This is a genomic window from Variovorax sp. GW821-FHT10B04 (assembly GCF_059415645.1).
In genome coordinates, this window is record NZ_JBWKNQ010000002.1 from 520788 (window position 1) to 634249 (window position 113462).

100 protein-coding genes (2 of these 100 cut by a window edge) are annotated in these 113462 nt (G+C 68.4%); 57 read left to right on the forward strand and 43 right to left on the reverse strand.

Annotated features, from left to right (window positions below):
- The 11 genes from AC07PZ_RS07505 to AC07PZ_RS07555 all read left to right on the forward strand — a co-directional run.
- On the forward strand, positions 1–474 hold the 3' portion of the coding sequence (locus AC07PZ_RS07505; RefSeq protein WP_495294421.1) for a Re/Si-specific NAD(P)(+) transhydrogenase subunit alpha. It extends 669 nt beyond the left edge of the window; 474 of the gene's 1143 nt are visible here — the last part of the coding sequence; its start codon lies beyond the left edge, outside the window; it ends in the stop codon at positions 472–474.
- A 59-nt stretch (positions 475–533) separates the two neighbouring features.
- Positions 534–866 (forward strand): NAD(P) transhydrogenase subunit alpha part 2, encoded by a 333-nt coding sequence (locus tag AC07PZ_RS07510; RefSeq protein ID WP_495294422.1) that lies wholly within the window; start codon positions 534–536, stop codon positions 864–866.
- Positions 863–2350 carry an NAD(P)(+) transhydrogenase (Re/Si-specific) subunit beta gene (locus AC07PZ_RS07515; protein ID WP_495294423.1) on the forward strand — a complete coding sequence of 496 codons (1488 nt, stop codon included), beginning with the start codon at positions 863–865 and terminating at the stop codon, positions 2348–2350. Before AC07PZ_RS07510 ends, AC07PZ_RS07515 begins: the two co-directional genes overlap by 4 nt.
- 78 nt (positions 2351–2428) lie before the next feature.
- Positions 2429–4108, forward strand: a complete 1680-nt coding sequence (locus AC07PZ_RS07520; protein ID WP_495294424.1) for a long-chain-fatty-acid--CoA ligase — start codon at positions 2429–2431, stop codon at positions 4106–4108.
- An 84-nt stretch (positions 4109–4192) separates the two neighbouring features.
- Positions 4193–5197, forward strand: a complete 1005-nt coding sequence (locus AC07PZ_RS07525) for an ABC transporter permease subunit (RefSeq protein ID WP_495294425.1) — start codon at positions 4193–4195, stop codon at positions 5195–5197.
- Positions 5194–6096: an ABC transporter permease subunit gene (locus AC07PZ_RS07530; RefSeq protein ID WP_495294426.1), complete on the forward strand. Its 903-nt coding sequence runs from the start codon at positions 5194–5196 to the stop codon at positions 6094–6096. Before AC07PZ_RS07525 ends, AC07PZ_RS07530 begins: the two co-directional genes overlap by 4 nt.
- The gene (locus tag AC07PZ_RS07535; protein WP_495294427.1) at positions 6093–7142 is read left to right on the forward strand and encodes an ABC transporter ATP-binding protein; all 1050 of its coding nucleotides are present in this window, start codon (positions 6093–6095) and stop codon (positions 7140–7142) included. Before AC07PZ_RS07530 ends, AC07PZ_RS07535 begins: the two co-directional genes overlap by 4 nt.
- Complete coding sequence (locus tag AC07PZ_RS07540) at positions 7139–8212, forward strand: dipeptide ABC transporter ATP-binding protein (protein ID WP_495294428.1); 1074 nt, start codon at positions 7139–7141, stop codon at positions 8210–8212. Before AC07PZ_RS07535 ends, AC07PZ_RS07540 begins: the two co-directional genes overlap by 4 nt.
- Complete coding sequence (locus AC07PZ_RS07545) at positions 8209–9828, forward strand: ABC transporter substrate-binding protein (protein ID WP_495294429.1); 1620 nt, start codon at positions 8209–8211, stop codon at positions 9826–9828. Before AC07PZ_RS07540 ends, AC07PZ_RS07545 begins: the two co-directional genes overlap by 4 nt.
- A 190-nt stretch (positions 9829–10018) precedes the next feature.
- A complete protein-coding gene (locus AC07PZ_RS07550; RefSeq protein WP_495294560.1) occupies positions 10019–10756 on the forward strand; it encodes a 5'-methylthioadenosine/adenosylhomocysteine nucleosidase in 738 nt (245 codons plus the stop codon).
- A 130-nt stretch (positions 10757–10886) separates the two neighbouring features.
- The gene (locus AC07PZ_RS07555; RefSeq protein WP_495294430.1) at positions 10887–12368 is read left to right on the forward strand and encodes a Kelch repeat-containing protein; all 1482 of its coding nucleotides are present in this window, start codon (positions 10887–10889) and stop codon (positions 12366–12368) included.
- A gap of 4 nt (positions 12369–12372) precedes the next feature.
- Here AC07PZ_RS07555 and corA read toward each other — a convergent pair whose 3' ends face one another.
- On the reverse strand, positions 12373–13359 hold the full coding sequence (corA, locus tag AC07PZ_RS07560; RefSeq protein ID WP_495294431.1) for a magnesium/cobalt transporter CorA: 987 nt from the start codon (positions 13357–13359) through the stop codon (positions 12373–12375).
- 211 nt (positions 13360–13570) lie between these two features.
- Between corA and AC07PZ_RS07565 the strand changes: the two genes are divergently transcribed.
- The 4 genes from AC07PZ_RS07565 (at position 13571) to hprK (ending at position 17998) form a co-directional block, all read left to right on the forward strand.
- Positions 13571–15697, forward strand: a complete 2127-nt coding sequence (locus AC07PZ_RS07565; protein WP_495294432.1) for an ATP-dependent helicase — start codon at positions 13571–13573, stop codon at positions 15695–15697.
- A gap of 323 nt (positions 15698–16020) precedes the next feature.
- A complete protein-coding gene (hpf, locus tag AC07PZ_RS07570; protein ID WP_495294433.1) occupies positions 16021–16350 on the forward strand; it encodes a ribosome hibernation-promoting factor, HPF/YfiA family in 330 nt (109 codons plus the stop codon).
- A 105-nt stretch (positions 16351–16455) separates the two neighbouring features.
- Positions 16456–16923 carry a PTS sugar transporter subunit IIA gene (locus AC07PZ_RS07575; protein WP_495294434.1) on the forward strand — a complete coding sequence of 156 codons (468 nt, stop codon included), beginning with the start codon at positions 16456–16458 and terminating at the stop codon, positions 16921–16923.
- Positions 16924–17038: 115 nt separating this feature from the next.
- A complete protein-coding gene (gene hprK / locus AC07PZ_RS07580) occupies positions 17039–17998 on the forward strand; it encodes an HPr(Ser) kinase/phosphatase (RefSeq protein ID WP_495294435.1) in 960 nt (319 codons plus the stop codon).
- Between the two features lie 34 nt (positions 17999–18032).
- On the opposite strand, the gene fur is transcribed toward hprK, so the two are convergent.
- Complete coding sequence (gene fur / locus AC07PZ_RS07585; RefSeq protein ID WP_495294436.1) at positions 18033–18452, reverse strand: ferric iron uptake transcriptional regulator; 420 nt, start codon at positions 18450–18452, stop codon at positions 18033–18035.
- An 87-nt stretch (positions 18453–18539) separates the two neighbouring features.
- Between fur and AC07PZ_RS07590 the strand changes: the two genes are divergently transcribed.
- From AC07PZ_RS07590 to AC07PZ_RS07605, 4 genes are all read left to right on the forward strand, one after another.
- The gene (locus tag AC07PZ_RS07590; protein WP_495294437.1) at positions 18540–19091 is read left to right on the forward strand and encodes an outer membrane protein assembly factor BamE; all 552 of its coding nucleotides are present in this window, start codon (positions 18540–18542) and stop codon (positions 19089–19091) included.
- A 71-nt stretch (positions 19092–19162) separates the two neighbouring features.
- Positions 19163–20005, forward strand: coding sequence for a 4-hydroxy-tetrahydrodipicolinate reductase (dapB, locus tag AC07PZ_RS07595; RefSeq protein ID WP_495294561.1), 843 nt, complete (start codon positions 19163–19165; stop codon positions 20003–20005).
- A 45-nt stretch (positions 20006–20050) separates the two neighbouring features.
- Entirely contained in the window at positions 20051–20758 is a 708-nt protein-coding gene (locus AC07PZ_RS07600) for a MotA/TolQ/ExbB proton channel family protein (RefSeq protein WP_495294438.1), read from the forward strand.
- 3 nt (positions 20759–20761) lie between these two features.
- Entirely contained in the window at positions 20762–21250 is a 489-nt protein-coding gene (locus AC07PZ_RS07605; RefSeq protein WP_495294439.1) for an ExbD/TolR family protein, read from the forward strand.
- Between the two features lie 132 nt (positions 21251–21382).
- Here AC07PZ_RS07605 and AC07PZ_RS07610 read toward each other — a convergent pair whose 3' ends face one another.
- From AC07PZ_RS07610 to AC07PZ_RS07635, 6 genes are read right to left on the reverse strand one after another with little or no spacing between them, the layout of a single operon-like run.
- The gene (locus tag AC07PZ_RS07610) at positions 21383–23866 is read right to left on the reverse strand and encodes a glycogen/starch/alpha-glucan phosphorylase (RefSeq protein WP_495294440.1); all 2484 of its coding nucleotides are present in this window, start codon (positions 23864–23866) and stop codon (positions 21383–21385) included.
- Between the two features lie 36 nt (positions 23867–23902).
- Positions 23903–25375 carry a glycogen synthase GlgA gene (gene glgA, locus AC07PZ_RS07615; protein WP_495294562.1) on the reverse strand — a complete coding sequence of 491 codons (1473 nt, stop codon included), beginning with the start codon at positions 25373–25375 and terminating at the stop codon, positions 23903–23905.
- Between the two features lie 40 nt (positions 25376–25415).
- Positions 25416–26711 carry a glucose-1-phosphate adenylyltransferase gene (gene glgC / locus AC07PZ_RS07620; protein ID WP_495294441.1) on the reverse strand — a complete coding sequence of 432 codons (1296 nt, stop codon included), beginning with the start codon at positions 26709–26711 and terminating at the stop codon, positions 25416–25418.
- Between the two features lie 13 nt (positions 26712–26724).
- Positions 26725–28857 carry a glycogen debranching protein GlgX gene (gene glgX / locus AC07PZ_RS07625; protein WP_495294442.1) on the reverse strand — a complete coding sequence of 711 codons (2133 nt, stop codon included), beginning with the start codon at positions 28855–28857 and terminating at the stop codon, positions 26725–26727.
- 37 nt (positions 28858–28894) lie between these two features.
- The gene (gene glgB, locus AC07PZ_RS07630) at positions 28895–31057 is read right to left on the reverse strand and encodes a 1,4-alpha-glucan branching protein GlgB (protein WP_495294443.1); all 2163 of its coding nucleotides are present in this window, start codon (positions 31055–31057) and stop codon (positions 28895–28897) included.
- Positions 31047–32687 (reverse strand): alpha-glucosidase family protein, encoded by a 1641-nt coding sequence (locus AC07PZ_RS07635; protein WP_495294444.1) that lies wholly within the window; start codon positions 32685–32687, stop codon positions 31047–31049. Before AC07PZ_RS07635 ends, glgB begins: the two co-directional genes overlap by 11 nt.
- A gap of 142 nt (positions 32688–32829) precedes the next feature.
- On the opposite strand from AC07PZ_RS07635, the gene leuS reads away from it, so the two are divergent.
- The 6 genes from leuS to AC07PZ_RS07665 all read left to right on the forward strand — a co-directional run bounded on the left by leuS (position 32830) and on the right by AC07PZ_RS07665 (position 41929).
- Positions 32830–35487: a leucine--tRNA ligase gene (gene leuS, locus AC07PZ_RS07640; RefSeq protein ID WP_495294445.1), complete on the forward strand. Its 2658-nt coding sequence runs from the start codon at positions 32830–32832 to the stop codon at positions 35485–35487.
- A complete protein-coding gene (locus AC07PZ_RS07645; protein ID WP_495294446.1) occupies positions 35484–36008 on the forward strand; it encodes an LPS-assembly lipoprotein LptE in 525 nt (174 codons plus the stop codon). Before leuS ends, AC07PZ_RS07645 begins: the two co-directional genes overlap by 4 nt.
- A 4-nt stretch (positions 36009–36012) precedes the next feature.
- Positions 36013–37059: a DNA polymerase III subunit delta gene (gene holA / locus AC07PZ_RS07650; protein ID WP_495294447.1), complete on the forward strand. Its 1047-nt coding sequence runs from the start codon at positions 36013–36015 to the stop codon at positions 37057–37059.
- A gap of 165 nt (positions 37060–37224) precedes the next feature.
- Positions 37225–38520, forward strand: coding sequence for a glutamate-5-semialdehyde dehydrogenase (locus AC07PZ_RS07655; RefSeq protein WP_495294448.1), 1296 nt, complete (start codon positions 37225–37227; stop codon positions 38518–38520).
- A gap of 124 nt (positions 38521–38644) precedes the next feature.
- The gene (gshA, locus tag AC07PZ_RS07660; protein WP_495294449.1) at positions 38645–39943 is read left to right on the forward strand and encodes a glutamate--cysteine ligase; all 1299 of its coding nucleotides are present in this window, start codon (positions 38645–38647) and stop codon (positions 39941–39943) included.
- A gap of 117 nt (positions 39944–40060) precedes the next feature.
- A complete protein-coding gene (locus AC07PZ_RS07665; protein WP_495294450.1) occupies positions 40061–41929 on the forward strand; it encodes a potassium transporter Kup in 1869 nt (622 codons plus the stop codon).
- On the opposite strand, the gene AC07PZ_RS07670 is transcribed toward AC07PZ_RS07665, so the two are convergent.
- Positions 41912–42838, reverse strand: coding sequence for a polysaccharide deacetylase family protein (locus tag AC07PZ_RS07670; protein WP_495294451.1), 927 nt, complete (start codon positions 42836–42838; stop codon positions 41912–41914). The two genes, AC07PZ_RS07665 and AC07PZ_RS07670, sit on opposite strands and share 18 nt — an antisense overlap.
- A gap of 108 nt (positions 42839–42946) precedes the next feature.
- On the opposite strand from AC07PZ_RS07670, the gene AC07PZ_RS07675 reads away from it, so the two are divergent.
- From AC07PZ_RS07675 to gshB, 3 genes are read left to right on the forward strand one after another with little or no spacing between them, the layout of a single operon-like run.
- On the forward strand, positions 42947–43570 hold the full coding sequence (locus tag AC07PZ_RS07675; protein WP_495294452.1) for a YitT family protein: 624 nt from the start codon (positions 42947–42949) through the stop codon (positions 43568–43570).
- 49 nt (positions 43571–43619) lie between these two features.
- The gene (locus tag AC07PZ_RS07680; protein ID WP_495294453.1) at positions 43620–44918 is read left to right on the forward strand and encodes a benzoate/H(+) symporter BenE family transporter; all 1299 of its coding nucleotides are present in this window, start codon (positions 43620–43622) and stop codon (positions 44916–44918) included.
- Entirely contained in the window at positions 44918–45871 is a 954-nt protein-coding gene (gene gshB, locus AC07PZ_RS07685) for a glutathione synthase (RefSeq protein WP_495294454.1), read from the forward strand. The genes AC07PZ_RS07680 and gshB overlap by 1 nt, the downstream gene beginning before the upstream one ends.
- A gap of 71 nt (positions 45872–45942) precedes the next feature.
- Here the strand turns inward: gshB and AC07PZ_RS07690 are convergent, their stop codons facing one another.
- The 3 genes from AC07PZ_RS07690 to AC07PZ_RS07700 all read right to left on the reverse strand — a co-directional run bounded on the left by AC07PZ_RS07690 (position 45943) and on the right by AC07PZ_RS07700 (position 50583).
- On the reverse strand, positions 45943–48150 hold the full coding sequence (locus AC07PZ_RS07690; RefSeq protein WP_495294455.1) for a TonB-dependent receptor: 2208 nt from the start codon (positions 48148–48150) through the stop codon (positions 45943–45945).
- Between the two features lie 185 nt (positions 48151–48335).
- On the reverse strand, positions 48336–49100 hold the full coding sequence (locus AC07PZ_RS07695) for a class II glutamine amidotransferase (RefSeq protein WP_495294456.1): 765 nt from the start codon (positions 49098–49100) through the stop codon (positions 48336–48338).
- 4 nt (positions 49101–49104) lie between these two features.
- Complete coding sequence (locus AC07PZ_RS07700) at positions 49105–50583, reverse strand: MFS transporter (protein WP_495294457.1); 1479 nt, start codon at positions 50581–50583, stop codon at positions 49105–49107.
- A 232-nt stretch (positions 50584–50815) separates the two neighbouring features.
- On the opposite strand from AC07PZ_RS07700, the gene AC07PZ_RS07705 reads away from it, so the two are divergent.
- Complete coding sequence (locus tag AC07PZ_RS07705) at positions 50816–52234, forward strand: zinc-binding metallopeptidase family protein (protein WP_495294458.1); 1419 nt, start codon at positions 50816–50818, stop codon at positions 52232–52234.
- On the opposite strand, the gene AC07PZ_RS07710 is transcribed toward AC07PZ_RS07705, so the two are convergent.
- The 10 genes from AC07PZ_RS07710 to AC07PZ_RS07755 all read right to left on the reverse strand — a co-directional run bounded on the left by AC07PZ_RS07710 (position 52231) and on the right by AC07PZ_RS07755 (position 62409).
- The gene (locus tag AC07PZ_RS07710; RefSeq protein ID WP_495294459.1) at positions 52231–52503 is read right to left on the reverse strand and encodes a cysteine-rich CWC family protein; all 273 of its coding nucleotides are present in this window, start codon (positions 52501–52503) and stop codon (positions 52231–52233) included. The genes AC07PZ_RS07705 and AC07PZ_RS07710 overlap by 4 nt on opposite strands.
- A gap of 35 nt (positions 52504–52538) precedes the next feature.
- The gene (locus tag AC07PZ_RS07715; RefSeq protein ID WP_495294563.1) at positions 52539–53060 is read right to left on the reverse strand and encodes a fasciclin domain-containing protein; all 522 of its coding nucleotides are present in this window, start codon (positions 53058–53060) and stop codon (positions 52539–52541) included.
- 250 nt (positions 53061–53310) lie between these two features.
- A complete protein-coding gene (locus tag AC07PZ_RS07720) occupies positions 53311–53994 on the reverse strand; it encodes a L,D-transpeptidase (protein ID WP_495294460.1) in 684 nt (227 codons plus the stop codon).
- Between the two features lie 143 nt (positions 53995–54137).
- Complete coding sequence (locus AC07PZ_RS07725) at positions 54138–54401, reverse strand: proteophosphoglycan ppg4 (protein WP_495294461.1); 264 nt, start codon at positions 54399–54401, stop codon at positions 54138–54140.
- A 185-nt stretch (positions 54402–54586) separates the two neighbouring features.
- On the reverse strand, positions 54587–56761 hold the full coding sequence (locus AC07PZ_RS07730; RefSeq protein WP_495294462.1) for a malate synthase G: 2175 nt from the start codon (positions 56759–56761) through the stop codon (positions 54587–54589).
- Between the two features lie 141 nt (positions 56762–56902).
- Entirely contained in the window at positions 56903–58018 is a 1116-nt protein-coding gene (locus AC07PZ_RS07735; RefSeq protein ID WP_495294463.1) for an iron-containing alcohol dehydrogenase, read from the reverse strand.
- Positions 58015–59463 carry an NAD-dependent succinate-semialdehyde dehydrogenase gene (locus AC07PZ_RS07740; RefSeq protein WP_495294464.1) on the reverse strand — a complete coding sequence of 483 codons (1449 nt, stop codon included), beginning with the start codon at positions 59461–59463 and terminating at the stop codon, positions 58015–58017. Before AC07PZ_RS07740 ends, AC07PZ_RS07735 begins: the two co-directional genes overlap by 4 nt.
- Positions 59464–59489: 26 nt before the next feature.
- Complete coding sequence (locus tag AC07PZ_RS07745) at positions 59490–60521, reverse strand: NADP-dependent oxidoreductase (protein ID WP_495294465.1); 1032 nt, start codon at positions 60519–60521, stop codon at positions 59490–59492.
- Between the two features lie 29 nt (positions 60522–60550).
- A complete protein-coding gene (locus AC07PZ_RS07750) occupies positions 60551–61561 on the reverse strand; it encodes a Bug family tripartite tricarboxylate transporter substrate binding protein (protein WP_495294466.1) in 1011 nt (336 codons plus the stop codon).
- A gap of 122 nt (positions 61562–61683) precedes the next feature.
- Positions 61684–62409 (reverse strand): IclR family transcriptional regulator, encoded by a 726-nt coding sequence (locus AC07PZ_RS07755; protein WP_495294467.1) that lies wholly within the window; start codon positions 62407–62409, stop codon positions 61684–61686.
- 107 nt (positions 62410–62516) lie between these two features.
- On the opposite strand from AC07PZ_RS07755, the gene AC07PZ_RS07760 reads away from it, so the two are divergent.
- Both AC07PZ_RS07760 and AC07PZ_RS07765 read left to right on the forward strand, forming a co-directional pair.
- Entirely contained in the window at positions 62517–63458 is a 942-nt protein-coding gene (locus AC07PZ_RS07760) for a hydroxymethylglutaryl-CoA lyase (protein WP_495294468.1), read from the forward strand.
- Complete coding sequence (locus AC07PZ_RS07765) at positions 63451–64656, forward strand: CaiB/BaiF CoA transferase family protein (protein WP_495294469.1); 1206 nt, start codon at positions 63451–63453, stop codon at positions 64654–64656. Before AC07PZ_RS07760 ends, AC07PZ_RS07765 begins: the two co-directional genes overlap by 8 nt.
- Here AC07PZ_RS07765 and AC07PZ_RS07770 read toward each other — a convergent pair.
- The 4 genes from AC07PZ_RS07770 to AC07PZ_RS07785 are packed head-to-tail and all read right to left on the reverse strand — an operon-like array spanning position 64653 to position 69556.
- The gene (locus AC07PZ_RS07770; protein ID WP_495294470.1) at positions 64653–66131 is read right to left on the reverse strand and encodes an efflux transporter outer membrane subunit; all 1479 of its coding nucleotides are present in this window, start codon (positions 66129–66131) and stop codon (positions 64653–64655) included. The two genes, AC07PZ_RS07765 and AC07PZ_RS07770, sit on opposite strands and share 4 nt — an antisense overlap.
- On the reverse strand, positions 66128–67234 hold the full coding sequence (locus AC07PZ_RS07775; protein WP_495294471.1) for an HlyD family secretion protein: 1107 nt from the start codon (positions 67232–67234) through the stop codon (positions 66128–66130). The genes AC07PZ_RS07770 and AC07PZ_RS07775 overlap by 4 nt, the downstream gene beginning before the upstream one ends.
- Positions 67235–67247: 13 nt before the next feature.
- A complete protein-coding gene (locus AC07PZ_RS07780; protein WP_495294472.1) occupies positions 67248–68948 on the reverse strand; it encodes an MFS transporter in 1701 nt (566 codons plus the stop codon).
- On the reverse strand, positions 68945–69556 hold the full coding sequence (locus AC07PZ_RS07785) for a TetR/AcrR family transcriptional regulator (RefSeq protein WP_495294473.1): 612 nt from the start codon (positions 69554–69556) through the stop codon (positions 68945–68947). Before AC07PZ_RS07785 ends, AC07PZ_RS07780 begins: the two co-directional genes overlap by 4 nt.
- Before the next feature lie 128 nt (positions 69557–69684).
- On the opposite strand from AC07PZ_RS07785, the gene AC07PZ_RS07790 reads away from it, so the two are divergent.
- Positions 69685–70650, forward strand: a complete 966-nt coding sequence (locus tag AC07PZ_RS07790; protein WP_495294474.1) for a LysR family transcriptional regulator — start codon at positions 69685–69687, stop codon at positions 70648–70650.
- Positions 70647–71099 carry a DUF2214 family protein gene (locus AC07PZ_RS07795; RefSeq protein ID WP_495294475.1) on the forward strand — a complete coding sequence of 151 codons (453 nt, stop codon included), beginning with the start codon at positions 70647–70649 and terminating at the stop codon, positions 71097–71099. Before AC07PZ_RS07790 ends, AC07PZ_RS07795 begins: the two co-directional genes overlap by 4 nt.
- Before the next feature lie 224 nt (positions 71100–71323).
- On the opposite strand, the gene AC07PZ_RS07800 is transcribed toward AC07PZ_RS07795, so the two are convergent.
- Positions 71324–71617 (reverse strand): PsiF family protein, encoded by a 294-nt coding sequence (locus AC07PZ_RS07800; protein WP_495294476.1) that lies wholly within the window; start codon positions 71615–71617, stop codon positions 71324–71326.
- 123 nt (positions 71618–71740) lie between these two features.
- On the opposite strand from AC07PZ_RS07800, the gene argS reads away from it, so the two are divergent.
- The 6 genes from argS to AC07PZ_RS07830 all read left to right on the forward strand — a co-directional run bounded on the left by argS (position 71741) and on the right by AC07PZ_RS07830 (position 78130).
- Positions 71741–73426: an arginine--tRNA ligase gene (gene argS, locus AC07PZ_RS07805; RefSeq protein WP_495294477.1), complete on the forward strand. Its 1686-nt coding sequence runs from the start codon at positions 71741–71743 to the stop codon at positions 73424–73426.
- Positions 73427–73442: 16 nt separating this feature from the next.
- Positions 73443–74222, forward strand: a complete 780-nt coding sequence (locus tag AC07PZ_RS07810) for an SPOR domain-containing protein (protein WP_495294478.1) — start codon at positions 73443–73445, stop codon at positions 74220–74222.
- 70 nt (positions 74223–74292) lie between these two features.
- Positions 74293–74940: a thiol:disulfide interchange protein DsbA/DsbL gene (locus AC07PZ_RS07815; protein ID WP_495294479.1), complete on the forward strand. Its 648-nt coding sequence runs from the start codon at positions 74293–74295 to the stop codon at positions 74938–74940.
- A gap of 124 nt (positions 74941–75064) precedes the next feature.
- Entirely contained in the window at positions 75065–75736 is a 672-nt protein-coding gene (gene lptA, locus AC07PZ_RS07820; RefSeq protein WP_495294480.1) for a lipopolysaccharide transport periplasmic protein LptA, read from the forward strand.
- The gene (gene lptB / locus AC07PZ_RS07825; RefSeq protein WP_495294481.1) at positions 75733–76533 is read left to right on the forward strand and encodes an LPS export ABC transporter ATP-binding protein; all 801 of its coding nucleotides are present in this window, start codon (positions 75733–75735) and stop codon (positions 76531–76533) included. The genes lptA and lptB overlap by 4 nt, the downstream gene beginning before the upstream one ends.
- Before the next feature lie 28 nt (positions 76534–76561).
- Positions 76562–78130 (forward strand): RNA polymerase factor sigma-54, encoded by a 1569-nt coding sequence (locus tag AC07PZ_RS07830; RefSeq protein ID WP_495294482.1) that lies wholly within the window; start codon positions 76562–76564, stop codon positions 78128–78130.
- A gap of 33 nt (positions 78131–78163) precedes the next feature.
- On the opposite strand, the gene AC07PZ_RS07835 is transcribed toward AC07PZ_RS07830, so the two are convergent.
- Entirely contained in the window at positions 78164–79954 is a 1791-nt protein-coding gene (locus AC07PZ_RS07835) for an ATP-binding response regulator (protein WP_495294483.1), read from the reverse strand.
- 122 nt (positions 79955–80076) lie between these two features.
- Here AC07PZ_RS07835 and AC07PZ_RS07840 point away from each other — a divergent pair, with 122 nt between their 5' ends.
- On the forward strand, positions 80077–81324 hold the full coding sequence (locus AC07PZ_RS07840; protein WP_495294484.1) for a THUMP domain-containing class I SAM-dependent RNA methyltransferase: 1248 nt from the start codon (positions 80077–80079) through the stop codon (positions 81322–81324).
- Between the two features lie 22 nt (positions 81325–81346).
- Positions 81347–81748, forward strand: coding sequence for a PIN domain-containing protein (locus tag AC07PZ_RS07845; protein ID WP_495294485.1), 402 nt, complete (start codon positions 81347–81349; stop codon positions 81746–81748).
- A 4-nt stretch (positions 81749–81752) separates the two neighbouring features.
- On the opposite strand, the gene AC07PZ_RS07850 is transcribed toward AC07PZ_RS07845, so the two are convergent.
- Together AC07PZ_RS07850 and AC07PZ_RS07855 are read right to left on the reverse strand one after the other, a co-directional pair.
- Entirely contained in the window at positions 81753–82655 is a 903-nt protein-coding gene (locus AC07PZ_RS07850) for a BUD32 family EKC/KEOPS complex subunit (protein WP_495294486.1), read from the reverse strand.
- Positions 82652–84274 (reverse strand): FMN-binding glutamate synthase family protein, encoded by a 1623-nt coding sequence (locus tag AC07PZ_RS07855; protein ID WP_495294487.1) that lies wholly within the window; start codon positions 84272–84274, stop codon positions 82652–82654. Before AC07PZ_RS07855 ends, AC07PZ_RS07850 begins: the two co-directional genes overlap by 4 nt.
- A gap of 110 nt (positions 84275–84384) precedes the next feature.
- Between AC07PZ_RS07855 and AC07PZ_RS07860 the strand changes: the two genes are divergently transcribed.
- Positions 84385–85200, forward strand: a complete 816-nt coding sequence (locus AC07PZ_RS07860; RefSeq protein WP_495294488.1) for a UPF0149 family protein — start codon at positions 84385–84387, stop codon at positions 85198–85200.
- A 9-nt stretch (positions 85201–85209) separates the two neighbouring features.
- Here AC07PZ_RS07860 and AC07PZ_RS07865 read toward each other — a convergent pair whose 3' ends face one another.
- The gene (locus AC07PZ_RS07865) at positions 85210–86544 is read right to left on the reverse strand and encodes a hypothetical protein (protein WP_495294489.1); all 1335 of its coding nucleotides are present in this window, start codon (positions 86542–86544) and stop codon (positions 85210–85212) included.
- Positions 86545–86862: 318 nt separating this feature from the next.
- On the opposite strand from AC07PZ_RS07865, the gene AC07PZ_RS07870 reads away from it, so the two are divergent.
- From AC07PZ_RS07870 to xylB, 9 genes are all read left to right on the forward strand, one after another.
- Positions 86863–88170 carry an ABC transporter substrate-binding protein gene (locus AC07PZ_RS07870; protein ID WP_495294490.1) on the forward strand — a complete coding sequence of 436 codons (1308 nt, stop codon included), beginning with the start codon at positions 86863–86865 and terminating at the stop codon, positions 88168–88170.
- Between the two features lie 124 nt (positions 88171–88294).
- The gene (locus AC07PZ_RS07875) at positions 88295–89152 is read left to right on the forward strand and encodes a carbohydrate ABC transporter permease (RefSeq protein WP_495294491.1); all 858 of its coding nucleotides are present in this window, start codon (positions 88295–88297) and stop codon (positions 89150–89152) included.
- Between the two features lie 10 nt (positions 89153–89162).
- Positions 89163–89984 carry a carbohydrate ABC transporter permease gene (locus AC07PZ_RS07880; protein ID WP_495294492.1) on the forward strand — a complete coding sequence of 274 codons (822 nt, stop codon included), beginning with the start codon at positions 89163–89165 and terminating at the stop codon, positions 89982–89984.
- A gap of 17 nt (positions 89985–90001) precedes the next feature.
- Complete coding sequence (locus AC07PZ_RS07885; protein ID WP_495294493.1) at positions 90002–91039, forward strand: ABC transporter ATP-binding protein; 1038 nt, start codon at positions 90002–90004, stop codon at positions 91037–91039.
- 82 nt (positions 91040–91121) lie between these two features.
- Positions 91122–92516: a D-arabinitol 4-dehydrogenase gene (gene dalD, locus AC07PZ_RS07890; RefSeq protein ID WP_495294564.1), complete on the forward strand. Its 1395-nt coding sequence runs from the start codon at positions 91122–91124 to the stop codon at positions 92514–92516.
- A 25-nt stretch (positions 92517–92541) separates the two neighbouring features.
- Entirely contained in the window at positions 92542–93501 is a 960-nt protein-coding gene (locus AC07PZ_RS07895; RefSeq protein WP_495294494.1) for a carbohydrate kinase family protein, read from the forward strand.
- Positions 93502–93508: 7 nt separating this feature from the next.
- On the forward strand, positions 93509–94216 hold the full coding sequence (locus AC07PZ_RS07900) for a transaldolase family protein (RefSeq protein ID WP_495294495.1): 708 nt from the start codon (positions 93509–93511) through the stop codon (positions 94214–94216).
- A gap of 12 nt (positions 94217–94228) precedes the next feature.
- Complete coding sequence (locus AC07PZ_RS07905) at positions 94229–95170, forward strand: AraC family transcriptional regulator (protein ID WP_495294496.1); 942 nt, start codon at positions 94229–94231, stop codon at positions 95168–95170.
- A 22-nt stretch (positions 95171–95192) separates the two neighbouring features.
- A complete protein-coding gene (gene xylB / locus AC07PZ_RS07910) occupies positions 95193–96659 on the forward strand; it encodes a xylulokinase (protein ID WP_495294497.1) in 1467 nt (488 codons plus the stop codon).
- On the opposite strand, the gene AC07PZ_RS07915 is transcribed toward xylB, so the two are convergent.
- The 10 genes from AC07PZ_RS07915 to AC07PZ_RS07960 all read right to left on the reverse strand — a co-directional run bounded on the left by AC07PZ_RS07915 (position 96649) and on the right by AC07PZ_RS07960 (position 104862).
- Positions 96649–96957 carry a GNAT family N-acetyltransferase gene (locus tag AC07PZ_RS07915; RefSeq protein WP_495294498.1) on the reverse strand — a complete coding sequence of 103 codons (309 nt, stop codon included), beginning with the start codon at positions 96955–96957 and terminating at the stop codon, positions 96649–96651. The genes xylB and AC07PZ_RS07915 overlap by 11 nt on opposite strands.
- 23 nt (positions 96958–96980) lie before the next feature.
- Positions 96981–97469, reverse strand: coding sequence for a nuclear transport factor 2 family protein (locus AC07PZ_RS07920; RefSeq protein WP_495294499.1), 489 nt, complete (start codon positions 97467–97469; stop codon positions 96981–96983).
- Positions 97470–97479: 10 nt separating this feature from the next.
- Positions 97480–97986, reverse strand: a complete 507-nt coding sequence (locus tag AC07PZ_RS07925; RefSeq protein ID WP_495294500.1) for a CinA family protein — start codon at positions 97984–97986, stop codon at positions 97480–97482.
- Positions 97987–97990: 4 nt separating this feature from the next.
- Positions 97991–98494, reverse strand: a complete 504-nt coding sequence (locus AC07PZ_RS07930) for a phosphatidylglycerophosphatase A family protein (RefSeq protein WP_495294565.1) — start codon at positions 98492–98494, stop codon at positions 97991–97993.
- 97 nt (positions 98495–98591) lie between these two features.
- A complete protein-coding gene (gene thiL / locus AC07PZ_RS07935) occupies positions 98592–99605 on the reverse strand; it encodes a thiamine-phosphate kinase (protein ID WP_495294501.1) in 1014 nt (337 codons plus the stop codon).
- Positions 99606–99667: 62 nt separating this feature from the next.
- Entirely contained in the window at positions 99668–100864 is a 1197-nt protein-coding gene (locus AC07PZ_RS07940) for a YbdK family carboxylate-amine ligase (protein WP_495294502.1), read from the reverse strand.
- On the reverse strand, positions 100861–102132 hold the full coding sequence (locus AC07PZ_RS07945; RefSeq protein WP_495294503.1) for a cation:proton antiporter: 1272 nt from the start codon (positions 102130–102132) through the stop codon (positions 100861–100863). The genes AC07PZ_RS07940 and AC07PZ_RS07945 overlap by 4 nt, the downstream gene beginning before the upstream one ends.
- A gap of 16 nt (positions 102133–102148) precedes the next feature.
- Positions 102149–104113, reverse strand: a complete 1965-nt coding sequence (tlpB, locus tag AC07PZ_RS07950; RefSeq protein WP_495294504.1) for a transporter-like protein TlpB — start codon at positions 104111–104113, stop codon at positions 102149–102151.
- Between the two features lie 14 nt (positions 104114–104127).
- Positions 104128–104523, reverse strand: coding sequence for a Co2+/Mg2+ efflux facilitator ApaG/CorD (gene apaG, locus AC07PZ_RS07955; protein WP_495294505.1), 396 nt, complete (start codon positions 104521–104523; stop codon positions 104128–104130).
- A 57-nt stretch (positions 104524–104580) separates the two neighbouring features.
- On the reverse strand, positions 104581–104862 hold the full coding sequence (locus AC07PZ_RS07960) for a hypothetical protein (protein WP_495294506.1): 282 nt from the start codon (positions 104860–104862) through the stop codon (positions 104581–104583).
- Between the two features lie 86 nt (positions 104863–104948).
- On the opposite strand from AC07PZ_RS07960, the gene rpe reads away from it, so the two are divergent.
- Positions 104949–105632: a ribulose-phosphate 3-epimerase gene (rpe, locus tag AC07PZ_RS07965; RefSeq protein ID WP_495294507.1), complete on the forward strand. Its 684-nt coding sequence runs from the start codon at positions 104949–104951 to the stop codon at positions 105630–105632.
- On the opposite strand, the gene AC07PZ_RS07970 is transcribed toward rpe, so the two are convergent.
- Complete coding sequence (locus AC07PZ_RS07970) at positions 105622–105900, reverse strand: hypothetical protein (RefSeq protein ID WP_495294508.1); 279 nt, start codon at positions 105898–105900, stop codon at positions 105622–105624. The two genes, rpe and AC07PZ_RS07970, sit on opposite strands and share 11 nt — an antisense overlap.
- An 86-nt stretch (positions 105901–105986) precedes the next feature.
- On the opposite strand from AC07PZ_RS07970, the gene AC07PZ_RS07975 reads away from it, so the two are divergent.
- On the forward strand, positions 105987–106961 hold the full coding sequence (locus AC07PZ_RS07975; RefSeq protein ID WP_495294509.1) for a M14 family metallopeptidase: 975 nt from the start codon (positions 105987–105989) through the stop codon (positions 106959–106961).
- Between the two features lie 42 nt (positions 106962–107003).
- Here the strand turns inward: AC07PZ_RS07975 and AC07PZ_RS07980 are convergent, their stop codons facing one another.
- On the reverse strand, positions 107004–107822 hold the full coding sequence (locus tag AC07PZ_RS07980; protein WP_495294510.1) for a transglutaminase-like domain-containing protein: 819 nt from the start codon (positions 107820–107822) through the stop codon (positions 107004–107006).
- A 328-nt stretch (positions 107823–108150) separates the two neighbouring features.
- On the opposite strand from AC07PZ_RS07980, the gene AC07PZ_RS07985 reads away from it, so the two are divergent.
- The 4 genes from AC07PZ_RS07985 to AC07PZ_RS08000 all read left to right on the forward strand — a co-directional run.
- On the forward strand, positions 108151–108297 hold the full coding sequence (locus AC07PZ_RS07985) for a hypothetical protein (protein ID WP_495294511.1): 147 nt from the start codon (positions 108151–108153) through the stop codon (positions 108295–108297).
- Positions 108298–108354: 57 nt separating this feature from the next.
- Positions 108355–110535 carry a catalase HPII gene (gene katE / locus AC07PZ_RS07990; protein ID WP_495294512.1) on the forward strand — a complete coding sequence of 727 codons (2181 nt, stop codon included), beginning with the start codon at positions 108355–108357 and terminating at the stop codon, positions 110533–110535.
- 184 nt (positions 110536–110719) lie between these two features.
- The gene (locus tag AC07PZ_RS07995; protein ID WP_495294513.1) at positions 110720–112468 is read left to right on the forward strand and encodes a diguanylate cyclase domain-containing protein; all 1749 of its coding nucleotides are present in this window, start codon (positions 110720–110722) and stop codon (positions 112466–112468) included.
- 195 nt (positions 112469–112663) lie between these two features.
- A protein-coding gene (locus AC07PZ_RS08000) for a CHAT domain-containing protein (protein ID WP_495294514.1) crosses the window boundary here: on the forward strand, positions 112664–113462 show its 5' portion. 1355 nt of this gene lie beyond the right edge of the window; 799 of the gene's 2154 nt are visible here — the first part of the coding sequence; the start codon lies at positions 112664–112666; its stop codon lies beyond the right edge, outside the window.

Consider the following 113462-nt stretch of genomic DNA (forward strand, 5'->3'; position numbering starts at 1 on the left):
GCGGTCGGCATCGGCGGCTACGCCAGGCCGATGCCGCCCAGCTGGCTGGCGCGCCAGCAGGTCGAGGTCGCCAAGCGCGTGGCGCTGGCCGACGTGGTGATCAGCACGGCGCTCATTCCGGGCCGCGCCGCGCCGACGCTCATCAGCGAGGACATGGTCCGGTCGATGAAGCCCGGTTCGGTGATCGTCGACATCGCGGCCGGCAAGGGTGCGGATGCGAACGGTGGCATGACCGGCGGCAACTGCCCGCTGTCGGAGCCCGACAGGACCGTGGTGAAGCACGGCGTGACGATCGTCGGCGAGACCAACCTCGCGGCACGGGTCGCGGCCGACGCCTCCGCGCTCTATGCGCGCAACGTGCTCGACTTCCTCAAGCTGATCCTCGTGAAGGATGTCGGCCTGAAGATCGATCTGGAAGACGACATCGTCGCTGCCTGCCGCATGGCGCAGGACGGGCAGGTCACGCGCAGGTAGAAGCACCGAGACGACAACGAGAACGACAACACCAACGCAGGAGCGAGGAGCACAACGCCATGGACATCGTCAGCCACACCGTCATCAACCTGATCATCTTCGTGCTGGCCATCTACGTCGGCTACCACGTGGTCTGGACCGTCACGCCGGCATTGCACACGCCGCTGATGGCCGTGACCAACGCCATCTCGGCGATCGTCATCGTCGGCGCGATGCTCGCCGCCGCGCTCACCACCACGTCGCTGGGCAAGACCATGGGCGTGCTCGCCGTGGCACTGGCCGCGGTCAACGTGTTCGGCGGCTTCCTGGTCACCCGGCGCATGCTGGAGATGTTCAGGAAGAAGGAGCGCAAGGCGCCCGCCGCCCCTCGCGCCGAGGGAGCCGCCAAGTGAGCATGAACCTCGTCACGCTGCTGTATCTCGTCGCCAGCGTCTGCTTCATCCAGGCCCTGAAGGGCCTGAGCCATCCGACCACCTCGATCCGCGGCAACGTCTTCGGCATGAGCGGCATGGCGATCGCCGTGCTGACCACGATCGCGCTGATCCATGGCCAGGCGCAGGCGCTGCGGGTGGATTTCGCCAGCGGTCTCGGCTGGGTGCTCGGTGCGCTGGTGGTGGGTGGCGGCATCGGTGCCTTCATGGCCAACAAGGTCGAGATGACCAAGATGCCCGAACTGGTCGCCTTCATGCACAGCATGATCGGCCTGGCGGCGGTCTTCATCGCCATCGCCGCGGTCGCCGAGCCCTGGGCCTTCGGCATCACCGCTGCGCCGCAGGACCTGCTGGTCACCAACGGCACGGCCGTCGTGCGCGGCCTGCTGCGCGCGCCGATCCCGGGCGGCAACCGGCTCGAGCTGTTCCTCGGCGCGGCCATCGGTGCGATCACCTTCAGCGGTTCGGTCATCGCATTCGGCAAGCTGTCGGGCAAGTACAAGTTCCGCCTGTTCCAGGGCGCGCCGGTGCAGTTCAAGGGCCAGCACATGCTGAACCTGGTGCTCGGCCTGCTGACCATCGCGCTCGGCCTGGTGTTCGTCGCCACCGAGAGCTGGGGCGCCTTCTTCGCGATGCTGATCCTGGCCTTCGTGATGGGCGTGCTGATCATCATCCCGATCGGCGGTGCCGACATGCCGGTGGTGGTGTCGATGCTCAACAGCTACTCGGGCTGGGCGGCTGCGGGCATCGGCTTCAGCCTGAACAACGCGATGCTGATCATCGCGGGCAGCCTGGTCGGCAGTTCTGGCGCGATCCTGAGCTACATCATGTGCAAGGCGATGAACCGCAGCTTCTTCAACGTGATCCTCGGCGGCTTCGGCGGCGAGGCGGTCACGGCCGGCGGTGGCGCCAAGGAGCAGCGTCCGGTGAAGAGCGGGAGCGCCGACGACGCGGCCTTCGTGCTGGGCAATGCCGAGACCGTGGTCATCGTGCCGGGCTACGGCCTGGCCGTGGCCCGCGCGCAGCATGCGGTGAAGGAGCTCGCGCAGAAGCTCACCGACAAGGGCATCACGGTGAAGTACGCGATCCACCCGGTGGCGGGCCGGATGCCGGGGCACATGAACGTGCTGCTGGCCGAGGCCGAGGTACCCTACGACCAGGTCTTCGAGATGGAAGACATCAACGGCGAGTTCGGCCAGGCCGACGTGGCGATCATCCTGGGTGCCAACGACGTGGTGAACCCGGCCGCGCACACCAAGGGCAGCCCGATCTACGGGATGCCGATCCTGGAGGCGTACAAGGCCAAGACGGTGATCGTGAACAAGCGCAGCATGGCCGCGGGTTACGCGGGGCTGGACAACGAACTGTTCTATATGGACAAGACGATGATGGTCTTCGGCGACGCGAAGAAAGTCGTGGAAGATATGGGCAAGGCCATCGAATAGCGTGCCTTGGCATGCATCGATGGCTCCGAGCGCCCCGATGGGCGCGCGGTTTTTTCTGGATACTGGAGAGACAACGCAATGAGTGACCGTCCCTGGCTGAGCAGCTACCCACAAGGCGTTCCGGCCGACATCGATGCATCGCGCTACGACTCGCTCGTGGCGCTGATGCAGGAGAGCTTCACCAACTACGCGCAGCGCACCGCCTACAGCTTCATGGGCAGCGACATCCGCTATGAAGAGGTCGACACGCTGAGCCGATCCTTCGCGGTCTACCTGCAGGGGCTGGGCCTCGTGAAGGGCGACCGCGTGGCGGTCATGATGCCCAACTGTCCGCAGTACCCGATCGCCGTGGCGGCGATCCTGCGTGCCGGGCTGATCCTGGTCAACGTCAACCCGCTGTACACCGCGCGCGAGCTCGAGCACCAGTTGCAGGACTGCGGTGCGAAGACCATCGTGATCATGGAGAACTTCGCGTCGACCCTGCAGCACTGCATCGCCTCGACGCCGGTCAAGCACGTGGTGCTGGCCTCGATGGGCGACCGGCTCGGCCTGCTGAAGGGTGCACTGGTCAACTACGTGGTGCGCAACGTCAAGAAGCTGGTGCCGGCCTATTCGCTGCCGGGCGCCGTGCGCTTCAACGCGGCGGTCGGCCAGGGTGCTTCGGGCACGCTGCGGCCGGTCGACGTCGGCGCCGACGACGTCGCCGTGCTGCAGTACACCGGCGGCACCACGGGTGTGTCGAAGGGCGCCGTGCTGCTGCATCGCAACGTGATCGCCAACGTGCTGCAGTCCGAGGCCTGGAACGATCCGGTCATGCAGAAGGTGCCGGCCGGCGAGCAGCCGACCAGCGTCTGCGCACTGCCGCTGTATCACATCTTCGCGTTCACGGTCGGCATGATGCTGAGCATGCGCACGGGCGGCAAGCTGATCCTGATCCCGAATCCGCGCGACATCGCCGCCACGCTCAAGGAGCTGTCGAAGCACACCTTCCACAGCTTTCCGGCCGTCAACACGCTCTTCAACGGACTGGCCAACCATCCGGATTTCGGCACGGTCAACTGGAGCAACCTGAAGGTCTCGGTCGGCGGCGGCATGGCGGTGCAGGCCGCGGTCGCCAAGCTGTGGCTCGAGAAGACCGGCTGCCCGATCTGCGAGGGTTACGGGCTGTCGGAAACCTCGCCGTCCGCGTCGTGCAACCCGACCACCAGCACGGCCTACACCGGCACCATCGGCGTTCCGTTGCCGAGCACCTACCTGAAGCTGATCGACGACGAAGGTCGCGACGTGCCGCTCGGCCAGGCCGGCGAGATCGCGATCAAGGGCCCGCAGGTCATGGCCGGCTACTGGCAGCGGCCCGACGAGACCGCCAAGGTCATGACGCCCGACGGCTGGTTCAAGTCCGGCGACATCGGCATCGCCGACGAGCGCGGCTACTTCAAGATCGTCGATCGCAAGAAGGACATGATCCTGGTGTCGGGCTTCAACGTCTACCCGAACGAGATCGAGGACGTCGTCGCCACGCTGCCTGGCGTGCTGGAGTGCGCCGCGGTCGGCGTGCCGGACGACAAGACCGGCGAAGCCGTCAAGCTGGTGATCGTGCGCAAGACGCCCGAGCTCACCGAGGCCCAGGTGCGCGACTTCTGCCGCGAGAACCTCACGGGCTACAAGCGTCCCCGCGTGATCGAGTTCCGCACCGACATGCCCAAGACACCGGTCGGCAAGATCCTGCGGCGCGAGCTGCGCGACGTGAAGAAGTAAGCATCCGTTGCAGCGGACGCAGGTCCGCCGTGCGAGGGTTTCGTCGGATGTAGGACGGGCATCGGTCTTGCATATTCGGGTGGAATGCTTCGTTTCATCCTGACCCGCGCCAGCCTGCTCGTGCCGACCTTTCTCGGCATGACGCTGCTGGCGTTCTTTCTGATCCGGCTGGTGCCGGGCGACCCGATCGAGACGATGGCCGGCGAGCGCGGCATCGACCCGGCGCGCCACGCCCAGCTGCTCAAGGACTACGGCCTCGACAAGCCGCTGCTCACGCAATACGGCATCTACATCGGCCGCGTGCTGCACGGCGATCTCGGCAAGTCGGTCATCACGCAGGAGCCGGTGATGAACGAGTTCCTTGCGCTCTTCCCCGCCACGGTCGAGCTTGCGCTGTGCGCCATCGCCTTTGCGTTGCTGCTCGGCATCCCGGCCGGCATCGTGGCGGCGGTCAAGCGCAACTCGCTGTTCGACCACGGCGTGATGGCGACCTCGCTCACCGGCTTCTCCATGCCGATCTTCTGGTGGGGCCTGCTGCTGATCCTGTTCTTCTCGGTGCAGCTGGGATGGACGCCGGTGTCCGGCCGCATCGCGGTGCAGTACTACATCGAGCCGGTCACCGGCTTCCTGCTGATCGATGCGCTGCGCTCGGGTGAGGACGGCGCCTTCGGCTCGGCCGTGGCACACCTCATCCTGCCCGCGATCGTGCTGGGCACCAACCCGCTGGCGGTGGTGGCGCGCATGACGCGTTCGGCCATGCTCGAAGTGCTGGGCGAGGACTACATCCGCACCGCGCGCGCCAAGGGCCTGTCGCGCCTTCGCGTGGTCGGGCTGCATGCGTTGCGCAATGCGCTGATCCCGGTGGTCACCGTGATCGGGTTGCAGGTCGGCGTGCTGTTCACCGGCGCGATCCTGACCGAGACGATCTTCTCCTGGCCGGGCGTCGGCAAGTGGCTGATCGAGGCGATCGGCCGGCGCGACTACCCGGTGCTGCAGGGCGGCATGCTGCTGCTCGGCGGCATCGTGATGCTGGTCAATCTGGCGGTCGATGTGACCTATGGCGTCATCAACCCGAGGATCCGCAAATGAGCGCTGCCGTTCCGGCGACACCCGCTGCGTCGCCGGCGCCGCCCGGTCCGTGGCGCGAGTTCTGGCTCGCCTTCAGTGCGAATCGCGGTGCGGTGATCGGGCTCGGCGTGATCGGGCTGCTGCTGTTCGTCGCGCTGTTCGCGCCCTGGATCGCGCCGCATGCGCCCAACCAGACCGACCCGTCCGCCTTCCTGCGGCCGCCGGCCTGGCAGGCGGGCGGTGCGTGGGCCTATCCGCTCGGCACCGACGCCATCGGCCGGGACATCCTCTCGCGCCTGATGTTCGGTGCGCGGCTGTCGCTGTCGATCGGCATCGCGGTGGTGGCGATCTCGGTGGTGGTGGGCATCGCGCTCGGCCTGGTCGCCGGTTTCTTCCGCGGCGTGATCGAGATCGCGATCATGCGGGCCATGGACATCGTGCTCACGCTGCCCAGCCTGCTGCTGGCAATCGTGATCGTCGCGATCCTCGGGCCGGGGCTGATCAACGCGATGCTCGCCGTGGCGATCGTGGTGCTGCCGCACTATGTGCGCATCACGCGCGCAGCCGTCATCACCGAGGTGTCGCGCGACTACGTGACGGCCGCGCGCGTGAGCGGTGCCGGCACGTTGCGCCTGATGTTCAGCGAGGTGCTGCCCAACTGCGCCGCGCCGCTGATCGTGCAGGCGTCGCTCGGCGTGTCGACCGCGATCCTCGATGCCGCCGCGCTGGGCTTCCTCGGCCTCGGCGCGCAGCCGCCGTCGCCCGAATGGGGAACCATGCTGGCCGACGCGCGCGAGTTCGTGCTGCGCGCCTGGTGGGTCGTGACCTTCCCGGGGCTGGCCATCCTGGCGGCTGTGCTGGCTTTCAACCTGATGGGCGACGGCTTGCGCGATGCGCTCGACCCGAAGCTGAAGCGATGAGTCTTTTGGACATCCGCGATCTGCACGTGAGCTTCCCCACGCAGGGCGGCGTGATGCACGCGGTCGACGGCGTGAGCCTGCACGTCGACGAAGGCGAGGTGCTCGGCATCGTCGGCGAATCGGGCTCGGGCAAGAGCGTCACGATGATGGCTCTCATGGGCCTGATCGGCTACCCGGGACGGGTGCAGGCCGGGCACATGCGCTTTGCGGGGCAGGACCTGCTGGGCCTGTCGGACGCAACGCGCCGTTCGCTGGTCGGCCAGGACGTGGCGATGATCTTCCAGGACCCGACCACCAGCCTGAACCCGTCGTTCACGATCGGCTTCCAGCTGATGGAAACACTGCGCCTGCACCTGAAGATGGACCGCCGCGGTGCGAAGCGTCGGTCGATCGAGCTGCTGGAGCAGGTCGGCATTCCGGCCGCTGCGTCGCGCCTCGGCGCCTATCCGCACCAGTTGTCGGGCGGCATGAACCAGCGCGTGATGATCGCCATGGCGATCGCCTGCAACCCGCGCCTGCTGATCGCCGACGAGCCGACCACCGCGCTCGACGTGACGATCCAGGCGCAGATCCTCGAGCTGCTGCGCAGCCTGCAGAAGGAGCGCGGCATGGCGCTGGTGCTGATCACGCACAACATGGGCGTGGTCGGCGACATGGCGCAGCGCGTGGCCGTGATGTACGCGGGCCAGGTGGTGGAGTCGCAGCGGGTCGACCGGCTGTTCGCGGCGCCCCAGCATCCGTACACCGAGGCGCTGCTCGCGGCCCTGCCCGAGCGCGCGTCGCCCGACGGCCGGCTGGCCACGATTCCCGGCATGGTGCCGGGCGTGCACGACCGGCCCGCCGGCTGCCTGTTCGCGCCGCGCTGCCGCTATGCGACCGCGCATTCGCGTGCGGTCCGGCCTGCGCTGCTGCCGATCGCGTCCGGCGCGGACGGCGTGCAGGCCTCGCCCGACGGTCAGGTGCGATGCCACTACGCGCTCGGCGATCCGCAGCGTGCCGCACGGATCGCGCAGGACGGCCCGCAGCCGGTGGAGGTCGCGTCATGAGCGCCATCGCCGCGCCCACGCCGACGGCCGCATCCGGCGTGCCTGCGGACGTCGTTGTCGAAGCCTCCGGACTGCAGCGCGTCTACGACGTGCGTCGCGGCCTGTTCAGTTCGCTCGCGAAGCTGCAGGCCGTCGGCGAGGTCTCGTTTCGGCTGGCGCGCGGTCGCACGCTCGCGGTGGTCGGTGAATCGGGCTGCGGCAAGTCGACGCTCGCGCGCATGGTCGCGCTGATCGAGAAGCCGACGGCCGGTGGCTTGAGGCTGGTCGGCGTCGATGCGGTCGACACGCCGTCCGCGCGCCGGCGCGAGTTGCGCCAGGCGGTGCAACTGGTCTTCCAGAACCCGTACGCCTCGCTGAACCCGCGCAAGAAGATCGCGGCCGTGCTCGAGGACCCGTTGGCGATCAACACGACGTTCACGCGCGCCGAGCGCGCCGACAAGGCGCAGCAGATGCTCGCGCGCGTCGGCTTGCGGCCCGAGCACGCCAACCGCTATCCGCACATGTTCTCGGGCGGCCAGCGCCAGCGCATCGCGATCGCGCGTGCGCTGATGTTGTCGCCGCGGCTGCTGGTGGCGGACGAACCGGTGTCGGCGCTCGACGTGTCGATCCAGGCGCAGGTGCTGAATCTGCTGTCCGACCTGCAGGCCGAACTCGGGCTGGCCTATCTCTTCATCTCGCACGACCTGGGCGTGGTGCGCCACATCGCGCACGACGTGCTCGTGATGTACCTCGGCCATGCCGTCGAGCAGGGCCCGAAGGCGCACCTGTTCGAGCGGCCGCTGCATCCCTACACCCAGGCGCTGCTGGCCTCGACGCCCGGGCTGGGCCGGCCGCGCATCGTGCTGCAGGGCGAGCTGCCCTCTCCGCTGAATCCGCCGCCGGGCTGCGTGTTCAACACGCGCTGCGCCCACGCCACCGAACGCTGCCGCAGCGAACGCCCGCTGCTGCGCGCACTCGACGACCGCCTGGTGGCCTGCCACCATGCCGAACGCTTTCTCGACGGTGCGGCTTCGGCCGTTGCCACTTTCCCAGCAACCACTGCAACGCCTCCACAGGAGTCTTCGACATGACAGCCAAATCCCCTGCCGTGCGCCGCCTGCGCGCCGCCGCATTGATCGTCCCGACGGCCCTGGCGCTCGCCTGCGGCGCCGCATCGGCCAAGACACTGGTCTATTGCTCCGAGGGCAGCCCCGAGAACTTCTATCCGGCGGTGAATACCACCGGCACGTCCTTCGACGTGACCACGCAGGTCTACAACACCATCGTCGAGTTCGAGCGCGGCGGTACCAAGGTCGTGCCCGGCCTGGCCGAGAGCTGGACCATCTCGCCCGATGGCACCGAGTACACCTTCAAGCTGCGCAAGGGCGTGAAGTGGCACACCACCAGCAAGAGCTTCAAGCCGACGCGCGACTTCAACGCCGACGACTTCATCTTCATGCTGGAGCGCCAGTGGAAGGAAAACGATCCGTTCTTCAAGGTCACCAGCACCAACCACTCGTACTTCAACGACATGGGCATGCCGAAGCTGCTGAAGACGGTCGACCGGGTGGACGACTACACGGTGAAGATCGTGCTCAACAAGGCCGAGGCGCCATTCCTCGCGAACCTCGCCATGCAGTACGCGGGCATCCAGTCGAAGGAGTACGCGATCGCGATGCTCAAGGCCGGCACGCCCGAGAAGGTCGACCAGGACCCGATCGGCACCGGGCCGTTCTACCTCGTGCAGTACCAGAAGGACGCGGTCATCCGCTTCAAGGCCTTCCCGCAGTATTGGGGCGGCAAGGCCAAGATCGACGACTTGATCTTCGCCATCACGCCGGACGCGTCGGTGCGCTGGGCCAAGCTGCAGAAGGGCGAATGCCATGTGATGCCCTACCCGAACCCGGCCGACCTCGATGCCATCCGCAAGGACCCGAACGTGCAACTGCTGGAGCAGCCGGGCCTGAACGTCGGCTACCTCGCCTACAACACGCAGAAGAAGCCTTTCGACGACGTGCGTGTGCGCAAGGCGATCAACATGGCGATCAACAAGAAAGCCATCATCGACGGCGTGTACCTGAGCACCGGCGTCGCGGCGAAGAACCCGATTCCGCCCACCATGTGGTCGTACAACGACGCCGTGAAGGACGACCCGTACGATCCCGAAGGCGCGAAGAAGCTGCTGGCTGCCGCGGGCCTGCCGGACGGCTTCACGACCGACCTGTGGGCCATGCCGGTGCAGCGACCGTACAACCCGAACGCCAAGCGCATCGCCGAGCTGATGCAGGCCGACCTCGCGAAGATCGGCGTCAAGGCCGAGATCAAGAGCTTCGAATGGGGCGAGTACCGCAAGCGCATGCAGGCCGGCGAACACCAGATGGGCATGCTGGGCTGGACCGGCGACAACGGCGATCCGGACAACTTCATGTACACGCTGCTCGGTTGCGCGTCGGCCCAGTCGAATGGTTCGAACGTCGCGAAGTTCTGCTACCAGCCTTATGAGGAACTGGTCGTGAAGGCCAAGAACACGTCGAAGCAGGCCGACCGCGATGCGCTCTACAAGAAGGCGCAGGTGATCTTCAAGGAACAGGCGCCCTGGTTCACGATCGCGCATGCGGTGCAGCTCAAGCCGGTGCGCAAGGAAGTGGTCGACTTCAAGCTGAGCCCTTTCGGGCGCCACACCTTCTACGGCGTGGACATCAAGTAAACCCCCAGGCTGCGGCACTTCGTGTCGCCTGCGCCAACCCCCTTGCAGGGGGCAACATCGGCGGCCCGGCAAAGCCGGTTCCGCGATGTTTCTGGCGTTGGGAGGCTCGCTTCGCTTTGCCTTGTTTTCGGGGTGTTGATGCCTCTGTCTGTTTTTTGAAAGCGTTGTCTTGATTGCGATCGTTGCGGCCATGCATGAGGAACTGAGCGCGCTGCTGGCGCGCATGCCCGACGAGCAGCGGGTGCGCGTGGCGGGGCGTGACTTCTGGGTCGGGCATCTGGAAGGGCAGCCGGTGGTGGCTGTGCTGTCGCGCATCGGCAAGGTCGCGGCTGCGATCACGGCGACGGTGCTGATCGAGCGCTTCGCTGTGAAGGCGATCGTGTTCACCGGCGTGGCAGGCGGCCTGGCGCCGGGCGTGAACGTCGGCGACGTCGTCGTGGCCGGCACGCTGATGCAGCACGACATGGACGCCTCGCCGATCTTTCCGAAATACGAGGTGCCGCTCAGCGGCGTGTCGCGCTTCGCGGCCGATGCGCAGTTGGCCGAAGCGCTCGTGGCCGCGGCGCACGACGTGCTGCGTGATCCGGTCGCGCTGGTGGGGCCGCAGGCGGTCGACGAGTTCGGGCTGTATCTGCCGGGCGTGCATCGCGGCCTGCTGGTGAGCGGCGACCGCTTCGTGTCGACCGCCGCTGAAAGTGCAGCCTTGCGCGATGCGCTGCCCGACGCATTGGCCGTCGAGATGGAAGGCGCGGCCATCGCGCAGGTATGCCACGACTACGGCGTGCCCTTCGCCGCGGTCCGGACCATCTCCGACCGTGCCGACGATGCCGCGCACGGCGACTTCAAGCGCTTCGTCGCCGAGGTCGCGAGCCGCTACAGCCTGGCGCTGGTGAGCACGTGGCTGGCCACGCTGCCCGTTGCCAACTGAGCTGCACAGCCGACTGAAACTGCAGGCAGGCAGGCTGCGCTGCATCGCCGCAGCATCCTCACCGTCGGCCGTGATCCGTGTGGAAGACACCGCAATCTAGAATCGGCCGCATAAAGAGGAGATGGTTTCCATGCGTAAAGTAGGTGAAGTCCTGGCGGTTGTTTCGTGTTGCAGCCTTCTGTTGCTCGCATGCGGTGGTGGCGGTGGCGGCGGTAGCGGTGCTGTCGCAGTTGACCCGGGCACGGGTAGCGGCAATACGCCAACTGCAGACCATGTGATCGGGGGAACCGTCACTGGCATCGCTTCCGGCAGCCAGATCGTCTTGAAGAACAACGGCGCCGATGCGTTGACGCTGTCGGCCGACGGGCAATTCAGTTTCAAGCAACGCACGGCGGAGGGCAGCAGCTACAGCGTGTCTCTGTCCTCCGTGCCATCGGCGCAGGCGTGCACGATCGTCTTTTCCGGCGGTGCCGTTTCCAAGGCGGATGTCACGAGCGTGCGGGTGATTTGCGGTCCGGCGCAGCAAGGCGTTTTCCATCTGGCTGCCACCATGCATGTCCCGCGCACGGGGCATCGGCTCGTCACGCTGTCCGACGGATCGGTACTCGCATTGGGGGGGCAGGACCTGGCCGGCAGCGGCGTCGTTGCGGTCGAGCGATACGACCCCGTGAGCGCTCTCTGGAAGCCGGCCGGCACGCTGCCATTTCAGCCGCTGCAAGCGGCCGTCTTGCTGCCTTCCAGTGGAAAGGTCCTGGTCGCCAGCGCCGCCGCGGAGTTGCGGCTCTATGACCCGACCACGCAGACGTTCACGTCCGGTGGACAGTTCGCGACGCTGACGAAGCTGGAACAGCTCCAGGTCCTGCTGGATGGTCGCGTGTTTGCTTCGGACGGAAAGCGTGTCGAACTCCTCCAGCCCGAGACAGGTGTGTGGAGCGCAAGCGCTGCTGCGCTGGTGGACCACGCCTATGGCGGCTCGTTCACGTTGATGGCAAATGGCAATATTCTGGCTGCGGGCGGCGCAGCCGGGGGGAGTTCCACCATTGCCGACAGTGAGGTATTCGACCCATCTCTCGGGAAATGGACCTCTGCCGGGCGACTGGCGACTTCTCGCACCAATCACACGAGCACCTTGCTGCCCAACGGAAAGGTTCTCGCCGTCGGAGGGTCTACGGGATCGACTGCACACTATTGCGCCTGCGGCTGGTCGGCTGTTGCGCAGGCCGAGCTTTTTGATCCGGCTACCGGCGTGTGGTCATCCGCAGGCAGTCTGGCGACCCGTCGACAAGGGTTTTCGGTGACGTTGCTGCCTACCGGCCAAGTCGCCGTCGCAGGGGGAAACATTTGGAACGAAGTCGATTCTCTGCCGACAGGTGGATTCGGGACGAAGTTGCCACTTACGCTGGGCAGCGTTGAAGCCTACGACCCCTCGACGAACGCATGGCAGCCGTGGGGAACATTGCTGTCACCCCGTTCCGGGCATGCGGCTGTGCTGATGACGAGCGGAAAATTGCTGGTGTCGAATGGCGCGGTTTCCACGTCGGATAACCCGACGGCGCCCGATCCCTATGCCTGGCACAGGGAATGGGTGACCAGCAGCGAAGTGGGCTGGTAGTCGCCTACTTGAGCCAGCCGCGCCGGCGGAAGTACCACATCGGCCCGAGCGCGCTGGCCGCCATCAACAGCAGGGCGTACGGATAGCCGAGCGACCAGTCGAGCTCGGGCATGAACTTGAAGTTCATGCCGTAGATGCTCGCGATCAGCGTCGGCGGCAGCAGCGCCACGCTGGCGACCGAGAAGATCTTGATCGTCTTGTTCTGGTTGATGTTGATGAAACCGACGGTCGCGTCCATCAGGAAGTTGATCTTGTCGAACAGGAAGGCCGTGTGGTTGTCGAGCGACTCGATGTCGCGCAGGATCTGCCGCGCCTCTTCGAATTGCTCGGCGTTGAGCATGCGGCTGCGCATCATGAAGCTCACCGCGCGGCGCGTGTCCATCACGTTGCGGCGGATGCGGCCGTTCAAGTCTTCCTGGCGTGCGATCGCGCCGAGCACCTCGCCGGCCAGCTCGTCGCTGACGTTGCCTTCGAGCACCTTCTTGCCCGCGATCTCGAGTTCGTCGTAGATGTTCTCCAGCGTGTCGGCCGAGTATTCGGCGTCGGCGTCGAACAGCTTCAGCAGCACGTCTTTCGCGTCCTCGATCAGCCCTGGCGCGCGGCGCGCACGCATGCGCACCAGGCGGAACACGGGCACGTCCTCGTCGTGGATCGAGAACAGCACGCCGCGGCTGCGCAGGTCGCTGTTGTGCTGGTTGAGGATGAACGCCACGCGCACCGAACGCGGGTCTTCGTCGTCGTCGATCAGGAAGTCGCTGCGGATGTGCAGTTCGCCGTTGTCTTCCTGGTAGAAGCGGGCCGATTCCTCGATGTCCTCGTCCATCGCGTCTTCCGGGATGGACAGGCCGTAGTACTGCTTGATCCAGCGTTTTTCCTCGACCGTTGGCGATTCGAGGTCGACCCATATGGGCTGGAACCGGGAAAGCTCTTCGAGGGCCTCGATTTCTTCCTGGACGAGGCGGCCGTTGGCGAGCGTGAAGATGTTGAGCATGGGCTCACTCCCTGAGATGACTGGCGATGGGCGAGGGGTTGGTTGGCGCTTTCAAGTCCCTCGCCGATGGCTTCAGACGGGAGTTGAAAGCTGCCGAGACGGGGCGGTTTCCAAGGCGAAATCTCCGGTTGCAGCGACGCACGATTATGGCACCGCGCCCTCGACGGACATGCCACTGGTCTGGATGGATATCCAGTAAAGTCGCGCCCCGATGTCCTCCATCGCCGCTTCCGTTCCACACAGCCAGGCCGAGCGTCTGGCGCAGGCACTTTCCACGCTCAACGAGGCGCAGCGCGCAGCCGTGGAGCACGGTGTCGGCGCCGCTGTCGGCGACACGCGGCCGCTGCTGGTGATCGCCGGCGCGGGTTCCGGCAAGACCGCCACGCTGGCGCACCGGGTGGCGCACCTGATCGCGCAGGGCGCCGATCCGCAGCGCATCCTGTTGCTGACCTTTTCGCGCCGTGCGGCGCAGGAGATGGGCCGCCGTGCCGGCCAGGTGCTGGCACGCGTGCTCGGCCTGGGGGCCGAATCGCCGCCTGCGCTGCCCTGGGCCGGCACCTTCCACGGCATCGGCGCGCGGCTGTTGCGCGAATATGCGGCGTCGATCGGGCTCGATGAGAACTTCACGATCCACGACCGCGGCGACGCCGAAGACCTGATGGGCCTGGTGCGGCACGAGCTCGGCTTTTCAGCCACGGAGCGCCGTTTTCCGCGCAAGGGAACCTGCCTGTCGATCTACTCGCGCGTCGTCAACACCTGCGCGCCGCTGGCCGAAGTGCTGCGCGATGCGTTCCCGTGGTGCGCCGACTGGGAGGCCGAACTCAAGCGGCTGTTCGGCGCCTACGTGGAAGCCAAGCAGCGCCAGCAGGTGCTCGACTACGACGACCTGCTGCTGTACTGGGCCGAAATGGTCGCGGACCCGAGCTGGGCGCGGCTGGTGGGCGGCCGCTTCGATCACGTGCTGGTCGACGAGTACCAGGACACCAACCGGCTGCAGTCGGCGATCATGCTCGCACTCAAGCCGGACGGGCGCGGACTCACCGTGGTCGGCGACGATGCGCAGTCGATTTATTCCTTTCGGGGCGCAACGGTGCGCAACATCCTCGATTTTCCGGGGCAGTTTTCCCGGCCAGGCGCGCAGGGGCCGGAGCCGGTGCCGGCGCGCGTCGTCACGCTGGAGCGCAATTACCGTTCGACGCAGCCGATCCTGGACGTCTCGAACGCGGTGATCGCCGCCGCGGCCGAACGCCACGCCAAGACGCTGTGGACCGACAAGCCATCGGCCGGACGTCCGCAGATCGTGCTGGTGCCCGACGAGGCGCAGCAGGCCTGCTGGGTGGCCGATCGCGTGCTCGCGCACCGCGAGGGCGGGCTGGCGTTGAAGTCGCAGGCGGTGCTGTTCCGGACCTCGACCCACAGTGCGGCGCTCGAACTCGAACTGGTGCGCCGCAACATTCCGTTCGTGAAATACGGCGGCCTGAAATTCCTCGAGGCGTCGCACGTCAAGGACCTGCTTGCCGTACTGCGCTTCGTCCAGAACCCGCGTGGGCGCATGGCGGGTTTCCGGGTCACGCAGCTGATTCCCGGAATCGGTCCGGCGACTTCGGCGCGACTGCTCGATGCCATGGACCAGGCTGCAGACCCTGCCGCGGCGGTGCAGGATTTCTCGCCGCCAGCGGCAGCGAAGGTCGAATGGCAGCGCTTCGCCGACATCTACGCCGCGCTGCGCGCACCCGGATTGGCCTGGCCGGCCGACATGGAATTGGCGCTGGACTGGTACCTGCCGCACCTCGAACGGTTGCACGACGATGCCGGCGTGCGCCGCGGCGACGTGGAGCAGCTCGCGCGGCTGGCCTCGGGCTATGCGTCGCGCGAGCGCTTTCTGACCGAGCTCACGCTCGATCCACCGGAAGCCACGAGCGACCGGGCGGGGCCGCCGCTGCTCGACGAGGACTACCTGATCCTGTCGACCATCCATTCGGCGAAGGGGCAGGAATGGACGTCGGTGCACGTGCTCAACGCGGTCGACGGCTGCATCCCGGCCGACGTGGCGCAGGGGGCGCATGAGCTGGAAGAGGAACGGCGGCTGCTCTACGTCGCGATGACGCGAGCGCGCGACCATCTGCACCTGCTGGTGCCGCAGCGCTTCTACGTCACGCAGCAGGCGGCGCGTGGCGATCGGCATCTCTATGCGGGTCGCACGCGCTTCATTCCCGAATCGGACGCGCATCGCTTCGAGCATGTGACCTGGCCGCCGCCGCCCGCACGCGCCGTTGGCGTCCCGGCGCCGGCCGCCACGCTCGACCTCCTGAGCCGGATGCGGGCAACCTGGCGCTGAGCATTTCGGCCCTGTTTGAAAAAGGGTCGATTTCTTTTTTTCGTCGAAAGAACCGCTCGGCATTTCGGCCCGGCGCACCGCGAGGCTGCAAGCGCTGCCGCTATCAAATGGCTAGCTGATCCAGCGCATGAAACGGATGCGATGCAGACGCTTACCGCGCCGAGATTGCATTACCGTGACGGCTTGGGCATAGTGAATCGACCCCCCGAATTTCCCTCTCCAATCTCATCTCCCCCGCATCAGCCACTCCGTTTTTTCGCCGGTCGACGTGCCATTCCGGGACGCCGGCCATTTCCCCAACCGTCAATTCCAGGAGGTCATTCATGAATTTGACGATCAGCGGCCATCACCTCGACGTTTCTCCCGCCTTGCGCAAGTACGTGACGAGCAAGCTCGACCGGATATCCCGGCACTTCGATCAGGTGGTCGATGTGAAGGTGATCCTCACGGTGGAGAACCAGAAGGAGAAGGAGCGCCGGCAACGCGCCGAATGCAACATCCACGTCAAGGGAAACGACATGTTCGCGGAGTCGAGCCATGCTGATCTGTATGCCGCGGTGGACGAGCTGGTCGACAAGCTCGACCGCCAGGTCGTGCGCCACAAAGACCGCCTGCAGGACCATCACCATGCAGCGCCTAAACGTCTGATGTAGGCCGTTGCGCACTGCCCTTCGGGCAAATACTCTTGTGGGCTGCCCTCGGGCGGCCCTTTGCTTTTTTCAGGGCAGGTGCATAATCGCCCCCGCTCTGCACCCACCATGAATCGCCTCGCGTCCATCCTGCCGCCCGCTCAAGTGCTCGTGAGCGTCGATGTCACCAGCAAGAAGCGTGCTTTCGAGGAAGCCGGCCTGCTGTTCGAAAACCTCCATGGCCTCAGCCGTGCGCTCATCACCGACAGCCTGTTCGCGCGCGAACGGCTCGGCTCGACGGGCCTCGGTCACGGTGTCGGCATTCCGCACGGCCGCATCAAGGGCTTGAAGTCGCCGATGGCCGCCGTGTTCCAGCTGGCCCATCCCATCGGATTCGATGCGCCCGACGAACAGCCGGTCGTGCTGTTGATCTTTTTGCTGGTGCCTGAAGCAGCCACCCAGAAGCACCTCGAGATCCTCTCGGAAATCGCCGAACTTCTCAGTGACGGGCCCTTGCGCGAACAGATCAAGTCGAGCACCGACGCTGTGGCGCTTCACGGCCTGATCGCCAGTTGGCAATCGGCCCAGGTGGTCTAGCCCTTGCACGCGGCGACGACGCGTGCAATGCGCATCCGGCCTGCTGCGTCGCCGGCCTCGCGCTGAAAACTGCCGTCCCCCAGCCCAGGCGCCCTGCGTTTTTCAAAGGTAGTTCATGAAGCCGACGGTCATCAGCGCCGATGCGATGTTCGAGGATTTTCGTGGCGCGCTGCGCTGGGAGTGGCTCGCCGGCCTGGGTGCTTCGGAGCGGCAGTTCGATTCGGAGGTCATCAGCCGCGCGCAGTCCGCCGCGGATCTGGTCGGCTACCTCAACTACATCCACCCCTATCGCGTGCAGATCCTGGGCGCACGCGAGGTCGCTTACCTGGCGCGCGGCACGCCCGAGGACTGCGCCCGGCGGATCGCACGCATCGTGACCCTGGAGCCGCCGATGCTGGTGCTGGCCGACGGCCAGGCGCCGCCGGATGACCTGCTGTCGATCTGCGAACGCGCCCAGTTGCCGTTGTTCGCCACGCGCGAGTCGTCGGCCTTCGTGATCGACCTGCTGCGCGCCTATCTGTCCAAGCACTTTGCCGAGCGCACCTCGATGCACGGCGTGTTCATGGACATCCTGGGGTTGGGCGTGATGATCACCGGTGAGTCGGGCCTCGGAAAGAGCGAGCTCGGGCTGGAATTGATATCGCGCGGCAACGGCCTGGTGGCCGACGACGCCGTCGACCTCTACCGGATCAACCAGAACACCATCGAGGGCCGCTGCCCCGAGCTGCTGCAGAACCTGCTGGAAGTGCGCGGCATCGGCCTGCTCGACATTCGCGCGATCTTCGGCGAGACCGCCGTGCGCCGGAAGATGCGCCTGAAGCTGATCGTGCACCTGGTGCGGCGCGACAGTTTCGAGCGCGACTACGAGCGCATGCCCGCAGCGCCGCTCACGCAGGACGTGCTGGGCATCCCGGTGCGCAAGGTCATCATCCAGGTGGTCGCGGGCCGCAACATCGCGGTGCTGGTGGAGGCGGCCGTGCGCAATTCGATCCTGCAGCTGCGCGGCATCGATACCTATGCGGATTTCGTGGCGCGCCACCACAAGGCGATGGAAGAGGCCAGCAAAGGCCTCTGAAAGACGACTTCCGGCGCCGCCGGCAGCGTGCGTTTCAGCGCTTGTCGGTGCAGTTGCTGCAGAGACCGTACAGCGACATCGCGTGGTCCTGGAGGACCCAGCCCTTGTCCTTGGCGATCAACTGCTGGCGACGTTCGATCTCGGCGTCGTAGAACTCCTCGACGCGGCCGCACGAGGTGCACACCAGGTGATCGTGGTGCGTGCCTTCGTTCAGTTCGTAGACCGCCTTGCCGCTTTCGAAGTGGCTGCGTTCCAGAATGCCGGCCTGCTCGAACTGCGTGAGCACGCGGTAGACCGTTGCCAGCCCGATGTCGGAATGATCGTTGAGAAGGACGCGGAACACGTCTTCCGCCGTCATGTGTCGCTGGGTACCGGTCTGGAAGATCTCGAGAATCTTCAGGCGCGGCAGCGTGGCCTTCAGGCCGGTACTTTTGAGTTCGTCGATATTGCCCATGATGATTCCTGCGCCGGCCCTGCGGGAAAGCCCCGCCGAGGGGCCAGCCGCTACAATGGGTCGATCATATCGCTACCCCTTTTGCCCATGCTCGCCATTTTCCGAAGCCGCCTGTGGTTGCTCGCAGCTGCTGCCGCGGCCACTGCAGCGCTGGGTGCCTGCAGCAGTGTCACTGAAAGCACGCGCAGTGCGCTGGTTGCCGTTACGCCGTACAAGGTCGAGATCGTCCAGGGCAACTTCGTCTCGAAGGAACAGGTCGACATGCTCAAGGTCGGCATGTCCCGGCAGCAGGTGCGCGAGATTCTCGGCACGTCGCTCCTGACCGACGTGTTCCACAACGACCGCTGGGATTACGTCTTCACCATCCGTCGCCAGGGCGTCGAAGCGCAACAGCGCCGCCTGACGCTGTTCTTCAACGGCGAATTGCTGGCCCGTTTCGAAGGCGACACGATGCCGAGCGAGCAGGAGTTCGTTGCGACGCTCGATGGGCGCAAGCACACCGGGAAGATTCCGCAGCTCGAGGCGACCGAAGAAGAGCTCAAGAAACTGGCGCCGGCCAAACCCGCTGCGACCAGCGCTGCCCCGACGGCGCTTCCGCCGCTGCCGGCCAGCTATCCTCCCCTCGAATCGAAGCGCTGAGCCCCGCGCCCGCGTACGGTTCGCCGGCATTGCGCTCGCATGCCGCCCGATCGATGTTTTCCGAAGGCTGAATCCGCGTGACCGCAGCATCCCCATCCTCTTCCAACATTTCGCTGCGGCGCATCGCGATCGCAGGTGCTTCGGGCCGCATGGGCCGCATGCTCATCGAGGCCGTGCGCAACGCCGATGACCTCGAGCTCGCCGGCGCGCTGGCCGTAGCCGGCGGGGCCGACATCGGCACCGACGCGTCGGCCTTTCTTGGTGTGAACAGCGGCGTGGCCATCACGTCCGATCTGCGGGCCGGGCTGAAGAATGCCCAGGTGCTGATCGACTTCACCCGTCCCGAGGGCACGCTGGCCCATCTGGCCGTGTGCCGCGAGCTCGGCGTGCAGGCCGTGATCGGCACCACCGGCTTCAGCGATGCACAGAAGGCGGAGATCGCCGACATCGCCAGGGACATCGCGATCGTCATGGCGCCCAACATGAGCGTCGGCGTCAACGTGACCTTCAAGCTGCTCGAAATGGCGGCCAAGGCGCTGTCGACTGGCTACGACATCGAAGTGATCGAGGCGCACCATCGCCACAAGGTCGACGCGCCGTCGGGCACCGCGCTCAAGATGGGCGAGGTCATCGCCGACGCGCTGGGCCGCGATCTCAAGGATTGCGCCGTCTATTCGCGCGAAGGCGTGACCGGCGAGCGCGACCCGTCGTCGATCGGCTTCGCGACCATCCGTGGCGGCGACATCGTCGGCGACCACACCGTGCTGTTCGCCGGCACGGGCGAGCGCATCGAGATCACGCACAAGTCGTCCAGCCGTACGACCTATGCGCAGGGCAGCCTGCGCGCGGCGCGCTTCCTTTCGGCGCAGAAGTCCGGGCTGTTCGACATGTTCGACGTCCTGGGTCTGCGCTAACGGGCCGACCCGCATGCGCGTCGCGCTTCCAGCCCCTTTGCTTCCATGAGCGTGCTGTCGCTGCTCTCGCAGGGCGATGCGGTGAGCCGCACGGTGGCCGTGCTGCTGTTCGCGATGTCGGTGGCGAGCTGGGTCGTGATTCTCTGGAAGGCGTGGCTGTTGCGTGGTGGAACCCGCCACGTGGTGCGAAGCATTGCCGCGTTCTGGCAGTCCCCGTCGCTGGCTGAAGCCGAGCAGCGCCTGCAGGGCTTCGACGGCGCAGCGCTCGTGTCACCCGCCGTCGGCGCGCTGGCCGCGCTGATGCGCGAGTCCACGCAGGCCGCCGGCACGCTCGGCCAGGCCGGCGATCGCAGCCAGCGGCTCACGCGCGTCCTGCGCAATGCGCTGCACGGCGCACTGCAGCGCTTGCAGAGTGGCCAGATCCTGCTGGCGACCGTGGGCGCGACGGCGCCTTTCGTCGGCCTGCTCGGAACCGTCTGGGGCATCTACCACGCGCTCTCGGGCATTGCGGGCCAGGCGGGCGGCTTCACCATCGACAAGGTGGCGGGGCCGGTCGGCGAGGCGCTGGTGATGACGGCGCTGGGCCTGGCCGTCGCCATACCGGCCGTGCTCGCGTACAACGTCTTCGGTCGCGTGATCGGTCGCATCGAGGCCGAACTGGAAGGCTTTGCGCACGACCTGCTCGCGATGTTCGGCGAGCCGGCCGCTTCCACGCCGTTGCCGCCGGCCCGGGTCATGCCGGTCGTCGCCTGAACCATGGCCTTCGGCCGCCATCCGCTCGGTTCCGGCGGCGCAGGCCGTAGCGCAGCAGCCAAGGGCTCGGGCGCCAGGCCGTTGTCCGACATCAACGTCACGCCGCTGGTCGACGTGATGCTGGTGCTGCTGGTGATCTTCATCATCACGGCGCCGTTGATGGCCAGTTCGATCCGGCTCGACCTTCCGAAGACCGACGCCGGCCTGCCGGTCGATGCGCCGAAATCCGTGAGCCTGGCCGTCAACCGCGCCGGGCAGGTCTTCCTGAACGGAAAGGCTGTCACGGCCGACGAGCTCGCGGCCGGACTCGCCGCCACGGCCGGGGCCAGCCGCGATACCGAAGTGCAGCTGCGCGCGGACGAAACGGTGCCCTACGGCCGGATCGTCGAACTCATGGGCATCGCCAACAAGGCCGGCCTGACGCGCATCGGCTTCGTGACCGAGGCGCCGGCGCTTGCGGCGCCCGTGGCACCAACATCACCCGCTCGCTGACGGATCGCTGGATCCAGGGCTGAACCTCGGCCCCTCTCCTCACCAGGGACACCGCAGGACCGGCTCCGCCGGACTGCAGGTGTCGCCCCCCGCAGGGGGTTGGCGACTACGCGCAGCGAGCAAGCCTGAGGGTTAGCTGAGAACCACCGGCTTGGTCTTCCAGATGTCGTGCGCGTATTCCGCGATCGTGCGGTCCGACGAGAACACGCCCATGCCCGCGACGTTCAGGATCGCCTTGCGCGTCCATTCGTCGCTGTCGCGGTAGAGCGCGTCGACCTCGGCCTGCTTCGCGACATAGCTTTCGTAGTCGGCCAGCAGCAGGTAGTGGTCGCCCCAGCTCACCAGCGTGTCGTAGATGCTCTGGTAGCGCGCCGGCTCGCCGGGCGAGAACACGCCGTCGCGGATGGCGTCCAGCACCTTCTGCAGTTCGGGGATCGAGTCGTAGTAGCTGCGCGGCTGGTAGCCGTGCGCGCGGATGTCGGCAACCTGCGGCGTGGTGTTCCCGAAGATGAAGATGTTGTCCGCGCCGACGTTTTCCAGCATCTCGACGTTGGCGCCGTCCAGCGTGCCGATGGTCAGTGCGCCGCTGAGCGCGAACTTCATGTTGCCGGTGCCCGACGCCTCGGTGCCGGCCGTCGAGATCTGCTCCGACAGGTCGGCTGCCGGCATGATGATCTCGGCCAGGCTCACGCTGTAGTTCGGCAGGAACACGACCTTCAGCAGCTTGTTGGCGCGCGGATCGGCGTTGATGACGCTGCCGACGTCGTTGATCAGCCGGATCACCAGCTTGGCCATGTGATACGCCGACGCCGCCTTGCCGGCGAACACCACCACGCGCGGCACCAGGTCGATCGGCTGGCCGGCCTCGTGCGCGGCAATGATGCGCTGGTAGCGCGTGATCACGTGCAGCACGTTGAGCAGCTGGCGCTTGTATTCGTGGATGCGCTTGACCTGCACGTCGAACATCGCATCGGTGTCGACCACGATGCCCATGTGCTGCTCGATCCAGTTGGCCAGCCGCAGCTTGTTTTCGCGCTTGGCATGGCGGAAGGCGCGCACGAACGGCGCCTGCTGCGCCATCGGGCGCAGCGCTTCGAGCTGCGTCAGGTCGCGTCGCCAGCCGCGGCCGATGCGCTGGTCGAGCAGCGCGGCCAGCGGCGGGTTGGCCTGCGCCAGCCAGCGTCGCGGCGTGACGCCGTTGGTCTTGTTGTTGAAGCGCTCGGGGAAGATGCGGTTGAAGTCGACGAAGATCGATTGCTTCATCAGCTCCGAGTGCAGGCCCGACACACCGTTGATCGAGTGGCTCGCGAGCACCGCAACATACGCCATGCGCACGCGCCGCTCGCCCGACTCGTCGACCAGCGACAGCCGGCGCAGCAGCTCGACGTCGTTGCCGGCCTTCGCCGTCACGGCCGCGAGGAACTTCGCGTTCATGTCGTAGATGATCTGCAGGTGGCGCGGCAGGATGCGGCCGAGCATCTCGACCGGCCAGGTCTCCAGCGCCTCGTGCATCAGCGTGTGGTTGGTGTAGCTGAACACCTTCTGCGTCTGCGCCCAGGCGGTGTCCCAATCGAGGCCGTATTCGTCGAGCAGCAGGCGCATCAATTCCGGCACCGCCAGCACCGGGTGCGTGTCGTTCAGGTGGATGCTGACCTTCTCGGAGAGCTGGTCGAAGGTCTTGTGGGTGCGCAGGTAGCGGCGCAGCAGGTCCTGCACGCTGGCGCTGCAGAAGAAGTATTCCTGGTGCAGCCGCAGCTCGCGGCCCGATGGCGTCGAGTCGTCCGGGTAGAGCACGCGCGACACGTTCTCCGAGTGGTTCTTGCTCTCCACCGCCTGCATGTAGTTGCCGCGGTTGAAGGCCGACAGGTCGATTTCCTCGGTGGCGCGTGCCGACCACAGCCGCAGCGTGTTGGTCGCCTGCGTGCCGTAGCCCGGGATGATGGTGTCGTAGGCGACGGCCAGCACGTCGTGCGTGTCGACCCAGTCGGCCGCGCCGTACGGAGCGTTCGGTCCTTCGCGGCGCTGCACGTGGCCGCCGAAGCGCACGCGGTAGTTGACCTCGGGCCGCTGGAACTCCCACGGGTTGCCGCGCGTGAGCCAGTAGTCGGGCGTCTCGACCTGCTGGCCGTTGACGATGTTCTGGCGGAACATGCCGTACTCGTAGCGGATGCCGTAGCCCATGCCCGGCACGCCGAGCGTGGCCATCGAGTCGAGGAAGCAGGCGGCGAGCCGGCCCAGGCCGCCGTTGCCCAACGCCGCGTCGGGCTCGCGCTCGGCCAGCGCCGACATGTCGACGCCGAAGTCCGCCAGCGCCTGCCGCACCGTGCCGTAGAGCTCGACCGCCAGCAGCGCGTTGGTGAAGGTGCGCCCGATCAGGAACTCCATCGAGAGGTAGTAGACGCGCTTGACGTCCTGCGCGTAGTTGGCGCGGGTGGTGGTCATCCAGCGCTCGACCAGTTGATCGCGCACGGCCAGCGCGGTGGCGTTCAGCCAGTCGTCCTGGCTGGCCGCCACCGGATCCTTGCCGACCGCGTAGATCAGCTTGTTGGCGAGCGCACGCTTGAAGGCGGCAACGTCGCGATCGGGATGGTCGTAGGCAAAGTCTTTGATCGTCATGGTTCGATGGCGGTTGTGGTTATGGGGTCGGGCTCTTCAGGCCCGGGCTTGTCGCGAGTCTTCGTAGACGCGCAGGTAGGCTTCGGCCGAGGGCTGCCAGCCGGCCGGGCGCCGCAGGCCGGTCGCGCGGACCCGGCGCCAGTCGGTCGGCCTCTGGTACAGCGCGAAGGCGCGGCGCACCGCACGGTCGAAGGACGGAATGTCGAAGCTGTCGAACACGAAGCCGTTGGCGCTGCCGTCGGCCATGTTCTCGAGCGCGCAGTCGACCACCGTGTCGGCCAGCCCGCCGACACGGTGGACCAGCGGCAGGCTGCCATAGCGCAGTCCGTACATCTGGGTCAGGCCGCAGGGTTCGAACAGCGAAGGCACCAGCGTGACGTCACCCCCGGCGAACAGCCGATGCGCGAGCTTCTCGTCGTAGCCGATGGTCACGCTCACCGCATCGGGCGCTGCGGCTGCGCGCTGCCGGAAGGCGTCTTCCAGCCAGGCTTCGCCGCTGCCCAGCAGCGCCAGCTGGCCGCCTTGCGCCAGCAGCGCGTCGAGGCCGCCGAGCACCAGCGGCAGGCCTTTCTGCTCCGCCAGCCGGCTCACCAGCACGAAGAGCGGCGCATCGGGATTCACCGCGAGCCCGAGCGCCTGCTGGAGTTCGGCCTTGCACGCCAGCTTGCCGGCGGGCCTGCGGACATCGAAGGTCTGCGGCAGCAGTTCGTCGATGGCCGGGTTCCAGACGGCTTCGTCGACCGCATTCAGGATGCCGCCCAGCACGCCGCTGCGGGCACGCAACAGGCCGTCGAGGCCCCAGCCCTGCTCGGGCGTCTGGATCTCGCGCGCGTAGGTGGGGCTCACGGTCGTGATGCGGTCGGCGAAGACCAGGCCGGCCTTCATGAAGGACACCTGCCCGTGGTATTCGAGCCCGTCGACCTGGAACATGTGCGCCGGCAAACCGAGTCCGCCGAAGTGCCATTCGGGAAACAGGCCCTGGTAGGCGAGGTTGTGCACGGTGTAGACGCTGCCCACGCGCGGGCCATCGGTGTGCGGCGCGGCCGCCATGTACGCCGGTGCCAGCCCGGCGTGCCAGTCATGCGCATGCACCACTTCGGGACGCCAAAGCGGATCGAGGCCTTGGGCGAGCCGGGCCGCGGCCCAGCCGAGCAGCGCGAAGCGGCGGTGGTTGTCGTCGTAGGGCTGGCGCTGGCTGTTCTCGTAGGGGTTGCCGGGCCGGTCGTAGAGCGCAGGCGCGTCGATCACGTAGACCGGCAGGCCGTCGGGGACGCCATCGGCCGCGAGCCGGCCGATGCGCAGCACCGCGCGTTCGCCCCATGGCGCTTCGAAAGCCGCGACCTCCACCGTGTCGCCGAGGCCCGCGAAGATCGCCGGAAATCCGGGCAGCAGCACCCGGACGTCCTGTCCGATCGCTGTCAGGGCGGCCGGCAGCGCACCGGCCACGTCGGCCAGGCCGCCGGTCTTGAGGAGGGGGAAGAGTTCGGCGCTGACCTGCAGGACCCGCATCGTCAACGCCCGTTCCAGACCGAAAACTGCATGCGGTCCCTCATGCCAGGCGCTGCAGCATTTCGCGCGTGATCAGCACCACGCCGGTTTCGGTCCGCTCGAAGCGCGCGGCGTCGGCCACCGGGTCTTCTCCGACCACCATGCCCGCGGGAATCACGCAGGCGCGATCGACCACCACCTTGCTGAGCCGCGCGCCGCGTCCGACCTCGACGTCGGGCAGCAGCACCGCTTCCTTCACGTCGCAGAACGAATGGATGCGCACGCCCGAGAACAGCACCGAGTCCTTGACCTTGGAACCCGAGACGATGCAGCCGCCCGAGACGATGGTGTTGACCGTCATGCCGTGGTTGCCGTCGATGTCGAGCACGAACTTGGCGGGCGGCAACTGACGCTGGTAGGTCCAGATGGGCCAGTTGGTGTCATAGATGTCGAGCTCCGGGGTGATGGAAGCCAGATCGAGGTTGGCTGCCCAGAATGCATCAATCGTGCCCACGTCGCGCCAGTAGACCTTGGCGTCCGGCCCGCGCGACTCGCGCGTGACGCACGAGAGGCCGAACGGATGCGCCAGTGCGCGCCCCTGCGCCACGGCGCGCGGGATGATGTCCTTGCCGAAATCGTGCGACGAGTCGGGGTTGGCCGCGTCTTCCTCCAGCAGCTGGTAGAGGTACTGCGAGTCGAACACGTAGATGCCCATGCTGGCCAGCGCCACGTCCGGCTTGCCGGGCATCGCCGGCGGATCGGCCGGCTTTTCGTGGAAGGACTGGATCCGGCGGTCCTCGTCGATCGCCATCACGCCGAAGGCCGTGGCTTCCATGCGCGGCACCTCGATGCAGCCGACGGTGCAGCCCATGCCGCGCTCCGCATGGTCCTTGACCATGATCGAGTAGTCCATCTTGTAGATGTGGTCGCCGGCCAGCACCACCACGTAGTCGTGGCGTGTGGAACGCGTCTGGATGATGTCCAGGTTCTGGAACACGGCGTCGGCCGTTCCGCGGTACCAGTGCTCGTCGCCGACGCGCTGCTGGGCGGGCAGCACGTCGACCATCTCGTTGAGTTCGGCGCGCAGGAAGCTCCAGCCGCGCTGCAGGTGGCGCATCAGCGAATGCGACTTGTACTGCGTGACCACCGCCATGCGCCGGATGCCCGAGTTCAGGCAGTTCGACAGCGCGAAATCGATGATGCGGAACTTGCCGCCGAAATACACCGCCGGCTTGGCGCGCCGGTCGGTCAGCTGCTTGAGCCGGGAGCCGCGTCCGCCGGCCAGCACGAGGGCGATGGTGCGGCGGACGAGTTGATGGGCCTGCAGGGGTTCGGGCGTCGTCATGGACTCTTTCATTCGGCGTCTCGTTTCATGGTTGCGTGCGGTCTCGATCGTTGGAATCCAGCGTAGCACCGGGTGTGGCGTCCGGTGTCATTTTTGCCAGCCAAAGGGTGGCCGGTCGAAGGGTTTCGCCGGCTGCCAGCGCGCGCTCGTGGTCGTCCTCGCGCACGGCGTCGCTGGCGAGCCGGCGCAGCCAGCGGCCTGGTGGCATGTCGAACGCGACGGCCTGTGCGCCGGCGTTGATCAGCAGCAGCCAGCTCGCGGCGGGCGTGGCGGCGTCGGCAGGCGCATCGAAGCGCATGGCGAGCGCCGCGCGATCGCGCCGCTCCCAGTCGGCCGACGCCATCGCGAGGCCTTCCGGCGTCAGCCAGTGCAGGGCGCCGCCGTCCGCGTCGGGTGCGCCGGCGGGCCACCAGCGTGTGCTGCGCAGGGGCGCGGCCTCGCGCCGCAGCGAGAGCGTGCGCGCGACGAAATCCGCCAGCGCGGTGTCGGCGCGGTCCCAGTCGAGCCAGGTGATCTCGTTGTCCTGGCAATAGGCGTTGTTGTTGCCCTGCTGCGTGTGGCCGATCTCGTCGCCGGCCAGCAGCATCGGCGTGCCCTGCGAGAGCAACAGCGTCGCCAGCAGCACGCGCTGCAGTTCGCGGCGCTCGGCCCGGACCGCGGCGTCGTCGGTGTCGCCTTCGACACCGCAGTTGCGGCTCCAGTTGCTGCCGCTGCCGTCGCGGTTGCCTTCGCCGTTGGCGAGGTTGTGGCGTTCGTTGTAGCTGACGACGTCGCGCAGCGTGAAGCCGTCGTGCGCCGTGACGAAGTTGACGCTGGCCGTCGGTGCCCGGCCGCTGTGGTGGAACTGCGCACTGGATGCGAGAAAGCGGTGCGCGAATTCGCCCGCGCTGCCGTGCCGGTGCAGCCAGAAGGCGCGCTGCGTGTCGCGGAAGCGGTCGTTCCATTCGAGCCAGCCGGCCGGGAAGCCGCCGACGCGGTAGCCGCCGGGGCCGATGTCCCAGGGTTCGGCGATCAGCAGCGCGCGCGACAGCACCGGGTCCTGCGCGACGGCTGCGAGAAAGGGCGCGCGCGGGTCGAACTCGCCGCCCTCGCGTCGCGCGAGCACGGTCGCGAGATCGAAGCGGAAGCCGTCGACGCCGAGCTCGGTCATCCAGTAGCGCAGGCTGTCGGTCGCCAGCTGGACCACGCGCGGCTCGGCGAAGTTCAGGCAGTTGCCGCAGCCGGTCCAGTTCTCGTAGGCCGAGCGGTCGGCGGGCGGCAGGTGGTAGTAGAGCGCGTTGTCGATGCCGCGCATCGACAGCGTGGGGCCGAGCGCATCGGTCTCGGCGCTGTGGTTGTAGACCACGTCGATCACCAGCTCCATGCCGCGCGCATGCACCGCGTCGGCCAGGGCGCGGAATTCGCCGGCGGGCGTGGTGCCGGGGCGGCCGCTCCAGTAGCGCAGCTCGGGCGCGAACCAGCCGATGGTGGTGTAGCCCCAGTAGTTGGACAGGCCCATCTTCAGCAGCCGTTCTTCGTCGGCACGGTGCTGTACCGGCAACAGGCTCAGCGTGGTGACGCCCAGGCGCTGCAGATGGTCGAGCACGGCGGGCTCGGCCAGCCCGGCATAGCTGCCGCGCAGTTCCGGCGCGACGCCGGGATGGCGCCGGGTCTGGCCGCGCACGTGGAGTTCGTACAGCACCCGTTCGCCGGCGGCGACGCGCGGGCCGCCGATCGGTGGCGGTGCGGCAAGCACGCCAGGGGCGGACGGCGCCACGCGCGCCTTCAGCGCGACCGCCGCGTTGTCGCGCGCGTCGGGCTGCGACGGATCGCCTGGCACATGGCCGAGGTACAGGTCGCTGCCGTCGTAACGGCCGACGATCTCGCGGGCGTACGGGTCGAGCACGACCTTCGCCGGGTTGAAGCGCTGGCCGTCCTGCGGCGCCCAGGGCCCGTGCACCCGGTAGCCATAGACCAGGCCCGGGCCGGCGCCGGCCAGGCGGCCATGCCAGACGCCGTCGGTGCAGGCGGGCAGCGCGATGCGCTGCTGCTCGCTGGTTCCGCTGCCGTCGAACACGCAGAGTTCGACCCGGGTGGCATGTGGCGCCGCGAGTGCGAAGTTGATGCCGTCCGGCTGTGCCGTGGCGCCGAGCGGAAAGGGCGAGCCCGGTGTCAGCATGTCGTCGTCCCTTGCACGGTGGCCATCGCGGCCGCCATCAGAGCGGCACCCACATCAGCGTCGCGAGCGGCGGCAGGTCCATCACCAGCGACTGCGGCATGCCGTGCCAGCCGACGGCCTCGCTGTCCAGCAGGCCGTTTTCCACGCCGCTGCCGCCATAGACCACCGCGTCGGTGTTGAGCAGCTCGCGGTATTCGCCTTCCGCCGGCACGCCCAGCCGGTAGCCCTTGCGCGGTATCGGCGTGAAGTTGCACACCGCGACCACGAAGCTGCCGTCGCGCGCGCGCCGCACGAAGGCGAACACCGACTGCGCCACGTCGTCGTGCACCAGCCACTGGAAGCCGCCCGGCTCGCAGTCGAGTTCGTGCAGCGCCGGGAAATGGCGGTAGACGTTGTTCAGGTCGCGCACCAGGCGGCGCATGCCCTGATGGGAGCCGTTGTGTTCCAGCAGGTGCCAGTCGAGGCTGCGGTCGGCGTTCCATTCGGCCACCTGCGCGAATTCGCTGCCCATGAACAGCAGTTTCTTGCCCGGATAGGCCCACTGGTAGGCATACAGGTTGCGCAGCCCGGCGAACTTCTGCCAGGTGTCGCCGGGCATGCGGCCGATCATCGAGCCCTTGCCGTGCACCACCTCGTCGTGCGAGAACGGCAGCATGAAGTTCTCGGTGTGCGCGTACATCAGGCCGAAAGTGACCTTCTGGTGGTGGTGCTTACGGTGGATCGGGTCGACGCCGGCGTAGGCCAGCGTGTCGTTCATCCAGCCCATGTTCCATTTGTAGTGGAAGCCCAGGCCGCCGTCTTCCGGCGGCCGCGTCACGCCCGGGAAGCTGGTCGACTCCTCGGCGATCGTGATGGTGCCCGGCCGCTCGACGCCGACCACGTGGTTCATGCGGCGCAGGAAGTCGATGGCCTCGAGGTTCTCGCGGCCGCCATGCACGTTGGGCAGCCACTCGCCGTCCTTGCGGCTGTAGTCGCGGTAGAGCATCGAGGCCACGGCGTCCACGCGCAGGCCGTCGACGCCGTAGCGCTCCAGCCAGTAGAGCGCGTTGCCGACCAGGTAGTTGCGCACCTCGCGGCGAGCGAAGTTGAAGATCAGCGTCTGCCAGTCGTTGTGGAAGCCTTCGCGCGGATCGGCATATTCATAGAGCGCGGTGCCGTCGAACTTGCCGAGCCCGTGCGCGTCGGCCGGGAAGTGCGCCGGCACCCAGTCGAGGATCACGCCCAGGCCGGCCGCATGCGCGGTCTCGATGAAGAAGCGGAAGTCGGCCGGTGTGCCGAAGCGCGAGGTCGGCGCGTAGAGCCCGATCGGCTGGTAGCCCCAGGAGCCGTCGAACGGGTGCTCGCTCACGGGCAGCAGTTCGAGATGGGTGAAGCCGAGGTCCCGCGCGTAAGGCACCAGCGTGGCGGCCAGTTCGCGGTAGTCGAGCCATTCGTGGCCGTTCTTGCGGCGCCACGAGCCCAGATGCACCTCGTAGATGCTGATCGGCGCGCCGCGCGCGTTGGCCTCGGCGCGGCCGGCCGGCAGCTTCACGGGGGCGGGCAGCGGCTGAACCACGCAAGCCGTGTCGGGCCGCAGCCGCGCCGAGAACGCGAACGGGTCGGCCTTGCGCAGCACCTCGCCCTGCGCCGACAGGATCTCGAATTCGTAGCTGTCGCCCGCGGCCACGTGCGGCGCGAAGATTTCCCAGACGCCCGAGCCGCGGCGCAGCCGCATCATGTGGCGCCGGCCGTCCCAGTTGTTGAAGTCGCCCACCACCGACACGCGCCGCGCGTTCGGTGCCCAGACGGCGAAGGCCACGCCGCGCACGCCCTCGAACTCGCGCAGGTGCGCGCCCAGGCGTTCCCAGGGGCGCAGGTGCGTGCCTTCGGCCAGCAGCCAGACGTCGGTGTCGCCGAGCACCGGCGGAAAGCGGTAGGGGTCTTCGAGTTCGCTGCTGTGCTTTTCCCAGCGCACGTTGAGCCGGTAGCCGAGCCGCGCCGGCGCGGCCGGGACCAGGCCGGCGAACAGGTCGGAATCGCCCTGTCGGGTTAGCAGCGCGAGCGGATCGCCCGAGCCCGCATGCACCACCGCCACCTGGCGCGCGCCAGGGAGGAGCGCGCGCACCCACAAGCCCTCGCTCGTCCGGTGCGGTCCCAGCGCGGCGAAGGGGTCGCCATGCTCGGCGCGCATCAGGGCGCGGACCTCGGCTTCAGGCAGCACTCAGTGGTTCTCCAAAATAGACGCCATACGGCGGCAGTTGCAGGATCAGGGTATCGCCAGCTTGTTGCGCACCCGTGAACAGGTGTTCGGCCAGGGGCGCGAGCGGCTCCGCCAGTGTCAGCGACGCCGGCTCTGCCGACAAGTTGAACACGGCCTGCAGCGACGCCTTGTCATCCTCACGCGCAAACCACAGCAGCGGCTCCGGCGCGTCGAAGAAGCGCATGCGGCCGGTGCGCAGCAGTGGCTGGCCGCGGCGCCAGGCCAGCAGCGCGCGGCTGAAGGCCAGCATCGATTGCTCATCGGCGGTCTGGCGATCGACCGCCAGCGGCCGGTGCGTGTCGGCCAGCGGCAGCCAGGGCGCACCGGTGGAGAAGCCGCCGTGCAGGCCGTCGGTCTGCCAGGGCATCGGCGTGCGGCAGCCGTCGCGGCCCTTGAATTCGGGCCAGAAGGCGCGGCCGTACGGGTCCTGCAGCAGCTCGAAGGGCACGTCGGCTTCGGGCAGGCCGAGCTCCTCGCCCTGGTAAATGCTGGCGCTGCCGCGCAGCGACAGCAGCACGGCCAGCCAGAGCCGGTCGCGCCGATGGTCGGCCGCGCCGCCACCGCCCCAGCGGGTGGCCACGCGCGGCACGTCGTGGTTCGACACCGCCAGGCAGCCCCAGCCGCCGGTCTTCTCGAGCGCCTTGTCGAGCGTCTCGACCTGGGTGCGCAGGTGCAGCGCGCTGTTCTCGGCGGTCAGCAGGCTGAAGCTGTAGGCCAGGTGCAGGCGCTTGCCGCGTTCGGTGTACTGCGCCATCACCGGCGGCGCGTTCTCGTCGCCGACCTCGCCCAGCGCGACCGCGCCGTGGTCGTCGAGCAGGGCGCGCAGGCGCTCGAGGAAGAGCAGGTTCTCCGGCTGGCTCTTGTCGTACAGATGCTGTTGCATCGCGTAGGGGTTGTCGGCGCGCACGGTGCTGACCCCGTCGATCGCCTCGCGCCGGGCGGGCGGGTTGTCGCGCAGCTGCGCGTCGTGGAACTGGTGGTTGCAGGCGTCGAAGCGGAAGCCGTCGACGCCGCGCTCGCACCAGAAGCGCACTTCGCCCAGCAGCGCCTCGCGCAAGGCGGGGCAGTGGAAGTTGAGGTCGGGCTGTTCGGTCAGGAAGCTGTGCAGGTAGTACTGACGCCGGCGCGAATCCCATTGCCAGGCGGACCCGCCGAACACCGACAGCCAGTTGGTCGGCGGCGTGCCGTCGGCCTTCGCGTCGGCCCAGACGTACCAGTCGGCCTTGGGGTTGTCGCGGCTCGCGCGGCTTTCGGCGAACCAGGCGTGCTGGTCGGAGGTGTGCGACAGCACCTGGTCGATGATGATCTTCAGCCCCAGGCCGTGCGCCTTCGCCAGCAACCGGTCGAAGTCGTCGAGCGTGCCGAAGATCGGGTCGACCGATCGGTAGTCGGACACGTCGTAGCCGAAATCCTTCATCGGCGAGCGGAAGAAGGGCGAGATCCAGATGGCGTCGGCACCCAGCTCGGCGACGTGCTCGAGCCGCGACGTGATGCCGGGCAGGTCGCCGATGCCGTCTCCGTTGCTGTCCATGAAGCTGCGCGGGTAGATCTGGTAGATCACCGCGCCGCGCCACCAGTCCTTGCTGTCCATGCGTGCCTCTGAGCTCTTTTTTCGAACCGCCGGACCCCATGCGAAAAACGGGCCAACGCGCGGTCCGGCAGGCAGGCGCGCGCGGAGCCGCGATAATCCGCCTTCCCCCGGCCGACCCGGCGCCGGGCAGTTTTCAAGCCTCATGAACCCCAGCTACAAACCCGCCGACGTCGAGTCTGCCGCCCAGGCCCATTGGAGCGCCGCCGATGCCTACCGCGTGACCGAAGACGCGCGCAATGCAAAGGGCGACCCGAAGAAGAAATATTACGCGTGCTCGATGCTGCCGTACCCCAGCGGCAAGCTGCACATGGGCCATGTGCGCAACTACACCATCAACGACATGCTGGTGCGCTACCTGCGCATGTCGGGCTACAACGTGCTGATGCCGATGGGCTGGGACGCGTTCGGCCTGCCGGCCGAGAACGCGGCGCTGAAGAACGGCGTGCCGCCGGCCAAGTGGACCTACGAGAACATCGCCTACATGAAGGGCCAGCTCCAGGCCATGGGCCTGGCGATCGACTGGAGCCGGGAGATCGCCACCTGCGATCCGAGCTATTACAAGTGGAACCAGTGGCTGTTCGTGAAGATGCTCGAAAAGGGCATCGCCTACCGCAAGACCCAGGTCGTCAACTGGGACCCGGTCGACCAGACCGTGCTGGCCAACGAGCAGGTGATCGACGGCAAGGGCTGGCGCACCGGCGCCACGGTCGAGCGCCGTGAAATCCCCGGCTACTACCTGAAGATCAGCGACTACGCCGAGGAACTGCTCGAGCACACCCAGCACAAGCTGCCGGGCTGGCCCGAGCGCGTGCGCCTGATGCAGGAGAACTGGATCGGCAAGAGCGAAGGCGTGCGCTTCGCCTTCACGCACGACATCCGGGGCGACGATGGCCAGCCGATCCAGGACGGCCGCATGTACGTGTTCACCACGCGCGCCGACACCATCATGGGCGTCACCTTCTGCGCGGTGGCGCCGGAGCATCCGCTGGCCCAGCATGCGGCCAAGTCCGACCCGAAGGTCGCGGCCTTCATCGCCGAAGCCAAGGCCGGCGGCACGACCGAGGCCGAGCTCGCCACGCAGGAAAAGAAGGGCGTGCCGACCGGCCTGACCGTCACGCACCCGATCACCGAGGAGCAGGTGCCGGTCTGGGTCGGCAACTACGTGCTGATGAGCTATGGCGACGGCGCCGTGATGGGCGTGCCCGCGCACGACGAGCGCGACTTCGCTTTCGCCAACAAGTACGGCATCGAGATCATCCAGGTCGTGCTGGTCGACGACCAGCCGCACTTCGACTATCACAAGTGGCAGGAGTGGTACGGCCTGAAAGACGAGTCCGGGACGCGCAGCGTGACCATCAACTCCGACAACTTCAGCGGCATGCGCTTCAAGGAAGCCGTGGCCGCCGTGGCCCACACGCTCGAGCAGAAGGGCCTGGGCGCGCTGCAGACCACCTGGCGCCTGCGCGACTGGGGCGTGAGCCGCCAGCGCTACTGGGGCACGCCGATCCCGATCATCCATTGCGACGAACACGGCGCCGTGCCGGTACCCGAGAAGGACCTGCCGGTCGTGCTGCCGACCGACTGCGTGCCCGACGGTTCCGGCAACCCGCTGATCAAGCACGAAGGCTTCCATGCCGGCGTGGTCTGCCCGGTGTGCGGCAAGCCGGCCCGGCGCGAGACCGACACGATGGACACCTTCGTCGACAGCTCGTGGTACTTCATGCGCTACTGCGACCCGACGAACGACCAGGCGATGGTCGCGGAGGGCGCCGATTACTGGATGCCGATGGACCAGTACATCGGCGGCATCGAGCACGCGATCCTGCATCTGCTGTACGCGCGCTTCTGGACCAAGGTGATGCGCGACCTCGGCCTGGTGAAGGTCGACGAGCCCTTCAGCAAGCTGCTCACGCAGGGCATGGTGCTCAACCAGATCTATTACCGGCGCGGGCCGACGGGCGGCAAGGACTACTTCCCGCCGCTCGAAGTCACCCCGGTGCTCGACGCGCAAGGCCGCATCACGGGCGGCACGCTGGCCGACGGGTCGTCGGTCGAATACGGCGGCGTCGGCAAGATGGGCAAGAGCGAGCGCAACGGCGTCGACCCGCAGGACCTGATCGAGAAGTACGGCGCCGACACCGCGCGCCTCTACACGATGTTCACCGCGCCGCCCGAGGCCACGCTGGAGTGGAACGACGCCGCGGTCGAAGGCAGCTATCGCTTCCTGCGCCGGCTCTGGAACTTCGGCGTGGCGCAGGCGGCGGCGCCGCGCGACGCGGCCGCCGGCCCGTTCGGCAAGTCGGCCAAGGCGCTGCGCCTCGAAGTGCACACCGTGCTGCGCCAGATCGACTACGACTACCAGCGCATGCAATACAACACGGTCGTGTCGGGGGCGATGAAGCTGCTCAACGCGCTGGAAGGCTTCAAGCCCGACGGCAGTGCCGGCGACGCGGCCGCGCTGCGCGAAGGCCTGGGCATCCTGCTGCGCTGCATCTATCCGGCCACGCCGCACGTCGCGCACGAGCTCTGGAAGGCGCTGGGTTACGACCAGCTGGACGGTGAGTTGCTCGACGCGCCGTGGCCCGTGGTCGACGACAGCGCGCTGGTGCAGGACGAGATCGAGCTGATGCTGCAGGTCAACGGCAAGCTGCGCGGCGCGCTGCGCGTGCCGGCCGCGGCGTCCAAGGCCGAGATCGAGGCCGCAGCGCTGGCATGCGACGACTTCGTCAATTTCGCGCCCGGCGCCGCGCCCAAGCGCGTGATCGTGGTACCGGGCCGGCTGGTCAACGTGGTCTTATGAACGACATCCACCCAACCCGTGCCCTGCCGCGTCGCGCCGTGTTGCGCGGCGCCGTCGCGGCACTGACCGTCATCGGCCTGGCAGGCTGCGGTTTCGAGCTGCGCAAGCCGCCGATCTTTGCGTTCAAGACGCTGGCGGTGATGGGCAACTCGGCCTTCCTGATCTATCTGCGCCGCAACATCGCGTCCGGCGGCACGGTGACGCTGGTCCCGCCCGAGCAGGCCGCCACCGCCGACGCGATCCTCGACGTGCTGGGCGAGAACCGCGAGCGCGTGGTGATCTCCACCAACTCGGCCGGCGAAGTGCGCGACCTCGAATTGCGGCTGAGCATCCGGTTCCGCCTGCGCACGCCGGGCGGCAAGGAGCTGCTGAACACCCAGATCCAGCAACGTCGCGACCTGACCTACAACGAGACCAACGCGCTCGCCAAGGAGGCAGAAGCCGAGATGCTGTTCCGCGACATGCAGAACGACGCCGCACAGCAGTTGCAGCGGCGTCTGGCTGCGGTCAAGGAGCTCTAGGCCGATGCAGCTCGCGGCGGCCCAACTGGCGGGGCACCTGACGAAGGGGGTGCGTTCGCTCTACACGGTGCACGGCGACGAACCCCTGCTCGCGCAGGAGGCCGCCGACGCAATCCGCACGGCCGCGCGCGCGCAGGGCTACACGGAACGCAGCTCGTACACCGTGGCCGGCGCCCATTTCGACTGGAGCGCCGTGCTGGCCGCCGGCGGGTCGATGAGCCTGTTCGCCGACAAGCAGATCGTCGAGATCCGCATTCCCTCGGGCAAGCCCGGCAAGGACGGCAGCGTCGCGCTGCAGCAACTCGCCGAGCAGGCGGTCGGCAACGACGGCACGCTCACGCTCGTGCTGCTGCCGCGGCTCGACAAGGCGACCCGCACCGGTGCCTGGTTCTCGGCGCTGGAGTCGAATGGCGTCGGGCTGCAGATCGACCCGGTCGAGCGCGCCGCGCTGCCGCAGTGGATCGCCCAGCGCCTCGCCGCGCAGGGCCAGCGCGTCAAGCCGGGCGACGAGGGGCAGCGCACGCTGCAGTTCTTCGCCGATCGCGTCGAAGGCAATCTGCTGGCGGCGCACCAGGAGATCCAGAAGCTGGCCTTGCTGTATCCGCAGGGCGAGCTGGGCTGGGAGCAGGTCGAATCCGCGGTGCACAACGTCGCACGCTACGACGTCTTCAAGTTGTCGGAGGCCGTTCTCGGCGGGGATCCGCAGCGTGTGGCGCGCATGCTCGACGGCCTGCAGGCCGAGGGCGAGGCAGAGGTCCTCGTGCACTACACGCTGGCCGAGGACATCCGCGCGCTGAAGCGTGTGAAGGACGCGATGTCCGCCGGCCGCCCGCTGCCGATGGCGCTGCGCGAGAACCGCATCTGGGGTCCGCGCGAACGTGCCTTCGAGCGCGTGCTGCCGCGGCTGGACGACCGCATGCTGGCGCGCCTTCTGCGCGCCGCGCATACGGTGGACGGCATCGTCAAGGGGCTCAAGCAGCCCGACTGGCCGGCCAGCGGCTGGCAGTCCCTGCAGCGGCTCGCCCTGATGCTCTGCCGCGCCGCGCGCTAGGCTCGCCTCCAGGCTGCGGCGCACTTCGTGTCGCCTCCTTCAACCCTTTGCCGGGGGCAACGCCAGCGGCCCGGCGAAGCCGGTTCCCCTGTGTTTCTGCAAAGAGGGATCGATGGAAACATCCTTGCGCGGGAGCGGGCGCGGGCGGAATGGGAAAATGGCGCCATGAACGCGTTCAACGTCACCGAATACATGCAGGGGCTCGGCCTGCAGGCGAAGGCCGCCTCGGCCCTGATGGCCCGGGCCAATGCCGCCACCAAGAACACCGCGCTGAAGGCGCTGGCGCGCCGCCTGCGCGAGGCCGGCGCGCCGCTGGCCGAAGCCAATGCCCGCGACATCGCGCGCGCCGGGTCCGCCGGCCTGTCGGCGCCGATGCTCGACCGCCTCAAGCTCACGCCCAAGGTGCTCGAAACCGTCGCGCTGGGCTGCGAGCAGCTCGCCGCCATGCCCGACGTGATTGGCGAGATCAGCGGCATGAAGCAGCAACCCAGCGGCATCCGCGTCGGCCAGATGCGCGTGCCGATCGGCGTCTTCGGCATGATCTACGAGAGCCGGCCGAACGTGACGATCGAGGCCGCGAGCCTGGCGATCAAGAGCGGCAATGCGGCGATCCTGCGCGGCGGCTCCGAGGCGATCGAGTCGAACAAGGCGCTGGCGCTGCTGGTGTCGGCGGCACTCGAGGAAGCCGGCCTGCCGGTCGATGCGGTGCAGCTCGTGCAGACCACCGACCGCGAGGCCGTCGGCCAACTGATCGCGATGCCGGAGTTCGTCGACGTGATCATTCCGCGCGGCGGCAAGGGGCTGATCGAACGCATCAGCCGCGACGCCCGCGTGCCGGTCATCAAGCACCTGGACGGCAACTGCCACGTCTACATCGACGACACGGCGCCGCTGGACATGGCGGTGAAGGTGGTCGACAACGCCAAGACCCAGAAGTACAGCCCCTGCAATGCGGCAGAGGGATTGCTGGTCGCCGCATCGATCGCCGACGCGTTCCTGCCGGAGATCGGCGCCGTCTTCGCGGCCAAGGGCGTCGAAATGCGCTGCGACCCGGCTGCCGCGCACATCCTGCGTGCCGAGGGCGCGCTGCACGGCGAGCCCGCGAAGATCGTCGATGCGCTCGAATCCGACTGGTCCGAGGAATACCTGGCGGCCGTCATCAGCATCAAGGTGGTCGAGGGCGTCGACGAGGCCATCGCGCACATCAACCGCTATTCGAGCCACCACACCGACGCGATCATCACGCGCGACCACGTGAACGCCCAGCGCTTCCTGCGCGAAGTCGATTCGGCCAGCGTGATGGTGAATGCGAGCACCCGCTTCGCCGATGGGTTCGAGTTCGGGCTCGGGGCGGAAATCGGCATCAGTACCGACAAGTTCCACGCACGCGGCCCGGTCGGCATCGAGGGCCTGACCTCGCTCAAGTACGTCGTGTTGGGGCAGGGCGAGATCCGGAGCTGAGCGTCGACGGGCGCGGCGTCGCCGCGGTGCACTGAATCACAGTGTTTCCGCTTGTCATCTGAGCGGGTGGCCTCAAATCCTACAATCCACCCTTTCCGCAGAACGCGCACCAGAAGGCCGCCGCATGGTCCCCCATCTCGTCACTGCCCTGACCGGCCCGATCAACGAACTCGAACAGCGCATCCTCGATTCCACGCCGGCCATCGAGCGCTGGTTCCGACTCGAATGGATGGAGCACACGCCGCCGTTCTACAGTTCGGTCGACATCCGCAACGCCGGCTTCAAGCTGGCGCCGGTCGATACCAACCTCTTTCCCGGCGGCTGGAACAACCTCACGCAGCAGATGCTGCCGCTGGCCGTGCAGGCCGCCCAGGCCGCGATCGAGAAGATCTGCCCCGAGGCCCGCAACCTGCTGGTGATTCCCGAGAACCACTCGCGCAACACCTTCTACCTGGCCAACATCGCCCAGCTGGTTCGGATCTTCCACATGGCGGGGCTCAACGTGCGGATCGGTTCGATCGACCCCGCCATCAAGTCGCCCAAGAAGATCGAGCTGCCCAACGGCGACATCGTGACGCTCGAACCCGTGGTGCGCACCAAGCGCCGCCTGGGCATCAAGAACTTCGACCCCTGCACGATCCTGCTGAACAACGACCTCTCGGCCGGCGTTCCGGGCATCCTGGAAGATCTTCACGAGCAGTACCTGCTGCCGCCGGTGCATGCCGGCTGGGCGCTGCGCCGCAAGAGCAACCACTTCCGCAGCTACGAGGAAATCTCCAAGCGCTTCGGCAAGCTGCTGGGCATCGACCCGTGGCTGATCAATCCGATGTCGACGCACGCCGAGGGCATCAACGTGGCCGAAGGCGTGGGCATGGACGTGCTCACCAGCCATGTCGACGCGATGCTCACCAAGGTGCGTCGCAAGTACAAGGAATACGGCATCAACGAAAAGCCCTTCGTGGTCGTCAAGGCCGACCACGGCGCACCCGGGCTGGGTGCGATCACGGTGCGTGACGTGAAGGAACTGGAAGCGCTCACTCGCAAGCCGCGCGGCAAGGCGGCAGCGGCGCCCAAGCAGCCGCCGGCGCTCAACGAGCTGATCATCCAGGAAGGCGTGCTGACCAACGAGCGCGTGCACGACGGCGTCGCCGAGCCGGTCGTCTACATGATGGACCGCTACGTGGTGGGCGGCTTCTATCGCGTGCACGCCGAGCGCAGCTCCGACGAAAGCCTGAAATCTCCGGGCGCGAGCTTCGTGCCGCTGGCGTTTTCCGAGAGCTCGCACCTGCCGCAGCCGGGCGCCAAGCCGGGCGCCAGCGCGCCGAATCGCTTCTACATGTACGGCGTGATCGGCCGCCTGGCGATGGTCGCGGCCAGCTATGAGCTGGAAGCGACCGATCCGGACGCCGAGGTCTACGAGTAACACGGTTCGCGCGCCACGAACGGCGCGGCAAAGCCACACCGCGCGCGGTCGCGCTTGCGGTGCCTTGCGGCACGGGCAAAATAGCCGTCCCGCGGCCTTCCGCCCATCGACTCCCTCGTGTCAGCCCCCAAATCCTCCTCCGCCGCGCTGATCATCGGCGCCGTCGGCGTCGTCTATGGCGACATCGGCACCAGCGTGCTGTACGCCACCAAGGAAGTCTTCGGTCACGGCCACGTGCCGTTCACCATCGAGAACGTCTACGGCGTGCTCTCGATGTTCTTCTGGACATTGACCATCATCGTTTCGCTCAAGTACGTCGTGCTGGTTCTGCGCGCCGACAACGAGGGCGAGGGCGGCCTGGTCGCGATGCTCGCGCTGGCGTCCCGCGCGGTGGCCGACAAGCCGCGGCTGCGCAATGGCCTGCTGGCCGTCGGCATCTTCGGCACGTCGCTGTTCTATGGCGACGGTGTCATCACGCCGGCCATCTCGGTGCTGTCGGCGGTCGAAGGCCTCGAGGTGGTGTCGCCGCACTTCCGGCACTACGTGATCCCGATCACGCTGGTGGTGCTGTTCTGCCTGTTTGCCGTGCAGAAGCGCGGCACGGCCGGCATCGGCAAGTTCTTCGGGCCGGTCACGCTCGCGTGGTTCGTGGTGCTGGCGGTGCTGGGCGTTTCGCAGATCGTGAACCACCCGGAAATCCTGAAGGCGCTGAGCCCGTACTACGCGTTCCGCTTCATCTGGGACAACCCGCTCACCAGCTTCATCATCCTGGGCGCGACCGTGCTGTGCGTGACCGGCGCCGAAGCGCTCTACGCCGACCTCGGTCACTTCGGCAAGGGGCCGATCCGCATCGCCTGGTTCTCGGTCGTGATGCCGGCGCTCACGCTCAACTACTTCGGCCAGGGCGCGCTGCTGCTGGAGAACCCGGCCGCCGTGCAGAACCCGTTCTTCATGATGGCACCCGAGTGGGCGCTGGTGCCGCTCGTGCTGCTGGCCACGCTCGCCACGGTGATCGCCTCGCAGGCGCTCATCACCGGCGCCTTCAGCGTCACGCGGCAGGTGATCCAGCTCGGCTATCTGCCGCGCCTGAACATCCAGCACACCAGCGTGCGGTCGGCCGGCCAGATCTACATGCCTTTCGTGAACTGGGGCCTGTTCGTCGCGATCGTGCTGGCCGTGGTGATGTTCCGTTCGTCGAGCAATCTGGCGGCTGCCTACGGCATCGCCGTCACCACCGACATGCTGATCACCACCGTGCTGACCTTCTTCGTGATCCGCTACGCCTGGAAGCTCCCGCTGGCCCTGTGCATCGGCGCCACGTCGGTCTTCTTCGTGATCGACTTCGCCTTCTTCGCGTCGAATTTGCTCAAGCTGCCCGAAGGCGGCTGGTTCCCGCTGCTGATCGGCGGTGGCATCTTCATGCTGATGATCACCTGGAAGGAAGGCCGGCGGCTGATGGGCGAAGTGCAGCGCGCCGACGCGCTCGACCTGCGCAGCTTCCTCGAAGCGGTGTTCGTGAGCCCGCCCGCGCGGGTCGACGGCACCGCGGTGTTCCTCACGGCCGAGCCGGGCAACGTGCCGAACGCGCTGCTGCACAACCTCAAGCACAACAAGGTGCTGCACGAGCAGAACCTGTTCGTCACGGTGCGCAGCCACGAGGTGCCCTGGATACCGATGGACAAGCGGGTCGAGATGGAGGCGCTCGGCCACCACTGCTGGGCGGTCACGGTGCACTACGGCTTCAAGAACGACGTCGACCTGCCGCGCGCGCTCGAAAGCGTGCGCATGCGCGGCTGCCAGATGGAGCCGATGGCGACCAGCTACTTCCTGTCGCGCGACGTCGTCATTCCGACGCTGGGCAGCGGCATGGCGCCCTGGCGCGAGAAGCTGTTCGCGCAGATGCACCACAACGCGAGCGGCGCGGCCGACTTCCTGAGCCTGCCGAACAACGCGGTGGTCGAGCTCGGCTCAAAAATCGAAATCTGAGGGCCGCTCGGCCGCGAGCGCGTCCATGTGCACGCAGATCGCGCCGGGCGTGGTGAACCACACTTCGCCTGCATCGCGCGCCCGCGCCAGGTGCTCCAGGGCGCGCCGCAGATGCCGCAGCCGATACGGCTGGCCGACGATGTACGGGTGCAGCGCGACGCCCATCACCAGCGGCTGCGTGCGCGACTGCTCGCGCATCTCGTCGAAGTTGTCGACCACCATCGCCGAGAAGTCCTTCGCGTCCATCTGGCGCGCCACGATCATCGGGATGTCGTTCAGCTCCTGCGGATAGGGAATGGCCCAGAGGCCGCGGCCGTCGCGCGTCGCCATCCGCGTGGGCTGGTCGTCATGGCACCAGTTGAGCGTGTAGCGGTAGCCGGTCTCGGCCATCAGGTCGGGCGTGCGCAGGCTCTCGGAGATCCAGGGCGACAGCCAACCGGTCGGCGCCCGGCCGCTCTCCGCCGCGATCCGATCGCGGCAGCGCGCCAGCAGCGCGCGTTCCGACGCTTCGGCGTAGTCGCCCTGCCGTTCGGCATTGCTGTGGCCGTGGCCGATCAGTTCGTCGCCGCGGGCCGCCACCGCCTGCATCAACTCGGGACAGTGGTCGTAGAGCGCGGTGTTGACCAGCGCGCCGGTCGGCAGGCCGAGCGCGTCGAACAGGTCGAGGCAGCGCCAGGCACCGACCCGGTTGCCGTATTCGCGCCAGCCGTGGTTCAGCACGTCGGGCTCGGGCGATGCCGGGCCGATCCTGGCGCCCAGTCCGTCGCCGAAGGCGAAATGCTCCAGGTTGAAGCCGAGATACACCGCGAGCCGCGCACCGTTCGGCCAGCGGTAGTCGGGCCGGCGGGTGATCGGCCGGTAGGCGAATCGGTCGTGGGAGGGAAGAAGGTCGGGCCAGCGCGGGTTCATGGCGCCATGTTGCCATCGCGCGCACGGGCGCGCAGCCCCGGCTGCGTCGAGAGGCGGCAAGCTTTGTGCTTGAGGCTCAGCGTATCCTGCCTTGCCCCGTTTCCGCCCATGACCCCCAACGCCACCGCCGCCATGCCGACCCTGCGCCACAGCCGATTCGAGGACGCCCAGGCGATCTTTGCCGGCACGCTGTTCGTGTCGCTCGCGCTGATCCTGTTCAACCAGGTCGGCCTGCTGACCGGCGGCGCGGCGGGCGTGGCCTTCCTGCTGCATTACCTGACGGGCGTGAGCTTCGGCAAGCTGTTCTTCCTGATCAACCTGCCGTTCTACGGTTTCGCCTGGGTGCGCATGGGGCGCGAATTCACCTTCAAGACCTTCATCGCGATCACGCTGCTGTCGGCCATGACGGAGTGGTCGCCCTCGCTGTTCGCGATCGACCGCCTGCATCCGGCCTACGCCGCGGTGCTGGGCGGCCTGCTGATGGGCGCGGGCTGCCTGTTCCTGGCGCGGCATCGCGGCAGCCTGGGCGGCGCGACGATCGTGTCGCTCTACATGCAGGAGAAGCACGGCTGGCGCGCCGGCAAGGTGCAGATGTGCATCGACTGCAGCATCGTCGCGCTGGCCTTCTTCATCATCGCGCCGGGACGGGTGCTGTATTCGGTGCTGGCGGCGGTGGTGATGAGCGTGTTCCTCGCGGTGAACCACAAGCCCGGGCGCTACGTGACGATGTAGGCTTCCTCGCCGCCCGTGCCGCGCGGGGCGATCCCGGCACAATCGCCGGATGCGTTTTTTCAAGGATCTGAGCCTTTCGGCCTTCACTGCGGGCTTCGTCGCGGTGCTGGTGGGCTTCACGAGTTCGGTGGCCATCGTGTTCCAGGCCGCGCAATCCTTCGGTGCCACGCCCGCCATGATCTCTTCGTGGATGTGGGCGCTTGGCCTCGGCATGGGGCTGGCGTCGGCGTTGCCCTCGCTCTGGCTGCGCAAGCCCGTGATGATCGCCTGGAGCACGCCCGGCGCGGCGGTGCTGGCGGTGGCCGGTGCCGGTCACGGCATGGGCGAGGCGGTCGGCGCCTTCATCGTCTGCGCCGTGCTGATCACCCTGGCCGGTGCCACCGGCTGGTTCGAGCGCGTGATGAACCGCATTCCGATGGCGATCGCCTCCGCGCTGCTGGCCGGCGTGCTCGCGCGCTTCGGCCTGCAGGCCTTCCTGGCGGCGCAGACGGCGTTGCCGCTGGTGCTGCTGATGCTCGGCACCTACCTCGTCGCCAAGCGCCTGCTGCCGCGCTACGCGGTGCCGCTGACGCTGGCCGTGGCCATCGCCTATGTGGCGGCGCGCGGTCAACTGGCCTGGGGCGCGGTGCATTTCGACCTCGCGATGCCGGTGTTCACGATGCCGGTCTTCACCTGGCAGGCGGCCGTGAGCCTGGCGCTGCCGTTGTTCGTGGTGACGATGGCTTCTCAGAACCTGCCGGGCGTCGCCGTGATCCGCGCGTCGGGCTACGACCTGCCGATCTCCCGGCTCATCACGCTGACCGGCCTGGCGACGCTGGTGCTCGCGCCCTTCGGCGGCTATGCGCTCAATCTCAGCGCCATCACGGCGGCCATCTGCATGGGCCGCGAGGCGCACGAAGACCCGAAGCGGCGCTACACCGCGGCCGTGAGTTGCGGCGCGCTCTACGTGCTGATCGGGCTGTTCGGTGCCGCCGTCACCGGCCTGCTCACCGCCTTTCCGAAGGAACTGGTCGCGGCGATCGCCGGGCTGGCGCTGCTCGGCACCATCGGCGGCGGCATCGCGGCCGCCGTGCGCGACGAGCCGCACCGCGAAGCCGCGCTCATCACCTTCCTCGTCACGCTCTCGGGCGTGACCCTGGCCGGCATCGGCTCCGCCTTCTGGGGCGTGGTGGCCGGCGCGGTCGCGCTGGCCATCCAGCAGGCCGGCCGAAAGGCCTCCGCCGGCAAGGACATCGCGCCTGCCTGCAAGATCAAGCGCGACCAGAAGGCCGCCGTTGCGCCAGTTGCCCATACGCCAGCCGCAGCGGACACCGCCCCCAACCCGACAGCCGGAAAGCCACAGCCGTGATGAACATCCTCTTCGTCGTCGATCCGCTCGACCAGTTCAAGATCTACAAGGACACCACCTTCTCGATGATGCGCGAGGCCCAGCGCCGCGGCCATCGCATCGCGGCCTGCCTGCCGCAGGACCTGCAATGGGTGTCGGGCGGCCTCGTGACCGCCACCGTGCAGCAGATCACGCTGACCGGCGACCCGAAGGACTGGTACCGCGTGGACATCGTCGAGAACAAGGCGCTGAAGGACTTCGGCGGCGTGCTGATGCGCAAGGACCCGCCTTTCGACGCCGAGTACATCTACGCGACGCACCTGCTGGGCCAGGCCGAGCGCGAGGGCGCGCGGGTCGTGAACAAGCCGTCGGCGCTGCGCGACCATCCCGAGAAGCTCGCGATCATGGAGTTCCCGCAATTCACCACGCCCACGCTGGTCACGCGCAGCGCGGAGGCGGTCAAGTCCTTCCATGCGGAACACGGCGACATCATCCTGAAGCCGCTCGACGGCATGGGCGGCATGGGCATCTTCCGTGTCCGGCAGGACGCGCTCAACCTCGGCTCGATCGTCGAGACGCTCAACAAGAACGGCGCCGAGACCATCATGGTCCAGCGCTTCGTGCCGCAGATCACCGAAGGCGACAAGCGCATCCTGATCATCGCGGGCGAGCCGGCGCCCTTCGTGCTGGCGCGCATCCCGCAGGGCACCGAAGTGCGTGGCAACCTGGCCGCCGGCGGCAAGGGCGTGGCGCAGCCGCTCACGGCACGCAACCGCGAGATCGCCGAGACGGTGGGCCGCAAGCTCGCACCGCGCGGCCTGCTGCTGATCGGGCTCGACGTGATCGGCGACTCGGTGACCGAGATCAACGTGACCAGCCCGACCTGCTTCCAGGAAATCACCGAGCAGACCGGCTTCGACGTGCCGGCGATGTTCATCGATGCGCTCGAAGCGGAATTGAAAAAGCCGCGCTGAGCGCGGCTTTGGGGGCTTTCTAGCAGCGGCCGGCACGATGCCGGCCGGCGTCGCGGAGAGCGGTCAGGCGATCAGAAGTCGACCGAGGCGGTCAGGCTGAAGGTGCGCGGGTTGCCCAGCACCAGGTAGCCGGCGTTGGGGTAGCCGCCGACCGATGCCCAGTAGCTGCGGTCGGCCACGTTGTCGACGCGGCCACGGAAGGTCACCAGCTTGCCGCCGATTTCCGTCACGTAGCGTGCGCCGATGTCGAGCCGCGTCCAGCCTGCAACCTTGAGCGTGTTGGCCGCATCGGCATAGCTGCTGCCGGTGGCCGTCACACGTGCGTCCAGCGACAGGCCGCGAACGCCCGTCACGTCCCATTCGACGCCGAAGCTGCCTTGCGCGTCGGGCACGCCGATGACCTTCTTGCCGTCGGTCGTGCTGCTGCCCGTGGACTTCTGCTTCGCGTCCAGGAAGGTCAGGCCGCCCAGCAGGCGCAGGCCCTTCAGCGGCTCGCCGAACACGTTGAGTTCGAGGCCCTGGTGGCGGTCCTTGCCCGTCGCGCTGTAGTAGGTCGTGACCGGGTCGAAGAAGGCACGCGGCTTGTCCACCGAGAACAGCGCGGCGCTGGCGCCCAGGCGGCCACCGTCGTACTTCAGGCCGACTTCCTTCTGCTTCGCGACGTACGGAGCGAGGATCTCGCCCTTGTTGGCAACCGGTGTGGTGCCCGAGAGCGCGGGTGCGGTGTCGCCCGGCGACAGGCTCTCGACGTAGTTCGCGTAGGCCGACAATTCCTTGGTCGCCTTGAAGACGATGCCGGCCGCCGGGCTGGTGCGGCTCTTGTCGTAGGCGCTGGTCTGGGCGCCGGTGTCGTAGGCATAGCCGTCGATCTGAAGCTGCTGGTGGCGCGCGCCCAGCGTGACGAGCACCGTCTCGTCCAGGAAGCCGAGCGTGTCGCCGACCGCGTAGCTCGACAGGCGCTTCTTGGCGGTGAGCGCCGGCGCAGCGAGGTCGTTGCCGCCGAAGGCAAGCGAGCTGAACGCCGGGACGGTCGTCAGCACCGGGTTGTAGAGATTGGTCGCCTGCGTGGTGAGGAAGTCGAACTTGTAGGCGTTCTTGCGTTCCGAGCCGAAGTACGAATACGACGCCACCAGCGTGTGCTTGACCGGGCCGGTCGCGAGCTTGCCGCGGATGCCGAATTCGCCGGTCTTGACGTTCTCGATCGCCGTGTTGTCGAAGCGGTAGGTCGTGCCGGCGCCGGTGCTGGCGTTGCTGAGGGCCAGGTTGGCCAGGGAGTTCGCTTCATCGCCACGGCGGGCGCCGGCGGCGAACCAGGCGGTCACGTCGTCGGTGATGTCGTATTCGCCGCGCACCGTGCCGAAGGTGTCGCGTTCGTTGGAGTAGCTGCCCGGCTGCGCCCAGTTGGTCGACGCATCGTCGGGTGCCGAGGGAATCGCCGTGAGGCCGTCCACGCCGACATTGGTGCGCGTCTGCTTCAGGCGATGTTCCTGGTGGCCGATGTCGGCCGACAGGCGTGCGTTGCGGCTGCGCCAGTCGAGGCCGACCGAAGCGACGTCGAGCTTCACGTCCTCGTTGTCGACGGAAGTACCGCCGCTGCGATGGGCCGCGTTGATGCGCACGCCCACGCTATCGTCCGGACCGAAGCGGCGCGCCAGGTCGACTGCCGTGTAGAACTGTGAGCCGCTGGCCGTGCCGACCGTGACTTGCGAGATCGGCTCGCTGCCGGCGCGCTTGGGCAGCAGGTTGACCGTGCCGCCGATGCCGTCGCCGCCGGGCGTGGCGCCGGTCAGGAACGCGCTCGCGCCGTGCAGCACTTCAACGCGTTCGAACAGTTCCGACGAGATGTACTGGCGCGGCAGCAGGCTGTAGAGGCCGTTGTAGGCGATGTTGTCGGAGCCCAGCAGGAAGCCACGGATGAAGTACGACTCCTGGAAGTTGCCGAAGCCGCGTGCCACGCGCACCGACGGATCGTTCTGGAGCACGTCGCCGACGCTGCGCGCCTGCTGGTTCTGGATCAGCTCGTTGGTGAAGCTGGTCACGCTGAATGCCGAACTCATGTTGTCCTGGTTGCCCAGGATGCCCACGCGGCCGCCGCGTGCCACCTGGCCGCCGGCGTAGGGCTTGGTCAGCCCTTCGGCCGAAGCGTCGGCGCTGGCTTCGACGGTGACGGTGGACAGCGTGCCGCTGGCGGTGCTGGTCTGGGCGATGGCCGCCAGCGAGTGAAGAGCGAACACCGAGGCGAGGGCGACGGCGCGTACCGGGAATTGGATGGTGGGCATAACGGTTCCCTGTTGTACGAGGGTTGTGCAAATGAGAAGCGTTATTATCTTTGTGGCAGATCGTATCCAATCGCTGACGCGCTCGCGTCGCGGGTCATTCGTTGTTTTTCTGCGACTTCTGCCGTGTCGCGACGGTGGGCGACTGCGTGCCGGCCCGCGCGTGGCCCGCCGCGGTCCGCGTGAAATCAGCCTGCGCGGCTGCCGTCCACGAACACCGCCAGCTCGCCGGGCGCGAAGGCCGTCCAGTGTTCGTCGGTCGTCAATGGCGCCGTGACGATCATCGCCACCCGGTCGGCCGGCGTGGTGTGCTGGGCGAAGTCGATGTGCAGGTCCTCGTCGGCCAGATGGGCGGCGGCAAAGGGATGCTGGCGTTCGACGTACCAGAGGTTGGTCGATGCATGCGCCCAGAGCGCCTGCCCGTTCGACAGCATGAAGTTGAAGGTGCCGTGCTTCGCGGCGCGCGGCGCGAGCTCACGCAGCGTGAGCGTGAGTTCGGCCACGCTGGGCACGTCGGCATGCGACTTGGCCAGCTCCTGCATCAGCCAGCAGAACGCGTGTTCGCTGTCGGTGCTGCCGACCGGATGAAAACTGCCGTGCAACCGCGGCCGGAAATCCTTCAGGTCGCCGTTGTGCGCGAACACCCAGTAACGGCCCCACAGCTCGCGCACGAACGGGTGGCAGTTCTGCAGGTTGACGGCACCCTGCGTCGCCTTGCGGATGTGCGAGATGACGTTGCGGCTCTTGATCGGGTAGCGCCGGATCAGCTCGGCCACCGGCGAATCGCAGGCCGGCAGATGGTCGACGAAGTGGCGCAGGCCGCGGTCCTCGAAGAAGGCGATGCCCCAGCCGTCGGCGTGGTGATCGGTGCGGCCGCCGCGTTGCGCGAAGCCGGTGAAGCTGAAGGTCACGTCGGTGGGCGTGTTGCAGTTCATGCCGAGCAGCTGGCACATGCGGTCAGGTCCTTTTCTCGGTCGGTGTGGTGGATGCGGTCGACGTGGGTTCGCGCAGTTGCCAGGCCGCGAGGATGGCCAGCGCACACAGCGCCGCGAGCATCAGGAAGACGTCGTTGAACGCGGCCAGCCGCGCCGGGCTGGTGGCCGCCTGCGCGAGCGAATCGCCGTGCGCCGCGAGCCGCCATTCGAGCACGATGGCGCACAGGCTCACGCCGGTGGCACCGCCCAGCATGCGCAGGAAGCTGATGGCGCTGGCGCCCTGAGGAATCAGCGGCTTGGGCAGTGGCCGCATCGACCCGAGGTTCAGCGACGGCAGGATGAAGCCCAACCCGATGCGCCCGATGATCGCGAAGGCGACCAGCAGCCACAGCGAGCTGCCCATGCCGAGCACCGGCATCAGCGCGAACGACAGCGCGAGCAACGCCAGGCCGATGCTCACCAGCACGCGCGTCGGCTGGCGGTCCGCCAGCCGGCCCACGCCTGCGATCGCCACCGCCAGCACGATGCCCGCCGGCAGCATGATGGTGCCGACGTGCGAGGCCGACAGGTGCAGCGCAACCTGCATGTACACCGGCAGCAGATAGGTCGAGCCGAACAGCGCCGTGCCGTAGATGAAGGCGACCGCGCTGCCCATGCTGAACTGCCGGTGGCCGAACAGGCCCATGTGCATCAGCGGCGAGCCGCCATGCGCCGCCAGGCGCTTCTGCCACCAGATGAAGAGGCCGAGCGACGCCGCGGCACCGGCGAGCAGCAGCAGGGCCTGCATGGGTGCGTCGCTGCGCAGTTCGACCAGGCCGTTGAGCAGGCACAGCGTGCCGACCGTGCCGATCAGCAGGCCGCGCCAGTCGAGTCCCTTGCCGCGCTCCGCGACCACGCCGCCGGGTGCGGTGACGGGCACATAGCGGTAGGCCAGCCAGATCGAGGCCAGGCAGAAGGGCACGACCATGAAGAAGATCGAGCGCCAGCCGAACAGGTCGACCAGCACGCCGCCGATGCTCGGCCCGATGGCCGGCGCCAGCACCACGCCCATGCCGAAGATGCCGCTGGCGCGCCCTTGTTCGTGCGGCGCGAAGGCGCGCAGGATGATGATGGCGGGGATGGGCTGCACGACGCCTGCAGCCAGCCCTTCGGCCACGCGCGCGGCGAGCACCAGCGCGAAATCGTTGGCCATGCCGCCCGAGATGCCGCCGGCGAGCAACATCAGCATCGTTCCCACGTAGGTGCGCCGGTAGCCGAAGCGCCCGAGCAGCCAGGGCGTGGTCAGCATCGAGACCGTCATCGCGACCATGAAGCCCGAACTGACCCACTGCGCGCGTTCCTGGCCCAGCGAGAAGTGATGGCTCATGCCGGGAATCGCGACGTTGACGATGGTCGAGGACATGATCGACGCCATCGTGCCGACCATCACGGACAGGAGCAGAAGCCAGCGGTAGCGCTCGCCATAGCGGCTCGCGAGGGTCTGCGGGGGTGGTGTTGTCATGGATGGCACGGGCGCGTGGGGAGCGCTGGAATTCGGTATGGCCGGTCTCGTCGGCCCGTCCTACAAGGATATCGGGCTTTTGTCGCCCGGCGTCGCAAATAGCGGCCGGGAGAATCCTCCGGCTGTCACGATCGGCCCGACGGCCCTTCTCGCAAATTCCGCAAATTCCGCAGATCCACCCGGGCACGAGCCGGGGCTTTCCTGATTGCCACCCGAGAACAACGAACACACCATGGATTCCACCCTCACCGACAACGCCGTGCCAGTCGCTCAGGCCACGGCGGACAACGCCCCCGGGGACCAGGGCCAGTCTCTCGCGGCCGACCTGCGCGCTCCGACCATCAGCCGCGCCTACCAATGCCAATGCGGACGGCCCGTGTTCCTCGGCAACAGCCAGTGCCTGGCCTGCAGCACGCCGCTGGGCTATGTGATCGACAGCCTGGGCGTCGTGCCGCTGGCACCGGCCGGGCACGACGGTGCGGAGCCCGACACCTTCACCGTGTTCGGCGACACGGGCGGCAAGGCCTGGCGCCGTTGCGCCAACTTCCTCACCGCGGCCGGCTGCAACTGGATGGTGCCGGCGCCGCGCCATGGCGACGACCCGGCCAGCCACCATTGCGATGGCCTGTCGCCCGGCTACTGCCTGTCGTGCAGCGTCACGCGCACCATTCCCGACCTGTCGATCGAGAGCAACGGCATCCTCTGGCGCAAGCTTGAGCAGGGCAAGCGCCGGTTGATCTCGCAGCTCCTGGCGCTCGGCCTGCCGGTCGTCACGCGGCTGACCGATCCGGTGCACGGGCTCGCCTTCGATTTCCTGAGCAACCTGCCCGGTGGCCCGCATGTGCTCACGGGCCACGAGCAGGGCGTGATCACGCTCAATGCCGAAGAGGCCGAAGACGCCGTGCGCGAGCGCATCCGTGCGGAGATGCGCGAGCCCTACCGCACGCTGGTCGGCCATTTCCGCCACGAGATCGGTCACTACTACTGGGATCTGCTGGTCTTCCCCACGCCCTGGATCGACGACTTTCGCGAGCTGTTCGGCGACGAGCGGGCCGACTACGCGACGGCACTGCGCACCCATTACGAGAACGGACCTCCGCCGGACTGGGCCAATCGTTTCGTCACCAGCTATGCCAGCTCGCATCCCTGGGAGGACTGGGCGGAGACCTGGGCGCATTACCTGCACATGGCCGATACCGCCGATACGGCGATGAGCTTCGGTGTGGACGCACAGAACGTCGAACTGGCCAGCGACCTCTTCGAGCCCACCGATCTCTGGCAGCCGGAACATCCCGATGCGGCGAAGTTTCTTGATTTCCTGAACGGCTGGGTGCGGCTGACCAACGTTCTCAACGAGCTGTCGCGCAGCATGGGCCAGCCCGATTACTACCCCTTCGTGCTGCCGCGCACGGCGGTCGGCAAGCTGCAGTTCATCCATCAGGTGATCACCCAGCAGCGGCACGACCAGAGCGATGCGGCGGTGGCGGCGCAGCAGGACGGCATGTCGCAAGGCGAGGATCCGGCTGCGACACCAACTGCCGCAGTCGAGGCACCGACGCCGCCGGCATCGCCGTCGCAGGCGCAGACCCAAAGTCAGACGCAGAGCCAGGATGGCGGCCTGCAGAACCAGCAGGAACCGGTGGTGGGTTAAGCGCCGGGCGTGGGGTGAACTGCCGCCGCGGCGGCGCAGCGTGCACAGATGCAGGCGCGGCCACGCAAGGGCTCGGGCACCTGCGCGCGCAGCGACTCGGTGAAGGTCGCGCTCATGCACCAGCAGGGCGGCTGCGCCAGTCCGGTCTCGCGTTCGATTTCCATCGCACACACGTTGGCGGTGCCGCAGATCGGGCAGTGTGTGGCATCGACGTTCACCGCCGCTGCCGGTTCGGCAACGGCGGTGATGGGTGGGCGGATCGCGGGCATGGCTGCATTCTCATGCAGCCCGCGCGAGTCGGCGATCAGCCCGGCAGCAGCACCTTGTTGACGACGTGGATCACGCCGTTCGACTGGTAGACGTTGGCGATGGTCACCATGGCCGTACCGCCCTTGGCGTCGGTCACGTAGACCTTGCCACCGCTGGCCGTCGCCGTCAGCGTGCCGCCGCTGGCGGTCTTCAGCATCGCCTTGCCGCCACCCGCCGTGATCATCGCCATCAGCGCTGCGGCATCGAGCTTGCCCGGCACCACGTGATAGGTCAGGACCTTGGTCAGCGTGGGCTTGTTTTCCGGCTTGAGCAGGGTGTCGACCGTGCCGGCCGGCAGCGCCGCGAAGGCATCGTTGGTCGGCGCGAACACGGTGAACGGGCCAGGGCTCTTCAGCGTATCGACCAGGCCCGCGGCCTTCACGGCGGCGACCAGCGTGGTGTGATCCTTGGAGTTGACTGCGTTGTCGACGATGTCCTTGGTCGGGTACATCGCTGCACCGCCGACCATCGGGTTCGACATGCCGCCCGACATGCTGTTGCCGGACATGCTGGACATGCCGCCGTCCTTCATGCCCATGCCGCCTGCGCAGGCGCTGAGAAGGATCGAGACGCCGACGGCCGTGATGAGTTTCTTCATGGATGACTCCTGTGACTGGATGTGAAGGTGATGTGACGACGCTGGTGAACCGCCAGCCATGCGGAAGCGCCTGGGCGCCTGCAATGGATACGCGCCGGGGCGCGTGGCGGATTCATGCGTCGTTCAATTGCCTTCGCTCCGGTGTCACGAGACCGGACCGCGGTGGGCTTCAGTCGGCCGCGGCGCTGCCTCCGAGGAAGCTGAAGCGCTGCGCCAGCGGCTGCGTTTCGGGCAGCACGTAGATCACGCCACGCGTGTTGCCGAGAGCCGGCTTCACGTGCGCGTCATAGAACGCGGCCGGCACGTTGATGCAGCCATAGGAGATGCGGTTGTCGGCGATGGTCGGCGTGGCCAGTCGTTGCGCGCGGCGTTCCGACTTGTTGCTCGTGCGCACGCGATGCATCGACACCGCGGCGTCGTAGTCGACCCAGACGATGTCCTCGCCCTGCATGTTGCGCCCCGGCTCCGAGATGAAGCGGCCGGCCGGCGTGGTGCGCTCGGACGGCTTGATCTGCGCCATCGGCCGCTCACCGATGCCGGGCACCGAGTCATCGCCCCGTGCCGCACCGAGCAGCACGGGCGTCGTGCCGCTCAAGGTGCCGTCGCCGCGAAAGATGAAGAGCCGCGCATTCTTCTTGTCGACGATCGCGAAAGGCTGGCCCTTGTTGTCGCCCGAGTGAACGGCGCTGCGCACCAGCATCTGGACGTCGGCGGACGCTGCCACCGAGGCTTCATTGCGCGCCGGTGACGCTGCAGCAGCCGATGCCGCCGTGCCTGCCGTGCCGAGCAAGGCAAGACCGAGGACGAACGTGGCGCGCATCGCGCCGTGCCGAAGGGAGGATGGGTGTGTCATGAGGACCTCGCGAAGGCGTGCAACGGGCCGTTGCAGGAATTGAAAGGCAATGAGCGGCGTGTTCGGTGCGCGACACGCACGATGCCGGGATGGACCTGCGCCCATCCCGGCATCGCGTCGGGCGTTGGATCAGCGAATGCCGCTCAATTGCGGTCGGCGCGCATCGGGCGCACCGGCGGTGCGGGGCGCATCGTCGGGGCTGGCGGCGTGGCGTTCACTGCGGCGCCGGGTGCGGCCGGTTCAGCCACCTGGGTGCCGGTCGTGCCCATCGGTCCGCCGACCGGATTCTGCTGTCCTGCAGCCGTCGCCGGGTTCGGCACCGCGGTGGTCGGCGGATTGCCTTGCGCGAATGCAGCGCTGGCCGTGCCGAGGGCGAGGATGGCGAGAAGTCGCGTGCTGTGCTTCATGAGAGGCTCCTTGAGTTGGGTGAAACCACGTCGACCTGTGAATGTGGCCGACTGGTTCCCAAGCTAAGAGCAGTGCGTGCGGACGAGGTCGGCACGCGACCTTGCACGTTGTAGGAGCCGGGCGCCGCGCATCGCAAGCGCCCGCGTGCGGCGCGCAGGACAGCGCGCCGTCACCTCCTGTTGTTTCAGGCCTCGCCCTTCACCTTCAGGCGCCATGCATGCAGCAGCGGTTCGGTGTAGCCGCTCGGCTGTTCCAGGCCCTTGAACACCAGGTCCTGCGCGGCCTGGTAGGCGGCCGACGTGGTGAAGTGGCCGGCCATCGGCAGGTACAGCGCGTCGCCCGCGTTCTGCTTGTCGACCACCGCCGCCATGCGCTCGAAGGTCGCATTGACGGCGTCCTTCGTCACGATGCCGTGCAGCAGCCAGTTGGCGATGTGCTGGCTCGAGATGCGCAGCGTCGCGCGGTCTTCCATCAGGCCGACGTTGTGGATGTCGGGCACCTTGGAGCAGCCCACGCCCTGGTCGATCCAGCGCACCACGTAGCCGAGGATGCCCTGCACGTTGTTGTCGAGTTCCTGCTGCTTCTCGGCATCGGTCCACACCGGGTTCGGCGCCACCGGCACCTGCAGCAGGTCGTTCAGGATGTTGTCGCGCTCGGCGTTGGCGTCGATCTTCTCGAGCTCCTTCTGCACGCCGGCCACGTCGACCTGGTGGTAGTGCAGCGCATGCAGCGTGGCCGCGGTGGGCGAGGGCACCCAGGCGGTGTTGGCGCCTGCCTTCGGGTGCGCGATCTTCTGCTTGAGCATGTCGGCCATCAGGTCCGGCATGGCCCACATGCCCTTGCCGATCTGCGCCTTGCCGCGCAGGCCGCACGACAGGCCGACCAGCACGTTGTTCTTCTCGTAGGCGGCGATCCACTTCGTGCCCTTGATGTCGCCCTTGCGCAGCATGGCGCCGGCGTGCATGGCGGTGTGCATCTCGTCGCCGGTGCGGTCCAGGAAGCCGGTGTTGATGAAGGCCACGCGTGCGGCCGCCTCGGCGATGCAGGCCTTCAGGTTCACGCTGGTGCGGCGTTCCTCGTCCATGATGCCGAGCTTCACGGTGTTGGCCGGCAGGCCGAGCAGCTGTTCGACGCGGCCGAACAGCTCGCTCGCGAAGGCGACCTCGGCCGGGCCGTGCATCTTCGGCTTCACGATGTAGATGCTGCCGGCGCGCGAGTTGCCCTTGCGCTTCAGGTCGATGGTGGCGATGGTGGTGGTCACCACGGCGTCCAGGATGCCTTCCGGAATTTCCTTGCCGCCCGCATACAGGATGGCCGGATTGGTCATCAGGTGGCCCACGTTGCGCAGGAACATGAGCGAGCGGCCGTGCAGCTTCACGGGCTTGCCGTCGGCGCCGGTGTATTCGCGGTCGGGGTTCAGGCCGCGCGTGAAGGTCTTGCCGCCCTTGGCGACTTCCTCGGTCAGCGTGCCCTGCACGATGCCGAGCCAGTTCGAATAGGCCGTGACCTTGTCGGCCGCATCGACCACCGCCACCGAGTCTTCCAGGTCGAGGATGGTCGACAGCGCGGCTTCGAGCACCACGTCGCTGACACCGGCGGCGTCCGTCTTGCCGATGGCAGTCGAACGATCGATCTGGATGTCGAGGTGGATGCCGTTGTGCTTGAGCAGCACCGACGACGGCGCCGCGGCGTCGCCCTGGTAGCCGACGAAGGCGGCCGGGTCCTGCAGCGACGTGCTGCTGCTGTGCAGCGCAATGACCAGCTGGCCGTCCTTCACGCTGTAGCCGGTCGCGTCCTTGTGCGAACCGTTGACCAGCGGTGCGGCCTGGTCGAGCACGTCGCGTGCGAAGGCGATGACCTTGGCGCCGCGCACAGGGTTGTAGCCCTTGCCTTTTTCGGCGCCGTCGGTCTCGGGAATCGCGTCGGTGCCGTACAGCGCGTCGTACAGCGAGCCCCAGCGCGCGTTGGCCGCGTTCAGCGCATAGCGCGCATTCAGGATCGGCACCACGAGCTGCGGACCGGCCTGCAGCGCGAGCTCGGCGTCGACGTTCGATGTCGTGGTCTGCACGTCCTTCGGCTGCGGCAGCAGGTAGCCGATCTTCTCCAGGAAGGCGCGGTAGGCCGGCATGTCGCCGATCGGGCCCGGGTTGGCCTTGTGCCAGGCGTCCATCTCGGTCTGGATGCGGTCGCGCTCGGCCAGCAGGGCGACGTTCTTCGGCGCCAGCTCGCTCACGATGGCGTCGAAGCCCTTCCAGAACACGGCGCTGTCGACGCCGGTGGCCGGCAGCACCTTGTCTTCGATGAAGCGGTGGAGTTCGTTGGCGACCTGCAGGCCGTGGATCGTGGTGCGTGCGGACATGTGAGCCTCTTGAAACAGTGGGGGGGCGCGGCGCGCGAGGCACCGCATTCCCGAACTGTAGAGGACTCTTCCCCTCGGATTAAGCCCGCCGTGCGTGATTGATTCGAAACTTATCTGTGGGTAATCTGGGCTTCGACGGCTTCAATAGGCTGCATTCAGCAGCTGAAAGTAGTCGCTTTCCGTGAGCGGGCGCGGGTTGGTCTTGTGCGCGTTGTCGTCCAGCGCCTCGCGTGCCACCGCTGCGAGATCGGCCTCGGCCACGCCGATGTCGCGCAGCCGCGGCGGGAGCCCGATGCGGCCGTTCAGTGCCGCGATCGCGGCCGCCGGGTCCGTGCCTTCGGCCCAGCCCGCCTGGCGCCGGATGGTGTCCCACTTGGCGCCTAGCCAGTCCCGGTTGCAGGCCAGAACATGCGGCAGCAGGATGGCGTTGAGCGTGCCATGGTGGAAGCCGCGCGCGCCGATCGGGTGCGACAGCGCGTGCACGGCACCCATGCCCTTCTGGAAACTGATCGCGCCTTCGAGCGAGCCCATCATCATGTCGAAGCGCGCGTCGGCATCGCTGCCGTTGGCGACCGCGCGCTCCAGGCTGCCGAAGATGCGTTGCATCCCGTCGAGCGATATCGCGTCGGCCGGCGGGTTGATGGTCGGCGAGCAGTAGGTCTCGATGCAGTGCGCGAGCGCGTCCATGCCGGTCGATGCGGTGATGGACGGCGGCAGGCCGAAGGTGAGCTCCGGATCGCAGATGGCGGCGGTCACCAGGTCGGGGCAGCGCACGCCGGCCTTGACGCCGTTGTCGAACACGATGACGGCCGAGCGGCCGACCTCGCTGCCGGTGCCCGCGGTGGTGGGCAGCAGAACGACCGGCGGAGCGCGGTCGATCGACAGCGGATTGGCGTGCCGGTTGCAGTAGTTCCACAGCGGCGGCGCATGCGTCGCGAGCACCGCGATGGCCTTGGCCAGGTCGAGCGCCGCACCGCCGCCGATGCCGACCACGCCGTCGCAGCCTTCGTCCCGGTAGAGCCTGGCGCCCGCCGCCGCGGCGGCCTCGGTCGGATTGACCGGCGTGTCGTCGAACACCGGCAGGGTGTCGGCGCCCGGCATGGCGTCGATCGCCTGGCGGAACACGCCCGCGCGGATCACGCCCTTGTCGGAGACGAACAGCGGCCGCTTGACGCCGCTTTGCGCCAGCAGCTTCGGCAACTCGCGCCGCAGCCCGTGCCCGAAATGCACGGTGGTCAGGAACTGGAGGACGCTCATGGCGCGAGATCCGCGCCGGTCGTGCGCTGCGTGACCGACTTCGTCACCAGGTAGGCGTCGAGTCCTTCCACGCCGCCTTCGGAACCATAGCCGCTGTCCTTCACGCCGCCGAACGGCGAAGAGGGCGTCGACACCGTGAAGTGGTTGATGCAGACCATGCCGGCCTCGAGCCCGTCGCTGGCGGCCGCGGCACGGCTCAGCGAGCGGGTCATCGCATAGGCCGCGAGGCCGTAGGGCAGCCGGTTCGCGCGCTGCAGCGCCTCTTCGGTGGTCGCGAAGGAGGCGATGGGCACGATCGGGCCGAAGGGTTCCTCGTTCATGATGCGCGCGCTGTCCTGGACGTCCGCAAACACCGTGGGCGGAAAGAAGTAGCCCGGGCCGGCCGGGCGCTCGCCGCCGCAGACGAGGCGTGCACCTTCGGCGCGGGTGTCACGAACGAGGGCGGTCATCGCCTCGACCCGGCGTTCGTTGGCGAGCGGCCCCATCTGCGTACCGGCCGCAAGACCGCCGCCCACGCGCAATGCACCGGCCGCTTCGGCGAAGGCGTCGACGAACTCCGCATAGATGCCTTGCTGCACATAGAAGCGCGTCGGGCTGGTGCAGACCTGGCCGGCGTTGCGGAACTTGGCGGCGACGGCCTGCTTCGCGGCCTGGACCGGGTCGATGTCGTCGAACACCAGCACCGGCGCATGCCCGCCCAGTTCCATCGTGGCGCGCTTCACGCCCTGCGCGGCGAGGCCGAGCAGCTGCTTGCCCACCGCGGTGGATCCGGTGAAGGAGATCTTGCGGATCACCTCGGAGCCGATCAGGTGTTCGGAGACCTGGCGTGGCGCGCCATAGACGAGGTTCAGCACGTGCGCCGGCAGGCCTGCGTCGATGAAGGCGCGCACGACTTCGGCGGCGGTCAGCGGCGTTTCTTCCGACGGCTTGAGGATCAGCGAACAGCCCGCCGCGAGCGCACCCGCGATCTTTCGCGCCGGCGTCAGCGCGGGGAAGTTCCACGGGCAGAAAGCCGCCACCGGACCGATGGGCTCGCGCCGCACGGCCTGCGAGACGCCCGGCGTGCGCGGCACGAGCAGCCGGCCATAGGCGCGCGTGGCTTCCTCGGCCATCCATTCGATGTTGTCTGCCGACGTCGCGATCTCGCCGGCTGCGTCGGCCAGCGGCTTGCCCTGCTCGAGCGTCATGAGCCGGGCGATCTCGTCCTTGCGCGAACGCAGGATCGCGACCGCCTCGCGCATCAGCGCGGCGCGCTCGTAGCCCGTCTTGCGGCGCCAGAGTTCGAAGCCGCGTGCGGCCGAGGCCAGCGCCGCGTCGAGTCCGGCGGCGTCGATCAGGTCGACCTCGCCGATGGCCTGTCCGGTGGCCGGGTCGAGGATCGGGCGGCGGGTGATGCCGGCACTTTCGTACCACTGGCCGGCGACATGGGAGCGTGCGTGATGCATGGCGTGTTCTTGGAAAAGGTCGGTGGCTAGCTGGCCGCGCGCAGGCGAACGAGTTGCTTGCCCACGTTGGCGCCGGCCAGCATGTCGATGAAGGCCTGGGGCGCGTTCTCGAGGCCTTCGGCAATGGTTTCGCGGTAATGCAGGCGGCCGGCCGCATAGGCCTCGGCCAGCGCACGCGTGGCGTCGGGCCAGAGGTTCCGATGGTCGGACAGCACGAAGCCGCGCATCGTCACGCGCCGGTTGAAGATCTCGCGCAGGTTCTTCACGCCGTAGGGTTCGGTCGCGTTGTACTGGGACACCAGGCCGCACACGGGGATGCGCGAGAAGTTGTTCAGCAGCGGCAGCACGGTGTCCAGGATCGGGCCGCCGACGTTGTCGAAGTAGACGTCCACGCCCTTCGGCACCGCCTGCGCGAGCGCGGCGGCGAAGTCGGCCGACTTGTAGTCGACGCAGTCGTCGAAGCCGTACGCGTCGCGCACCAGCGCGCACTTGGCCGCACCGCCCGCGATGCCGACCGTGCGGCAGCCCTGCAGCTTGGCGAGCTGCCCCACCACGCTGCCGACCGCACCCGAGGCGGCCGACACCAGCACCGTCTCGCCGGCTTTCGGACGCCCGAATTCCATCAGGCCGACCCAGGCCGTGATGCCGGTCGATCCGAGCGCACCCAGGTAGGCCGTGGCGGGCGCGGCGGCCAGGTCGATTTTCTGCAGGTCCGAAGGCGCGGCCAGGCTGTAGTCCTGCCAGCCCAGCCGGCCCACCACCCAGTCGCCCGGCGCGAAGCCGTCCGCGCGGCTCTGCACCACCTGGCCGATCGTGCGGCCGACGAAGAGGTCGCCGATGGCCATCACCGGCGCGTACGAATCCTTCTCTTCCATCCGCATGCGGATGTACGGGTCGACCGACAGCACGTCGTTGCGTACCAGCACCTGGCCCTCCGCGGGCGGCAGCAGCGGCACGGTGGCGAGGCGGAAGCAGTCCAGCGTCGGCGTGCCGTGGGGGCGCTGCGCGTAGACGATCTGGCGGTGGTGGGTCGGCAGGGAGTCGTTGGGAGTCGTCATCGGGGGTGGCGTGGAGGGAGAAGCGGGATTCAGCCGATGGTGATCTGGGCGTCGCGGATGAGCTTCTGCAGCAGCTCGCGCTGGCTGTTCATCCAGCTTGCGAACTGCTGCGAGCTGCTCGCGACCAGCACGAAGCCTTGCGGTGCGAGCGCCGCTGCCAGCGCCGGGTCACGCGCGGCCTGGGACACGGCGGCCTCGAGCCGCTTGATCGGCGCCTCGGGCGTGCCTGCGGCGGCGAACAGGCCGAACCAGTCGTCCATGTCGTAGCCGGGGAAGCCGCGCTCGGCGATGGTCGGCACGTCCGGATAGGCCTGCACGCGGGCCGCGCTGGTGACCGCCAGCATCCGCGTCTTGCCGCTGGCCAGCGTGCCGCGCGCGGTCGAGGTGGTGATCAGCGCCGAATCGATCTGGCCGCCCATCACGTCGCGCGCGGCGTCGGCACCGCCGCGATAGGGCGTGTGCAGCAGCTTGATGTCGGCCCGCTGCTGCAGCAGGGCGACGGCCAGGTGGCCCATGGCGCCGGAGGGCGGCGTGCCGCAGGACACCGTGCCGGGCTTGCTGCGCGCGATGGCGAGGAACTCGTCGAAGGTCTGCGCGGGGAAGTCATGCCGCACGACCAGCGCCTGCGGTGCGCGGACCGCCATCGTCACCGGCACGAAGGCCGCGCGGTAGTCGATCTGCAGGTCCTTCACCAGCACGGGATTGGTCAGCTGGTTGGCGGCGTCCCAGATGAAGGTGTAGCCGTCCTTCGGCGAGCCGAGCACGGCGTTGGCCGCGACCACGGCGTTGCCGCCCGTGCGGTTGTCGATGGTCAGGGGCTGGCCCAGGATGTCGCTCACGCGCTGGCCGACGGCCCTGGCCGACGTGTCCGCAGCGCCACCCGCCGAGAACGGCACGACGATCCTCACGGGCCGGGTCGGCCAGGTTCCGGGCTGGGCCAGTGCCTCGCGTGCCATGAAAGGGGCCGCGGCACCGAGTGCCAGCAGCTGGCGGCGTTTCAGTGAAAGACCGGTCGGGGTGGGGGAAAAGGGTGAGCGCATGCGGACTCCTGGGTTTTGTCTCTGATTCGGCGTTCCGTAAGATAGAACATCGTTCTGTAAATTATGCAGCCGAGACAAAAGCAAAGGCAAGACCGCCTAGGGTTTTCCCTTGGCGGGGGCGCTCAACCCACCCGGCCGGCTAGCTGCTGCGCCGCGCGCAGCACCGCGGGAATATGGGCGTCGGTGTAGCGGCTGGCCGGCATGGTGAGCGTGACCGCGCCGGCCAGCGCGCCGCTCGCGCGAAACACCGGTGCGGAAATGCCGGCCACGCCAGGCAGGCGATCGCCGCTGGCGGCGTAGTAGCCCTGCGCGCGGATCCGCTCGTTCAGGATGCGTTCCTCCGCGTCCGACTCGGCTGCGCCGGAGAAGGCGGCCAGCACCCGGCCGCCCGATCCGCGGCCTACCGGCAGCAGGTCGCCGGCGCGGATGTGGTCGCGGATCGGCTGCGGCGAGTCGACGCGGTACAGGCACAGCCGCGCATTTCCCTGCGGCACGTGATATGCCGCACTCTCGCCGGTGTCGCCGACCAGCGTCTGCAGGACCGGCAGCACCACGTGCTCGAGCGAGAAGGACGCCGCATAGATGCCGTGCAGCCGGGCCACCTCGGCGCCCAGGGCGTAGCGCCCGTCTTCCAGTTTCTGGATCAGGTGCCCGTGCTCCAGCGACGCCAGCAACCGCAGCACCGTGCTCTTGTACAGCCGGGTGCGGTCGGCCAGCACGGCCAGACTCAGTGCCTTGTCGCCCGGCTGGAACGCGCCCAGCAGCGAGATGGCGCGGTCGACCGCGGCGGCGCCGCCGGGAGCGGCATCGGCGTCGGCAATGGATTCGGTCTGGGCTTTGCGGGGCATCGCGGTTCTCCTGGAGGGGCGGTTGACAAAATCGGCCGAGCCAAGGATGATTCTATTGGAAAGAATATCGTTCTGTAAGTAGGAATATCGTGGCAAACTCCCTTTCCATGACCGATGTGCTCATCAGCGAGGTCGGCCCGCGCGACGGTCTGCAGTCCGTCAAGGCGACCATGCCCACCGCCGACAAGCTGCGCTGGATCGACGCGCTCCACGCCGCCGGCGTGCGCGAGATCGAGGTCGCGTCGTTCGTGCCGGCGCGCCTGCTGCCGCAGATGGCCGATGCGGCCGAGGTGGTGCGGCATGCGGTCACGCTGCCCGGCCTCGTGGTGATGGCGCTGGTGCCGAACCGCCGCGGCGCCGAGGCCGCCATCGCGGCCGGCGTGCACAAGCTCACCGTGCCGGTGTCCGCCAGCGCTGCCCATTCGCTGGCCAATGTGCGCAAGACGCGCGAAGAAATGGTCGAGGAAGTGCGCGCCATCGCGGCCCTGCGGCGCGAGCTGGCGCCGCACGTCGGCTTCGAGGCCGGCCTGTCTACCGCCTTCGGCTGCACGCTGCAGGGTGCCGTGCCCGAGGACGAGGTGATCCGGCTCGCGGCCCAGTGCATCGAAGCCGGTGCCGACGAGGCGGGCCTGTCCGACACCGTGGGCTATGCCAATCCGGCGCAGGTGCGGCGGCTGTTCCGCCGGCTGCGCGCCGAGATCGGCGAGCGTGCGGGCGCCGCCCACATGCACAACACGCGCGGCCTCGGCCTCGCCAACTGCCTGGCGGCCTACGAAGAGGGCGTGCGCACCTTCGACGCGTCGCTCGGCGGCCTGGGCGGCTGCCCGTATGCGCCGGGCGCATCGGGTAACGTCGTCACCGAAGACCTGGTCTTCATGTTCGAGGCCATGGGCGTGCGCACCGGCATCGACATCGACCGGCTGATGGCGGCCCGCGTGCCGCTGATGGCCGGTCTTCCGGGCGAACCGGTGTACGGCATGACGCCCGAAGCCGGCCTGCCCAAGGGCTTCCATGCGACACCAGTCACCGAGGAAAACAAGAATGTCTGAATCCAGGCCGCTCCCGTATGCCGGCATCCGCGTCGTCGAGTTCACCCACATGGTCATGGGGCCGACCTGCGGCCTGCTGCTCGCCGACCTGGGCGCCGAAGTGATCAAGGTCGAACCGATCGAAGGCGACAACACGCGCCGGCTGCTCGGTTCCGGTTCCGGCTTCTTCCCGACCTTCAACCGCAACAAGAAGAGCATCGCGCTCGACCTCAAGAAGCCGGAGGGCGTGGAGGCCGCGCTGCGGCTGATCGCCACCGCCGACATCGTCAGCGAGAACTTCAAGCCCGGCACCATGAAGAAGCTCGGGCTCGACTACGAGACGCTGAAGAAGCTCAACCCGCGGCTGATCTACGTGAGCCACAAGGGCTTCCTGCCCGGCCCCTACGACCACCGCACCGCGCTCGACGAGGTGGTGCAGATGATGGGCGGCCTGGCCTACATGACCGGCCGCGCCGGCGACCCGCTGCGCGCGGGCACCAGCGTCAACGACATCATGGGCGGCATGTTCGGCGCGATCGGCGCGATGGCGGCGCTGCGTCAGCGCGACCTCACCGGCGAGGGCAGCGAGGTGCAGACCGCGCTGTTCGAGAACAACGTGCTGCTGGTCGCGCAGCACATGATGCAGTTCGCCGCCACCGGCCGCGCCGCCGACCCGATGCCCAGCCGCATCTCGGCATGGGCCGTTTACGACGTGTTCACCGTGAAGGACGGCGAGCAGATCTTCCTGGCCGCGGTCAGCGACAAGCAATGGAAGATCTTCTGCACCGCCTTCGGCCTGGAGGACATGCTGGCCGATCCGCGCCTGAAGACCAACAACGACCGCGTGCTGGCGCGCGAATGGATGATCCCGATCCTGCGCTCGCATCTGGCCGAACGCAGCGCGGCCGAACTCAGCGACGTGTTCGAGCGCAACGAGCTGCCTTTCGCGCCGATCACCAAGCCGCAGGAGCTGTTCGACGACCCGCACCTGAACGCGACCGGCGGCCTGGCGCCGGTGCGCATGAACGACGGCAGCATGTCGAAGGTGCCGCTGCTGCCGCTCACGATCGGCGGCGAGCGCCCCGGCATCCGCCATCAGCCGCCAACGCTCGGCGAGCACGGCGAGGCGTTGTTGCGCGAGGTCGGCTACAGCGATGCGGAGATCGACCGCTTCAAGGCCGAGCAGATCACCGCCGTGGGACCGACGCACGCGGCCTAGCGTGCGCTGGCCGCCTTTTCGGCCTTCTCCGGTTCCGCGGGCTGCCAGCCGCCACCCAAGGCACGGTCCAGGTTGATGCGTGCCGCGAGCTGGTCGGCGCGCAACTGGAGTGCGGTCTGCTCGGCGCTGAACAGGTTGCGCTGTGCGTCGAGTTCGTCGAGATGCGATGCATAGCCTTCGCGGTAGCGGTTGCTCGCAACGCGCAATGTCTCCTGCAGCGCGCTGCGCTGGGCTTCGACCTCCACGCTCTGGCGGGCGAGTTCGTCGATGCCGGCCAGTTGGTCTTCGACTTCGCCGAATGCGGTGAGCACCGCCTTCTCGTAAGCGGCGAGCGCCTGCTCGCGCCGCGCGTCCGACGCCCTGACCTGCGCACGCAGCCGGCCGCCGTCGAACAGCGGCGCGAGCACGCTGCCACCGATGCTCCAGAGCTTGAACGGATCGCCGGTGAGGGCGGTCGAGCTGATGCTGCCGAGCGACGCGGACAGCCGCAGCGACGGCAGCAGCTGCGCGCGGGCTGCAGCGAGCTGCGCATCGCTTGCGACGAGCTGCGCCTCGGCGCCGGCGATGTCGGGGCGCCGGCGCAGCAGGTCCGACGGCAGGCCGGGAGCCGGCAGCGGCGCAAGCCGCAGCGCGGTCAGCGCGACGCCGCGCGGCACCGTGCCGGGCGCGGCGCCGGTCAGCAGGCTGATCGCATGCTCCTGCCGGCGGATCGCGAGCTGCAACTGGGGGATCACCGCCGCGGTGGCGCGGTACTCGGCCTCGCTCTGCTGCGTCTCGAGCGCGGAGGTGTAGCCGCGTTCCTGCCGCGAGCGCGCCAGCTTGAGCGCCGAATCGCGTGCGGCCAGCGTGCGTTGCGCCACGTCGAGCCGCGCATCGAGCGCGCGCAGGTTGACGTAGCCGGCGGCGGTGGTCGCGGCCACGCTGAGCGCGGCACTGTCGCGTGCCGCTTCGCTCGCGGTGAGCTGGGCGCTGGCGGCCCGGTTCAGTGCGTCGACGTGGCCCCAGAGGTCGACTTCATAGGACGCCTGGAACTGCGCCACGCCATCGTTCGAAAGGTAGGGCTTGCCGGTCGCGGCACTGACCTGCTGGCCGCGGCTGCCGCTCGTGCCGAGGTTGAGCGTCGGCGAGTCCGCGGCACGCTGCACGTCGCCGAGCGCACGGGCTTCGGCAACGCGGGCCGCGGCGGCGCGCAGGTCGGTGTTGTGCGCCAGCGCCTGCGCGACCAGCCCGTCGAGCACCGGATCGCCGAAGTCGCGCCACCAGCCGGTCTGCAACGGCGCGCCGCCGGCGGCGTCGCGCTGGCCCTGCCACACGGCGGGGATGGGCGCGTCCAGCGTGGCCGCGGTCGGCGGCGTGCTGCTGCATGCCTGCAACAGCGCCATCGCCACGCCGCCGAGCGCGAGCTTGAGCGTCGCACCGGGACGCAGCGTCCCTTGCGTCCCCCGCGTCGAGGGACGGCGTGTGGCGGTCTTCATGGCTGGCCTTCCGCGCCGCTGCGCGTGTCGACGCCCACCACCACCGACATGCCGGGCCGCAGGCGCATCGCGATCGCCTGGTCCGGGTCGACCGCGATGCGCACCGACAGGCGCTGCGGGATCTTGGTGAAGTTGCCGGTGGCGTTGTCCTGCTTGATCACGCTGAACTCCGAGCCGGTGGCCGGCGAGATGCGTTCGACGTGACCGGTGAGCCGTGCATCGGCCAGCGCATCGACGTGGAAATGCGCGGGCTGGCCGGGCGCCATGCGCGCGGTCTGCGCTTCCTTGAAGTTCGCCACCACCCAGATCTGCGAAGGCACGACGGCCATCAGTTGCGTGCCGGGCGTCACGTACTGGCCCAGCTTGACGCCGACCTCGCCGACGTGGCCGTCGCGCGGCGCGCGGATCTGCGTGTTCTCGAGGTCGATCTCGGCGAGCTTGACCGCCGCGCGGGCCGATTCGACGGATGCCTCGACCGCACCGCGGTTGACGATCACGGTGCGCAGGTCCTGCGTGGCGACGGCGTGCCCGGCCTGCGTCTGCTGCGACGTGGCCTCGGCCTGCTTCACGGTGGCTTCGGCCTGGTGCAGCGCGGCCTCGGTCTGGTCGCGCTCGCGCTGCGACAGGGAGCCGTCCTGCGCGAGCGGCGTGGCGCGCCGCATGTCGGCCTGGGCTCGCGACAGCTGGGCACGTGCGTTCAGCAACTGCGCCTGCGCGCTCGCGATCTGCGCCTGCGTGCTGCCGATGGCGGCTTCGCGCGCCAGCCGTGTCTGCGCCGTGTTCGCCAGGTTGGCCTCTTGCGCGGCGAGCGCGCTGCGCGCCTGTTCGAGCTTCTGGCGATAGATGCGGTCGTCCAGCTTCACCAGCACCTGGCCGGCCTTGACTGCCATGTAGTCCTGCACTTCGACCTCGGCCACGTAGCCGTCGACCTTGGGCGCGACGATGGTCACCATGCCGCGCACGAAGGCGTTCTCGGTGGTTTCGGTGCTGGTCTGGAAGGGCGGCAGGCGCCAGGCGTACAGCACCAGGCCCACGCAGAGCAGGGTGGCGATCAGCACGATCCAGGTGCCGCGCGAACGAAGGGTTTTGCTGAGTGTTGACATGAGAGGAAAGCGATCAGGAAGAAGCGGCGGGTGTTGCGGAGGTGGCTGGCGCTGCGCGCCGCGCGCGGTGCCAGCGGTGCGTCTTGACGCCCGCGAAAACGAGGAAACCGAGGGTCGAGACCAGCGCCACGGTGTGGAACAGGTCGTTGTAGGCCATCACGTAGGACTGCTGCGTGACCTGCTGGCTCAGCAGCGTCAGCGCCTGGCCGGTGCGGGCGGCGGAGTCGTTCAGCGTCGATGCATAGGCACCGCCCAGCTGGGTCAGGCGCTGCACGACCTGCGGGTCGGACAGCTGCAGATGCTCCACCAGTTGCCCGTAGTGCAAGCGCTGGCGGTCGATCACCAGCGTGGCCAGCCAGGCCTGGCCGATGAGCCCGGCCAGCGCCTGTCCGCCGCTGAAGACCGCGACGAAGCTGATCAGGTTCTTCATGCCGCCGGCGATCACATGGCCGAAGCCCTGCACCACCGCGGACGCGAGGAACATCGAGGTCGCGACGGCCAGCAGCGTTTGCGAGACATAGAGATCGTGCGGCCGCGTGAGCACGGTCGAATTGCCGTCCATCCAGGCCGCCACCATGATCAGCACCAGGGCGGTGTCGCCCAACAGGGCGAATTTGCCGGACGGCAACACCAGCAGCGCGGCAAGAAAGCCGAGGGCCGTGCCGATCGTCACCCAGACGAACAGCAGGTGCATCTGGTCGTTGGTGAAGCCGAGCGTGTTCATGAGCCCGACCGCGCCGATGGTCTGCTCCGACAGCACCACGCGAAACAGCAGCGTGGCGCCGATGAAGCGCAGCATGAACGGGGTCATCAGCCAGCGCAGGTCGATCATCGGCTTCTCGCGCTGCAGTTCGATCGCGACGTAGATGCCGAAGCACAGCACCGCACCGGCCAGGCACATGCCGAGCCAGGGCGTGTCGGTCCACCAATGGAGCCGCCCCTGCGTCAGCACCACGCACAGCAGCGCCAGCGCCAGCGCGTACAGCGCGAAGACGAAGCCGTCGCCTTTCACGAACATCTGCTGCGTGGGCATCGGCCGGATGCGCACCACGTTGATCGCCGCGACGCACAGGATGGCGAGTGCCGTGTCGACCATGTTCAGGCCTTGCCACTGGCCCAGCTGCAACAGGTCCTCGGAAATGATGCGTGACATCGGCGCCCCGAGCTGCAGCACCCCGAACCCGAGCACGACGCCGACGAAGGCCTTGGGCGGCGGGAAAGCCTGGATCATGTAGAGGAAGGTCAGGCTGCTGAGCGGCGCGGCGACCAGCCCCAGTGCTGCGCGCACCAGCACGGCCGAGCCCAGGTGCTGCGCGAACAAGTGCGCCATCGCCATCAGCAGGTAGACCGGAATGACGACGTCGGCAAAGCGGCGCAGGCCGTATTGATAGCGCACCTTGGTCAGCAGCAGCGAGGCCGAGATGTTGGTCGCGTAGTAGGCGGTGGTGAGCCAACTGGCTTCGGTGGCGGTTGCGCCCAGCGCACCCTGCACGCCGGTCAGATTCGAATTGACCAGGTTCACGCCCAGCCCTTGCGTGATGGCCAGCAGCAGCGACACCGCGCCCATGGCCAGGCCTTCGCTCAACACATAGGGCGGCGCAGGTAGCGGGGCGGCCGGTGCCGGCGGTTCGGCGATGTTCTCGGGGACGCGCTCGTCGAGCTCGCCGGCCGGGTCTTCGGCGATGCGTGCGTCGCTGTCCGGTGTCGTGCTCATGGCTGCGGCGCCCTGGTTGCCTTGCGCGCCAGCGGCATCACCAGCCCGTCGACGAAACGGGCGATCGAGGTGCGCGTGACTTTCTGACTGCGCGTGTTGTAGCGGTACAGGATCATGGCCGGCACCAGGTCGAGCAGCAGGTCCATGTCGTCGGGCACGCCGATCTCGCTGCGCGCCACGGCGCGTTCGACCAGTGCGCGCACCTTGGCGCGCCGCGCGGTCAGCCGCTCGGGCGCGACCTTCTCGGTCCAGGCCATGTGCTGGCGCACATTGCCCAGCATCTCCTGCACGGCCACCTGCATCACGTGGTTGCCGATGCCGTAGTAGTGCTCGTAGATCTTGATCAGGTCGTCGCGCAACGTGCCGGTGTCGACTTCCACGTCGATCGGCGAGTGCAGCGTGAGCGCATCGGCCAGCAGTTCGTCCTTCGACTTCCAGCGCCGGTAGAGCGACGCCTTGCCGGCACCTGCGCGCTGGGCCACGGCGTCCATAGTGACCGCGTGGATGCCGGATTCGCCGAGCAGCTCCATCGCGGCGCGAAGAATGTTGGCATCGAGTGCGGCATCGCGCGGACGGCCCGGCGGCGGACTGGCAAGAGGCTCGGACATGAGAATTAGTGAACGGATTAGTTTCGAAACTAAATTGTATCGAAATATCGAACACGCTGCCGAAAATCCAAGGGTTAACCCGGGAGCCTGTCGGCTTGCAGCCACAGCGCTCCGGATAATCCATCGCCATGGACCGCCTCACCCAGCTCGAATCCTTCGTGTCGATCGCCACGCGCGGCAGCCTCACGGCCGCGGCGAAGGCCGAGGGCGTGGCGCCGGCGATCATGGGCCGGCGCATCGACGCGCTGGAAGAGCGGCTCGGCGTCAAGCTGCTGCTGCGCACCACGCGGCGCATCACGCTCACGCACGAGGGCAGCGCCTTCCTGGAGGACTGCCAGCGCCTGCTGGTGGAGTTCGCGAATGCCGAGGCGAGCGTGAGTGCGGGCGGCGTCAAGGCCAGCGGCCATCTGCGCGTGACGGCGCCGGCCGGCTTCGGTCGGCGCCACGTGGCGCCGCTGGTGCCGCGCTTCCACGCGATGCATCCCGAGGTGACGATCTCGCTGAACCTGAGCGACCGCGTGGTCGACGTGGCGGGCGAGAGCTTTGACTGCGCGGTGCGTGTCGGCGACTTGCCGGACTCATCGCTGGTGAGCCTGCGCCTGGCCGACAACCGGCGCCGCTGCGTGGCAACGCCCGGCTTCCTGCGGCGCCATGGCACGCCCCGGCATCCGTCCGACCTGGCGCGCTACGACTGCCTCACGCTGTCGAGCGATGCGTCGCAGACGCGTGGCTGGGCGTTCCGGATGCCGGCCGCGGAGGAAGGCGGCGAACGCGAGGTGGTGCACCTGAAGCCGGACGGGCCGCTCGACTGCAGCGACGGCCAGGTGCTGCACGACTGGTGCCTGGCCGGACACGGCATCGCCTGGCGCAGCACCTGGGAGGTCGAGGCCGAGATCGAGGCCGGCCTGCTGGTGCCGGTGCTGGACGACTATGCCGCTGCGCCGAACGGCATCTACGCCGTGTTCCCGCAGCGCAAGCACCTGCCGCTGCGGGTGCGGCTGTGGGTCGATTTTCTGAAGGCGGAGTACGCCCGTCCCGACTTCTGGGCCGGCACAATGAAGGCGCCCACGATATTCCAGGAACCTCCGCGATGACCCTCGAAGCGATCCTTGCCTACCTGCACCTGCTGGCCATCCTCACGATGGTCGTCTTCATCTCCAGCGAGGCCGCGCTGTGCCGCGTGCAGTGGCTCAATGCCGCGGTGGTCGAGCGGCTCGCCAAGGTCGACCTGGTCTACGGCATCGCCGCCATCATGGTGCTGGCCACCGGCATCGCCCGCACCGTCTGGGGCGTGAAGGGCACGGCCTGGTACTGGACCAACCCGCTGCTGCACGTGAAGCTCACGCTCTTCATCGTGATCGGCGTGATCTCGATCTTTCCCACGCTGACCTACATGCGCTGGCGCAAGACGCTGCGCAACAGCGGCACGCTGCCCGCCGAAGCCGACATCAAGAAGACCCGCAAGCTGGTGATGGTCCAGGCCCACCTGATCGCCGTGATCCCGCTCGTCGCCGTCTTCCTCGCCCGCGGCTTCGGCAAGTAGCCCCCGCCCGCATCCCGCCCGTCTCATCCCCTTCCAGGAACACCGCGGAACCGGCTTTGCCGGGCCGCTGGTGTTGCCCCCGGAAGGGGGTTGGCGGTGCTACGCGAAGCGAGCAAGCCTGGGGGAGAGCCAAGCTTCACCGCGGAACCGGCTTTGCCGGGCCGCTGGTGTTGCCCCCGGAAGGGGGTTGGCGAAGCGACACGAAGTGCGCGAAGCCTGGGGGGTTAACCTTTACTCAAGCAGGTCTTCATGAACGCCTTGCGTTCGTCGCCCTTGAGCGCCTTCGCCTTCGGATCGGCGTTGCAGCTCTTCATCTTGTCCTGCTGCGTGACCACCGTCGGCTTGGCCGACAGGCAGGTCTTCATGAATGCCTTGCGTTCGTCGCCCTTCTTGCCGGTGGCGTCCTTGTTGCAGGTCGCCATCTTGGTCTGCTGGGCGGTCGGCGCCTTGTCCTGCGCGTGCGCGGCACCGAACGAGAGGCTCAGGCCGAGCGCGGCCAGGGTGAGAAGCTTTTTCATGGGTCGGTGTCCTTGGAGTGAAGGTTGAAGAAAGCCGGTCGGGCTGCTGTGGCTAACGGCTCAGCCGCGATACCGGATGACCAATATCGAGGGTGGTCGGGCATGCCCCGGTAAAATCCCTCGATGCTATTGGTCAAACAGGAGCTGCTCGCGGCCTTCGCGCGCACGCTCGATTCCTTTTCCCCCGGTGCCGGCGTCAAAGCCGTGTTCGAATCCCCCAAGGTGGCGGCGCATGGCGATTTCGCGAGCACCGTGGCCATGCAACTCGCCAAGCCGCTCGGCCGCAAGCCGCGCGATCTGGCGGAGGATCTCAGCGCTGCATTGCGCGCCACGCCGGCCTTTGCCGAGTGGGTCGAGGCGATCGAGATCGCCGGCCCCGGCTTCCTGAACATCCGCCTCAAGACCGCCGCCAAGCAGCAGGTGGTGCGCGAGGTTCTGGCGGCGGGCGACCGCTTCGGCAAGCAGCCGGCCACCGGCGCACGCGTGCTGGTCGAGTTCGTCTCGGCCAATCCGACCGGCCCGCTGCACGTCGGCCACGGACGGCAGGCTGCGCTGGGCGACGCTATCTGCAACCTGCTCGACACGCAGGGCGCCGACGTCTACCGCGAGTTCTATTACAACGACGCGGGCGTCCAGATCCAGACGCTGGCCAACAGCACGCAGCTGCGGCTCCAGGGCTTCAAGCCCGGCGACGCCGAGTGGCCGAGCGGCGAGAAGGCAGCGGCCTACAACGGCGACTACATCGCCGACATCGCGGAAGACTTCAAGGCGAAGAAGACCGTGAGCGCCGACGACCGCGCCTACACCGCGAGCGGCGACATCGACGACATCGACTCGATCCGCCAGTTCGCCGTGGCCTACCTGCGCCGCGAACAGGACCTCGACCTGAAGGCCTTCCAGGTGAAGTTCGACAACTATTACCTGGAGTCCAGTCTCTACACCAGCGGCCGCGTCGCGGCGACGGTGCAGAAGCTGATCGACGCCGGCAAGACCTACGAGCAGGACGACGCGCTGTGGCTGCGTTCGACCGACTACGGCGACGACAAGGACCGCGTGATGCGGAAGAAGGACGGCACGTACACGTACTTCGTGCCCGACGTGGCGTATCACATCGCCAAGTGGGAGCGCGGCTTCCACAAGGTCGTCAACATCCAGGGCACCGACCACCACGGGACGATCGCGCGCGTGCGCGCCGGCCTGCAGGCGGCCGGCGTCGGCATTCCGGCCGGCTACCCCGACTACGTGCTGCACACGATGGTGCGCGTGATGAAGGGCGGCGAAGAGGTCAAGATCAGCAAGCGCGCCGGCAGCTACGTCACGCTGCGCGACCTGATCGAATGGACCAGCACCGACGCGGTGCGCTTCTTCCTGCTCAGCCGCAAGCCGGACACCGAATACACCTTCGACGTCGACCTGGCCGTTGCCAAGAACAACGACAACCCCGTCTATTACGTGCAGTACGCGCATGCGCGCATCTGCTCGGTGCTGGCGGCCTGGGGTGGCGATGTCGCCACGCTCGGCGGCGTCGACCTGTCGGCGTTGCAAAGTCCGGCCGCCCAGGCGCTGATGCTGCTGCTGGCCAAGTACCCCGAGATGCTGACCGGCGCGGCCAAGGATTTCGCGCCGCACGACGTCACTTTCTACCTGCGGGAACTCGCCGCCAGCTACCACAGCTACTACGATGCCGAGCGCATCCTGGTCGACGAGGAACCGGTCAGGCTGGCGCGGCTGGCGCTGGTCGCTGCGACCGCGCAGGTGCTGCACAATGGCCTCGCGGTCCTCGGCGTGAGTGCGCCGCGCAAGATGTGATTCCCTCCTCTCCACCATGAAACAACGACAACGCGGCAACACCGTCATCGGCCTGATCATCGGCATCGTCTTCGGCCTGGGCGTGGCGCTGGGCATCGCGGTCTACGTGACCAAGGTGCCGATACCGTTCATGACCAAGACCCAGCGCGGCGGTGCCGAGCAGGACGAGGCCGAGGCGCGCAAGAACCGCGACTGGGACCCGAACGGTCCGCTGTCGGGCAAGCCGGCCCAGCCGCGCAGCCCGGCACCGGTGACGGCCCAGCCGCCAGTCCAGGCGCAGACGCAGCAGCCACCGGTGCAGCCGCCATCGATGCAGCAGCAGCCGCAGGTGTCGTCATCGCAGCAGTTGCCACAGGCGCCGCCGCCGCAGAGCGTCACGGCATTGCCGAACCAGCAGCTCACCGGGGCGCCGATTCCGTCGATCGTGCCGCGCACCAGCCGACCGGTGGAAGTCAACAACGGCGGCCGCCCGTCGGCCGATCCGCTCGGCGATCTGGCCCGCGCGCGTGCTTCGGGCACCGCGGGCACCCCGGACAGCGGTGGCGCGAGCGCCGCCGAACCCTTCATGTACTTCGTGCAGGCGGGGGCGTTCCGCACCACCGAAGATGCCGAGGCGCAACGCGCCAAGCTCACCCTGATGGGTGTCGAGGCGCGTGTCACCGAGCGTGAACAGGCGGGCCGGACGGTCTACCGCGTGCGCGCCGGCCCGTTCAACAAGAAGGACGACGCCGACCGGCTCAAGGATCGACTCGACAGCGGCGGGCTCGAAGCCGCGCTGGTGCGCGTCCAGCGCTGAGTCCGCCGTTCGGCCGCGGGAACTCCGCGCCCGTTTGGCGGCTCTTTCAGGCCACAGGAGAAACTTTTCAATGAAACGCCGTGATTTTTCGCTGACCGCAGCCTCCCTCGGGTTGCTTCCATTCGCCTCCCGGGTGAACGCCCAGGGCGCTGCGCCCAAGGCCGGCACCGACTACATCGTGTTGGGCAAGCGCGCCCCCGTCGAGTCGCCCGCCGACAAGGTCGAAGTGGTCGAATTCTTCTCGTACAACTGCCCGCATTGCGCAGCGTTCGAGCCCCGCCTCGAACCCTGGATCAAGACGCTGCCGCCGCATGTGTCCTTCAAGCGCATCCCGGTGCCCTTCGTCGGCAACGACACGGAAGTCAAGCAGCGCCTGTACTACACGCTCGAGGCGATGGGCAAGGTCGACGAGTTCCAGCTGAAGATCTTCCAGGCAATCCACGGCGAGCGGCAGCGCCTGTTCGGCGACGACGCGATCCTGGCCTGGGCCGCGAAGCAGCCGGGACTGGATGCCAAGAAGTTCGGCGATTTGTTCAAATCCTTTACCGTTGTCGGCAAGGCCAAGCGAGCGACGCAGGTCACGGCCGATTACCAGGTGGCCGGCGTGCCCGCGCTCGGCGTGGCCGGCCGCTGGTATGTAGACGGCGACACCGCCGGCAGCCTCGAGAAGGCGCTCCAGGTCTGCGAGTACCTCGTCGGCGAAGCGCGCAAGGGCTGAAGTTCCTCGCCGGCATCGGCCGGGCACACGCTGCTGAAGCCCGCCTCGGCGGGCTTTTTCACTTGCGCGTCTTCGGGGGACTTTTCACAGACGCATACAATCGTTCAGCAAGTTTCGTGCCTTTATGAACAGAACCTTCTCCTCCTTCATCCCCGTCGTCCGCGCTGCCCTGTGCGTGCTCGCCTTGGCCGCGCTGTGGCCGGCGGCCCAGGCCGAGAAGGCCGATCGGGCCAAACCGATGAACATCGAGGCCGATGCGTTGCGCTACGACGACCTCAAGCAGACCAGCGTGTTCACCGGCAACGTGGTCGTGACCAAGGGCACGATCATCATCCGCGGCGCGCGCATCGACGTCCGGCAGGATCCCGAGGGCTACCAGTACGGCGTCGTTACCGCAGCGCCAGGCAAACTTGCGTACTACAAGCAAAAGCGCGACACCGGTACCGACGAGTGGACGGAGGGCGAGTCCGAAGTCATCGAATACGACAGCCGCGCCGACAACGTCAAGTTCATCCGGCGCGCCGTGATGCGGCGCCTGCTGGGTGCCACGCCGAACGACGAAACGACCGGCGCACTGATCATCTACGACCAGAGCAACGACACCTTCACCGTCAACGGTGCGCCGATGCCGCCGGATGCAAGCATCGCGACCGGTGAACGCGGCAGCCGCGTGCGGGCGATCCTCACGCCGAAGGCGGCCGCCTCGGCGCCGGCCGGTGCGGCCACACCGACACCCGCACCGGGCACCGGCCTGCGGTCGACCACCACGCTGGGTGGCGGGGAACCACGCAAGTGACGGCCGCTTCAACGACCCTCCCGTCTTCCCGTGCCACCGAGCCGGGCAGCCGCCTCGAGGTGCGCGGGCTGCAGAAGAGCTACGGCAGCCGCAAGGTGGTCAAGGACGTGTCGCTCGACGTGCAGAAGGGCGAAGTCGTCGGGCTGCTCGGCCCGAACGGCGCCGGCAAGACCACGTCCTTCTACATGATCGTCGGGCTGGTGCGCGCCGATGCAGGCGACATCACCATCGACGGCGAGCCGATCGCGCACATGCCGATCCACCGTCGGGCACGCATGGGCCTGAGCTATCTGCCGCAGGAAGCGTCGATCTTCCGAAAGCTGTCGGTCGAGGAAAACGTGCGCGCGGTGCTCGAGCTCCAGACCGAGCCCGACGCGGCCGGCCGCCCGGTGCCGCTGTCGCGGCAGCGCATCGAGGAGCGGCTGAGCGAACTGCTGAACGACCTGCGCGTGGACCATCTGCGCGCCTCGCCCGCGCTTGCGCTGTCCGGCGGCGAACGCCGCCGCGTCGAGATTGCGCGCGCACTGGCCACGCAGCCGCGCTTCATCCTGCTGGACGAGCCTTTCGCGGGCATCGACCCGATCGCCGTCATCGAGATCCAGCGGATCATCAGCTTCCTCAAGGAGCGCGGAATCGGCGTGCTGATCACCGATCACAACGTGCGCGAGACCTTGGGCATTTGCGACCACGCATTCATCATCAGCGACGGGCACGTGCTCGCGAAGGGCACACCATCAGAGATCGTCGACAACGCAGAGGTGCGGCGCGTGTACCTCGGCGAGCATTTCAGGATGTGATGGCACATACGCAGGTTCCACACGCCGCATGAAACAGGGCTTGTCGCTGCGCGTTTCGCAGCATCTCGCGCTCACGCCCCAGTTGCAGCAGTCGATCCGGCTGCTGCAGTTGTCGACGCTCGAGCTGAGCCAGGAAGTCGAGCAGATGCTCGACGAGAACCCGTTCCTCGAGCGCACCGCGGAAGAAGCGGCGCGCGAGGAATTCGGCGTGGACACGGCCGATGCGCCGCCGCCGCGCGACGACGATTTCAGCCCCGGGGCGTCCACCTCGTCCTCGACGACCACGGAGACTTCCACCACCACCGAGGCCGAACCGGCGACCGTCGACGCGGTCGAGGCGCAGCCCGACTGGGAAGGCGACGGCACGGTCGAACTCACACCCGACGACAGCGAGTGGGGCGGCGACGCACCCGCGCGCAACAACAACCTGGGCGACGACGAGCGTGCCGATGCCACCGAACTGGCGCGCAGCCAGGAGTCGCTGCAGTCCTTCCTGCATCGCCAGGCGCTGAGCCTGCGGCTCGGCGAGAACGACCGCGCGGCGTTGCGCTTCCTGATCGAGTCGCTCAACGACGACGGCTACCTGGAAGACACGCTGCCCTCGCTGGCCTCCGGGCTGGCGGGCGACGACAACGACCAGTTCGACGACCTGGTGCATCACTTCCAGGTCGCGCTCGGCCTGCTGCAGAGCCTGGAGCCGGTCGGTGTCGGGGCGCGCGACCTCGGCGAATGCCTGTCGATCCAGCTCAAGGCGCTGGCTTCTCCGCAGGACGACGACGAAGAGCGCCAGATCCGCAAGACCGCCATCGCCATCTGCAAGCAGCCGATGGAACTGCTGGCGCGGCGCGACTTCAAGCGCCTGGCCACGCTCACGCGCAGCAACGAGGACGAGGTGCGCAGCGCGCTGCAGCTGATCGCCACGCTCGAGCCCAAGCCGGGCCGGCGCTTCGTCGACGTGGAGCGCAACGTGATCGTGCCGGACGTGATCGTCACGCGCACCGGCCGCGGCACCAACATCAAGTTCAGGGTGATGCTCAATCCCGACGTGATGCCGCGCCTGCGCGTGCACGACATCTACGCCGGTGCGCTCAAGTCGCACAAGGGCGAAGGCAGCCAGGCGCTGTCGCAACGGCTGCAGGAAGCGCGCTGGTTCATCAAGAACATCCAGCAGCGCTTCGACACGATCCTGCGCGTGTCCAACGCGATCGTCGAACGCCAGAAGAGCTTCTTCATCCACGGCGAACTGGCGATGCGCCCGCTGGTGCTGCGCGAGATCGCCGACGAGCTCGGCCTGCACGAGTCGACCATCAGCCGGGTGACCACCGCCAAATACATGTCGACGCCGTACGGCACGGTCGAGCTCAAGTACTTCTTCGGCTCGGCGCTCGGCACCGAGACCGGCGGCAACGCGTCGAGCACGGCGGTGCGCGCGCTGATCAAGCAGTTCGTCAGCTCCGAAAGCGTGAAGAAGCCGCTGTCGGACAGCCAGATCTCGGAAATGCTGAAGGAACAGGGCATCGACTGCGCGCGCCGCACGGTCGCCAAATACCGCGAAGCGCTGCGCATCGCGCCGGCGAACCTTCGCAAGGCGCTCTGAGGTTCTTCCGCCCGGCTGCCGCGCGTCGGCGCGTCAGTGAACGCCGGCCGCGCGCCGGTCGGCCGCTTGCAGCACGGCCCGCAGTTCGGCCGGCTGAACGGGCTTGCGCAGCGAATGCCAGCCATGCGCCTTCGCGAGCTTGCGCGCAGCGCCGTCGATGTCGGCCGACACCAGCGCGATCGTGAGCGCGGGCTGGAGCGTCTGCAGCCGTTCGGCCAGCGCGATGCCGTCGAGTTCGCCGGGAAGCCGGATGTCGCACAGCGCCACGTCGACCGCATGCAGGTCGGCCAGCGCCAGCGCTTCGGCCGCACTCTCGTAGATGCGCGGCGTGGCGCCCCACAGGCGCAGCAGCGCGGCGAGGCTGTCCGCGACGACCGCGTTGTCTTCGATCACCAGCACGGCCAGGCCGGGTCGCAGGGCGTCGCCGCTGCGATCGATGTCGATGTCGTCGCTCGCGTGCGGCGGCTCGACGTGCAGCGCCGGCGTGTCCATGCCTGGCGGCGCCTCGGGAACCACGAAGCCGAACACCGAGCCGCGGCCGGGTACCGAGCGCAGCGTGAGCATCAGCCCGAGCTTCTGCGCGAGCCGGCGCACGATCGCCAGGCCCAGGCCATGGCCGCGCTGCAGGTTGCGCTCGGTGTTTCCGACCTGTTCGAAGTCGCCGAACACGCGGTCCTGCGCTTCCGGCGCGATGCCGATGCCGCCGTCGCGCACCTCGACGCGCCAGCCGCCCGGGCGCCGCCGGCAGGCCAGCAGCACCCGGCCGTGCGGTGCGAACTTGATCGCGTTGTCGACGAGGTTCGCAAGGATGCGCCGCAGCGACACCGGGTCGGTCCAGGCCACCGCGTCGGCCGGGCATCGCACGTGGATCCGGCCGCCGTCGTCCAGCCGGGCGAGATCGCGCAGCAACGGCGCCAGGGCTACGGCGGACGGGGCGAAGGCGTCGGCCGCAGCCTCGATGCGGCCGATCTCGAGCAACTGATTGGTCAGCGCCTCGAGCGCCTGCTGCGCGCGCGTGAGCGAGTCGACCGTGACCTGCACCTGGCGTGCCGGTGCGCCATCGCGCAACTGCTCGCGCAGAACCTCGGACTGCAGGCCGATCGCCATCACGGGTTGCCGCAGGTCGTGGTTGGCGGCGGAGAAGAAGCGAAGCCGTTCGGCCTGGGCGCGTTCCGATTCGCGCAGCCCCGCCATCGCCTGCTCGCGCAGCGTGCTTTCGTTCAGGCGCAGGCCGATGTTCTCCTCGAGTTGCCGCGCGTGGTCGGCCACCAGTTTCCAGACCATGGCGAGCAGGCCGATGCCGACCAGCGCAACGGCCATCATGGTCGACGAGCCCGCGATCAGCCCCATCGCGATCACCGGCACGAGCAGCAGCGCGATCGCCAGCTGCGTCGCCGGCACGTAGAAGGACACCGAGAACGCGGACGACAGCGTCATGCCCATCACGATCAGTCCGAGCAGCATCTGCTGAACGGGTTCGGCGGGGTTGAACAGCAGCACGCCGGCCGCGCCGTGCGCGAATTCCCAGATGCCGGTGCGCAGCGTGTGTTCGCGCTGGGCCTGGCGCAGGCTGTCGGGCGTGAAGACCGCCGGCATGCGCTGCGGCAGCAGGCCGCGCATGCCCGTCACCAGCGTGATCAGCAGCATCCAGGCCAGTGCGCGCGGCAGCGAGTACTGCCAGGCGAAGATCGCCGCGACACCGCAGTTGAGGAGGTACTGGACCGCCAGCATCGGGCCGAGCGGCTGGGTGCTGAGGCGCAGCACCTCGCACTGCACCGCGAACTGGGCGGGCGCGCGCTTCGACGGGGCGGGCGAGGACGGCATGCGTGCGGTGGGAGTAAGTCCGCACGCACTATAAGGCGCAGCCATGACGCCCGCGCCGGGTGGCGTGCGTGCGGTTGTCATGCGGTGACAATCGGGCAGCGCCGTTTTCAGCGCACGACCCTATGAACCAACTCCATCTTTTCCTGCCCTGCGCCGCCGGCGTGGAGGACTTTCTCGCCCAGGAGGTGCATGGCTTGACCGGCCTCGCCGGCGACGACCTGATGGCGTCGCGCGGGGGCGTCTACGTGCGCGGCTCGTGGCGCGACGCGATGAAGCTCAATCTCCACAGCCGCCTGGCGCAGCGCGTGCTGGTCGAGCTGGCGCACGCGAACTACCGCAGCGAGAACGACCTGTATGCCATCGCGAGCGGTGTGGCCTGGGAGATCTGGTTCACGCCGAAGCAGACCTTCAAGATCGAGACCACCGCGCAGCACAGCCCGTTGCAGAGCCTGAACTTCGCGACGCTGCGCATCAAGGACGCCATTGCCGACCGCTTTCGCGCCAAGGCCGGCGGCGTCCGGCCGAGCATCGAGACCCAGTGGCCCGATTGCCGCGTCTTCGCGCACCTGACCACCGACACCTGCACGCTGTACATCGACACCTCCGGCGAGCCGCTCTTCAAGCGCGGCTGGCGACAGGACAAGGGTGACGCGCCACTGAAGGAAACGCTGGCCGCCGCCATGCTGGCTGCCAGCGGCTGGTGGAACCCGGAAACCGGCGAAGTCGCGGACCAGCCGCTGTACGACCCCTGCTGCGGCAGCGGCACGATCGCCATCGAGGCCGCGCAGATCGCGTCGCATATTCCTGCGGGCTCGCTGCGGCGCTTCGGCTTCGAGAAACTGCTGCCGTTCCAGCCGCACGTGTGGTCGGCGCTGCAGAACGAAGCCGTGCCTGAAACCTCCGAGGCCTCCGAGGCTTCAGCGCCGCGCATCTTCGGCTCCGACGTGTCGCACCGGATGGTCGACTTCGCCGAGCGCAATGCCGAGCGCGCGGGCGTCGCTGCGCAGATCGAGTTCCGCGGCGGCGACGCGTTGCAGCGCATGCCGCCGGCCGAGTCCGGTGTCATCGTGCTCAATCCGCCTTACGGCGAGCGCATCGAGGTCGGTGGCGTGGCCGGTACCGCGCGCTTCGGCGCCCGTGAGTCCGCCCAGAGCGAAAGCGGAGACGGCGGCGAGTTCTTCCCGCAGCTCGCGAGCCACTGGAAGAAGAACTACGCCGGCTGGACCGCCTGGGTGCTGACGCCCGACCTCAAGCTGCCCAAGCAGATGCGGCTGAAGGAATCGCGCCGCGTGCCGATGTGGAACGGGCCGATCGAATGCCGGCTGTTCCGTTTCGACATGGTGGCGGGCTCGGCGCGCGAGAAGGTGTGAACGGCCTGCGCAGCCGCCCGACATGATCGTCATCGACACCAACATCGCGCTCGACCTGCTCGTGTTCGACGACCCCTGCTGGGCGCCGCTGCGCGCGGCCCTGGCGGCGGGCGAGCTGCGCTGGATCGCGACCGGGCCGATGCGCGACGAACTCGCGCGCGTGCTTGGCTATCCGCTGATCGCGAAACGCCTGCAGAAGAGTGTGCGCGAGCCATCGGCCGTGCTGGCGGCCTTCGATGCGCAGGTTCTGTCGATCGACGCGCAACCGGCCCGCGCGCCCTTCGTCTGCAAGGACCCGGACGACCAGATCTTCATCGACCTCGCGGTGGCGCACCGTGCACGGCTGCTGAGCAAGGACCACGCGGTGCTGGCAATGCGCAAGCGGCTCGCCACGCTGGGCGTGGCGGTGTCGCCGACGTACTAGGCGCTCAGTCCGCGCGTGCGCCGTACCAGCGCGCGAGCAGCAGCCCGGCGGCCCGCACGCGCTGCGTATCGCGGCCCCAGCGGCGGCCGGCGGGCAGATGGCGCAGCCAGCGCATGCGGCGCGCCGCCAGCGCGAGACGTTCGCGCACCGGCGCGTCGGCAGCCTCGAGCACGGCATGCCAATGGGCGCCCGCCGCGTGCGGCGCCGCGCCGTACACCAGCAGCGCCGTGGAATGCAGGTAGCTGAGCCAGTCGCGCGTCTGGCACTCGGCCAGGCTCAGCGTTGCGCCGGGATCGTCCTCGAAGTCGATGTAGCCGATCACGCCGTCCGGGCAGTGCATCAGGTTGCGCACGAAGGCCTGGCTCAGGTAGAGGCCGTGCGCATGCACGGCGGCGATGGCCGCCAGCCCGTCTCGCCATGCCGCCATCAGTGCCGCCGGGCCGGTGACGGCCGCCTGCTCCAGCCGTTCGAGCAGGACGACGGCAGGGCGGCCGTTCTGGCCGAGGTCGGAGATCAGCAGGCCGTCCGTCTGCTGCGCCAGCACGGCGGGCACGCGCAGTCCGGCGGCCCCGAGCTCGCGCAGCCGCTGCGCCTCGATCGCGATGGCCGCGTCGCCGCCGGGGTTGGGCACCGGCTTGAGCATGTCGAGTTGCAGGGCCGCCGCCAACAGGGCGAGCACGTGGTAGCCGAGCTTGCCGTGCCGCGGGCCGGCCTTCTTCAGCCAGACGCGCTCGCCGCCGAAGCGATGGCTTTCCACGGCGCCGGCCTGCTGCGGCAGCATCGCCGCGAGGAATCCGGCGTAGTCGCCCGGCTCGACCGCCGTGACGGCACCGTGGCGTGGGTTCTTGCCTGCCGGCGACCGGAGGCCGCCGCCGCTGCTGCTGCTGAATCGTCGCAAAGGGTTCATGCCGCCAGTGCCGCTCCCCGCGTCAACGGTTGAAAGCTGTCCGCGCTCGCCAGCGGCCAGTAATTGCGGAACACCGTGTGCTGGTCGTCCAGCGGACCGAGCAGTGCGCCGGGCGCGACCTGCATCACCAGATTGCTCAGCAGCCGCACCTCGGTGTCGGAAATGCGCCGCACGATGTGGTGCGCGGTGATCTGCTGCGGATGCGCGAGCCCCGCGGCCTGCACCAGCTCCTGCAGCGCGTGCAGCGTGCTGCGGTGGAAGTTGCGCACGCGGTCGGCCTTGGTCGGCACCACCAGCGCCTGCTGGCGAAGCGGGTCCTGCGTGGCCACGCCGGTCGGGCAGTTGCCGGTGTGGCAGCTCTGCGCCTGGATGCAGCCCAGCGCCATCATGAAGCCGCGCCCGGCGTTGCACCAGTCGGCGCCGAGCGCCATCATCCGCGCCAGGTCGAAGGCGGTGATCACCTTGCCCGCGCAGCCGAGCTTGATGCGGTCGCGCAGGCCGACGCCGACCAGCGTGTTGTGCACCAGCAGCAGGCCTTCCTGCAGCGGTGCGCCGACGTGGTCGCTGAACTCCACCGGCGCCGCGCCGGTACCGCCCTCGGCGCCGTCGACCACGATGAAGTCGGGCGTGATGCCGGTCGACTGCATCGCCTTGACGATCGCGAACCATTCCCACGGATGCCCGAGGCAGAACTTGAAGCCGACCGGCTTGCCGCCCGACAGCACGCGCAGCCGGGCGACGAATTCCATCATCGCGACCGGCGTGCCGAAGGCGCTGTGCGACGACGGCGAAATGCAGTCCACCCCGATCGGCACGCCGCGCGCCGCCGCGATCTCACCCGTGACCTTCGGCGCCGGCAGCACGCCGCCGTGGCCGGGCTTGGCGCCCTGGCTGAGCTTGATCTCGATCATCCGCACCTGCGGGTCGCGCGCGTTCTCGACGAAGCGCTCTTCGCTGAAGGTGCCGTCGTCGTTGCGGCAGCCGAAGTAGCCGGAGCCGATTTCCCAGATCAGGTCGCCACCGTGCACGCGGTGGTGCTGCGAGATCGAGCCTTCGCCGGTGTCGTGCGCGAAGCCGCCCATCTTCGCGCCCTGGTTCAGCGCCAGGATGGCGTTGGCCGACAGTGCGCCGAAGCTCATCGCCGAGATGTTGAAGACGCTCGCGTCATAGGGCTGGGTGCAGGTCGTGCCCGCGGGCGAGGCCGGGTTGGGCGCGCCGCCGATCACGATGCGGAAGTCGTGGTCGACCAGCTTCGTCGGCTGCATCGAGTGGTTGATCCACTCGTAGCCGGCGGCGCTCACGTCCAGCTGCGTGCCGAAGGGCCGGTTGTCGGGCTCGCCCTTGGCGCGCTGGTAGACCAGCGAGCGTTGCGCGCGCGAGAAGGGCGCGGCTTCGCTGTCGCTCTCGATGAAGTACTGGCGCATCTCCGGCCGGATGAATTCCAGCAGGAAGCGCAGATGGCCGATGACGGGGTAGTTGCGCAGGATGGCGTGCGGCGCCTGCTGCAGGTCGTGCGCGCCGACCGCGCTGAGCACGGCGAAGACGGCGAAGCCGATCCAGGCCAGCCAGGCCTGCGGGACGGCGACGACGGCGCCGATGCAGATGGCGAGGCCCGCCACGCACAGGGCGAGTGCGATGTAGCGGACCGGAAATCGGGGAATCGTGGACGTGGTTATGTTCTCTCTCCGGGAGCCTGCTGCATCATAGAGGGCTGACTCCTAGACGTACGATGACCCACCCCGACGATCCGACCGGCACTCCGGCACCCACACCTTCCACCACTTCGGCACCCGCCAGCGCGGACGCTGCGCCGATGGGCCCCGAGGACTTCGACCTGCTCGATGCCGAACTCGACGCCATGCGCGAGCAGGACGAGGAGATTCCCCAGTGGGAATTCTGCGAAGGCTTCATGGCTGCGCTGATCTGCTCGCGCCGCCCGATCCCGCCCGCCGAGTATTGGCCGATGGTGCTCGGCGACAGCTTCGTGCCCGCGCAACGCATGGAATTCGTCTGGCACTGGAAGCGCCGCTGGCACGAGATCGAGCAGGCGCTGGACGCCGATGTCCGCACGCTCGACGACGACCGCAGCTACCAGCCGGAGGTGCTCGATACCCGCGGCGCCATCGCTTCGCTGCCCGAGGAAGAGCGCGCCGAAGTGGCCGGCGAGGCGATCCCGTCGTTCGCCCAGGTCTGGGCGCTCGGCTTCATGTATGCGGTGGAAAACTGGCCCGAGGACTGGGCACCGCCGCGCGACAAGGAAGCCGCGCAGATGCTGGACGACGCGCTGACCGCGATCGTCGCGCTGACCGAGGACGACACCGGCAAGCCGGAAGTCTCGATGTTCAGCGAGGACGGCCCGCCGAGCCTGAGCCAGAAGCGGCTCGACGATTTCGGCGAGGCGATCTGGGCGGTCTACGACCTGCGCCAGCTCTGGAAGAGCATGGGCCCGCGGGTCGAGACCGTCCGGAAGGAAGCGACGCCGGGGCGCAACGACCCTTGCCCCTGCGGCAGCGGCAAGAAGTTCAAGAAGTGCCACGGCGCCTGAGCGCTCGCGTTATTCGAAGGCGCTGAGCAGCACGTAGCCGCCGGTGGTGAGGTTCGCCGCACCGACCGCTGCGAACACCTTGCTGTTGCGCACACCGAAGTAGGTATTGCCCAGGAGATCGATCTGGCGCAGGCCGGACGGTGATGACGGCCCGTTCAGAGTGACAGTGCTCGTCGCCGAGCCGGTCGTGCCGTCCGAACGAAGGATGGTGCGCACGTAGTCGTTCTGCGTCATCAAGATCTTGCCCCAGTTCGGGGTTGTGGACGCGCCATAGGCGGTTGCGGCATTCCAGTCCGGTGCGTCGGCCACGCCGATGCGCCACACGGCCATGTCGGGCAGCGTCGCGCTCTTGCCTGCGGACAGGTACATGCGTTCACCGCCCACGTCGGCAATCACCATTCGGCCGCCGTCGGCCGGATTGATGGTGTTGACGATGTTCCAGACGCCGGCTTCTTCCGATGCCGTCACCGTATAGGGTTGGAGGTAGCCGGTGCAGTTGGGCACGCTGTAGATGATCTGCGAGCTGCACATCAGGAGCTGGGTGCCTCCTGCGAGCACTTGCAGCTGGAGGATGTTCGAACTGGATGCGGCGGCGCGGTAGTGCTGAATGCCGACCCGGTTGTACACACCCGCCAGATCGGCCTGCTGCGTCACCAGCTTGCGCACGGCGATGAACGGCCGGATCGAATACGTGCCGGCCACGAATGCGTCGTCGAACGGGAAGGCACCGATCACCGCATCGGTCGCGATGCGGAAGCGTGCGATGTTGGCCACCGTGGACACGCGGCTCGACTTGAAGGCGAAGGTGCCCGGCTCGTCGGCGACGGCGCTGAACTCGTCGGACAGCGTCGTGCCGTCGCCAGCGACCATGTCGTAGGCACGGATGTCGAAGTCCATGCGCAGCTTGAGCTGCGTGCCCGATGTCGCATACACGCGGTACTCGCCGTTGCGCGCGTCGCCGGCGGCGACCTTCAGGACGATGTCCTTGGTCAGCGAGGCATTGGCGGTCGCCTTGGCGCTCGCGGTGTACGTGAAGCTCTGCGGCTTGGCATTCACGATGCGTGCCGTCCACTTGGTCGGCGTCGTCGTCGCGTTGCGCAGCGTCACGGCGGCGTCGCTGCCGCTGCCGGTCCAATCCGCCGCCTGGCTCGGCACGATCTCGACCGCATCGCCCGGCTTGACCGCGTACTGGCCGTCCGTGCCCGCCGTTGCCGCGCTGCCGTTCACCGACACCGTCGCGGTCAATGGAGGTGGTGCGCTTTCTCCTCCGCCACCACCACCCCCACATGCTGCAAGGCCCGCGCACAACGCGACACCGGCCATCACCCTCATCCAGATACTCATCTTTTTGCCTTGTAAAGTTTTGACGTCTGCCTTCCGGTTAGCTGACTGAAAGCGGACTTTTCAATCGTAACTAAAGTTTCAAGTTGTTAACTAAACTGAAGTTGAGTGGACAGATCCGCCCCGACGGCCTTAGGCAAGCGAAGTTCGACCGCTCATTCAGGCGTGCTTTTGCATCCTGAATCCCATCAACTAGGGATTTCACTAGGCATTTGGTGCAAGAAAGTACCAGTGAGGGCAAATGCAGTACCAAAACTGCATCCATGAATCTCCAGAATTCCGCCCACGGCGACCGCCTGGCGCCGACAACAGGAGACACACATGAAGCGCTTCGCCCAAGCCGGCCTGATCGCCGCGCTCGCCGCCACCGGGTTCGCCCACGCCGCCACCGAACTGGTCATTGCGACCGTCAACAACGGCCACATGATCGAGATGCAGAAGCTCACGCCGGTCTTCGAGAAGGCGTACCCGGACATCAAGCTCAAATGGGTCACGCTGGAGGAAGGCACGCTGCGCCAGCGCGTGACCACCGACATCGCGACCAAGGGCGGCCAGTTCGACGTGATGACCATCGGCCTGTACGAAGCGCCGATCTGGTCGAAGAAGGGCTGGCTCACGCCGATCGCCACCGATGCCGCCTATGACGCCGACGACCTGCTGCCCGCGATCCGCGCTGGCCTGTCGTACGAGGGCAAGCTCTACGCCTCGCCGTTCTACGGCGAGAGCTCGATGCTGATGTACCGCAAGGACCTGGCCGACAAGGTCGGCTTCAAGATGCCCGAGCAGCCGACCTGGGTGCAGGTGAAGGAACTGGCCGGCAAGATCCATGACCCGAAGGCCGGCGTCTACGGCATGTGCCTGCGCGGCAAGCCGGGCTGGGGCGACAACATGGCGCTGCTGACCACGATGGTCAACACCAACGGCGGCCAGTGGTTCGACATGCAGTGGAAGCCGCAGATCGACACCAAGCCCTGGAAGGACGCGATCGGCTTCTACGTCGACCTGATGAAGGCCTACGGCCCGCCGGGTGCCTCGGCCAACAGCTTCAACGAGAACCTCGCGTTGTTCAACGAAGGCAAGTGCGGCATGTGGGTCGACGCGACCATCGCGGCGTCCTTCATCAGCGACCCGAAGCAGTCGAAGGTGGCCGACAAGGTGGCTTTCGCGCAGGCGCCGGTCGCGGTCACGCCGAAGGGCGCGAACTGGCTCTGGACCTGGAACCTCGCGATCCCCGCGAGCTCGACCAAGGCCGCCGCTGCGCAGACCTTCGTGAAGTGGGCGACCTCCAAGGAGTACATCCAGCTGGTCGCCAAGGAGCAGGGCTGGGGCGCGGTGCCGACCGGCACGCGCAAGTCGACCTATGCGAACCCCGAGTTCCAGAAGGCGGCCAAGTTTGCCGAAGCCGAGAAGAAGGCGATCGACAGCACCAACCTGAGCGACAGCACCCTGCCCAAGTCGCCGTACGTCGGCGTGCAGTACGCGGCGATCCCCGAGTTCCAGGCGATCGGCGTGGCGGTCGGCCAGCAGATGAGCGCGGCGCTGTCGGGCAAGGTCACGGTCGACCAGGCGCTGAAGACGTCGCAGACGACGGCGGAGCGTGAGATGAAGAAGGCCGGGTATTACAAGTAAACCCCCAGGCTTCGCGCACTGCGTGTCGCTTCGCCAACCCCCTTGCAGGGGGCACGGCCAGCGGACCGGCAAAGCCGGTTCCGCGGCCGTCCTGGAATTCTCCGGCAACGCTCAGGGATAGAACATGAAACGCCTCCTGCCCCGCGCACTCATGGCTCCGGCCGTGGCCACGCTCTTCCTCTGGATGATCGTGCCGCTGCTTATGACGTTGTACTTCTCCTTCGTGAGCTACAACCTCATGCAGCCCGGCGAGCATCCGTTCGCCGGGCTCGAGAATTTCGGTTACTTCGTAACCGACCCGGATTTCTGGCCGGCCGTGTCCAACACGCTGCTGCTGATCGGCAGCGTGATCGGCATCACGGTGGTCTTCGGCGTGCTGCTCGCGTTGCTGGTGAACGAGCCGTTCCCGGGGCGCGGCATCGTGCGCGTGCTGCTGATCTCGCCCTTCTTCGTCATGCCCGCCGTCAACGCGCTGCTGTGGAAGCACATGATGATGAATCCGATCTACGGCGTGCTGGCCGACCTCTGGCGCTTCTTCGGCGCGACGCCGATCGATTGGCTCACCGACGTGCCGCTGCTGTCGGTGATCATCATGGTGGCCTGGCAATGGCTGCCCTTCGCCTGCCTGATCTTCATCACCTCGCTGCAGTCGCTCGACCGCGAGCAGATGGAGGCCGCGCGCATGGACGGCGCGAGCGCCTTCCAGCGCTTCTTCTATCTGACCATTCCGCACCTCGGCCGTCCGATGGCCGTGGTGATCATGATCGAGATGATCTTCCTGCTCAGCGTGTTCGCCGAGATCGCGATCACGACCAACGGCGGGCCGGGCAACGAGAGCACCAACCTGACGTACATGATCTTCAAGCAGTCGCTGATGAACTTCGACGTCGGCGTGGCTTCTGCAGGTGCGCTGTTCGCGGTGGTGCTGGCGAACATCGTGGCGGCCTTCCTCATCCGCATCGTCGGAAAAAATCTCGACTAGGGGCCACGCCATGCAACCCAATTTCCTGCTTCAGAGCCTGCGCGCGGTGGCGGCATGGGCGGTCGCGCTGCTGCTGTTCTTCCCGCTGGGCTGGCTGTTCCTCACGGCCTTCAAGACCGAGCTGCAGGCGATCCACGTGCCGCCGCTGTTCATCTTCGAGCCCACGCTCGACAACTTCAGCGAGGTGCAGCGGCGCAGCGACTACCTGCTGTACGCGCGCAACTCGCTCATCACCAGCCTGGGTTCGACGGTGCTCGGCCTGCTGATCGCGGCGCCTGCGGCGTATTCGATGGCCTTCTTCCGCACGAAGCGCACGCGCGACATCCTGATGTGGATGCTTTCCACCAAGATGATGCCGGCGGTCGGCGCGCTGGTGCCGATCTACGTGCTGGCGCAGAACGCCGGCCTGCTCGACTCGCTGAGCGCGCTGACCATCGTGTTCACGCTGTCGAACCTGCCGATCATGGTGTGGATGCTCTACAGCAGCTACAAGGACATTCCCAACGAAATCCTCGAGGCCGCGCGCATGGACGGCGCCAGCCTCTGGACCGAGTTCCGCCACGTCGTGCTGCCGCTGTCGGTCGGCGGGCTCGCGTCCTGCGGCCTGCTGTGCCTGGTGCTCAGCTGGAACGAGGCCTTCTGGGCGCTCAACCTGGTGTCGGCCAAGGCCGGCACGCTGGCCACGCTGATCTCGCAGTACTCCAGCCCCGAAGGCCTGTTCTGGGCCAAGCTCTCGGCCGCCTCGCTGATGGCGATCGCGCCGATCGTCGTGTTCGGCTGGTTCAGCCAGAAACAACTCGTCCAGGGCCTGACCTTCGGCGCCGTGAAATGACCACAAGGGAGACATCCATGGCCTACCTGCAACTCGACGGCATCACCAAGAGCTTCGGCGATGCGCACATCATCAAGGGCATCGACCTGGCGATCCACCAGGGCGAGTTCATCGTCTTCGTCGGGCCTTCGGGCTGCGGCAAGTCGACGCTGCTGCGGCTGATCGCGGGGCTGGAGCCGACCACCGCCGGCCGGCTCACGCTCGACGGCCGCGACATCACCGACACGCCATCGGGCAAGCGCGACCTCGCGATGGTGTTCCAGAGCTACGCGCTCTATCCGCACATGAGCGTGTACGACAACATGTCCTTCGCGCTCAAGCTGGCCGGCGTCGCCAAGGACGAGATCCGGCGCAAGGTCGAGCATGCGGCGCAGACGCTGAACCTCACGGCCTACCTGTCGCGCACGCCCAAGGAGCTGTCGGGCGGCCAGCGCCAGCGCGTGGCGATCGGCCGCGCGATCGTGCGTGCGCCCAAGGTCTTCCTGTTCGACGAGCCGCTGTCCAACCTCGACGCCGCGTTGCGCGGCAACACCCGCGTCGAGATCCACAAGCTGCATCGCGCGCTGGGCGCGACCACCATCTACGTCACGCACGACCAGGTCGAGGCGATGACGCTGGCCGACCGCGTGGTCGTGTTCCGCGAAGGCCGCATCGAGCAGGTCGGCACGCCGCTCGAGCTGTACGACCGGCCGGCCAACCAGTTCGTCGCGCAGTTCATCGGCATGCCGTCGATGAACATGGTCGCGGCCGCGGCGATCCCGAGCTTCTCGGCGCAGACCGGCGGCCTGCTGCCCGGCGACGGCTTTCTCGGCGTGCGGCCCGAAGGCCTGCGCGTGCATCCGGGCCACGGTGCCGGCGTGCCGGGCCGCGTCGAGCTGATCGAGGCGCTCGGTGCCGACACGCTGATCCACGTCGACGTGTCCGGCACGCCGCTGATCGCACGCCAGAACGCGCGCACCGCACTGCAGGCCGGCGACGCCGTCGGCGTGGAGCTCGACCCGTCGGTGCTGCACCTGTTCAACCGCGAAGGCCGCGCCGTGGGCGCAGCGGCCTGAGCGTTCCCTTCACTTCCCATCCGCTCGGAGATTCGACGTGACTTCCACCGCAACGCCCGTTGCCGATCCTGGCGCCTTCGTGGTGCTGCACCTGGGCCTCGGCTCCTTCCACCGCGCGCACCAGGCGGTCTACCTGCAGGCGCTGCACGACGCCGGCGACCTGCGCTGGACGCTGGCCGGCGCCAACATCCGCCCCGACATGGCCGACGTGATGGCCGCGCTGCAGGCGCAGGGCGGCCGCTACACGCTCGAGACCGTGTCGCCCGCGGCCGAGTACCGCTACCAGCGCATCGACGCGATCCGCGACGTGCTGTCGTACGAGCCGACGCTGGCCGCGGTGATCGCGCGCGGCGCCGATCCGGCCACGCGCATCCTGTCCTTCACCGTGACCGAGGCCGGCTACTACCTCGATGCGCACCACCGGCTCGACCTGTCCTTCGCCGACCTCGCCGCCGACATCGCGCGCGCGCGCCGCGGCGAGGCCGGCCAGACGATCTACGGCGCGGTCTGCGCGATCCTGCGCGCGCGCCAGGCCGCCGGCGCCGGCCCGATCACGCTGCTCAATTGCGACAACCTGCGCCACAACGGCGAGCGTTTTCGCGGCGGGCTGCTGGAGTTCATGGAACGCATCGACGACCTCGCACTGCGCGACTGGACGCTCGCGAACACGACCAGCCCGAACGCGATGGTCGACCGCATCACGCCGCGTCCGCCGCCCGAGCTGCGTGCGCGCGTGCTGCAGGCCACCGGCTGGGACGACGCCGTGCCCGTGACCGGCGAGAGCTTCATCCAGTGGGTGATCGAAGACGACTTCGTCGCTGGCCGGCCCGACTGGGCGCGCGTCGGCGTCGAACTGGTCGACTCGGTCGTGCCTTACGAAGAGGCCAAGATCCGGCTGCTCAACGCGACCCACAGCTGCATCGCCTGGGCCGGCACGCTGGTCGGGCTGCAGTTCATCCACGAAGGCACGCACACGCCGGCGATCCGCCGGATGGCCTACGACTACGTGACCGACGACGTGATCCCGTGCCTCGACCACAGCGGCACCTCGGGCGCGCCGAGCCCGGTCGACCTGCCGGCCTACCGCGACGTGGTGCTCGACCGCTTCGGCAATCCGGCGATCCGCGACACCAACCAGCGCGTGGCGGCCGACGGCTTCTCGAAGATCCCGGGCTTCATCGCGCCGACCGTGCGCGAACGGCTGGCGCGCGGCGAGCCGATCGACAGCGTCGCGATGCTGCCCGCGCTGTTCCTGGCTTTCCTGCAGCGCTGGCATGCGGGCGCGCTGCCTTACACCTACCAGGACCAGGGCATGGACGAAGGGCTGGCGCACGCGATCTGCGCGGCGGCCGACCCGGTGGCCGCCTTCTGCGCCGACACCGGCCTGTGGGGGCCGCTCGCGGGCGACGCACGGCTGGTCGATGCGCTGCGCCGTGCGAGTGCGCGCGTGGCAAGCTTCGTCGCCAGCGCGGCCTGAGCCGCGCAACGGAAGGACACGCCCCATGCGCATCGCACTCGCAGGCGAAGCCCTGATCGACTTCACCGCCACCCGGGGCCTGAGCTTCGACGGCCACGAAGGCGGCGCGCTGACCAACTGCGCGGTCGCCGTGGCCCGGCTCGGCCAGCCGACCGGCTTCATCACGCAGCTGTCGACCGACCTGTTCGGCGAGCGGCTGCTGGCCTGGATGCAGCGCAACGGCATCGACACCCGCTTCGTGCTGCGCAGCGATGCGCCGTCGACGCTGGCCTTCGTCGAGCGCACGCCGCAGACCAACCGCTACGCCTTCTACATGCACGGCACGGCCGACACGCAGTGGGCGCCGGCCGAGCTGCCCGTGCTGCCCGACGACTGCCGCTACCTGCACTTTGGTTCGATCTCGCTGCTGCACGAACCGGCGGCCAGCCGCATCGTCGATCTGGTGCGTTCGCAACGCGGCCGGCGGCTCGTGGTGTTCGACCCGAACGTCCGGCTCAGCCTGATTCCCGATGTCGACGCCTACCGCGCGCGGCTGCCCGGCTGGATCGGTCTGTGCGACGTGCTGAAGTTCAGCGACGAGGACGCCGCCACGCTGGCCCCAGGTGCGTCGCTGGCCGAGGCCGCCGCGCGCTTCCTGCCGATGGGGCCGCGTGCCGTCGTGGTCACGCGCGGCGCGCACGGCGCCACGCTGTACCGCAGCGGCCATCCGCCGATCGACGTGCAGCCGCCGGCCGTGCGCGTGGTCGACACCATCGGCGCTGGCGACACCTTCGCGGCCGGCCTGTCGGTCGGGCTGCTGGAGCAGGGCGTCGAGACGCTGGCGCAGCTCGATGCGCTGCCCGATGCCGGCTGGCGCGCCGTGCTGGCGCTCGCCGCGACCGCTGCCGCGCTCAACTGCACGCGCGAGGGCGCCGACCCGCCGCGCCGTGCCGAGGTGCAGTCGGTGCTCGATGCGACCGTGGCTTCGGCTGCGGCCGCGCCATGATGGCGACATGAACGCAGCGACGCCCTTCCATCTCTATCTCGACAGCGCCGATCTCGCGGCGCTGCAGGCCTGCCTGCCGCATCCGGTGGTGCACGGCGTGACCACCAACCCGACGCTGATGCGGCGTGCCGGCGTCACGCGCGATGCGTTGCCCGGCCTGTTGCACGCGGCGCTGCGCCTCGGCGCGCGGCAGGTCCAGGCGCAGGTGCAGTCGGCCGATGTCGACGGCATGCTGGCCGATGCGCAGGCGCTGCTCGCCGAATTCGACACCGGGCAACTGGTCGTGAAGATCCCCGCCACCCGCGAAGGCCTGCGCGCCACGGCCGAACTGGCCGCGCGCGGCGTGCCCATCACCTGCACCGCCGTCTACGAGCCCGAGCAGGCGCACTTCGCGGCGCAGCTCGGCGCCGCCTATGCCGCGCCCTACCTGGGCCGCATGGACGACGCCGGCATCGACGGCCTCGCGCGCATCGCGCAGATGCAATCGCTGGTCGGCGGCAGCGGCATGCGGCTGCTGGTCGCGAGCGTGCGTTCGCGTGCGGCGTACCTGGCGCTGCTGCGGATCGGCGTCGGCGCCATCACGATTCCGCCGACCCTGCTGGCCGAGCTGCTCGACCACCCCGCCACGCAGGAAGCCGAGCGCGGCTTCCTCGCGGATGCGCAAGCGCATGCGGAGGCTGCGCGGGCTCCGGCGCAGCCTGCCACCGCGCACTGAACGGAGTCCCGCATGGCCACCGCCGCCCGCGCCCGCCAGACACCGCGCCAGCGCCAGCCCGAACTGGAACGCGACTACGCCCGTTCCCCCGCGCTCGGCTACGAGGCCGCCGAAGAAGCCGGTTGGGTGCGCTGCCTGGCACACGGCTACCCGAGCCCGCTCGCGCGCTGGCATTGCCACGACGAGTACGAGCTGCACCTGATCACCGGCACTTCGGGCAAGGCCTTCGTCGGCGACTGGATCGGTCCGTTCCAGCCCGGCCATCTCGTGCTGTGCGGGCCGCGGCTGCCGCACAACTGGATCTCGCTCGACACGCCCGAGGGCGGCGTGGACACGCGCGACCTCGTGATCCAGTTCCGGCACGACCCGGTCGAGCGCGCCGCGGAAGAGATCCCCGAGCTCGCGCAGGTGCTGCAGCTGCTGGAGCGCGCGCGCCACGGCATCGAGTTCTTCGGCCTGTCCGAGCGCGCGCAGGCGCACTGGACGCGCGTCAAGGCGACCCGCGGGTTGCGGCGCATCGCGGCCTTCTGCGACTACCTGGCCGACCTCGCCGAATGCACCGACTACCGGCTGCTGTCGAGCGTGCAGATGCGCGGCGCCGAGGACGACCCGGAAGCCGACCGCATCAACGTCATCGTCAACCGCATCACCGACAACGTGGCCGAGCCGATCGCGCTGGCCGACGTCGCCGCCGAACTCGGCATGAGCGAGAGCCGCTTCAGCCGCTACTTCCGGCGCTCCACCGGCAACAGCTTCACCGATTTCGTGAACCGCGTGCGCATCAACAACGCCTGCCACCTGCTGATGCAGACCGACCACCTCGTGACCGACATCTGCTATCAGGTCGGCTTCAACAACGTCGCCAACTTCAACCGTCGCTTCCTGGAGATCAAGGGCATGACGCCCAGCGAATTCCGGCGGCAGACCGACTCCCGCTTTGGCGGAGCCCATTGAACGCACCTCACCCTTCCAACGCATGTACCTCGGACTCGACCTCGGCACCTCCGAACTGAAAGGCCTGCTGCTCGACGGCGAGCACCGCATCGTCGGCGTGGCGCGCGTGCCGCTCACGGTGAGCCGGCCGCAGCCGCTGTGGTCGGAGCAATCGCCGGCGCAGTGGTGGGATGCGCTGGAAGCGCTGATGCAGCAGCTGCGCGCTGCGCATCCGGCGGCGCTCGCGGCGGTGCGCGCGATCGGCCTGTCGGGCCAGATGCACGGCGCCGTGCTGCTCGACGCGCAGGGTGCGGTGCTGCGCCCGGCGATCCTCTGGAACGATGGCCGCAGCGCCGCGGAATGCGCCGCGCTCACCGCTGCCGTGCCGCGCCTCGCCGAGATCGCGGGCAACCTCGCGATGCCTGGCTTCACTGCGCCCAAGCTGCTCTGGGTGCGCGCGCACGAGCCCGCGCTGTTCGCGCAGGTGCGCCGCGTGCTGCTGCCGAAGGACTGGCTGCGCTTCATGCTCAGCGGCGACGCGGTCAGCGAGATGTCCGACGCGGCCGGCACGCTGTGGCTCGACGTGGGCGCGCGCGACTGGTCGGACGAGTTGCTGGCCGCGACCGGGCTCACGCGCGATCACATGCCGCGTCTGGTCGAGGGCAGCGAGGTGTCGGCCACGCTCCAGCCCGAACTGGCACGGCGCTGGGGGCTGGGCGCCGACGTGCGGATCGCCGGCGGCGCGGGCGACAACGCGGCCAGCGCGGTCGGCATGGGCCTGGTCGAGGCCGGCCAGGGCTTTGTTTCGCTCGGCACCTCGGGTGTGATCTTCGTCTGCGGCGCGGCCTTCGCGCCGAACCCCGCGCAGGCCGTCCATGCCTTCTGCCATGCGTTGCCGGGCCGCTGGCACCAGATGTCGGTGATGCTGTCGGCCGCCAGCGCGGTGAGCTGGGCCGCGCGCAGCTTCGGCTTCGCGGACGAGCCCGCGCTGCTGGCCGCAGCCGCCACGCTGTCGGCCGAGGCCCGCGCCGCGGCACCGCTGTTCCTGCCCTACCTGTCGGGCGAGCGCTCGCCGCACAACGACGCCAACGCGACCGGCGCGCTGTTCGGGCTCACGCAGGCGCACGGGCCGGCCGACATCGCCTATGCGGTGGTCGAGGGCGTGAGCTTCGGCCTGCGTGACGGGCTCGACACGCTGACGCCGCCGCAGGGCGATCTCGCGCTGGTCGGCGGCGGTGCGCGCAGCGCGTGGTGGGCGCAATTGCTGGCCGATGTGCTGGAGGTGCCGCTGGCGCTGGGCGAGGGCGGCGAGGCCGGCGGCGCGCTCGGCGCGGCGCGGCTGGCCTGGCTGTCGGACGGCGGCGCGGTGGCCGAGGTCTGCACCCGGCCGCCGGTGCGTGCGCGCTTCGTGCCCGATGCGTCGCAGGCGCCTGCGCACCGCGCGCGGCGCGGGCGCTTCCGGGCGCTCTACCGCGCGCTGCGGGCTGCCGAAGGCGTGCTCAGATCTTGAAGGCGCGCTGCACGTCCGCCCGCACCAGGTCGGCGTAGTCGCGGTGCTTGCGGATGTAGCCCGCAATGAACTGGCAGACCGGGATCACGTGCTGGCCCGCGCTGCGCGCCGCGTCGAGCACGTGCCGCGCGATGGCCGAGCCCACGCCCTGGCCCTCGAAGGCTTCGAGCACTTCGGTGTGGGTGAACATGATCGCGTCGGTCAGCAGGTTGTATTCGCAGTAGCCCGCGAGCTCGCCGCCGATCGTGGCCTCGTAGCGGTGCTTCTCGGTGTTCTGGGTGATCGTGATGTCGGCCATGGCGTGTGTCGTCGGTTGGAGATTCAGGGTTTGCGGGCAAGGTAGGCGGCGAGGTTGCGTGCGCCGGTGCTGCGCACCTGGCGGCGCAGGCTGGGCGACCAGCCCAGCAGCAGGCCGGGCACGCCCAGCGCCTGGCGGGCCCAGGTCCAGAAGCCGAAGCTGTCGCGGTGCGTCTGGATCAGGCCGCCCGGTGTGAAGGTGAAGCGCGCGTCGATCGCGTTGTCGACCAGGCGGCCGGTGGCGCTGAAGCGATAGTGCGCGTCCCAGTGCGCCTGGCCCTGGGCCGCGTCGGCCTGCACGTCGCGGTACGTCAGCTTCCAGACGTCGGCGCCCTTGGCCTGGGTGGCGGTGCAGAGCATGGTCCACATGCCGCCGATCTCGCGCGCGCCGCGCAGCGAGAAGACCTCGTCGTCGAACTTCGCGTCGGGCGCATAGCAGGCGGCCATCGTGGCGGCATCGAGCTTGGCGAAGGCATCGTAGAAGCGGCGGATCGTCTGTTCGTTGGAGTTCATGGCGCAACTTTCAGGGTTGGAGAAGAAGGACGAGCGTGTTCAGCGCGTGCTGCACGGTGGCGGCTCGCACGGCCGCACGGTCGCCGTCGAAGCGGCGGCGCTCGGTGCGCAGCTGCCCGTCGACCGACCAGCCGAACCAGACGGTGCCGACCGGCTTCTCGGCCGATCCGCCGGTCGGCCCCGCGACGCCGGTCACGGCGACCGACACCTGCGCGCGCGAATGCGCCACGGCGCCCGCGGCCATCGCGCGCGCGACCGGTTCGCTCACCGCGCCATGCGCCGCGATCAGCGCCGCGTCGACGCCGATCAGCTCGGTCTTGGCCTCGTTGGAATAGGTGACGAAGCCGCGCTCGAACCAGGCGCTGGAGCCGGCGAGGTCGGTGCAGGCGCCGGCGATCAGGCCGCCGGTGCAGCTCTCGGCGGTGGCCATCATCCAGTGCTTCCGCTGCAGCAGCGCCGCCAGTTGCAGCGTCAGCGAGGGCACGTCGATGTCGATGGAAGGCAGTGCGTCGTTCATGTGTTCACCATGCGCGCCAGAGCGCGATCACCAGCAGCGTACAGAAGGCGGCGACCAGGTCGTCGAAGATGATGCCGAAGCCGGCGGCCGCCCAGCGCATCTGGCCGGGCACCGCGTCGCGCTGCTTGAACAGGCCATCGGCCCAGGCCACCGGGCCGGGCTTGACGGCGTCGAAGAAGCGGAACAGCGCAAAGGCGATCGTCTGGCCCAGCAGACCGGCCGGCGTGACCAGCCACAGGATGATCCAGAAGGCCACGACCTCGTCCCACACGATGGCGCCGGGGTCGGCCACGTTCATGTGGCGCGCGGTCACTGTGCAGGCCCACCAGCCGACCGGCAGCGACGCCAGGATGATCCAGCCGATCGTCGTCGGCGTGAACCACAGCTGCAGCACCAGGAAGGCGACCCAGGCCCAGAGCGTGCCGACCGTACCGGGCGCGACGCGCGGCAGGCCCGAGCCGAAACCCAGCGCAATGACGTGCGCGGGATGGGAGAGCATGAAGCGCATCGTCGGGCGCAGCACGGCGGGAAGGGGAACGGAAGTGGGCGTGGTCACGGAGGTTGCGGACGTTACGGACATCGGGGCGATCGGGCGGTGGAAGCGATCAGGCGAAATGGTCGAAGGATGCGAACTGCTGGCCGATCGGTGCGCCCGCCGCGTCGACGATGCGCAGGCCGGGCTCGGCCTCGATGCGGCCGATGCGCGTCACGGCGGTGCCGGCGTCGCGGCCGGCCTGCAGCACGGCTGCATGGGCGTCGGCCGGCGCGGTGAAGACCAGCTCGTAGTCGTCGCCGCCCGAGAGCGCGCAGGTGCGCAGCAGTGCGGGGTCGAAGCCGCCGGCGGGGCGATCGGCGTGATGGGTGTCGCTCGCGATGACGATCCGCCCGACCGCCGCATCGGCGTCGACCTGTGCGCCCACGCCGCTCGCGCGCAGGATGTGCGAGAGGTCGCCGAGCAGGCCGTCGCTCACGTCGACCGCCGAGGTGGCGATGCCGCGCAGCGCGAGCCCGAGCGCCACGCGCGGCGTCGGCCGTTCCATGCGCGTGCGCGCGACCTCGAACAGCGGCGCCGGCAGCGCCAGCGTGCCGCGGAACACCTCGAGCGCCATGCGCGCGTCGCCCAGCGTGCCGCTGACCCAGAGTTCGTCGCCGGCCCGCGCACCGGAGCGCAGCAGCGCGGCGCCGGCCGGCACTTCGCCGAACACGGTGATGCAGATGTTGAGCGGCCCGCGCGTGGTGTCGCCGCCGACCAGCTCGCAGCCGTGCGCGTCGGCCAGCGCGAACAGGCCGCGCGAGAAGCCGTCGAGCCAGCCCTCGTCGACCGCTGGCAGCGCCAGCGCGAGCGTGAAGGCCAGCGGCTTCGCGCCGCAGGCCGCGAGGTCGCTCAGGTTGACCGCGAGCGACTTGTGGCCGAGCCGAGCCGGTTCGACGGTCGACAGGAAGTGCCGGCCCTCGACCAGCATGTCGGACGACACGGCGAGCTGCATGCCCGGCGCCGGCGCGAGCAGCGCGCAGTCGTCGCCGATGCCGAGCGGCGACCGCTTGGCGGGGCGCTGGAAGTAGCGGCGGATCAGGTCGAATTCGCCGGTCGTCGAGCGGTCGCCGCCGGGCCGTCCCAAGGCGGACCGCGCCTCACCCTCGGGGGGTGGCGATGCACACGAAGTGGCAAGCCGGGGGGTTGTCATATTTCTCCACGGAAGCGCAGAGCAGCCTGCCGAACGACCTCTGCCAGAAGCTTTTCCTTGCCCTGCTTCTCGCGCAGCCAGCGCGCGTCGTTCTGGCCGGCCTCGACGTCGGTACGCAACTGCGCGATGGAACGTGTGGCATTCATCGCTTCGCTGTGCCATTCGAGCTGCGACATGGTCATCAGGATGTGATCGCGCAGCGGCATGTGCTGGCCGGTGGCCGGGTCGACATAGACCGCGTCGAGCCCGAAACGGCAGGCCTGGAAGCGGTTGTAGGTGTAGACCAGGTAGTCGTCCTCGGCCGGCATGAAGGGCTGCTCCTGCAGGAACCAGGCGGCCAGCGACTGCACGTAGCCGGCCAGCGCGGCCGCGCGCTCGACCGTGAGCGGCGTGTCGAACACGCGGATCTCGATCGTGCCGAACTCGGGCTTCGGCCGGATGTCCCAGTAGAAGTCCTTCATGCTGCGGACCACGCCGGTGCGCGTCATCTTCGCGAAGTACTCCTCGAACTCGCGCCACGAGAGCGTGAACGGCGCGCGCCCCGACAGCGGGAACGCGAACACCGAATTCAGCCGGGCCGAATCGAACTGCGTGTCCTGCCCCTGCACGTACGGCGACGACGCCGACAGCGCGATGAAGTGCGGGATGTAGCGCGACATGCGGTGCAGCATCAGCAGCGCCGCGTCGGCGTCCGGGCAGCCGATGTGCACGTGCTGGCCGAAGATGGTGAACTGCTTGCTCAGGTAGCCGTACAGCTCCGACAGCTCGCGAAAGCGCGGCTTGTCGTAGATGCGGCGCTCGTGCCATTGCTGGAACGCATGCGTGCCGCCGCCGACCACCGCGATGTTGAGCTTGTCGGCGTTGCGGATCAGCGCCTCGCGGATCGGGCTGAGCTGGTCGATCACGTCCTGCGCCGAATGGCAGATGTCGGTCGAGATCTCGATCATGCTCGAGGTCATCTCGGGCACCACGCTGCCCGGCAGCGGTGTCTCGGCCATCAGCCGCAGCATGTCCTCGGCATAGGGCGCGAGGTCGTAGTCGTGCGTGTTGACCAGCTGCAGCTCGAGCTCCACGCCGAGCGACAGCGCCTCCGAGTGGTTGAAGGGTTCGAGCGGGACCGTGCGGTCCTTCGACGGCGCCGCCGATGCCGGCTGGGCCCCGGCGCGCGGGTCGGGTTGGTTGCTGCCGCTCATCGCTGGGAGTCCTCGCTGCTGCTGCCGCCGAAGGCCTCGGGCAGCCAGGGCCTGGACGTCTCGCCCGCCGCGTGGATGGCGATGGTGGCGAGCACGGCGCCGAACAGTTCCATCGTGAGGATCGCCGGCAGCACGACCTGCGTGATCATGGCGCCGAGCAGCGGCGACGCCGTGACGAAGTTCGATGCGATCAGCAGCGCGATCGACGACAGCGGCGCCATCGCGCAGCCGACCCAGAAGGCCTGCCGCCAGCTCGCGCCGCTGCCCGGATTGGCGACCGCCACGCCGGCGATCTTGGCGACCGCCCGCACCGCGATCAGCGTGAACACCACGCTGGCCACCGGCAGGCTCCAGTCGGCGCCCGCGGCGACGACGGACACCAGCACGAACATCAGCATCGTCAGCAGCGAGGCCGCGGTGCCGAGCTGGCGCGGCCAGGCCCAGGGCTTGGGGTTGAGCTGCTTGAGCAGCACGCCGCCGATCAGCGCGGCCAGCGGCGCCGAGCCGCCGAAGTGCGCCGCCAGCGCGGCACCGGCCGCGATGATCGCGAGCAGCAGGATCGCGGTGTTCTCGCTGGTCGGGCTCATCACGCGCAGCGCCGAACGCAGCGCCAGCGCCATCAGGCCGCCCACCACGAAGGACATGCCGAGCACCACGCCGACCGGGTACAGCTTCTGCATGAAGGCCAGCGGCGCGCGCTCGATCAGGCCGGCCTGCGCATAGCCCAGCGTCAGCGCGTAGAAGGTGCTGAGCGTGGCCAGCGTCATGGCGCGCTCGGTGACGGGGCCGGACGCGCGCGTGTCCATGATCACGCGGCTCAGCACCGCCGGCGACGCGACCATCGCGATCAGCGCGATCGGATTGGCGACCGGATGCGGCACGTCCATCAGTTCCATGGCCCAGAGCACGCCGAAATAGGTGAAGCCGGCTTCCAAAAGGCTCTGCAGCAGCACGCGCGGGTTGTGGCGGAACCAGCGCAGCGGCAGCCGGCCGCCGGCCTCGAACAGCACGATCGCCACGCCGAGCTCGAGCAGGAACAGGCTGATGCCCTGCAGCGGCCAGACCGCGCCCTCGAAACCGGCGAAGCCCACGACCATGCCGACGATCGAATAGCCGACCACCTTGGGCATGCCCAGGTAGCGCTGCACCAGATGACCGGCCGCCGCGGCGACCGCCAGCAACAGCGACCAGAGCACGGTCGGCAGTCCGGCGGAAGGGCGGATCCAGTCGGCCCAGAAGCCGTAGAGATCGGGTGGGAGAAAAGACATCAGTTCGTGAGCCCGTTCATGCAGGTAGGAAAAAACTCAGCGCCCGGCTGCGCCAGCGCGCACGGATCGCCGTGCGGATGCGCTGGCGGTCGGTGCCGCTCACGCTGTGCGCGCGCAGCGCCAGCCGGAAGGCGCAATAGAAACTCACGCTCACGTTGAGCGCGCCGATGACGGGGATCGCCGCCAGCGCCCACCATAACGCAGCTTCGTGAACCACCGGCCAGCCGATCGCCGCGGCGGCCGCAGCCACCTGGCCGGCCGACAGCGTCACGTGGCGCACGTCCAGCCCGATGCCGAAGAAGGCCGCGAAGGCCGGCAGCAGCCCCAGCATCAGGCCGAGCGAGATGTTCGACGCGAAGCCCGAGATGTGGGTCCGCATGAAGTCGGCCCAGCGCCGCGCGCGTGCCCGGCCCAGCACCGCGGCGATGCGCGGGTTGTGGCGCATCGCCGAGTCGAGCCGGTGCAACACGAAGGCGTTCTCGGTCCAGCCCGCGACGATGCTGGCCGCGAACAGCAGCACGCCCGTGAACACGGCATACAGCGCGGTCGGCCCGGCCAGCGACAGCGAATGCAGCACCTCGGCCGCGTGTGCCGCGTCGAGCGCATGCCGGCCGAAGGCGAAGAAACCCGCCACGCTGAGCGCGATCACGGCCGGCACCACCACCAGCACATTGCCCAGCACCGCGGCGACCTGCGAGCGCACCAGGTGCGTCACCTCGTCGACGAAGGCGTCGACCGCGCCCGGCGTGCGCAGGTGGCGCAGCTTGGCGGCCATCGCCGGCGCGGTCATGGCCGGCTGCTTGGTCGCGAGCGTGAGGTGCAACAGCTGGATGGCGACGAAGCTGCCGGCATACATCAGCCCGGCCCAGAGCCCGCTCCAGAAGGCCGACAGGCCGATCGCGAAGATCGCGAACTTCATCAGCACGGTGATCGCGGTGAGCGCGCCGCCGCCGGCCGCCTTGCGCACCATCCGGCGGTAGGCGCCGCGGTCGCGCGTGATGTAGTGCTCGCCGGCCTCGGCGCTGCGCTCGGTCACCTTGGCCGCGAGCATCGACGAGTTCGACGTGATGAGCGCCCGGATGCTGTTGCGCTCGCGCCCGGCCGTGACCAGCCGGCCGACCAGCCGCGCCACGCTGGCGTCCGGCGTGGCGGACAGCAGGCAGTCGAGCAGTTCGCGCACGCGCAGCACGCGCTCGCGCAGCTGGCGCAGGCGAAACACGAGGCCGACCGAGATGCCGTGGTCTTCCAGGTGGGTGTAGACCGACGACGCGGCCTGCCGGCAGGCGTCGAGCCGGTCGCGAAAGACGATGAAGGCCCGCTGCAGCGCAAGCTCGTCGCACGGCACGCGCAGCACTTCGTCGCGCAGCCGGTCGAGGTCGGTCATCAGCGGATGGAAGGGGCGCGTCTCGCGCACCGGGTCGCTCATGCGCAGCCGCAGTTCGGTCGAGAAGCCCGCGGCCACGATCTGGCTGCAGCAGTAGGTGACCGCGTCCATCACGTTGTGGCGCCAGCGCGGCGTGCCGGCCACCGTGTCGTCGGCCAAGAGCGTGCCGATGCGCGCCAGCGTCGGGCCGTCGAGCAGGCCGATCCAGCGCGCGTCGAAATCGCCCGGCAGCACCATGCGAAAGAGCTGAGACGCGTCGGTGGTCTCCGGCGTGCCGGGCAGCAGCTTGCGGCGGACGCGGTCGCCGAATTCGCTCAGGAAGGCGGCGCCGGGCGCGAAGCCGTAGTCGGCCAGCAGCGTGGTGAGGTCGACCGTCTGCGTGAACGCGCTCCACCAGGCGCGCAACCTGTCACGCAGTTCGGGCCGGGCTTCGATCGCGTCGAGCAGCAGCAGCACGCGGCCGACGGCGGCCTGCGGCGCGGCACGGTCGCCGCGCAGCCAGTCGAACAGCTCGATCAGCCAGACATGGCGGTCGGCCACGTCCGCCGTCGGGTCCAGGCGGGCGAGCAGGCTCGACAGGTCGCGCGGTGCTGCCATGCGGTCACGGCGGTTCAGTGCAGGACGCGCGGCAGGGGCGTGCCGTCGCTTTCCGCTTCCAGGACGAACAGCGGCACGGGCACGTCGAAGCGCTCGCCCAGTTCGTCCACCACCAGGTAGCTGCCGTGCATGGTGCCGCTGGGCGCCTGCAGTCGGCAGCCGCTGGTGTAGCGGAAGGATTCGCCCGGCGCCAGCAGTGGCTGCTGCCCGATCACGCCCAGGCCCTTGACTTCCTGTGCATGGCCCGACGCATCGTTGATGAGCCAGTGCCGCGCGATCAGTTGCGCGGGAACCTTGCCCACGTTGGTCACCGTGATGGTGTAGGCGAAGGTGTAGATACCGTCCTCGGGCGAGGACTGGTCGGGTAGGTAGCGTGGCTCGACCTGCACGCTCATCGGGGAAGGGGACATCGGCGGAATGGTAACAAGGGGGCGGCCGGGCGCTCCCTCGATTCCCTCGATGGCGGCTCAGCCGGCGGTGCCGGTGCCGGCGCGCGCGGCGGCGACCCGGTCGTCGACCCAGCGCTGGAAGCGCCGCTCGGCGTCCAGCCGCAGGGCGTTGCGCGTGTGGTTGCACACCGCATGCGCCAGCCGGCGGTGCTTCTGCTTGCGAACGCTGCCCAGCGTCGCGTCGTTCAGGTGCTCGATGGTGGCGGACTCGGGCCGGTCGCGCGGTTCGGCGAAATCCATCGGCAGGCCGCACCAGTGGCAGTTCGGCCCGAAGGTGGCGCGCAGGTTCTGGATGCTCATCGGGAGTCGGGTCGTGGGTTGTCGGTACGCTGGGGATTTGTCCATTTTCGCGGCAGCGCAAAAACGGCCCTGCGACAATCGGGGGCATGAGCACGACCTTCCGCATCGCCCCATCGATCCTCTCCGCCGACTTCGCGCGCCTCGGCGACGAAGTCAAGGACGTGATCGCCGCCGGCGCCGACTGGATCCATTTCGACGTGATGGACAACCACTACGTCCCGAACCTGACCTTCGGCCCGATGATCTGCAAGGCACTGAAACCGCACGCCCTGACGCCCGACGGCCGTCCCGTGCCGATCGACGCCCACCTGATGGTCCAGCCGGTCGACGCGCTGGCCGCGGCCTTCGCCGAAGCCGGTGCCGACTTCATCAGCTTCCATCCGGACGCGTCGCCGCACGTGAACCGCAGCATCCAGGCGATCAAGGCCGCCGGCTGCAAGGCCGGCCTGGTGTTCAATCCCGGCCTCGGGCTCGACGCGCTCGACTGGGCGATCGACGACATCGACCTGATCCTGATCATGAGCGTGAACCCCGGCTTCGGCGGCCAGAGCTTCATCGATTCGGCGCTGCGCAAGATCGAGCAGGCGCGCAAGCGCATCGAACAGACCGGACGCGACATCCGGCTCGAGGTCGACGGCGGCATCAAGGTCGACAACATCGCCCGCGTGGCTTCGGCAGGCGCCGACACCTTCGTCGCCGGCAGCGCCATCTTCAACGCGCCCGACTATGCGGGCGTGATCTCGGCGATGCGCGCCGAACTCAGCGCTTGACCTTCTCGTTGTAGACGCGGTCCGTCACCGGGCCGCGGTCCGTGTCGACGGCGCCGCGTTCGACATCGTTGAACGCGTCCTTGCCGACCTTCGGCACGCTGCCGTCCTGGTTGCGCTGGTTGTCGGACGACTGGTCGCGTTCATGCGGCAGCCGGGGCGCCGAACTGCCGTCCTGCTGGACCTGGGTGTCGCCATCGTCGCCGTCGTTCTGCGGGGTGGTGCCTGCGTTCTTGCCGGGCTGGGGGGTGTGGCGTGTGTTTTCGGGCATGGTGATTTCCTCTCCGATTGCTTTTCGCGCGGCTCCGGGCGGACCCCGGTAGGACGGTCCGGCCGGCCGCTGTAGGATGGCCGGCGATGACTTCCTACCCCGACGACACGCTTCGCATCCATGCCTACGCGGCGCTCGAGCCGGGGCCTCGGCTGCTCGTGCTGGGGGGCGTGCACGGCAACGAGACCTGCGGCACCGCGGGCATCGAGCGCGCGGTCGCCGAACTCGACAGCGGCGCATTGCGCCTGCTGCGCGGCGAGCTCACCTTGCTGCCGGTGTGCAATCCGCTGGCCCGCCGCCTGCACCGCCGCGAAGGCGAGCGCAACCTGAACCGGCTGTTCCGACCGAGCGATCTCCCGGCCGACTACGAGGCGCGCATCACCAACCGGCTCTGCCCGCTGCTCGACCGCCACGAGGTGCTGCTCGACCTGCACTCGTTCCAGAGTGCCGGCGAAGCCTTCGCGATGATCGGGCCGCGCGACAACACCGGCGCGCTCGAACCCTTCGCGCGTGCCTTCGAGGAAGGCCAGCTCGCGCTGCACATCGGCACGCCGCGCGTGGTGGAGGGCTGGCTCGACATCTACGCGGCCGGCTTGGCGCAGCGTGCCGGCGGCCAGGCGCCGGACGACGCGGCCCTGGCCTTCGGATGGGGCACGAACGAATACATGCGCAGCCGCGGCGGCTACGGGGTCACGCTCGAATGCGGCCAGCACGACGATCCGAAGGCGCCCGACATCGCGCACGCCGCGATCCTCGCGGCGCTGCGCCTGCTCGGCATGGTCGAGACGCCGGCCCACGCGCCCGCGCCGCTCCGGCCGTCGCTGCTGCGGCTGGTCAGCGTGACCGACCGGCTGCACGCGGGCGACCAGTTCGTGCGCGAATGGGCGACCTTCGACCCGGTGGCGCAAGGCGAGCCGATCGGCATGCGAGACGACGGCAACATGCTGCGCGCCGACCGCGACGGATTCATCGTGTTCCCGAACTCCGAGGCGTTGCCCGGCACCGAGTGGTTCTATTTCGCGGTGGAAAGCGACCGCGACCTCGCACGGCCGGCCGGCTGAGGCCTGCGCCCGACCTGCGCAGGCCGGACACGGCCCCCGGATCTACGCGAAGACTTCCTCGGTCGTCACTTCGAAGCGCTGCAGCGTGTTCTCGCCGAAGACCATCGTGATCGGCACGTCGGCCGCGTCACGGCCACGGGCGATCACGATGCGGCCGATGCGTGGTGCGTTGTGCCGTGCGTCGAAGGTGTGCCAGCGGTCGCCGAGGTAGACCTCGAACCAGGCGCTGAAATCCATCGGGTAAGGCACGGCCGGCACGCCGATGTCGCCCAGGTAGCCGGTCACGTAGCGCGCCGGAATGTTCATGCAGCGGCACAGCGTGATCGCGAGATGGGTGAAGTCGCGGCACACGCCGACCTGTTCGCGGTAGCCCTCCAGCGCGGTGCGCGTGGCGCGCGCCCGCTGGTAATCGAAGCGCAGATGCTGGTGCACGAAGTCGACGATCGCCTGCACGCGGTGCCAGCCCGGCTGCACGCCACCGAAGCGGCTCCAGGCGAAGGCCAGCAACTCGCTGTCGACTTCGCAGTAGCGGCTCGGCAGCAGGAAGGGCAGCGTCGACACCGGCAGGTCGGCCGGCGCATGGGCGATGGCGCCGTAGTCGACCGGATCGAGCCAGCCGGTGTCGTAGACCACGGCCTCGTTGCGCAGCCGCACGCTGTTGACGCCGTAGGGAATCTGCACCCGCGCGCAGTGGTTGTCGAACGCGTCGCGGTAGTGATCGGTCACGAGCGGCGGACTGATCGTGATGTTCTCGCTGCCCTGGATGTCCGCAGCCCGCGACGGGTGGACCTGCAGCATGTAGATCAGCGCGGTGGGAGCGCTGACGCCCAGTTCGATGTCGTAGCCGATTTTGATGAGCATGAGGCCGCTTTTCGGAAAGTGTGGGATGGGCAGGGGGTGCCAAGCATGTTCGGTGCCGTCTTCCGGCGCCCTGCGCGGCTGATGCTAGGGATGCCGCATGACGCGCACCAGCGGCAGACGCCTGAAGTCGCGTAGGCCAACGCAGATGTAGGACGTGTCCTGCAAGCATCGTTCTGTCGCGCCGACATCCCGCGGCGCGGCGCCACTACGGTTGCGTGCTGCACCAACACCTACGCTCCGTTACCAACTGCGACGCTTCTGCCACACATGGCCGGCAGCGCAGCATGCCCACCACTTCATTCTTTTCTGCTTCAAGGACATCAACATCATGGAACTGTCATCGCTGATCGGTGCGCTCAACGCAGCATGGATCGACGACTTCCTGATCTGGTCGGTCGCGGCCATCGCCGGGACCATTGGGCTGGTCGCCCTCGTGAACGCCGTCGACATGTTTCTCGAAGCCGAAGCCGGTTGACCGCGCCGGCCGCCAGGTGCCCGCGCGGCGCCTCTTCCTCCCCCACGAAAGGTCGTCATGACGCCACGTAACAAGGCGGCGGCAGGCCGCCGTCCCAAGGCCAGCGAAGGCAGCAACGCCAAGCAGCAGCAGCTCGCGGGCTTCACCGAAGAACCGACCGCCACCCTGACCACCAACCAGGGCCTGCAGATCCCCGACAACCATAACTCGCTGAAAGCCGGCGTGCGTGGGCCGACGCTGCTGGAGGACTTCATCCTCCGCGAGAAGATCACCCATTTCGACCACGAGCGCATTCCAGAGCGGGCCGTGCATGCACGCGGCTCGGCGGCGCACGGCTATTTCCAGGTCTACAAGTCGATGTCGCAGTTCACCTGCGCCGACTTCCTGCAGGACCCGGCGCAGAAGACGCCCGTTTTCGTGCGCTTCTCGACGGTCGCTGGCGGTGCAGGATCGGCCGATACTGTGCGCGACGTGCGCGGCTTCGCCGTCAAGTTCTACACGCAGCAGGGCAACTACGACCTGGTCGGCAACAACATCCCGGTGTTCTTCATCCAGGACGCGATGAAGTTCCCGGACCTGGTCCATGCCGTGAAGATGGAGCCGCACCACGGCATGCCGCAGGCGGCCAGCGCGCACGACACCTTCTGGGACTTCGCCTCGCTGATGCCCGAGACCACCCACATGCTGATGTGGGCCATGAGCGACCGCGCCATCCCGCGCAGCTACCGGATGATGGAAGGCTTCGGCGTCCACACCTTCCGCTTCGTCAACAGCCGTGGCGAGAGCCATTTCGTCAAGTTCCACTGGAAACCGAAGCTCGGCATCCACGGCCTGGCCTGGGACGAGGCGCAGAAGATCGCCGGCAAGGACGCCGACTTCCATCGGCGCGACCTCTGGGAGTCCATCGAGAACGGCGACTTCCCCGAATGGGAACTCGGCGTGCAGATGATTCCGGCCGACAAGGAGCACGCGTTCGGCATCGACCTGCTCGACCCGACCAAGCTCATTCCCGAAGAGCTGGTGCCGGTGGTGAAGATCGGCAAGATGGTGCTCGACCGCAACCCCGACAACTTCTTCGCCGAGACCGAGCAGGTGGCGTTCCATCCGGGCCACGTCGTGCCGGGCATCGACTTCAGCAACGACCCGCTGCTGCAGGGCCGGCTGTTCTCGTACACCGACACGCAGATCTCCCGGCTCGGCGGCGCGAACTTCCACGAGCTGCCGATCAACAAGGGCGTCTGCCCCTTCCACAACTTCCAGCGCGACGGCATGCACCGCCAGACCATCGCACGCGGCCAGGTCGCCTACGAGCCCAACACGCTGGGCAATGGCACCGAATTCCGCGTCGACGGTGCGAGCGGCGGCTTCCAGTCCTTCCCCGAGGAGATCGAGAGCCCGAAGGTGCGGCGCCGCAGCCCGTCCTTCGACGACCACTTCACGCAGGCGCGCCTGTTCTTCAACAGCCAGAGCGTGGCCGAGAAGGAGCACATCGTGGCTGCGTTCCGCTTCGAACTGTCGAAGCTGGAAGTGCCGGCGATCCGCCAGCGCATCGTCGACAACCTCGCCCACGTCGACGAGAAGCTCGCGCGCCGCGTGGCCGAGCCGCTGGGCATCAACGCACCCGATGCACGCGCCGCAGCCGGCCGGCCGGGCTTTCGCGACCACCGGATCGCGTCCGAGGTTGAGGAATCGCGCGCGCTCAGCATGCTCGACACCGGCGACGGTTCGGTGAAGACGCGCAAGGTCGCGATCCTGGTGGCCGACGGCGTCGATTCGGCATCGCTCAAGCCGATCCGCGAGGCGATCGAGGCAGCCGGCGCCATGTGCAAGGTGGTCGGGCCCCGGCTCGGCACGGTCACCAGCGCTTCGAAGCGCCAGATCGAGGTCGACGCCACCTTCCTCACCATGCCGTCGATCATGTTCGACGCGGTTCTCGTGCCGGCAGGCAAGGACGGCGTTGCCGCCATGGCGCAGATGGGAGAGGCGGTGCACTTCGTGCTCGAAGCCTTCAAGCATTGCAAGGCGATCTGCACGGTTGGCGAAGGCGTTCAGCTGCTGAAGATGCTTGGCGTCGACGACAGCGACGCGCCCAAGCCGGCCGGCATCGTGGTGGCGCCCACGCCGGTGACCAACCTGGGCGACACCACCGCCGCCACGCAAATCGCGCAGAACTTCATTGCCGCGATGGCGAAGCATCGCCACTGGGATCGCGCCAACGTCGACGCCGTGCCGGCTTGAGCCGGGCCCTGCAGCACGCCCGTTTCGCGACGGTGGCGTGCCGCAGGAGGCGGGCGGAGTTGCCACGCCGCGCCACAATTTGCCAGAAACGTTTCAAAGTGTGGCCTTTTGCGTGCACCTTGGTTTACGCTGCGAGCCATGGAGACGTGTTCGTACTCTGGCTGGATTCGATTCCGGGCGCGCCATGGCTGACGCCGTGGCGATGCTGCGTGCGCTCACCGAGGCACTCGACGGCCTTGGCGTCGCCGCCTGCGTGTTCGATCAGGACGACGCCTCGCTGGTCTGGAACCGCAGCTTTCTGACGCTCTTCCCCGAGCACGCTCCCTACATCTACGTCGGCGAAGCCTATGCGTCGAACCTGCGCCGCTTCTATGGCGGCCGGCTCAGCGAAGACGAGCTGCCGCGGCTCGAGCGCTATGTCGAGGAGGGCGTGGCGCGCCACCGTGCGCAGCAGCGGCCTTTCCGTTTCGAGCACAACGGCGTCCAGCTGACGGTGTCGACGGCGCCGCTCGAAGGCATCGGCAGCATCCGGATGTGGCGCGCCGAAGGGCTGGCGGGCGCGACGGCCCTGCTGCCGCTGCTGCCCGTCACCACCGGCGAGGCCATGGCGCTCGCCGACAGCGCCTGGTTCGACCACGTCGCCGAAGGCGTGATGGTCACCGGCGCCGGGCGTGTGATCACCTGGGTCAACCAGGCCTTCGTCACCATGTACGGCCTGAGCGAGCGCGCGGCCGTCAGCGGCCTGCAGTTCGAGGACGTCTACCGCCTGGCCTGGCTCGGCGCCGCGTCGTCCGAGCAACCGCTGTTCGAGCGTGGCATGACCGTGCTGACCGAAAACCTGCGCTTCTCCGGCGCGCCCTTCGAGGTGCCGCTGCCGGGCGCGCGCTGGACCCGTGTCACCGAGCAGCGCGGCCCCGAAGGCCAGGGCTTCTTCGCGCACGTCGACATCACCATGCTCAAGCGCCAGCAGCAGCAATTGCTGCTGGCCGAGCGGCGCGCGCGCGAGAGCGAGGCGCTGCTCAAGCAGAAATCGCTGTTGCTGGAGACCACGCTCGACCGCATGGAGCAGGGGCTCATGATGGTCAATGCCGATCGCGTGGTGGAGGTCTGCAATCGCCGCGCCATCGAGCTGCTCGAACTTCCGCGCGAACTCATGGCCTCGCGCCCGAGCTTCAACGAGGTGCTCGCCTGGCAGTGGGCGCATGACGAGTTTGCGGCGGTGCCGGACGACATACAGCAGTTCGTGCGTGCGGGCGGCATCCTCGACCAGCCGCACTGCTACGACCGCAAGCGCCCGGACGGCCGGGTGATCGAAGTGCAGAGCGTGCCGATCAAGGGCGGCGGCATCGTGCGCACCTACGAGGACATCACCGAGCGCCGTCGCAACGAGGAACGCATCCGCCACCTCGCGCGCCACGACGGGCTGACGTCGCTGGTCAACCGCAGCGTGTTCCTGGAGCAGCTGGCCGAAGCGGTGGATCTCGCGCGGCGGCGCGGTGGCGCCTTTGCGGTGCACTTCGTCGACATCGACGAATTCAAGCCGGTGAACGACCGCTACGGCCACGCGGTGGGCGACAAGGTGCTGGCGCTGATCGCGCACCGCATGCGTCAGGCGGTGGGCGAGGGCGACGTGGTGGCGCGCATGGGCGGCGACGAATTCGCGATCCTGCAGGCCGGCGCCAGCGATGCCGACAGCGCCTGTGCGCTGGCGCAGCGCATTCTCGACACGCTGCGCCAACCCATGCAGATCGAGACCTTCCACCTGCAGCTCGGCGCCTCGCTGGGCGTCGCGCTCTATCCGACCGGCGGCGACGAGGCCGACCTGCTGCTGCGCAACGCCGATGCGGCGATGTACATCGCCAAGGCCACCGGCAGCAGCAGCCCGCGAATCTATGGCGAGCCGTGCGGCGGCACGGGCGCGGTCGCGGCCTGATCAAGGCGGAGGTGCTGCTGCAGGGCCCGTGCATGCGTGCCGATCGCCACCCCTACACCCTTCGCGCTAGACCGTCTTGCGAATAGCCGTACCGCCCCCCGCTTCCTAGACTGCCCCCACGAGGCCTGACAGGCGCGCACTTCCGCGGCGCCGGTGTCTGCAAGCGCAGACCCGAAGGCCATGTGCGGGGGTCGAATGGAACGGATTTCGAGGTTCGGCAGGGCGCTGTCTGCGCGCACCTGCATCGCCATCGCGATCGGGCTGGGCACGCTGCAGGCGGGCTCCGGGTTGCATGCGCAGCCCCAGGCGCCCGACGCCGAACGCGCCGCCAGCGAGCAGGAGCAGGCCCGGCTGGCCGACAGCGACACGCTGCTGGCGCTGAGCAACGACGGGGCTGTGCTGTATGCGCAGGACAGCGTCAAGCTGTCCGGCTACCAGTACTGCAGCCAGGCCGTCGCACTGGCCGAAGCGGGCGAGTTCCGCCAGAGCGTGCGGGCCGCGAGCAAGGCGCTGCACCTGGCGAACACGACGCGCGACCCGAACCTGCTCGCGCTCGCCAACCGCGATCTGTCGATCGTCTACAGCTACTCGGGTCAGCTCGACAAGGCCGAGGAATTCGCGCGCGAGGCGCTGCGCCATCCGGCGCGCGACCCGAAGCTCGTGGTCGGTCCGGCCAACAAGGTGCTCGGCGACGTGCTCACGCGGCGCGGCGACTATGCCGCGGCCATCGCGAGCTACGACACCGCGCTGGCCGGCAGTTCGCCGCGCTACGCACCGCTGGTGCAGTCCTCGCTGATCAACGTGCTGATCGACTCCGGCGACGCGACGCGCGCGAGGCAGGTCTTCGCGGCGCTGCCGCCCTCGCGCGACCCGCAGCTCGCCGCCCAGATCGACCGCACCCGCGCGCGCCTGCTGCTGGCCGAGGACAAGCCGACGGAAGCGCGCGACGCTTACCTGCAACTCACCGCGCGCAAGGTCGGCACCGACTCCGGCT

Coding starts and splice junctions, on each gene's coding strand:
- AC07PZ_RS07700 (WP_495294457.1), bottom strand. CDS start 50,583: ATGACAACACCACCCCCGCAGACCCTCGCGAGCCGCTATGGCGAGCGC.
- AC07PZ_RS07995 (WP_495294513.1), top strand. CDS start 110,720: ATGGCTGACGCCGTGGCGATGCTGCGTGCGCTCACCGAGGCACTCGAC.
- AC07PZ_RS07975 (WP_495294509.1), top strand. CDS start 105,987: ATGACTTCCTACCCCGACGACACGCTTCGCATCCATGCCTACGCGGCG.
- AC07PZ_RS07900 (WP_495294495.1), top strand. CDS start 93,509: ATGAACGCAGCGACGCCCTTCCATCTCTATCTCGACAGCGCCGATCTC.
- AC07PZ_RS07670 (WP_495294451.1), bottom strand. CDS start 42,838: ATGAACCCGCGCTGGCCCGACCTTCTTCCCTCCCACGACCGATTCGCC.
- corA (WP_495294431.1), bottom strand. CDS start 13,359: ATGCTCAACATCTTCACGCTCGCCAACGGCCGCCTCGTCCAGGAAGAA.
- AC07PZ_RS07915 (WP_495294498.1), bottom strand. CDS start 96,957: ATGGCCGACATCACGATCACCCAGAACACCGAGAAGCACCGCTACGAG.
- AC07PZ_RS07525 (WP_495294425.1), top strand. CDS start 4,193: ATGCTTCGTTTCATCCTGACCCGCGCCAGCCTGCTCGTGCCGACCTTT.
- AC07PZ_RS07730 (WP_495294462.1), bottom strand. CDS start 56,761: ATGTCCGCACGCACCACGATCCACGGCCTGCAGGTCGCCAACGAACTC.
- hpf (WP_495294433.1), top strand. CDS start 16,021: ATGAATTTGACGATCAGCGGCCATCACCTCGACGTTTCTCCCGCCTTG.
- AC07PZ_RS07645 (WP_495294446.1), top strand. CDS start 35,484: ATGAACGACATCCACCCAACCCGTGCCCTGCCGCGTCGCGCCGTGTTG.
- AC07PZ_RS07810 (WP_495294478.1), top strand. CDS start 73,443: ATGAAACAACGACAACGCGGCAACACCGTCATCGGCCTGATCATCGGC.
- glgX (WP_495294442.1), bottom strand. CDS start 28,857: ATGCTGACACCGGGCTCGCCCTTTCCGCTCGGCGCCACGGCACAGCCG.
- fur (WP_495294436.1), bottom strand. CDS start 18,452: ATGGGCAATATCGACGAACTCAAAAGTACCGGCCTGAAGGCCACGCTG.
- AC07PZ_RS07690 (WP_495294455.1), bottom strand. CDS start 48,150: ATGCCCACCATCCAATTCCCGGTACGCGCCGTCGCCCTCGCCTCGGTG.
- AC07PZ_RS07725 (WP_495294461.1), bottom strand. CDS start 54,401: ATGAAGCACAGCACGCGACTTCTCGCCATCCTCGCCCTCGGCACGGCC.
- AC07PZ_RS07710 (WP_495294459.1), bottom strand. CDS start 52,503: ATGCCCGCGATCCGCCCACCCATCACCGCCGTTGCCGAACCGGCAGCG.
- AC07PZ_RS07545 (WP_495294429.1), top strand. CDS start 8,209: ATGACAGCCAAATCCCCTGCCGTGCGCCGCCTGCGCGCCGCCGCATTG.
- AC07PZ_RS07875 (WP_495294491.1), top strand. CDS start 88,295: ATGAAACGCCTCCTGCCCCGCGCACTCATGGCTCCGGCCGTGGCCACG.
- glgA (WP_495294562.1), bottom strand. CDS start 25,375: ATGCGGGTCCTGCAGGTCAGCGCCGAACTCTTCCCCCTCCTCAAGACC.
- AC07PZ_RS07925 (WP_495294500.1), bottom strand. CDS start 97,986: ATGAACGACGCACTGCCTTCCATCGACATCGACGTGCCCTCGCTGACG.
- AC07PZ_RS07840 (WP_495294484.1), top strand. CDS start 80,077: ATGAACCAACTCCATCTTTTCCTGCCCTGCGCCGCCGGCGTGGAGGAC.
- AC07PZ_RS07870 (WP_495294490.1), top strand. CDS start 86,863: ATGAAGCGCTTCGCCCAAGCCGGCCTGATCGCCGCGCTCGCCGCCACC.
- AC07PZ_RS07530 (WP_495294426.1), top strand. CDS start 5,194: ATGAGCGCTGCCGTTCCGGCGACACCCGCTGCGTCGCCGGCGCCGCCC.
- AC07PZ_RS07680 (WP_495294453.1), top strand. CDS start 43,620: ATGCGTTTTTTCAAGGATCTGAGCCTTTCGGCCTTCACTGCGGGCTTC.
- AC07PZ_RS07790 (WP_495294474.1), top strand. CDS start 69,685: ATGGACCGCCTCACCCAGCTCGAATCCTTCGTGTCGATCGCCACGCGC.
- AC07PZ_RS07845 (WP_495294485.1), top strand. CDS start 81,347: ATGATCGTCATCGACACCAACATCGCGCTCGACCTGCTCGTGTTCGAC.
- AC07PZ_RS07705 (WP_495294458.1), top strand. CDS start 50,816: ATGGATTCCACCCTCACCGACAACGCCGTGCCAGTCGCTCAGGCCACG.
- AC07PZ_RS07960 (WP_495294506.1), bottom strand. CDS start 104,862: ATGAGCATCCAGAACCTGCGCGCCACCTTCGGGCCGAACTGCCACTGG.
- AC07PZ_RS07605 (WP_495294439.1), top strand. CDS start 20,762: ATGGCCTTCGGCCGCCATCCGCTCGGTTCCGGCGGCGCAGGCCGTAGC.
- AC07PZ_RS07785 (WP_495294473.1), bottom strand. CDS start 69,556: ATGTCCGAGCCTCTTGCCAGTCCGCCGCCGGGCCGTCCGCGCGATGCC.
- glgC (WP_495294441.1), bottom strand. CDS start 26,711: ATGAAAGAGTCCATGACGACGCCCGAACCCCTGCAGGCCCATCAACTC.
- AC07PZ_RS07655 (WP_495294448.1), top strand. CDS start 37,225: ATGAACGCGTTCAACGTCACCGAATACATGCAGGGGCTCGGCCTGCAG.
- leuS (WP_495294445.1), top strand. CDS start 32,830: ATGAACCCCAGCTACAAACCCGCCGACGTCGAGTCTGCCGCCCAGGCC.
- apaG (WP_495294505.1), bottom strand. CDS start 104,523: ATGTCCCCTTCCCCGATGAGCGTGCAGGTCGAGCCACGCTACCTACCC.
- AC07PZ_RS07740 (WP_495294464.1), bottom strand. CDS start 59,463: ATGCATCACGCACGCTCCCATGTCGCCGGCCAGTGGTACGAAAGTGCC.
- AC07PZ_RS07590 (WP_495294437.1), top strand. CDS start 18,540: ATGCTCGCCATTTTCCGAAGCCGCCTGTGGTTGCTCGCAGCTGCTGCC.
- AC07PZ_RS07780 (WP_495294472.1), bottom strand. CDS start 68,948: ATGAGCACGACACCGGACAGCGACGCACGCATCGCCGAAGACCCGGCC.
- AC07PZ_RS07860 (WP_495294488.1), top strand. CDS start 84,385: ATGACCCACCCCGACGATCCGACCGGCACTCCGGCACCCACACCTTCC.
- AC07PZ_RS07770 (WP_495294470.1), bottom strand. CDS start 66,131: ATGAAGACCGCCACACGCCGTCCCTCGACGCGGGGGACGCAAGGGACG.
- hprK (WP_495294435.1), top strand. CDS start 17,039: ATGAAGCCGACGGTCATCAGCGCCGATGCGATGTTCGAGGATTTTCGT.
- katE (WP_495294512.1), top strand. CDS start 108,355: ATGACGCCACGTAACAAGGCGGCGGCAGGCCGCCGTCCCAAGGCCAGC.
- gshB (WP_495294454.1), top strand. CDS start 44,918: ATGAACATCCTCTTCGTCGTCGATCCGCTCGACCAGTTCAAGATCTAC.
- AC07PZ_RS07795 (WP_495294475.1), top strand. CDS start 70,647: ATGACCCTCGAAGCGATCCTTGCCTACCTGCACCTGCTGGCCATCCTC.
- AC07PZ_RS07835 (WP_495294483.1), bottom strand. CDS start 79,954: ATGCCGTCCTCGCCCGCCCCGTCGAAGCGCGCGCCCGCCCAGTTCGCG.
- xylB (WP_495294497.1), top strand. CDS start 95,193: ATGTACCTCGGACTCGACCTCGGCACCTCCGAACTGAAAGGCCTGCTG.
- AC07PZ_RS07920 (WP_495294499.1), bottom strand. CDS start 97,469: ATGAACTCCAACGAACAGACGATCCGCCGCTTCTACGATGCCTTCGCC.
- AC07PZ_RS07880 (WP_495294492.1), top strand. CDS start 89,163: ATGCAACCCAATTTCCTGCTTCAGAGCCTGCGCGCGGTGGCGGCATGG.
- AC07PZ_RS07540 (WP_495294428.1), top strand. CDS start 7,139: ATGAGCGCCATCGCCGCGCCCACGCCGACGGCCGCATCCGGCGTGCCT.
- argS (WP_495294477.1), top strand. CDS start 71,741: ATGCTATTGGTCAAACAGGAGCTGCTCGCGGCCTTCGCGCGCACGCTC.
- AC07PZ_RS07970 (WP_495294508.1), bottom strand. CDS start 105,900: ATGCCCGAAAACACACGCCACACCCCCCAGCCCGGCAAGAACGCAGGC.
- AC07PZ_RS07675 (WP_495294452.1), top strand. CDS start 42,947: ATGACCCCCAACGCCACCGCCGCCATGCCGACCCTGCGCCACAGCCGA.
- AC07PZ_RS07535 (WP_495294427.1), top strand. CDS start 6,093: ATGAGTCTTTTGGACATCCGCGATCTGCACGTGAGCTTCCCCACGCAG.
- AC07PZ_RS07745 (WP_495294465.1), bottom strand. CDS start 60,521: ATGACGACTCCCAACGACTCCCTGCCGACCCACCACCGCCAGATCGTC.
- AC07PZ_RS07815 (WP_495294479.1), top strand. CDS start 74,293: ATGAAACGCCGTGATTTTTCGCTGACCGCAGCCTCCCTCGGGTTGCTT.
- AC07PZ_RS07760 (WP_495294468.1), top strand. CDS start 62,517: ATGACCGATGTGCTCATCAGCGAGGTCGGCCCGCGCGACGGTCTGCAG.
- AC07PZ_RS07980 (WP_495294510.1), bottom strand. CDS start 107,822: ATGCTCATCAAAATCGGCTACGACATCGAACTGGGCGTCAGCGCTCCC.
- AC07PZ_RS07885 (WP_495294493.1), top strand. CDS start 90,002: ATGGCCTACCTGCAACTCGACGGCATCACCAAGAGCTTCGGCGATGCG.
- AC07PZ_RS07750 (WP_495294466.1), bottom strand. CDS start 61,561: ATGCGCTCACCCTTTTCCCCCACCCCGACCGGTCTTTCACTGAAACGC.
- AC07PZ_RS07800 (WP_495294476.1), bottom strand. CDS start 71,617: ATGAAAAAGCTTCTCACCCTGGCCGCGCTCGGCCTGAGCCTCTCGTTC.
- AC07PZ_RS07940 (WP_495294502.1), bottom strand. CDS start 100,864: ATGAGCGGCAGCAACCAACCCGACCCGCGCGCCGGGGCCCAGCCGGCA.
- AC07PZ_RS07865 (WP_495294489.1), bottom strand. CDS start 86,544: ATGAGTATCTGGATGAGGGTGATGGCCGGTGTCGCGTTGTGCGCGGGC.
- AC07PZ_RS07715 (WP_495294563.1), bottom strand. CDS start 53,060: ATGTCCAGCATGTCCGGCAACAGCATGTCGGGCGGCATGTCGAACCCG.
- AC07PZ_RS07555 (WP_495294430.1), top strand. CDS start 10,887: ATGCGTAAAGTAGGTGAAGTCCTGGCGGTTGTTTCGTGTTGCAGCCTT.
- holA (WP_495294447.1), top strand. CDS start 36,013: ATGCAGCTCGCGGCGGCCCAACTGGCGGGGCACCTGACGAAGGGGGTG.
- AC07PZ_RS07895 (WP_495294494.1), top strand. CDS start 92,542: ATGCGCATCGCACTCGCAGGCGAAGCCCTGATCGACTTCACCGCCACC.
- tlpB (WP_495294504.1), bottom strand. CDS start 104,113: ATGGCAGCACCGCGCGACCTGTCGAGCCTGCTCGCCCGCCTGGACCCG.
- AC07PZ_RS07985 (WP_495294511.1), top strand. CDS start 108,151: ATGGAACTGTCATCGCTGATCGGTGCGCTCAACGCAGCATGGATCGAC.
- AC07PZ_RS07720 (WP_495294460.1), bottom strand. CDS start 53,994: ATGACACACCCATCCTCCCTTCGGCACGGCGCGATGCGCGCCACGTTC.
- AC07PZ_RS07575 (WP_495294434.1), top strand. CDS start 16,456: ATGAATCGCCTCGCGTCCATCCTGCCGCCCGCTCAAGTGCTCGTGAGC.
- AC07PZ_RS07635 (WP_495294444.1), bottom strand. CDS start 32,687: ATGGACAGCAAGGACTGGTGGCGCGGCGCGGTGATCTACCAGATCTAC.
- lptA (WP_495294480.1), top strand. CDS start 75,065: ATGAACAGAACCTTCTCCTCCTTCATCCCCGTCGTCCGCGCTGCCCTG.
- AC07PZ_RS07765 (WP_495294469.1), top strand. CDS start 63,451: ATGTCTGAATCCAGGCCGCTCCCGTATGCCGGCATCCGCGTCGTCGAG.
- AC07PZ_RS07905 (WP_495294496.1), top strand. CDS start 94,229: ATGGCCACCGCCGCCCGCGCCCGCCAGACACCGCGCCAGCGCCAGCCC.
- AC07PZ_RS07565 (WP_495294432.1), top strand. CDS start 13,571: ATGTCCTCCATCGCCGCTTCCGTTCCACACAGCCAGGCCGAGCGTCTG.
- AC07PZ_RS07550 (WP_495294560.1), top strand. CDS start 10,019: ATGCATGAGGAACTGAGCGCGCTGCTGGCGCGCATGCCCGACGAGCAG.
- AC07PZ_RS07735 (WP_495294463.1), bottom strand. CDS start 58,018: ATGAGCGTCCTCCAGTTCCTGACCACCGTGCATTTCGGGCACGGGCTG.
- AC07PZ_RS07755 (WP_495294467.1), bottom strand. CDS start 62,409: ATGCCCCGCAAAGCCCAGACCGAATCCATTGCCGACGCCGATGCCGCT.
- AC07PZ_RS07850 (WP_495294486.1), bottom strand. CDS start 82,655: ATGAACCCTTTGCGACGATTCAGCAGCAGCAGCGGCGGCGGCCTCCGG.
- AC07PZ_RS07830 (WP_495294482.1), top strand. CDS start 76,562: ATGAAACAGGGCTTGTCGCTGCGCGTTTCGCAGCATCTCGCGCTCACG.
- AC07PZ_RS07600 (WP_495294438.1), top strand. CDS start 20,051: ATGAGCGTGCTGTCGCTGCTCTCGCAGGGCGATGCGGTGAGCCGCACG.
- rpe (WP_495294507.1), top strand. CDS start 104,949: ATGAGCACGACCTTCCGCATCGCCCCATCGATCCTCTCCGCCGACTTC.
- AC07PZ_RS07520 (WP_495294424.1), top strand. CDS start 2,429: ATGAGTGACCGTCCCTGGCTGAGCAGCTACCCACAAGGCGTTCCGGCC.
- AC07PZ_RS07930 (WP_495294565.1), bottom strand. CDS start 98,494: ATGCGCTTCATGCTCTCCCATCCCGCGCACGTCATTGCGCTGGGTTTC.
- gshA (WP_495294449.1), top strand. CDS start 38,645: ATGGTCCCCCATCTCGTCACTGCCCTGACCGGCCCGATCAACGAACTC.
- AC07PZ_RS07945 (WP_495294503.1), bottom strand. CDS start 102,132: ATGTCTTTTCTCCCACCCGATCTCTACGGCTTCTGGGCCGACTGGATC.
- AC07PZ_RS07695 (WP_495294456.1), bottom strand. CDS start 49,100: ATGTGCCAGCTGCTCGGCATGAACTGCAACACGCCCACCGACGTGACC.
- AC07PZ_RS07510 (WP_495294422.1), top strand. CDS start 534: ATGGACATCGTCAGCCACACCGTCATCAACCTGATCATCTTCGTGCTG.
- AC07PZ_RS07610 (WP_495294440.1), bottom strand. CDS start 23,866: ATGACGATCAAAGACTTTGCCTACGACCATCCCGATCGCGACGTTGCC.
- AC07PZ_RS07775 (WP_495294471.1), bottom strand. CDS start 67,234: ATGTCAACACTCAGCAAAACCCTTCGTTCGCGCGGCACCTGGATCGTG.